Here is a 115,343-nt window from a genome sequence, read left to right on the forward strand (position 1 = left end):
GGGATGGCATGGCATAGTGATGATGAAAAATCGCTGGGCAGGAATACGACTATCGCTTCCTTAAGTTTTGGTGCAGAACGTAAATTCGCCTTCAAGCATAAAGACACGAAACAAGTGGTTTCATTACTGCTGGAAAACGGGAGCTTACTGGTCATGAAAGGAACCACACAAACACATTGGCTGCACCGTTTGCCAAAGACTACTAAAGTTACCCGGCCAAGAATAAACCTAACCTTCAGGACTATCGTGTAACAAATTCTTTTGATCATTGTTATCTTTACTGGATATTCTCAAAACCAGCGAATGATAGATGTTTCCCGGAAAAGTTTTTTAAGCGATGCCAAAGGCAAAATTATAATAGGTTTCACCCTGGCCTTCTTTGCCCTTTTTTTAGCATGGGGAGTTAGTAAGATAGCCTTCGATGAGATGCTGGGTACAGTGGATACCATTTCAACACCAAACGTCAAATTGCGCCTGGTCAACATGGTTTCCCGGAAAATAGCGAGTCTGGATCAGCAGCAAAAAAACCTGGCCTTTAATTCACCGGGAAACTATAGCAATTTCTTTAAACAATCCGGACAGCTCAGGCTCATGCTGGATACTTTAGGGGGCATGTATGCATCCGATTCTGTTCAGCTAAGCAGGATTAAATCTATAGAAAAACTGCTGGTACAAAGGGACAAACAGTTTATCAGCTATCTTAAAGTCAGAGAGGGGCTGGTGAATAATAAGTCATTTACTCAGGAAGTCCAGAAATTGAACGAATTAGTGAATAAAGGGCAGCAGCAAGACAGTACTATTGTGACCACAGAAAAAAAGACTTCGACGGTTACCATATTACCAATTGATGAATCCAAACAGCGTAAAGGCTTTTTCAACAGGCTATTTAATAAGAAAAAGGAAGAAGAAGATAAATCTTATCAGGTTACCAATGAAGAAAAGATAAAAAGAGATACAATTGCCCTGGCAGGGGAGACTGTGATCGCAAAGGGATTGGAAAAATCATTGCGTACCATAGCGAAAGAGCAGCAATTGAAAAGTGCGCGTTTTTTAGACAGAGAGGCTATCCTTGCCAATGCGAATGACGCGCTGATCCGTCAGATGCTCGATATTCTAAGAAAAGTAGAGGCAGAGGTAGTTGCCCAGATAGAACAAAATGGCATAGCAGCAAAAGCTGTGGTGAATACTGGGATTACCAGAATAAGCTTCATTATGATCGGGTTCTTCTTATTAACCGTTGTGTTATTGTACCTGATTTTAACAGATATCACGAAAAGTAATCTTTACCGGAAAGAATTGGAAGCCGCAAGGGATGAAGCAGAGTATCATGGCATGGCAAAACAACGCTTTCTTTCCAATATGAGCCATGAAATCAGAACACCTTTGCAATCTATTATTGGCTATGCTGAAATCATCAGGGAGCAAGAGCATCCTAAAAAGAAAGATATTGATGCGATCTACCATTCTTCTGAACATTTGCTCCAGATTGTGAATGAAATTTTAGATTATAACCGGATCATCTCAGGAAAATTCACCTTTCAGCAAAAAACATTTAATATCAGGGAGCTTTTAGAAGAAGTGATTACGATCATGGAACCGCAAGCAGAACAAAAAAATCTGAAAATGCGGACAGAAATAGAGCTTCATGATACTGATTTCGTTATTGGAGACGCCTTCAGACTGAAACAGATTTTATATAACCTGTTAAGTAATGCTGTTAAATTTACACAAACAGGTGAAGTGCTGCTCAGTGTCTTTTATAAGCGGCAATCGGATAATCTGCATTTTACTTTCATGGTAAAGGATACAGGGATCGGATTAACTGAAGAAGAAAGCAACCGTATTTTTAATGAATTTGAGCAGATTGATTCACCCGATAAAGAAGTGATCAATAAAGCAGGTGCGGGTCTTGGACTGACTATTATTAAGTCACTGGTCGAAAATCAGGATGGACGTATTTATGTCAAAAGTAAACCCGGAGAAGGGAGCATTTTTACCGTATATCTGACTTTCAGAATTGCAGCTATACCAGCTGGAGAAAGCAATATACCGCAGCTTAGCGAAAAGATATATGTGAAGGATAAAGTCTGGGTAGTAGACGATGATCGGCTGATCCTGGACCTTTGTCAGCTCATTTTTACGAAAAAGAACATTGCCCATGTCTGTTTTAATACACCAGCAGCTATGCTGGCCGCAGATTGGGACCCTGAAGTTAAATATATACTGATGGACATGCGCATGCCTGAGATTTCGGGAGCGGAACTTTGCGCCCTGATGAAAGCTAAGATCCCCTCTGATGTTAAGATATATGCAATGACTGCCCAGGTTTTACCAGAGGAACTGGAATCAGTATTACAGCAAGGGTTTGATGGATTGATTATGAAACCATTCCGTGAAAGTGATCTGCTTGATGTTTTCAGTACAACAGCACTGCCAGAAAATGCTGCTCAGCAACAACAAAGGATTAAATCAGTACCTCAAAAACAAGAAACGGACGAATTTGCCGGGATTGCACTGGATACAACAGTCGTAGAAAAAATGACTTTTGGTGATCAGGAATTGTTATTAAGTATTCTGAACAGGTTTAAGGAAGACTGTCTGCACGATATGGTGGAACTTCAGCAAAGTATCCAGAACAATGACCAGCCCCTGGCCAGGTTAATTGTTCACCGTATTGCCGGAAGAACAGCACAAATGGGCTCAGGAAAACTTGCAGCAGAATTCAGGACGATGGAAATTGAACTCTCTGAATTGCAGGACATCAATCCGCAGCTCCAGGATAAGCTGGAGCACCTAATCAAAAGACTGGGTTTATTAATGCAATTGGTAGATCAGAAAATTGGCTGAGCTTATTCAATCTCGTAGCGCTCCATTTTACTGTAAAGTGTCTTTCTGTCTATATTAAGCAGTTTTGCTGCTTTTGATTTATTGTACTTAACTTTAATCAATGTTTCCAGAATCAACGTTTTCTCATTGCTTTCATTGATCGCTTTCAGGTCTGAACCCCCTGGTTTAGGCGTTTGCTTAATGGCCAGTATCATTTCATCGGGGAGCGATTCAATACCAGCAGTATCAGTGGGGGTTAATAAAACCATCCTTTTAATCACGTTTTTCAACTCTCTTAGGTTTCCTGGCCAGTCATATTGCAAAAGCAACTCTTTAACCGGGCCGGAAAGATGTTGTACGTTCCTGTCCAGTTCAGTATTGGAAAGTTTGATAAAATGGTTAATAAACAATTCCAGGTCCTTGCCACGATCACGCAATGCTGGTAAAAGAATTTTAAACTCATTTAAACGATGATACAGATCTTCACGGAATTCTCCGTTTTGTATACTGTTTAGCAGGTCATCATTGGTTGCGGTGATGATACGCACATTAACCGGGATTTTTTTAGTACTCCCCAATGGCTGGATCACTCTTTCCTGTAAAGCCCTTAATAGTTTGACCTGGACTTCATAACTCAGGTTTCCTACTTCATCCAAAAATAAAGTACCACCTTCGGCAGCCTCAAATTGCCCTTTTTTATCATTTACAGCACCTGTGAAAGCGCCTTTAACATGGCCGAACAACTCACTTGCAGCCAGGTCCTTAGAAAGGGCCCCGCAATCAATAGCGACAAAAGGTTTGGTGTTTCTTTTACTTTGTGTATGCAAAGTACGGGCGGCATATTCTTTACCTGTTCCACTTTCTCCCTGGATAATTACAGACATATCTGTTGGCGCAACCAGGTCTATATGTGCATATAGCTTATCTGCTGTGGTACTTTTTCCTTTGATGAAATCTTCATGTTCAACCGAAGCAGGCTGACCTTTTTCTTCTTTTTTCTCCAGAGAACCTCTGATAATCATCAGCAGTTCATCAGGATTCACAGGTTTGGTAATATAATCTATTGCACCAAGCTGGATTGATTTTACTGCGGTTCTTACATCATTAAAACTGGTCATGATCACTACCGGATAATTTAATCCGTTTTCCCGCAAATGTGCGAGTACATCAAGTCCGGTTCCATCAGGAAGGCGGTAGTCTATCAGAAAGAGTTCAAAATTATGTTGCGAAATGATCTTGAAAGTACTTTTGACATCATGAACAACATAAGGTTCATGACCATGCTTTTTAAGAAAACCTTCTAACAACTGTGAGAAAGTCAGATCATCTTCAATAATAAGGATTTTCGCCATAAGTATCCGCTTCGCTTTTTGAATATACGGCAAAAATACAAAAGCCGGAGAACTTCCGGCTTTTATATTATTTATATTTTATTGTGTGTAGCGATTATTGTTGAACTACACCATCAGCACCTACTTTTAAGAAGGCTACTTTATCTTCTTTTTTAACATCTACTTGATAATAAGTTGATTTATCAGCGTTAGTGATTAAAAAAGCTGTAGTTGGTGTCCATTCTTTATAAGCATCAGCTTTTAAAGTCGCTTTTACCGGATCAGGTAATGCTTCAACTTTAACAGGGACTTTAGCTGAACTGTCTTGTTTAATTGTACTATCTAGTTTAGCTGTATAAGCTGCACTATCTGTTTTCATTGTATTTATTGCGCTATCTGCTGCAACTGTATAAGCTGCACTATCTGCTTTGAATGTGTTTGCTGTGCTATCTAATTTAACTGAATAAGCTGCGCTGTCTGCCTGGATTGCAATTGGGTTTTTAATTTCATTTGCTTTAACTGTTGATACTCCTGCGATTGCTAAAACTGCTGCTGATAAAATGAAACTTCTCATATTCTGTTTATTTAAATTTAAAATTCTAATTAACTAATTCTATTTAGCTAGGTATCATAATGATGCCAGCGTGCCAGAAAACAGTTAATGCGCTTTAATTTAGCTGTTTAGGGTTTTTGCTCTAAAAAAACGGTGTAGACATTCTCTACAGTCTGCCCCCATAACACAGCAATTTCATCAGAACAAATCCTTTTGGCAAACGTTATTAAGCCATAGAAACTTTAATTATAACCGTTATGACCTATAAAGAAATGCTGAATTCATTGGCAGAAAAGACTGCTGAAACGTATAATTCTTATTTACAGGCTAAAATTTCAACAGCAATTGAAGGTGATGGACTTTCTGCTGAAAAAGCTGAACAGCACAGAGCAGAATACGAAAGACTGGAAAAGAAACTCGTTGCACTGATAGCCACGATTAAAAACGAGGAGTCTATCAATGAACAGGCTCCTGATAATTTCTACGAAGACTTTATTAAATAAAGACTATAAAATTAGTAGTCTTTATTTATATTAGGTATTTTTGAATTTATAAATCAAGAATGTCCTATGAAGTTACCTTTAAACTACCTTGCTTTCATTATACCTGTATTCTTTATCTTCCTGCTGCTGGAATATAAAATGGCAAAGCGTAAAAAGAAAGAACACTATTTTAAACATGAAAGCTCGGTAGCTAATGTAAGTATCGGGATAGCAGAACGCTTAATCAACTTATTTGTCACTGCTGGCTTTTACCAGGTTTTTGATTGGATCTATACCAATTATGCAATTGTTCATATTCCCGGTAGCTGGTGGGTCTGGATTATATTAATGCTGGCAACCGACTTCCTTTGGTACTGGTACCACCGGCTTGGACATGAAATTAATTTTTTATGGGCAGCGCATATCGTACACCACCAAAGTGAGGAATTTAGTGCAGGGACGTAAGAATAATCACCAGTTCAAAATCAAAAACTATCTCAATGCCCAGGTGATCTTTTCTATTTTGCTGCTTACAGGTTTTACCGCCTGGTTTCCTGTGCTTGGCACAGCCGATAAACTATGTATTGCAACAATCATCGTGCTGACGCTGATCAACTGTGGAGCGCTGATGGAACAACGTAAATATATTTATGAACTGGAATGTGTCCGGATAATTCTGTTGTTAAGCTATCTGTTATGGAAAGCTGGGCTATTGGAATGGGTTGTTCTTCCCGCAATGGCCATGTTGCTGATGGAACAGTATTTCCAGCTCAGTAAGTTATACTATCGCTACGTATTGCGTGATGAAACGTTATATTAAATCCATGACATTTATCAATACCTAAATCTTTTCTTAACTTTGTTTCTAATATGTTGTCTAAGAAAACAAAATATGCCATTAAAGCACTGGTGGCTTTAGGCAAGAACGTTGAGAATCCTCCAATGCAAATCGTAAGATTGGCAGAACAGGAGATGATACCCAGAAAATTCCTGGAACAGATATTACTGGACTTGCGTAATGCAGGTTATTTGTACAGTAAAAAAGGTGCAGGTGGAGGCTACAGTCTGAATAAGAATGCTGCGGATATATACCTGGTGGATATTCTTAGGATAACAGATGGGCCTATTGCTATGGTCCCTTGTGCAAGTTTAAAATTTTATCGTAAATGTGATGAATGCCACGATGAAAAAACATGCGGGATCAGAAAGACATTTATTGATGTCAGAGATGCAACACTTGCAGTGCTTTCAAAAACCTCAGTAGCAGATGTTATTGCGCGTGAAAGCAATGGGGAAATGATGTTTTAAATTTATTAAAAAAAAGACGACTATTTAAATAGACTTTATTATATTTGTTTATCAGCAAGTATATAAACCTTTAAAATAGCCGGTCATGATTTTAAATAAAATAAAAAACAGCATTCAGGAACCCCGTATCACTTTAGTAGGAGCCGGCCCCGGAGATCCTGATTTAATAAGTTTAAAAGGAGTAAAAGCACTCAACACTGCAGCTGTTGTTTTGTATGATGCCTTAGTGAATGGTGCTTTGCTGAACCATGCCCCGGAACATGCTATCAAAATATTTGTAGGAAGTCAATCTGATGGGGAATCCTTCTCACAAGATGCTGTGAATAAATTAATGATTGATTACGCTTTGAATTACGGCCATGTGGTAAGGCTTAAAAGCGGTGATCCCTTTGTATTCGCCAAAGGTTTCGAAGAAATAAATTTTGCAGAATCTTATAGTATTCAAACTGAAATTGTACCGGGTATCTCCAGTGCAATTGGTGTTCCTGGTTTGCATAAAATCCCAATGATTTATGGGAATATGAGTGAAAGCTTCTGGGTATTGTCCGGAGTCAATTCGAAAGGGGAAATTTCTTCAGATCTGAAAGGGGCAGCACAATCCAAAGCAACTGTTGTTGTTTTAATGGGGATTGAAAGAATCAGGGAGATCGCTGCTATTTTTATGGCTGAAGGAAAAGACAGATTACCTGTTGCAGTTATTGAAAACGGGTCTGCACATGACGAGAAAATAGTTGTAGGCGTTGTCGAAACTATTGCAGAACTGGTTGAAGATCATAAAATTTCTTCACCCGCTTTATTGGTTTTTGGTGATGTAGTTTCCCTGCACCCATCCTTTGCCAGGATCAGAGATTTCTACTATACCCTCTACGAAGGATAATGAATTAAATAAAAATCTTATAAGTTTATAATGAAAAGCCAGGAGAAATTCCTGGCTTTTTAATTTATAATCATGCGCAAACCATTACCTTTGAATTCAAGGGTAAAAGCTCCGCAGTTAATCAAATCTGATAGGAGCATAACTAAATAACAATAATAGCGTTAAGAGTATAATTTAATTAACACATATGAACACATTAAAAAATAAAGTTGTATTGCGCGGAATATTCAGTGCCGCACTTATAGCTGGGTTAGGATTCAGCTCTTTTGCTCAGGTTCAAAAAGATAACTGGCATAATCTTGACTTTAAGAAAGATTCTGTATTTGGCGTAAGTACTGAAAAAGCCTACCTGGAATTACTAAAAGGTAAAAAATCAACACCAGTGATTGTAGGCGTACTGGATGGTGGAGTTGACATCAAGCATGAAGATTTACTAAGTGTAATCTGGGTAAATAAAAAAGAAATCGCTGGAAATGGAAAAGACGACGATAAAAACGGATATATAGATGATGTAAATGGCTGGAACTTTATTGGTTCAGCGAAAGGATCTGTAAGCCACGAAGCACTGGAACTTACCCGTGTATTGCGCAGAGATAAAGCTAGATTTGAAGGCGTAACTGCCGAAACAGTTAAACCTGCTGACAAACCAGCATTTGAACAATATCAAAAAGAACAAGCTGATTTTGACAAGCAAACCAATGAAGCTAAAAATGCTGTTGCAAATATTGGCGGTTTAAAAATCGCACTGGATGCAATGGTAAAGAATATGGGTAAAGAAAATCCAACTTTAGCTGATTTCCAAAACTATAAAGCTTCATCTGATATGGAAGGCCGTTTGAAAAATATCATGGTTTCCCAATTGCAGAATTCAACTTTTGAAGAGTTTTACAAAGCACAGATCGTGAAAGGCCTGGACCACTATCAGGATCAACTGGCTTATAATTTAAACCTTGACTTTGATCCCAGAGCTGAGTTTGTAGGGGATAATTATGCAGACAGCAAACAAAGAAATTATGGAAATAATGACGTTACAGGTCCTGATGCAAGTCACGGAACACACGTATCTGGAATTATAGCTGCAAACCGTACCAATACTATAGGTATTAAAGGGGTAGCAGATAATGTTCAGATTATGGGTGTCCGTAGTGTACCAGATGGCGATGAACGCGATAAAGATGTTGCCAATGCAATCCGTTACGCAGTTTCTAATGGGGCAAAGGTGCTAAATATGAGTTTTGGTAAAGCTTATTCATGGGATAAGAATGCTGTTGATGAAGCCGTTAAATACGCGATGTCCAAAGATGTATTGATTATTCAGGCAGCAGGTAATGACAATAAAAATCTTGATGTAGAAAAAAGCTTTCCGGACCGCAGATATGAAGGTGGTGGAACAGCAGAAGCTTATATTGTAGTAGGTGCTTCGGGATCTGCAGATGACAAAACTTTAAAAGCAGATTTTTCTAACTATGGAAAAACAACTGTTGATGTATTTGCACCAGGTGTGAAAATCTATTCTACAGTACCAGGATCGAAATATGAAGCCTATAATGGTACAAGTATGGCTGCTCCTGTAGTTGCAGGCGTTGCTGCATTAATCAGAGAATATTATCCTAAACTTACCGCTGTACAGGTTAAGGATATCCTAATGAAGTCCGTGGTGAAAGTTGACCACAATGTGGATATTGAAGGTGCTGAAGGAGAAACACCGAAATCGGTTCCTTTTGCAGATATATGTATCTCAGGTGGAATTATCAATGCTTATAATGCCTTGAAATTAGCTGCTGATTACAAATAGAAATTAGCTTTTTTTTGCATAAAAACGGGTCTGTCTTTATAGAGGCAGACCCGTTTTTTATTTGTGGCTAAAACAATTGTCTTGAAACCTGATATTCATCAAGCAGACAAAGCTTCTCGTATTTGTATTCATTGACCAGGTCGTACTCTTTCAGATCAGTATAGATATTAATCAGGAGATTGAACATGAACATGGCGTTCAACAGCACGTTATTTCTTCTGAAAAGTAACAAGCATTCCTTGGTATGGTGAATCGCAATTTCATATTCTTTTCTATTGTAATATTGCTGAGCCTGGAACATCATTAAAATCACTTCCTGATACTTGGCAAAATTAGTACAGTTCCTGTTTGATAAATAAACTATGATATTCTCAATCTGATCTGTTTTTTTTCCTGGTGCACTTCTGGAACTATACATTCCATAAACAGCGAGTATATAAATAGTGAAAGTAGTTCTTTTTGCAAATTCTCTTGGATGAAGTTTAACAATGTTAGAGATTATTTCGTGGCCTGAAGTGGCGTCGCCAGTAAACAAGTTTACGTATAGGATCAGGAGGTATGAAATACCTTGCCTGGGATCAATATGATTGTCAGGCCTGACGCCAAAAGGGTTATCCCCATTCCTTAAACGCTCAATATTACCAAGCAAATTCCTTTGAGCAGGTTGTTCCGCATTAATCTTTGCATAAATAATTTGAAGTGTTTCGACCGGGCTGACCATCCAGTCTGTGGCATTTAAGGTACTGATGTTTTTTATCCTGGCCTTGATGGCTTCTTTATCAAGTTTAATAACCTCAAGTACCCCTAATATCGAATTATAGACCAGTAAATGATCATCATTACTCGCGATGTCAATTAAGGCTGTAACAGCCTCCTTATAGCAGGAATCAATAAAATCAAAATTAATGAGTTTCGAGATGATAATCTCATGGAACTGATTTTCGTCCAGTACTCTGATAAGGTCAGGATTAAACTTCGATCTGTATTTTATCTCTTCTGCCATAAACAGGATCAGATAATTAGTCTCGAAGCTGTTCAGGTTCAGTTTGAAAACTGATTTCAACTCATGGAAATTGCCTGTTTTGATCAGGAAGCGGGTAGTCCACTGTAAAAGCTGGAAGCGGACCTGGTTAGCCTCATATTCCGTATTGATATAAGTGAAGAATTCCATGTTCACTTGCAAATGGAATTTTTCCAGAATCTCAACAAAAAGGAAATATTCGAACATATGCGGGTGCAGAAAGCGTACATACTCTTTTGGATGTGCATTTTCTGTCCGCTTCTCCTCCATCAGGATACCATCGGCAAGCAATTCCATATAAGCGTTCCTGAAAGCAGACAGCTCAGAGAGCAAACTGTCTTTTTCTACCGAATTGGTTTGTCTTCCATATTCAGTAAGCTGAATTATTTTTTTCAGGAAGAGTATCTTTTCTGTATAATAATTTGAACGGTAAATCTTTTCCTGAATAAAACGGGAAACCAGCTCATAAAAAGTAATGTTCGTATAATAGTTAAAATCAGGATCTTCTTCTTTTAGCTGATAATAGAGCTGGATATGCAATGGGAATTTCAGCTGAGCTTTAAGCCTCGGATTGATTTCTTTATTGTCCAGGTAGTTGATTTTAGAAATGATAACATCTACTTCCTTTTCCGTAAGCGGGGGTACATTGGACAGCTCATGAAGATTGAAGTAATTACCCGGGAACCATTTGGATTTAAGAAAAGAAGAATGGCGGATGCGTTCATAAAATCTCATCCAGGTGGTAGAGCGCAGGCTCATCATTAATTTGATGTTCTTGAAGTCTTCCAGTGAACAGATCAGGTTAATAATATTATCGAATAAACGGTTCTTATCTTCTTTCTTTAAAATCAGCTCTGCAAACCCATCTACCATGATGATAAACTTACCACCATGCGCAGCTTGAATGTTATTGATATATTCCAATGTGTTTTCAGCGGGATCTATCTGCAATTGTGCCTTAAGCTGATCCTCCATATTAAGATCTGCCTGCTCCTTACTAAAGAAGTTATAGGCCTGAACAAGTAATATCGTGGAATCTTTATAAGCAGCATCCTGTTTATAAAATAGATCTTCTGCCAAATGGCTAAGTAAAATGGTCTTTCCATAACCAGGTTGTGAAGTTACACTGGTGAAAATATAGTCACCAGCATAAAACTCATCAAAATCATACTCGGCAAATTTTCGGCTGATCGTAATGTCATAAGGAATGCCAGATCTGTTCCTGATTGTTTTTAAGGTGAACTGGGTAATCTTGTCAGCTTTACCTTTAAGATTTTTCCATTCATCTGTAGGATGCACGGGGGGTTGAGAAATATCGATTAAATCGTCTGATGCAATGTCAACGTATTCAGCGAGTGTGGTCAGGGTGAACGTAGAAAACTTATGTTTAACAACAGCGAAACCAAATAGCCTTTTAATGGTCGTTTCACTTACGTTCTTGTTAAGGTGCTTACTAATCTCAATAGAGATTCTCTTACAATCAGCAGGTGTAATAAATCGGATACCACATTTTAAGAGAATCAAGCGTTTAAGTTCGTTCAGCCGGTGACTGTATTCCATAGATCCGTTTTTTTCTATTATTCGAGTTTAGTTAAAAAGCCAGTTATACACCAGTAGTAACCGAATATACACATATACGTGATAAATGAACAGAAAGGATTTAAATAAAAAAAAGAAACAAATTATCCTTTAAACAGATAAATGCTTTTAGAGTGCGTTTAAAAGCATATGATCAAAATTTTCTAAATGAGAAATTAGAAATTGAACAAAATGAATAGAATGAGCCGTTCATTTTGCTCATTTCAAATGAATGATTTGAACACTCAATTAGAAGCGGCCTTTACTTAAAATTGTCGGAAAGTATTAAAGTTAACCTCTAAAACTGCCGGTATGAAATATACGTCTACTCCCCGAATCTTAAAAAAATACCTCTGTCTTCTCGTTAGTATACTAGCTATAACGCTATTTGGTACACGATCGTATGCACAAACAAAAAATTACGCGACGGTAACCCCTTCAACAGGAATTGCTAGTTATAACATTGGATCGGATAATCCAAACTCCAATCCAGGTAACGTGGCATCGGTCGATAATCCTGAAAATGCAATCCTGCAGCCGCCGGGTGCACCAGCTACCTTGAATGCCAGATATGTTAGCTTACTCGGATTGGGGTATGAAGGTGAAGCGTATATACAGCTTAAATATGGCAGCCCTCTAATCGCCGGGAAAACCACCTATGTTCGTTTTGACCAGCCTACCAGTAATGGTTTAAACCTCGATTTACTCGGAATTGTAGGAGATCTTACCGGGCTCTTCTCCAAAAGGATTGTACAAATTGATGCTTATAGTGGTGCAACTGCTGGCAGCAGCGGTACAATAATACCAGCTACTAATGTTTCGGCTACAGTGGTGACAGATGTTAACGGGAAAACTTATTTTGCAGTTACCTCCTCAGTTGCTTACAATTCACTTCGTATCCGGTTAAGAGTACGCAGTAATACACTTTCTATCAGTCTTGGAAGTTCAATCAATATGAATGTATATCCTGCATTCAATTATGATCCCGATAATTGCAGCTCTTCTATATTTACGAATGTAGCAGCAACAGGCTTAAATGTTTCTTTAACCAGCCTGGTTTCTAATCCTCAAAATGCTATTGATGGTAACTTGAATACTTTTTCACAACTTCAGGCAGGAGTAGTGACTTTAGGATCATCAGTTTCACAAACTATTTATTTAAACGGACTTTCCTCCGCAACAGATGTTGCTAAAGTTGTATTTTCCCAAGGTGGTTCTGTGCTCAGTGTGAACGTACTGAAAACAATTACCGTGCAGGCCTTTAATGGAAACACTGCTGTCGGCAATGTGAATTCACTTGGTAATTTAATAAATCTCGATCTGCTTGGCTTATTTACAAATAATACGCAGGTCCCGGTTTTCTTTACACCGGGTGCTCCATTTGACAGGATCAAAGTTACCCTGGATAATGGTCTGGCCATAGGAGGTAACTTACTGGCAGGAGGCTTGAATATTCACGAAGCGCAGCGCACAGTACCTAAGCCCTTATTTGACGGGGTAGCTGGTAATGCACAAATACTATGTGGAGGCGGTACTTTAACCTTAACCCCCCAAAGCCCTGATGCTGGATACACTTATAATTTTTACAAAAAAGTTGGCCCTAATGGTCCAAGAACAGTTGCTATAGGCGTAACAGCAAATGTACTGACAGAACCTGGGCTGGCAGCTGGAGTTTATACCTATTATGTAGCTGCGCAGAAAACAGGTTGCGTTGCAGAATCCGATCTGGACAGTGTGGTGGTAACTGTTAAACCAACGCTGTTATTCACTGCAACTCCATTAAGTAATGGAACAGTTGGCAAAGTGTATACGAAACAAATTAACCCTGCAACCAGCGGAACAGGTCCATACACCTATGCAATTGCTCCGGGGAGTGCATTGCCTTTAGGTTTAACCATGACCTCAGCAGGTCTGATCAGTGGAACACCTACTGCAGCAGCGGCAGCAACGACATTTAGTCTGATTGCAACTGATGCAGGGGGATGCAAAGCCACAGCGGTCCATACTTTAACTATCACAGGAACTTTAACTTTACCAACATCAATTTTGCCAAATGGTATAGTCAATAAAGTTTATCCAAATACACAATTGCCAACTCCAACAGGAGGTAGCACACCCTACACTTATACTGCAACAAATCTGCCTCCGGGCGTTACTTTAGATCCCGCTACCGGATTGTTCACAGGAACACCTACAACCGCAGGTACTTATGTTATTCCGGTAACTGTTACCGATGCTGATAATAATAGTGTGACTACGCCTTACACAATCATAGTAAGAAGTCCGCTGGTATTGACAGCCTCAACCTTATCGGATGGTACCAATGGAATGCCTTATACTCCACAAATTATCCCTTCAGCAACAGGTGGAAGTGGCATCCTTACTTATAGTGCGGTGAACTTGCCGGCAGGATTAAGTTTTGATCCGGTAACCAGGGCAATTACAGGAACACCAACTCAATCAGGTACCTTCACTTTCCCAGTCACTGTAACCGATAACGAAAACAATACAACGACCTTAAATTATACCCTTACCGTTAGAGATGCTTTGGCATTAGGTAGCGTTGTATTTCCTGAAGGAGCGGTTAATGTAATTTATCCGACCCAAACGATTCCGGATGCAACTGGTGGAACAGGCCCTTATACTTATGCAGGTTTGAACTTGCCTCCCGGACTGACTTTTGATCCTTTAACTAAAACTGTTTCAGGAACACCTGCGCAATCCGGTACTTTCACCCTTTCAATCAAAGTAACCGACGCAGTAAACAGGACCATCACTGTTCCTTACACTTTAAAAGTTGCCGGTGCACTTATACTGCCAACTGCTACTTTAGCAAATGGTCAAGTAGGTGCAGTATATACCTCTCCAAGTTTACCAGCAGTGGCAGGTGGTACAAGTCCTTATACTTATACTATTGCAGCAAATCAATTACCTGCAGGTTTAAGCTTCGATCCTTCGACCAGGGTGATCTCAGGAACTCCAACCGCGGGTGGTAATTATACCCTTACGATGAAAGTCACTGATAACGCAGGAAATACGACCAGTACAGACTATGCACTGAATATTACTGTTGATGCACCTGTTGTAGCAGGCGTGACAATTTGTAGCGGTAATTCTGCAACTTTAACAATTGATAACCTTACAAATGGTGTAACTTATAATTTCTATTCTTCAACCGGAAATACACCACTGGGTACCGGAACCACATTTACTACACCTGCATTAACAGTAACTACTACGTATTTTACTGAAGCAGTTTCAGGAACAGCAGTAAGCGCGCGTATTCCGGTTACCGTAAACGTGAATCCTGCGCCAGATGCACCAGCTGTATTAATTAATAGTGTAACAATCAGTTCTGGCCAGACAGCAACCCTTCAGGCTACCGCTACCTCTGGCTCAACTATCAAATGGTACGCAGCAGCAACAGGTGGAATTGAACTAGCTTCGGGTGGAACTTTTACTACACCACCGCTTACTGGCAATGCCACTTATTATGCAGGAACATCCAATAGTTTTGGCTGTACCAGCGCAACCAGAGTTCCAGTTGCAGTGAGCGTGATTAACGGAACAGTTAATCCGAACTGTTATGCTGCAACCAAACAAGAAAGTGGAATTACGGGAGGCTTATTATGTATTGCCTGTGCAATCTTGGATCCAGCCAATTCTACCGATGCTGATCTGACGAATTATACCAGAATATCGTTACCAGCAGGTATTGGAACTACCGGATACCAACGTTTGATTTTTCAGAATCCTGGCGCAGCAACAGATAGTATCCGTCTTGACCTGGAAATACCATCAGGCCTGTTAGATTTATCAGTTTTAGGTGGAACTACCATTAACGTGATGAATGGTACTACTGTAGTGAGCAGCTACCCATTAAACTCATCCCTGATCCATTTAAGTTTATTAGGAGGAAACAGATTCAAAGCCAGCGTTGTAGCGGGCGGCGTTTATGACAGAGTAGAAGTCAAAGTCAATGCACTTCTTTCTGCATTGATCAATGTATATATTTATGGTGCTGATGTTGTCGCTCCAAATCCAACTATAGTTACAGGAAATCAAACCATTTGTTCGGGCTCAACTGCCACACTGCAAGTTGCACCAATAGCAGGTACGACCATTGTCTGGTATAGTGCTGCAACCGGGGGTACAATTTTATCGACAGAAAATATCTTTACTACACCACCACTAACTGCAACTACAATCTATTATGTACAAGTAAGTAAAAATGGCTGTGCCAATGAAACGCGTCTTCCTGTAACGGTTACGGTAACCACAGGCCTTACATCTCCGGTGCTGGCCACAGTAGTTCCGGTTTGCACAGGTTTACCAGCAACCTTATCAGTAGACAGTCCGATAGCTGGGATCACTTACAAATGGTACGCAGATGCTACAGGTGGAACGGCTTTATTTACAGGTACTGTTTTCACCACTCCTGCATTGACTATAGCTACTACATATTATGTAGAAGCGACCAATGGAAGTTGTGTTTCAGCAACCCGTACAGCAGCAAACATTACTGTGAATGCCCGCCCGGTTACGCCACAGATTACTACTGCAATGACAACAGTAGCTCAAGGTCAGCGGGTAATCCTGACAGGAACTTCAGCAGAAAACAATGTAACCTTTAACTGGTATACTGATGCTGCTGCAACTACCCCTGTATTTACCGGAGCAACGTATTTAACACCACCGCTTACCGCCACTACAACTTTTTATCTCGATGCGATTTCTACAGTGACTGGTTGTGCTTCTTCGACCAGGGTACAACAGACTATTACTGTCGTGCCAACCGGAACACCTATACCAGTAGGTTGTGAAGGGCCAATCAGTCAGACCAATGGCGTTGGTGGTTTAGCCTCTATATTAGCCAGAGTAGATAACCCTGAATTGTCGATTGACGGAGATCAGCAAACTGGATCGACATTGGCGATACCAATTGGTATAGGTTCGAATGTTTATCAAAAAGCTGTTTTTGCAGGATTATCTAACGTAGGTGATACGGTAAGGGTACTGTTAAATTCACCAGGTCAGTTATTGTCACTTTCACTGGTTCCAAGCGTAACTGTAACTACTTACCAGGGTAACACCAGTAACAATGACGGTGTTGCTATAAACAATCCGATTATTAACCTTCAATTGTTAAGTGGTGGCACTCAGGCCCTGCTTACTTTTGTTCCGGCTGCTCAGTTTGACGGGGTAGAAGTTAAGTTGAACTCAGGTCTTGTGGGTGCTTTAACCGCTATCAACTTTAACTATGCAAAAAGAACAGCGCAAGCACCAGTAGTTGCTTCGGCCGATGTAACTGCTTGTTTAAATGCACCAGCTACTTTGGCTGTGCCTGCTCCGCAGCCAGGTATCATCTATAAATGGTACGATGCCGCCGGTACCTATTTAGGTAATGACGGAGCTACCTTTACTACACCTGCAATTACAGCAACTACTAAATTCTTTGTAGAAGCATCAAGAGGAGGTTGCGGAAGTTCAAGAACTCAGGTGAATGTAACCGTTAGTCCTGCGCCTTTAACTCCATTATTACTTGCACCGTCACAAAGTACTTGTGCAGGATCAAGCATACAAATCAAAGTACAAAGCCCTCAGGCCGGAGTCACCTATAACTGGTATAAAGCTGGGGTATTGGTTCCTGGTCAGACAACCTCCATATTTACAGATGTAGTTACTGCAGATGTAACTTATGAAGTAGAGGCTGTTAATAACTGCGGTACCACTTCTGTAAAAGCAGCTGTAGCAGTTACTGTGGGGATTTTAACGCCACCAGTATTGACTCCTGCAGCAGTAACGATTAATTCAGGAGAAAAAGCAGTGCTGATTGCAAACTCCTCAACCACTGGTTTAACTTATCACTGGTATGGTGCTGATCCGGCTGTTGTGCCAGGCACTCCAGAATTATCAACATTGGCAAATGGTGCAAACGGAATGTTTGCAACTGATCCGCTGACTGCAACCACTACTTTCTATGTAACCGCTGAAGGTACAGCAGGAACTTGTATTTCGGCTGCCGCTTCTGTTGTCGTTACCGTAAACACGATTACACCAAATCCAGGGTCAGTTCCTTGTGAAGGTGCAACTGTTGCACAAGCTACAGAAGTGAATGGCCCTGCTTTATTCGCAGGTGTCGCTAATCCTGCTTTTGCAGCAGACGATGACGCGACTACAAGTTCTTCACTCTTTATTCCGGTTGGATTAGGAAATAGCTATGTAAGTCAGCGGGTAGGTTTTGTGGGACTTTCAACCCCAGGTGATCAGGTTAAACTAAGCCTCACTCAAACAGGTGCACTGCTTACTTTGGGTATTGCCAACAGCATTACCGTAACGACTTATAAAAATGGGATCAGTAATAACGATGAAAAAAACATTACCGATCCACAATTTAACCTGAATATCATTTCTGGTAATAAAGATGCGACTATCATGTTTACTCCCGGCACTACTTTCGATGCTGTAGAGTTGAAACTTAAATCTGGATTAGCAGGTCTGCTTACTTCTGTCAATCTGAACTATGCACAACGGATTATAGCACCTCCAACTGTTGTTGCAACTGCAGTTTCGGCATGCGAAGGCAGCGCAGCAACACTTGCGGTGAGTAATCCTGTTACCGGGGTAACTTATACCTGGTATGATAGTTCAGGCGCAGTAGCAAGTAATGATGCGACTTTCAGTACACCAACTACGCTGACTGCAGGAACTTATATCTATACAGTAAATGCAACTCGCGGTACTTGTGCTGGATTAGTGAGCACTACGGTAACGGTTATAATTACTGGTGCAGCTCCAGCTGCGGTACCAGCAACAGGAAATCCAGCAACAACTTGTCTGAATACACCAGTTACCTTAAGGGTAGATCCGGTTACAGGTGTTACTTACAATTGGTACGATGCATTGACTGCAGGAAACCTGATTGCCTCAAATACAAATAGCTTTATTACCCCAACCAGTCTGCCAGCAGGAACTACAACTTATTATGTAGAAGCTTCAAATGGCAACTCCTGTGGAAATGCATTGGCAAGAACTCCAATAGCCATTACTATTAACCCGGATGCTACAGCTGCTGATATCACTGTTAGTGGTGCAGAAAATTCTGTGTGCGTAGGTACAGGCGCTGTATTAACAGCGACAAGTACATTGACCAATCCAGTATTTACCTGGTATAAAGATGCTGCATTAAGCGATGCAGTATTTACAGGAGCAACCTTTAATGTGCCTTCAGTAACGGCAACTACAAATTACTATGTCACTGTAAAAGCAGATACCAAATGTGCAAACGCAGCTGGCATGGCCAAAGTGGTTACTTTAACTGTAAATCCACCAGCTACTGCTGCTGATATTACTGTAACTGGTATACCAGTAAGTACTTGTGCAGGTGATCAGGTTACTTTAACTGCCAGCTCAGCGACAGTGTCCAATCCATTATTTATCTGGTATAAAGACGCTGCATTAACTATCGTGGCACAAACCGGAGCAACATTTGTTGCTACAGCCTCCGCAACAACTACGTTATATTATGTAACCGTTCAGGGAACTAATAAATGTAAAAATGCTGCAGCTGATGCAAAAGTTGTCACCCTGGTTGTGAATCCACCTGCAACTGCTTCAGATATTAACGTGAATGGTGTTCCGGCAATCCTTTGCTCGGGATCTGGCACAATTTTAACAGCAAGCAGTCTGACTGTGGTTAATCCAGTATTTACCTGGCATACTGATGCTGCTTTAATGAACCCTGTATTTACAGGTGATGTTTTCAATGTCCCTGCACTTACAACAAGCAAAACATATTATGTAACCGTACAAGGACTGAATAAATGTCGGAACCTTGGTGGCCAGGCTTTGGCAATCACTTTAAATGTGAACGCTCCATTGAACTTTGCAGGTAAGGCACTGAATGATGGTTCTACAATCAATCCATACAGTGTACAAATTGATCCTGCTACCGGTGGTACAGCGCCTTATACTTATGCACTGGCATCAAGCAGTACTTTACCAGCAGGATTAACCTTATCATCTGCAGGATTAATCAGCGGAACACCAACTACAGCTGGAAATTATACATTTACAATTAATGCCTCTGACAGTAAGGGCTGTAGTACTGCAGGCGTATTCACGCTGAACATCGGTACTACAGCTGTATTGTCACTACCAGCAGCAATCCTGCCAGACGGACAAGTAGGTACAGCATATCCTGTACAAACCTTACCAGCTGCAATTGGTGGAACAACTCCTTACACTTATGTAGCTACTGGTTTACCAGCAGGATTGTCATTTGATCCTGCAACCAGGAACATTACCGGAACACCAACTATAGGTGGTATGTTCACTGTGACCATGACAGTAACCGATGGCAATAACAGGAACGCCTCGGCAAACTATTCGCTGAATGTGATTGTACCGGCACCAATTGTTGCTGACGGATCGAATTGTGGAGGAAGCCGCGTTACATTGGTAGTTACCAATGCAGTACCTGCAATAACCTATAACTGGTTTGCGGATGCAACTGCAAGAATCCCGATTTTTACAGGAACAAGCTTCCAGACCCCTGCTATAACAGTGAACATGATTTACTATGTAGAAGGTCTGGCTGGAATAACCAGTACGAGAGTTGCTGTAAATGTGAACTTGAAATCTCCGGCCAGTTCAGCAGATATTACAATAACAGGTATTCCATCTGTAGTCTGCGGAGGATCAGGAGCTAGCTTAACTGCAAGCAGTGCAACTGTAAGTAACCCAGTATTTACCTGGTACACAGATGCTGCATTAACTACGGCAGTATTTACAGGTGCAGTATACAATACACCTGTACTGACCACCAATACTACTTACTACGTTACTGTACAGGGACCGAATACTTGTGAAAGCTCATCGGCCACTGCCAAAACAGTAGTTCTAACTGTAAACCCGGCATTGATGTTCAATGGCGCAACACTAGCCGGCGCATCTACCTCAACTACTTATTCAGCACAGATTGGTTCTGCAACAGGAGGTACTCCTGGATATACTTACAGCCTTCAGTCAGGAAGTACGCTTCCAGCAGGTTTATCGCTGTCATCAGCAGGATTACTGACCGGGACACCAACAACAGCAGGGAATTACGCCTTTGCTGTAACTGCAACAGATAGTAAAGGATGTACAGCAGTGGCCGCCTTTGTTCTTGGTGTAGGCAGCAGTACACAAATGACCTTACCACCAGCAACTTTGCCAGATGGACAGGTAGGTAGTTCATATACGCCTCAGACCTTACCGGGAGTAGTTGGCGGCACGGCACCTTATACTTATGTGGCTACAGGATTGCCTCCAGGATTAAACTTTGATCCGGTAACCAGAGTAATCTCAGGAACCCCAACATTAGGAGGAAGCTTCCCGGTAGTGGTAACTGTAACTGACGGAAACGGCCTGACCGCAACCAATACTTATACCATTAATGTTACCGTACCAGCATCAGCAGTAGGAGATGCCATAAGCTGCGGAGGAAGTCCGGTTACTTTAACTGTAACCAATGTACTGACAGGAGTGACTTATAACTGGTATAACACGCCAACAGGTGGAAGCGTGTTGTTCACTGGGCCAGCCTTCCTGACACCTGCAATCACTGCAACGACAATCTTCTATGTGGAAGCGATTTCGGGAACAGCGAGCAGTGGCAGAATTGCAGTCAATGTAACTGTTGCAGCAGCACTTTCATCGCCAGTAGTAACGGTGAAATCAAGTACACTGAGCAGTATCACTTTTGGCTGGAACGACGTTCCTGGAGCAACCAGTTACGAAGTATCAATGGATGGAGGAACAACCTGGACCAGTCCAAGTTCAGGAGCTGCGGGTACTGCACATCTGATCTCAGGACTTCCGGCAAACACTACCATTAAACTGATGGTGAGAGCAAAAGGAAATACAACTTGTCAAACCAGTACCGCGGGCAGTGTAACAGGTACTGTTATAGATAGAATAGTGCCTAATGATATATTCATTCCGAATACATTCACGCCAAATGGAGATGGTAAAAATGATATCTTCTATGTCCATGGAAACGCAATTGCTAAAATGAGAATGTGCGTCTATAATCAGTGGGGACAATTCATCTTTGAATCATTGCAGCAGCAAGTAGGATGGGATGGTTCATACAGAGGACAAATGCAACCGAACGGGGTATATGTGTACTATGTTGAAGTCACCCTCACAGACGGCTCTACAGCTATGAGAAAAGGAACAATAACCATTTTAAGATAACAGACCCATTAACCTGAAATATAAATAACATGAAGAAACTATCAAAAATCATCGTCTTGGGCTTGTTGTGCATTACGGGAGCTTCGAAGGTTAGTGCGCAAATCGATCCTCACTTTTCACAATATTATGCCAATCCATTATGGCTTAACCCGGGTTTAACCGGGGTCATCGATGGAGATTACAGGGTATCAGTAAATGCCAAACAACAATGGGGGTCAGTCTCCAATTCTTACCTCACAGCAGGCGCCTCATTTGATATGGCGCCTACTAAAAACCTTGCTTTTGGAGGGATGATCCTGAATCAGAATGCAGGAGATGTGAGTTATAATTACCTGAACGCTCTGGCTTCAGCTGCTTACAGGATCCGTTTTGGCCGTGCAGGTTTAAGCATGATTAACTTTGGTTTGCAGGCAGGGGTCTTAAACAAGAGCTTTGATCCTTCCAAAGTTACATTGGGAAGTCAGTTTAACTCTGGATCCGGGTACGATCCAGGTTTACCATTCAATGAAAATTTCACAGCCAGTAATACATTGGTGCCAGATGTCAATGTGGGGGCCATGTACTTTGATGGAAGCGGAGACAAGCGTGTCAATGTATTTGCAGGAGTTGCAGCCAATCACCTGACCAGACCGATTGACCGTTTCCTTGGAAATGAGGTCAGAATACCTATTCGCTATACCGCGCATGGTGGTGCCCGTGTTAAAGTAAGTGATGTATTTGATATTACGCCCAATGGACTTTATATGAAACAAGGGAATGCGCATGAAACTTCGGTTGGCGCTTATGGCCAATTCTATGTCAATCCGGAAGCTGACCTGATGTTTGGATCCAATTACCGTTTTGAAGATGCTGCGATAGCTTTCTTTGGGCTGCACCTGAAAAATATGACTTTCGGAGTGAGTTATGACTTTAATACTTCAGGGCTTAACCGTGCATCAGGAAGTAAAGGTGGATTTGAATTGTCAATATCCTTTACCAGCCGCAAGGGAATTGCAGGCCCTAACTTCTTTTGTCCACGCTTATAACCCACAAATATGAAACCTCTCAGACTATTGCTTTTGATCTGTTTACTAAGTACAGGAGCAAAGGCCCAATATGTAGCCAATAATAAAAGAATTGCTGATGTGTATTTCCAGAATAAGGATTATTACGCAGCAGCCGAATATTATAAAAAAGCACTGAATATTTCAACCGATACCACAGGATTCGTTGTGCCTTATGCTTTTGAGGCTAAGGTAAAAAAAGAGAGTCCAAAGCGTCCTGAATATGAATATTGTGTTTTTCAGTTGGCGTCTTCACTCCGCCTTTATAAGGACTTCAGGGGAGCGGAAGCCTGGTACGCCGTTGCCAGAAACTTCAACGACCCTAAGTACGTCTTAAGCATATTCTATTTCGGAGAAAGTCAGCGTTCCAATCAAAAATTCAATGATGCGATCATTTCTTTTAAAGAGTTCTTAACTAAATATAAGCCGAATGATGACTATACGGAGAAAGCGAAGCTTGAAATTGCTTCCTGTAATTTCGCCTTGTATGAAATGCGATATCCGCGCTTATATAAATTCAGTAAACTGCTGAATCAAATTAATGATCAGGGTTCTAATTATACCCCATTGCTGATGAACAATAACTTCTATTTTACTTCGTCCAGACCTGTTGCGGTAGGTAATAAAACGCAGACCGTGAAGGATAGCAAGCTGAAGACTAAAGTTATCAAATCAGAGAACCCTTTTATCAATGCAATTTATTCAGCTTCTGGCGGCCCATTAAGAACATCGACTACAGTGCAAAAAATAGGTGCGCCAGAAAAAGGCAAAGAATTCGCGGCTCCGGCATTCAGTCCTAACGGAAGGGTGATGTATTTGACGAGCTGGAGTGGGGCAGGTAATAGAAAGATATACCAGGTCAATGTTTCCAGAGGTACCGGAGAGGTCTGGGCAGCACCAAAGGTGTTAGGCACTGAGGTAAATGTGGAAGGCTTCAATTCGATGCAGCCTTTTGTAACTAAAGACGGAAAATATCTTATTTTCTCTTCAGACAGACCTGGTGGATTGGGTAAGTATGATCTTTGGTATTGCAAACTTCGTAGTGACGGTACTTTGAGTGAAGCTTCCAATATGGGCAATACAATCAATTCTAAGGAGAATGAAGAAGCGCCTTATTACAATGCCCGGACTAAAAAAATACTGTTCAGCAGTAATGGAAGAGTAGGGATGGGTGGACTGGATTTCTATGAAAGTTCGGGTGATTTCGGTACTTGGTCTGAGCCGAGAAACTTAGGATTCCCATTTAACTCCTCAAAGGATGATGCTTATTTTACCCCTGTTGATAGTGAAGATAGTGAAGGGTATATCAGCTCTGACAGAGAATCGGTATGTTGTCTGGAGATCTTTCATGTTAAAAAAGATTTTCTTACTGTAGAGGGAACAGTCTTAGATTGTAAAACCAATTCACCACTGGATAGTGCGGTGGTTACCTTGAGTGATTCTATACAATTCATAAAAGTGATTACCGGGTCAGATGGTAAATACAGGTTCAAGGTCAATTCTAATCGTCAGTTAACATTAAAGACAGAGAAGAACCTTTATTTCAGAAAAGTGCTGAATTATAGTTATGATGAACTGGCTAAATTAGATACGCTTTTGAATCCGAGGATCTGTCTGGATGGTTTCATCATTAATAAACCGGTTATTCTGGAGAATATCTTATATGACTTCAATAGCACTAAGCTTAATCCTGCATCAGAAACTATACTGGATAAACTCTACCAGAAACTGGTTGACAATGAGACCTTGGAAATTGAATTGAGTGCACATACTGATAATGTAGGTAAGGCTGCTTACAATGTGAAACTTTCAGAAAGAAGAGCGCAGTCCTGTGTAGATTATCTGGTGGGCAAGGGAATTGCTGCCAGCAGAATAACAAGCAAGGGTTATGGTTTTAGTAAACCCATTGCGCCAAATCAGCTGCCAAGTGGAAAGGATAATCCGCAGGGACGTCAGCTGAACAGAAGGACTGAATTTAAGGTTACCAAACAATAAATACTCAAAGCCTGCCTTGAATGATGAATTCAGGCAGGCTCTTTTAATAGCTGCTTTAGCTTATTCAGCAGCACTGCCATCTCAAATGGTTTTTCCAGATAAGCATCTGCCAATAAATTTTCCCGCATGATATAGTCTTCAGAAAAGCCACCTGAGATTAACATAACCGGTAAGTGAGCAGTAGCTGGCCTGATCCGGATTTCTTTGAAAATTGCTCTTCCATCCATTCCGTCGAGTCTGATATCCATCAGGATAATGTCTGGCCTGAACTCTTCAATAATCCTGAAAACCGGCCTTCCGTTCATCAATGGAAAAACCTTATACTTATTCTCTTCGAGAACCATTTGAATGACTTCCAGTAAATCCGGATCGTCTTCTACAACTAGTATTCTATTCATAATTTTAAAAAACATCCTGAACAAACAGAGTGCCATGATTAGCAGAAAGAATTGATACTTTTGTTTTATTATTTATAAAAGACACATGCAGCCCAAAGAACAAATAGAAGCGATTGCTAATACCTTACTCCCTAGTTTCATACCGAAAGATAATCAGGAAACGACGTTATCTTTTCATTTTACTTTACCTCCTGACAATAGCTATAAAGTTTTCTTTGAAAAAGATGCCAAGGCAAAATGGCAGTTTATACGCTATGAAGAAGCGGAGCGTTAAGAGATAAGATTAAAGCGTTTAATTCACAAATTTTAAAACAGTTCAGGCTTATTAACCTTAGAGATATGTTGAATTTCGAATTTAAGAATCCGGTAAAAATAATATTCGGTAAGGGACAGATTGTAAAGATCAGTCAGGAGATCCCGGAAAATGCAAAAATTTTATTGCTTTATGGTGGAGGGAGTATCAAGTCGAATGGTATCTATGATCAGGTGATGTCAGCGCTTAAAGGCTTTGATGTAACTGAGTTCGGTGGTATTCCGGCAAATCCTGAATATGAAGTACTGATACAGGCATTGAAAGTAATCAAAGATAAGCAGATTACTTATTTGCTTGCCGTTGGTGGTGGTTCAGTTATCGATGGTACGAAATTTCTTTCTGCTGCGGCTTTGTATCAGGGAGAGGAGCCTTGGGATATCTTAAAAAATAAGATAAGAACGGATAAAGGGATGCCTTTTGGGACAGTGCTGACTTTACCGGCTACAGGTTCAGAAATGAATTCTGGTGCGGTGATTACAAGAGCAGATACGCAGGAGAAATTCGGAATGGGCGGACCTGGTTTGTTCCCTGAATTCTCTATACTTGATCCTTTGGTTGTAAAATCTGTTCCGCAACGGCAATTGGCTAATGGGATTACAGATGCGTTTACGCACGTACTGGAGCAATATATGACCTATCCTGCACAGGCATTTTTACAGGACAGGTTTGCGGAAGGCATTATGCAGACATTGATAGAAATAGCACCGAGAATACAGCAGGATCCATCAGATTATGAGGTTGCAGCTAACTTTATGTGGTGCTGTACAATGGCTTTAAATGGACTGATTCAGAAGGGGGTACCTACGGATTGGTCTGTACATGCCATTGGCCATGAACTGACGGCATTGTTTGGTATTGATCATGCAAGGACGCTTGCAATTATTGTACCCAGGCATTATAGGTATAATTTTGAGCAGAAGAAGGAAAAACTTGCACAGTATGCAGAGCGGATCTGGGGCATTCAGGAGGGAACGGTTGATGAAAAAGCTGGCTTGGCTATCACCAGAACGGAATCTTTTTTCCATTCCTTAGGTATTGATACCATGCTTTCTCAATATACGGATGATTATGAAGGGACTGCAGAGAAAATTGAAGAGCGGTTTACCGAAAGAGGATGGTTAGGTTTAGGAGAACATAAAAGCATTAAGCCCGGGGATGTCAGACAGATCGTTGCGTTAAGTTATTAGTACTTAAGAGTCTTACACCAAACAGGAATATAATTGTACTCCTGTTTGGTGTAACATTTTTTTGACAAAATATTTTAAAAGGGTATGGTAATTGTATAGGTTCGCAGGTATAAGTTATACAAGTAATAAATAACACATTGGAGAATACATTTGGAAGGAATATAATTCCACAGAATGAAGAGGCGCGTTTAGAGAACTTAAAAAAGTATAAAATTCTGTATACCAAATCAGAGCCGATCTTTGATCAGCTGGCAGCTGTTACAGCAACCATGTTAAAGGTCCCTTTGGCGATGATCAACTTTGTTGATAAGGACCATGTCTGGACAAAGGCTGATCAGCAGGGTGATTCAGGTAGTGAGGTAGAAAGGGGCACAAGTCTTTGTTCACTGGCTATCCTGAGGGATGAGCTGACGGTTTTTGAGGATGCGCTGATAGAACCTTGTCTGATGTCAAATCCTCTGGTAGTAGGTGAATTCGGTCTTAGGTTTTATGCTGCAGTACCGATTACAACTTCAGAAGGTTTTAATATTGGGGCGGTCTGTATTGTAGATAAAAAGGTCAGGAAATTCACTCCTGCAGATAGGAAAAAACTGGAGTGGGTGGCTCAGCTTATCCAGCTTGAAATAGAAAAGAGAGCTTAACCTTTTCACCATTATTTAGTGCAGATGAATTTTTTGGTATAGGAATTCTGTCCTATTTTTACGACCATGAAGTATATACCGCTGGCATAGTGCGTGAGGTCTATCTGACTATAATATACGCCTGAAAAATCATTTTTCTTTTCACTGTAAAGTTTCTGTCCTGCTATATTGAACAGCTCGATGCTTACCTCTTTTTTATCTGCTATATTGAAATTGATATTCACTTCGTTTCTTGCCGGAACAGGATAAACTACCATATTTAATTCACCTTCAGTCACTTTATTTGAACCAAAAGCGGCATCACCATTTATTCCTGTTAAAAGAATGGAATAGGCTTGTGCTCCACGTTTAAGTGTTCCTTTGTGGGATACATTAAATCTGTATGTTTTTCCTGCAACAGGCTCATCAATTCTAACTTGTTCAACATTATCCCTGGTATTATCTCCTTTTGTTGCCGGAGCTACTGGTTTAGCAGGATCAAGTATCCAGGGTGAAAATGTCACAGATTCCTGAACAGCACGCAGGTCAAGGTCATTGGCTAACCGCGGAGCTGGATTGTTAAGTGCATCAAGGGTACTGATTGGAGTTACTTCCGGGTCAGTCCAGCAAATTGTACCAGTAAGGGGAATTCCGCCTTTTGCTACTACATCAATAAACTGTTGTTCTCCTTGGGTGAGCAGGTTTTCAGCGATTTTACTTTTAATGTGATTATCCAGGATTGCTTGTGCAGCGGCTTCCATATTCAATAACCCCCATCCATAACTGTAGTCAGGGCCCGGAGCGCTTCCTGCTTCGGCTGCAGTACCAATGGCAACGGCTTTTAGTGTTGCAGAACGCATATAGGTGGAGTTATTCTGGCGGCTGTAGAGTTCTTGCAAAAGTATCAGTGAGCCACTGACATTTGGTGTAGACATAGAGGTGCCTGAAAGGGTCGTATAGCGGTCATCGCCTGCATTGCTGGTCGAAGTTACTCTAATACCATCTGCTACTAAATCTGGCTTAATCCGGCCGTCATCTGTCGGTCCCCAGCTGCTGAAGGTAGCTAACTGAATGCGATCGGATGTATAGGGGCCATTTCCCAGCGGATTGATAGCACCAATAGTCAGAATGTTTTTTGCAGTTCCGTAAGTGGCTATATTATCATATTTATCGTTACTGCTTAAACCTTCTGGTCTTTTGCCAGCATCGGCCATCACTTTATCGGCGTTGTATCTGTAATAGTTCCCTCCTATTGGTGGCCCATTAGATGACCTGTTATTTCCTACAGATTTGACCGGAAGGTAATAGGGGGCGTTGTAACAGATTTTATCCCAGTCTGAGGATTGAGAGTCGTAGTAGCCAAATTTATAATCCTCTGTAGCACCTGGTGAAGCGTAAAACTCCCAGCGTTCCGGGTTGATATCTGTGTTTAAAGACCAGCCTGCAACAACTCCATAGGAGTGGTTGGAGATGAGTAGTCCGGCAGCATTTTCAGACATTTCAGGCGTGTCATTGTCGAAGTCAAAGGAGTAGAGTTTAGGAAGCCCGAATGCCATTCCTTTGGCAATTGGGTTTACACCAGCTGCGATCATTGTTCCTGCAACGTGCGTGGAGTGTTCGGATGTGGTCTGGGTTTTGTCCCTGATCTCAATTCTTCCTCCAGCAAATTCGATATGTGTGGTTAAGACTCCATCTCCATCCCATATGGCTACTTTTCCTGCTGGAATAGTACTTCCGTTGAGTGCCAGCCCTAAACCACCGCCATCATATAATTTATTGGTACGTGTGGTTGCTGCGGCAATAATATTGCTGGTCGTTGTATAATATACAGGTAAGCCGGCATCATCGAGGCGTTGCAGCCTTGTGATTGATCCATCCCGGTCTCTTCTGGTTACGGCCCATCCTTTACTGGCAGCAATAGCTAATGCACTCGCTCTTTGTTGATTGGCAGCATTTGCAAGGGCGGCACTATTGGCTCTAAGAAATGTGGCATTGGTAACGCCAGGCATAATGACTTGTTGTGCGTGCACGGACGAAAGTGTAAGACTTGCGCAGAATATTATGGATAATAGTCCACACTTTCGTAAATTGAGAGAATTAATCATAGTGCACAGTAAATAGCTTGAATTGCGTTACGGGGGTACTTCAAATTTAACTTTAATACCTATACAGATGAAATTTTATTTAGCTATTTTTTGTTCGGCAGTAATCCTTGCAAATTTTTCTTGTGCTCCGGGAATTTCGGGTCAGCGGGGTGTTCAGCAAGGTGTGAGAGGGACAGTGTCAGTGAAGGAGGGTAATTTTATGCCGGGGCCTGATCGGAAGCCTGGAGGCAATACCGGGAAGGTTATGCAGCGTACGGTTTATATTTATGCGGTAACAACCGGGGCGCAGGCAGAGGGTGAGGGGCCGTTGTATAAGGCGATCCATCAGCCGTTAGTGGCGAAGGTGAAGACGGATGAAAAGGGGTTTTTTGAGTGTAAGCTGGCACCGGGGGTTTATTCTTTGTTTACTGGTGAGGATGGTGGGGTGTTTTTCGCGGGTTTGTCTAATGGGAGGGGGGAGTTGAATCCTGTAGTGGTTTTTGCGAAGAGGGTTACGGTTTGCGATATAGTGGTTAATTATAAGGCGGTTTACTGATAAATTTTCTGGGGTTTGCCAAGCTATAAAATGTTCTCTAGGGTTTTTCCAGCTAAAAAAAATAAACATCCTATGTTCGGACGACATTAGAAATGAATGTCCTCACATTAGGATATTCATTTTTTTTAGACTCTCCAACTGACGTTCACTTGCTGGTTGGCGTGTTATAGCGAAGGAGCTTAAAATGAGAATAATTTGGATAGTTAAATTGATTTTTAGATCTATAATCAGAAGTTAAATTTGAATAAACTGTTTAATGTTTAATAGCTGGTCAAGTTATTATTGGAAAAACTGTTTTTTCTAAGAAAAAAAAGGCTATTTATTAAAAAAAACTGTTTTGATACTCAAGGAAAATTATAAATGGGAGTAATCGTTAAAGAAATAGAGGCAGCTGTTACCTGGGATTTACGGCATAGGGTGATGTGGCCTGAAAAATCTATTGCTTATGTGAAATTAGATGAAGACAAAGACGGGGTTCATTTTGGTCTTTTTAAAGATGAACAGTTAGTCTCAGTGGTTTCACTTTTCATTACTGGGAAAGAAGCTCAGTTCAGGAAATTTGCAACAGATACCAATATTCAGGGAAATGGTTATGGAACAGAATTATTAAAGCATGTGCTGCTGGTTGCTCAGCAAAATAAGGTGGAAACAATCTGGTGTAATGCCCGTGCTGATAAGGCGTCATTTTATAAAAGATTTGGTCTGGTAAAAACTGGTCATAAATTCAATAAGGGCGGGATTGATTATGTGATAATGCAAAAAACTTTAAACCTTTAAACAATATTTTGATTATTAATCTTGAATTTAGTCTATTTGTCCACTGGATTATAACTGCCATATTGATATCCTTTATAAGTACTTTTGATGAGTACATATTAATATTCTTCTGATAAATATTCTTCTGATTATTAATCCTGAATTTAGTCCATTAGTCTACTAGTCATTTGTTCACTGGATTATAACTGCCATATTGGTATCCTTTATAAGTACTTCTGATGAGTACATCCTAAATATTCTTCTGATGACAATTCTTCATGTTGCTACGCAAGATCAGTGTCTCCTGCTAGTCTGCCATCTAACATAATATATTATCCTCCATATTAATACATCTACCAGCAACATGAACGTCAGTTGGAGAGTCTAAAAAAAAATGAATATCCTAATGTGAGGACATTCATTTCTAATGTCGTCCGAACATGGGATGTTTATTTTTTTTAGCTGGAAAAACTCTAGAGAATTCCTTCTTTTTTCAGAATATAATTATAAATCCCCTCAATCGGCTTTTGCATAATCCTTCCTAACTTCAACCCATTCAACTCGCAAACCTGTTTCAGCGTATCCTGATAATAATAAGCAACAGACCCTACGAAATGACAATCCAGCGTCTTATAATCCTTAAAATTCTTAATATTTACATCAATAAACTCCTGGAAACCATCAATCAATAGCTGATTGATAAAAGGATGCTCCCTGTTCGGGTACATAAACTTACTGAAGCCCGCTAAATAAGTATTAGGAAACGGTTTTTGGTAAACATTAGTGATGATAGTTTCCTTATCCGTATTAAACTCTGCAGCAAACAAGCTCCGCAAATCCTCAGGCATCTGCTCATATAGGTAAGATGTTACTATCTTCTTTCCGAAAGTAGTACCAGAGCCTTCATCACCCAGGATATAACCTAAGCCATAATTGCTGTCATAAGTAGAGACTCCATCAAAATAAGACACATTAGAGCCGGTACCCAGGATACAAATCAAACCCTTCTGATCACCGCAAGTTGCATAAGCACAACCAATCAGATCATTCTCCACACTGATAAAAGCCTTAGGGAAATATAACGATAAACCATTGGAAATAACCTCATGTTTGTCAGGAGTAGAACAACCTGAACCGTAAAAATAAATCTCCCGGACATCAGCCGCAAACTCCTCTGTAACTTTCAATTTCGTGAATATCTTGAAGATATCCTGTGCATTTAAAAAATAAGGATTTATGCCCTGTGTGCTAAAACTGATGGTTTTACCATCTTTATACCCCAGCCAGTCTGTCTTTGAAGAACCGCTATCTGCTACTAAAATCATAAACGAAAGTAATCAACTTATTGAATATTTAAAGTACCACTAATCTCTTTTAAATTAATTTCTGTTAGTTTAGCCTGATATTGCGCATCCAGAAAACGGATAATCGCATTTATAGAATTGCGCTGTGCTTCCCGCAATTCCAGTGGACTTATACTACCTAAACGGTACTTTTCAAAAGTAATATCAAGATTCTGTTTAGCCAAATCGACATTTCCGGTTTCCACCTTTAACAAATCAAGATTAGTTATGTAATTCTGGTAGGTGGCATTCAGCAAAGCACTTATATCCTGCTTTGTTTTGTCCAGGCTTAATTCCGTAGAATTCAGCTGTACCTTCGCATTACGCTCATTCTGCCGCTGCAAAAAACCATTGAAAATATTGAGACTTGCTGTTAAACCATAAGTAAGCCCATTGGCCCTGAACTTCTGATTAAATCCTGTTGGGCTCGTACTTCTTGAAAACTCATAACCACTATTGACAGCTACCGTAGGATAGCGCTGTCCCTTAACCTGTTTCAAACTCAATGCAGCAATCTTTTTGTTGATTAAAGCATTCTGCAAAGTTGGATTCAGACGCTCCATTGATAACTCCAGATCGGCCAATTTCAAGTCATTCTCCATATTCAACCGTTCATTTACTGCAAATACAATATTCAGATCTCTGGCCATCAACTGATTCAGTGTAATTCTCGAAGTATTCAGGATGTTTTTCTGCTGCAGATATAACGTCGTATCTGTATTGTAGTCTACCTTTGCACTCAAAACATCCAATCTGGAACCGCGTCCTATCTTTAACTTATTATCCGCTATCGTTACCCTTAACCTGGAGATTTTCAGTGCACTGTCGGTTGCCAATACCAACTGCTGCTGTCTGACCAAAGCATAATAAGCAGCAACTACATCAGAAACAGTATTCAGTATCGTCAACTTACCATTCACTTCACCCTGCTTTTGTAACTCCTTTAACCGGTCATAATTGGCAAACATCTGAAATCCATCAAAAACTGTCCAGTCCAATGCAACACCATAACTTAGGTTTGTACTGCGTACCCCACTGGATTTTCTCTCCGGGCCGGTTGCCGGAGTTTGAACTGTATTTTGTCTGCTGCCCCCATTGCTAAAAGTTCCCGCAAGTCCGGGAAGCATGCCAGCGTTTCCGGCATTCAGGTTGTTTTTGGCGATCTGTATTTCATTGTTGACCAATCTTATGTCATAATTGTTCTTCAATGCCGTACTGATTGCGTTTTCTAAGCTGAGTGTGTCCTGAGCTATTACTGTTGTTGTGCAGCAGAATAGCAGGAAAACTAAACTATATAAGAGATACTTATTCATTTTTCTATACGCTAATTATTTATGCTGAAGGACTATTTTCTTCAGCCAATGCTGCTTTTAAAGACTCTTGTAAATCAGTGTTTGTTTTATGCTCCTTAGACCAGTAATAATAAATCGAAGGAATTACAAATAAAGTAAGAACCAGTGAGAAAGTAGTACCACCTACAATGACAATCCCCATACCCATCCGGCTTTTTGCTGCCGCACCCAATGCCATAGCAATAGGTAAAGCACCAATGGCGATGGCCAGACTGGTCATTAAAATCGGCCTTAAACGGGAAACAGAAGCCTCTCTGATCGCGTCATGTACACTTTTGCCATTCTCTTTCAGCTGATTCGCAAACTCTACGATCAGAATACCATTTTTTGTGACCAGACCAATCAGCATGATCGTACCAATCTGACTGAAGATATTCCAGCTCTGGCCAAATAACCATAAGGAAAGGAATGCCCCTGCTACTGCCATAGGTACTGTCATAATAATGATAATCGGATCTTTGAAACTCTCAAACTGCGCAGATAAAATCAGGTAAACCAATAATAAAGCCAGCCCGAAAGCAAACATGGTGTTCGAAGAACTCTCCTGGAAATCGCGCGATTCACCGCTCAGGTCAGTCGAGAAAGTTTCATCTAAAATTTTATCCCTGATTCTGTCCATTGCCGCAATACCATCCCCGATACTTTTTCCCGGAGCCAGGCCAGCAGAGACTGTTGCTGCCGTAAAGCGGTTATTCCTATAGAGCTGTGGTGGGCTGCTTTCTTCTTTTGCACTCACCAGGTTATCCACCTGTATCAGTTCTCCTTTGTCATTCCGTACATATACAGAACTTAAGTCCAATGGGTCTTTCCGGTTGCCACGGTCAAACTGGCCGATCACCTGGTACTGTTTTCCATTCATAAAGAAATAAGAAAAACGCTGACCACTTAAGCCCAATTGTAGCGTTTGCGCAATCGCAGAAACAGATACGCCAAGGTTTCTTGCCTTATCCCGGTCTATGGTCAGGTTGATTTCCGGCTTATTGAATTTCAGGTTGACATCAGAAACCGTGAAAGTAGGATCTTTACTTACCTCATCCATAAATTGAGGTACCTTTTCGCGCAGCTTATCAAAATTCTGGGCCTGTATAATATAACTGATCGGTAAACCACCACGACGGCCTACTGAGATGGTCGGTTGCTGGGTAACCAATACTTTTCCTTCTGTATATTTCCTGGTGATCCGCGTCAGCTGTGCTGCAATCTCTTCCTGAGAACGACCACGCAATTCAGGATCAACCAGGCCCATTCTGACAAAGCCACTATTTACAGCACCGCTTCCTCCGAAACTCGGAGATGTAATGGTAATATTCACATTCTTTTCCGGAATAGAATCCTCTACCATTTTGGCAATTTTCATGATGAACCGATCCGTATAATCGTAAGATGCACCCTCAGGTGTAGTAATACTCATATTGATTGCACTTCTATCATCATAAGGAGCTGTTTCTTTCGGTAAAATCTTCCAGAATAACACAATCAGACCTACGCAAGCTACAATGATTGGAATGGCCAGCCACCTTTTATCCAGAAATTTATTCAGGTTTTTAGCATAATTTTCATTCAGCATGACAAAGTAAGGCTCCGACCATTCATAAAACCTCGATTTCTTATGCCCTGTTTTTTTCATCAGGTAAGCATTCAGCATCGGGGTTAAAGTCAGGGAGACAAAAGCGGAAATTAATACCGCAGCACCAATCACAATCCCGAATTCCCGGAACAACCGGCCTACAAAACCCTGCAAAAATACAACCGGTAAGAATACTGCTGCAAGCGTGATGGAAATGGAAATAACGGCAAAGAAAATTTCATTAGATCCTTTAATTGCAGCTTCAAATGGCGAATATCCTTCCTCTACCTTCTTGAAAATGTTTTCTGTAACCACAATCCCATCATCCACCACCAATCCGGTAGCCAGGACAATCGCCAGTAAACTCAGTACGTTGATGGAGAAACCAAAAATGTACATGATGAAGAAAGTGAATACCAGTGATACCGGAATGTCAATCAGCGGCCTGATCGCAATTGCCCAATCTCTGAAAAACAAATAGATAATTAATATAACCAGTACCAGTGAAAGGATAATCGTTTCCGCTACCTCAGTCACTGAATTCTTGATGAACCTGGTATTATCCAGAGAAACATTCAGTTTAATATCTTTAGGAATATCATTTTTTAACCTTGCAAAACGCTTCTCGAATTCTTTTGAAATATCGAGATAGTTTGCGCCTGGTTGAGGAATCAAAGCTACAGCAACCATAGGTTTACCAGACTCTCTTAAAAGGGTTTCCTCATTTTCAGGGCCCATTTCGGCAAAACCAACATCCTTCAATTGAATCACATTATTGCCGTCATTCTTAATGATCAGGTCATTGAACTCCTTCTCATTCGTTAATTTACCCAATGTTTTTACTGTTAACTCCGTATTCGCACCAGTAATTTTACCAGACGGAAGCTCCACATTTTCATTGTCAAGTGCAGTAACGATATCCTGAGAAGTTAAACCATAAGCAGCCAGTTTATTCGGGTCAATACGAATTCTCATCGCATATTTTTTCTGTCCCTGTATCTGCACACTACTTACACCCGGAATAGTCTGTATCCGCTCAGCGATTACATTCTCTGCATAATCACTCAATTCCAGCTGATTTCTTTTATCACTCTGGATGGTCATGGTAATAATGGCGTCCGAATTTGCATCTGCCTTGCTTACTACTGGATTTCCATCAATATCTTTGGGTAGATTCCGGGTAGCCTGTGATACTTTATCACGCACATCATTCGCCGCCTCTTCAATATTTTTACCCAGATTGAACTCTATGGTAATGGTGCTGCTTCCCTGATTACTGGAAGAAGACATGTTTCTGATCCCGTCAATACCATTGATAGATTTCTCCAGTGGCTCAGTAATTTGTGATTCAATAATGTCAGAATTTGCACCTGGATAAGAAGTCCTTACGGAAACTACAGTCGGGTCAATATTCGGGAACTCCCTAACACCCAGAAAATTGTAACCAATAACCCCGAACAGCAGGATCATCAGGTTCATTACAATTGCCAGAACGGGTCTTTTTATACTCGTGGTGGATATACTCATTTCGGTAGGGTTGGTTATTTTACAACTGATACTTTGACAAGGGCACCATCTTTCAATGAAAGAGCACCTGTTGTTAAAACGGTGTCACCGATTTTTAGTCCGGAGTTAATCACTATATTTTCATTGGTACGTGTACCTGATTGTACTTCTATTTGTTTTGCTTTACCATTTTTGCTGATAAATACGGTTTTGCCCCTTAACACAGGAATAATTGCCTGATTAGGAATTAATATCGCATTGTCAACCTTGTCCAGTGTAAGTGACACTTTAGCAAAAGAGCCAGGACGTAGTTCATTATTTGTATTTGCTGCCAGGGCTTTTACTTGTAAAGTCCTGGTTTGTGCATTAATGCCAGGTTCAAGAGCGAATACTTTTCCCTCATAAATTTGTGCCGAACCATCGGTGCGAAAAGTAATCGTTGAGTTTACCTTGATCTGTGCCATGTATTTTTCAGGTACAGAGAAGTTTATTTTTACCGGGTTTGTACTCAGTAAATTGGCAATGATTTTAGTTGGAGTGATGTATTCACCCGTAGAAATAGAACGAAGACCAATTTTTCCACTAAATGGCGCCAATATTGATGTTTTTGCCAGTTGTGCCCGGATCAGCTGCCCTTGAGCTTTTAAAGATTTCAAATCAGCTAATGCAGTGTCATACTCTTCCTGACTGATGGCTCCTTTTTGCAGCAGCTGTTTAGCCCGGTTTTCATTGGCCGATGATAAATTTTGTTTGGTCAGTGCTTCTTGTAATTGAGCCTGAATATCGCGGTCATTAATTTTTACCAGCAGGGTACCTTTAGTTACATTACTTCCTTCTTTAAAAAAGATACCAGTAACTAATCCTGAAACTTCGCTTTGCAGGGCAACCGACTCATTGGCTTCAATAGTGCCGGTGATGTCCAGTTTATTAGCGAAGGAAGTGGCCTGAACCACGATGCCATTAACGGTCATCTGCTGTGGTTTCCCCCCTTTGGAAGAGCCAGCGTTTTTTGCACCTGTACCCATTCCCGAGTTTTCAAGTTTTTTGTTGATAGATATCCTATGATAAATAAGATAAACGATCCCAAGGAAAATAAGGGCGTAAATGACGTATTTCAGTTTCATAATTGGTTCTTGGAGCGACTAATTATACAAAAATATTTAAATATGCGCGCTGACACTACTTGTATTAAGTATGTTACAGCTAATTTCCGATTTAAACTGATAACGAATGCTATATGTTCTAAATTTGCGTCAAAAGAATTATAATATGTTGTTGAAACGAATAGGGATAGGATTATTGATGTTAATTGCACCAGCTCTGGTAGCTAAAGCACAAATTAAAGTTAATTATGAAGTTAGTTTTAAAGAACCGCAAGCACACTATGTGCATGTAAATATGCAGGTAGATGGCTTAACTAAAGAATATATAGATGTTAAAATGCCTGTATGGGCACCAGGCTCTTACCTGATCAGAGAGTTTTCAAGAAATGTAGAAGGCTTTATAGCTACTTCAGGTAAAACAGTGCTTAAAACTGAAAAATTAAAGAAAAATACCTGGAGAGTTTATACCGGCAAATCCAGTACAATAGCGATCGATTATAATGTTTACGCTTTTGAAGTATCTGTGCGTACGCCATTTATTGATGCGACACATGCATTTATATCGCCAACAGCAATTTTTATGTATCCGGATAACCATCTAGCTTTATCCAGCACGGTTAAAGTTATTCCTTTTGAAGGATGGGGTAAGGTGTCTACAGGTTTAGAGCCGGTAAAAGGACAGAAATTCACTTATATCGCTAAGAACTATGATATCTTATTTGACAGTCCTATAGAAGTTGGGAACCAGGAAGTTTTTGAATTTACGGCTGCAGGTGTGAAACATGAAGTGGCGATGTACGGCGGTGGAAATTACAATGCGGAGCGTTTAAAAGTTGATATGGCTAAGGTTGTAGAACAAGCAACTGCGATTTACGGAGAAAATCCAAATAAGCACTATACGTTTATTGTGCATAATTTTCAAAGAGGCGGGGGTGGCTTAGAGCACCTAAATTCTACGGTATTAGGTGCTTCGAGAAATGGTTATGGTACTGAAAACGGCTATAAAGGCTTTTTAAGTCTGGTTGCCCATGAATATCATCACCTGTGGAATGTGAAAAGATTGCGTCCGGTTGCTTTAGGGCCATTTGACTATGAAAACGAAAACTATACTACGGATTTATGGATTGCTGAAGGGTTTACAGCATATTATGAAAATAAATTGATGTTGCGCGCTGGCTTGACTACGCCCGAAGAATTTGTTGCCACACTGACCAGTTCCATGTCTGATGTGATCAATACGCCGGGTGGTTATGAGCAGTCAGCTGCGATGTCAAGTTTTGATGCCTGGATAAAATATTACCGTCCAAATGAGAATTCAAATAACAGTAGTATTTCTTATTACAGTAAAGGGGAGATTGTAGGCATGCTGATGGATCTTGAAATTGCACATGCGACTCAGGGAAAATCAAGCCTGGATGACGTGATGAAAGCCATGTATGAGCAGTGCAAAACTAAAGGCAGGGGATATACTGATGCTGAATTCAAAGCTAAGGCTGAGCAAATCAGCGGAATCAGTTTGACAGACTTTTGGGCTAAGTATGTAAACGGTACAGATACAGTAGACTATAAAAAGTATTTAGGTTTTGCAGGGATCAGTGTGAAAGATGCTGGTAAAAAAGCTGCGTATCTGGGTGTTGCATCAAGACCAGCAGAAGGTCATGTACTCATTACCGCAATATCACGTAACTCTGCTGCATGGGTTGATGGCTTAAATGTTGGCGATGAAGTGATCAGTATTGATGACGTTACTGCTGCACCATCAATTTCCAGTATGGCAGTAGTGCGTACTAAAAAGGTTGGTGAGGTCATCCGTGTCAGAATCATCAGAGATGGGATTGATCAGGAAATTAAAGTCACTTTAAAAGCAAGCCCGAATGTGGACTTGGTTTCTTCAATGGATCCGGCAAGTACAGCCTCAGAGAAAGCAGTTTTTAAAAGGTGGACCGGGGTTTAATCTAAAATCCGCTGTTACATTAAACAAAGAAGGCGTATGGATAAATTCCATACGCCTTCTTTGTTTAATGCTTTTAGTTGTTTCCTTAGAAAGTGAAACGCAATGACAGTCCAACACCTGATGCATCGAAATCAGTATCAGGGGCTAATTGAATAGCTGGTTTCCAGTCTAATGAAAGGTTGATAGGGGCATCAGCAAATTTATAATCCAAACCTAAAACACCGTCAACAGAAAGGTATAAATCGCTTGAATTGTATGGCTTGTATTTTACAGAACCCAAACTAGCACCACCACCATAGTACCAGTTAAGACCACGCGCACCGCTGATTGGCTGGTAAACTTCATATAAGGCAGTTACACGGAAATAGTTGTAGTTATTGTTAGATCTGAAATTGGCAATGATATCTAACATTTTGTTCTCTCCAAGAGAAGTTTTAAATGTTACCCCATTTGCGGCTCCAAAACGACCACCAATAGCATTTTTATAGCTCTGGGCTTTAGAAGATGATTGAATCGCAAAAGTAGCGATTACAGTAAGGCAAAGTATAGTAAATACTTTTTTCATATGATTACTTTAAGTTTAAATGTAAGAATGAGCTGAGCAATTATTATGCCGGGTATGTCATCGGATTGAAATTTAAATGTGAAAACAGGGTGTAAATAGTTTGGAAAACGAGTAGAACTGGCCGGGTTAACCAGGAGTTGAGTTTACTATGAGTCTACCTTTTTCCGGAAATACGTGGATTCATTGTAGAGAGAAGCTGTAGTCGATGTAGTGTCCTACAGAACCACACTATAACAGTCTATAAAAAGTAGCTTATTCAGGACAAATGTAAAAGCAGATGAATGGCGCCAAAAGGAACAAGGGGAGATAATTTCTAGTCTTGATTTTTCAGATTTAAGCACTTAAATGCCTATTAAATATGACGATTATCTGCGTTTGAGAAGATTACAGCAGTAAAACATACCAAAATTAAAATTGGTTTTATTACAATAATTAATTTGTTAGATTTGGGAATAACAAAGTAATCCGGAACTAATTTCGTTCTTGAACCTTACCGGGTTCATCTATATAAAATATTTAAACTGATAAAATCAATATTATGCCTGTAACTGTAACAAGAGTATTTGATTTACTTAAATACAACTTAGAGAAATTCCCAAAAGACGAGTTTATTAGTGGAAAGAGTAATGGGGTATGGAAAAAATATAGCACTCAGCAATTTTCAACTACTGCAGATAACCTGAGTAAAGGCTTACTGCAGCTGGGGATGGGTAAAGGTGATAGGATAGCTGTAATGTCCCACAACAGACCAGAATGGAATATTGCAGATTTTGCTGTAAACCAGTTTGGCGGATACCATGTGCCTTTGTATCCTACACTGGCTGAGCATGATATTAAGTTTATTCTGGAAAATGCAGGTGTAAGTGTATTGTTTGTTGAAGATGAAACATTATTCAAAAAGGTAAAGCCTATTGGTGAAGCTGTTAATCCAGACCTTAAGATTTATACTTTTAACGAAGTCCCAGGTGCAAATCACTGGAGTTTACTGATAGATGCAGGTGCAAAGAGTGAAGGAATTGAGCTGGAAACTTACCGTGCAGCTGTCACCCCTGATGATGTGCTGACTTTGATCTATACTTCTGGTACAACCGGAACGCCAAAAGGTGTTATGCTGACGCACAATAACCTGGTTCAGAATTTTATAAATTCTGCTGTTGTTGTTCCGCAGGGTTTGGAAAATGCACTCAGCTTTTTGCCGTTATCCCATATTTTTGAGCGGATGATTGTCTACCTCTATCTCTATATGGGGGTCGCTGTCTATTATGCGGAGAGTATGGATACTATTGTCGCGGATATCCAGTCCGTTAAACCAAATGCTTTTTCTACCGTTCCACGATTACTGGAAAAGGTTTATGATAAAATCATGGAAAAGGGGAAAGCGCTTACAGGGATTAAAAAAGGTATTTTCTTTTGGTCAGTTGCGCTTGCTGAACAATATGATATGAAAAGTGGCTGGTTTTACAACTTTAAACTGGGGATTGCCAGAAAACTGGTCTTTAAGAAATGGCAGGAAGCTTTGGGTGGAAATATCGTAGTGATTGTTTCTGGTGGTGCTGCATTAAACCCACGCCTGGCACGTATTTTCTGGGCAGCAGGAATGCCCGTTTTTGAAGGTTATGGCTTAACAGAAACTTCACCGGTGATTACAGTTAACCATTTCGACAATGCCATGTTTGGTACTGTCGGGCCTGTGATCGATGGGGTCGAAGTTAAGATTGCCGCTGATGGAGAAGTGCTGACCAGAGGTCATAACGTTATGAAAGGCTATTACAAACGGGAAGATCTGACTGCTGAAGCTATTGATAAAGACGGTTGGTTTCATACTGAAGATATTGGGGAACTGGTCAATGGAAAGTTTTTGAAAATTACTGACCGTAAAAAAGAAATTTTTAAAACTGCTGGTGGTAAATATGTTGCACCACAAATGTTGGAGAATAAATATAAAGAATCGGTATTGATTGACCATATTATGGTACTGGGTGAAAACCGTAAGTTTCCGTCTGCGTTAATTGTACCAAACTTTGAAGCCTTAAAATCATGGTGTACTAAAAAAGGGATTACCTATACTACTGATCATGAAATGGTTCAGAATACCCAGGTCCTTGAAAAATACAACCAGGAAATTGTTAACGGATCTAAAGATTTTGGTAAATGGGAGCAGGTAAAGCGCTTTGTACTACTTACTAAAGCATGGAGCATTGAAGGGGGTGAGTTTACGCCTAAGTTAAGTTTGAAGAGGAAAATTATCCTAGAGAAGAATAAAGAGTTAATTGAGAAAATGTATAAGGACGCAGCGGACTATAAATCTGAAAAACATGAATAGAATGTGTTTTAATAGTAATAAATAATCTTCTTGACTGAAAATTATTTGTCAGATTTCTTTATATTCCATACCTTGGCGGCGTTATATAAGTTTCTGTTCATTTAAAATGGCAGATTTTGCTTCATTAAACATACAGTTTATGAAGAAAAACCTGCCCCTAGACTGCCCGGGGACCTATAAACGAATTTGGTATAGATATTGCTTAAGTATCAAAAAAATACCAGAACTATTTTTTAATAAACTCATATTATGAAACAAAAATTATTCAAAAGTTTGCCGGTAGCTTTAGCTGCCCTTTTAATTGGAGGTGCTGCACAAGCTCAGGAAGCTCCGGTTACTAATGCTGCTCAACAGTTCAGTACCTGGTCTATCGGTGTTAACGCTGGTGTTTTAACGCCAACTTCTCCACTTGGTGGCCACAATGATTTCTCTAAGAACACTTCTAGTTTTGGATATGGTCTTTACGTTAAAAAACAATTCACTCCATATTTCTCTTTGAAATTAGACGGAATCAGAGGTAAATTGAAAGGTGATAACTCTAAATCATTTAATGATGGAAAAGGTGTTGCTATTGTTGGTGGTAACTCTAAATTCGAAACTGAATTAAACTATGCGGCTAGTTTAAGCGCAGAAGTTAACATGTTTAACATTGACTTATTCAGAAAACAAGATGCATTACAATTATATGTAACAGGTGGTGCTGGTTTAGCTGGTTACAAACCAAAAGTTACTGCTGGTAATGTAACTACTGAATATCCAAAAGATGTTAAAGAATTAATCATCCCTGTAGGATTAGGTGCTAGATTTAAAGTTTCTGATAAAGTTAACTTTAACTTAGGATGGTCTGTTTACTTTGTTGATGGTGATAACTTAGACGGAACTCAACGTGGTGGCCGTCACAGTGATAAATTCAACTATGCTCACGCTGGTTTAGAGTTTGCATTGGGTAAAGGAAAGCAATTAGCTTTCAGCAATCCAGTTGCTGCTTCTTATGATGAAGCTATTCAAGCTAAAAACATTGCAAATTCTTTAAAAAGCGATTTAGATGCTCAAAAATCTGAAAATGCTAAATTAAGAACTGAAATGAGCGATTTATTAAAAGATACTGACGGTGACGGTGTTGCTGACAAATTGGATAAATGTCCTAACACTCCATCAGGAACTGTTGTTGATGGTGCTGGATGTCCATTAGTTGCGCCTGCTCCAGTTGTTACTGAAAAAGTAATCATCACTGAAGCTGATCGTAAAGTTGTTAAACAAGCAATTAAAGACTTAGAATTTGATTTGTCTAAAGCGACTATCAGATCTAAATCATATGCTTCTTTAAACCGTGTTGCTAACCTTTTAGTAACTAAAAACTTTAGCTTGAAATTAGCTGGTCATACTGATAACACAGGTTCAGCTGATTTGAACATGAGATTATCTAAAGACAGAGCTGAGTCAGTTAAAGCTTACTTAGTTTCTCAAGGTGCTAATGCATCTAGAATCGAAGCTACTGGTTACGGTAAAAACCAACCAATTGCAACGAACAAAACTGCAGCTGGTCGTCAGAAAAACAGAAGAGTAGAATTTACTTTATACTAGTCTGAAACCAATATTTTAGAAGCCGCCAGGGTCAAACCTGGCGGCTTTTTTTGTGCTCTTTTTTTTATTAGTATGTAATTGTTTTTCAGCGGTTATGAAGCTATCATGATTTTGATATTCATTTCGTTATGGAGTCTGAAAAATCATGATGGTTTCTTGCATCCTAGTTTTATATTCTTTAGCTTTGTTATGCAAGCATAGCAATTAATGAAACAACAGGAAACAATAGATTATTTATTGAAAGTGGTTTGGCAGAACATGTCAAATACTTATAACCAGATCGCATCTGAATTTGGAATCACGCAAGCTATTGGTTATGTGTTGATTAATATCGATAAAGATGGAACGGCAGTCTCACAGCTTGCAGGACTGCTTGGAGTGAAGGCGACCAGCTTGTCCAGAATGCTAAACAATATGGAGGAATCCGGGTTGATATACAGGGAGGCCTCTTCTGGAGATAAAAGATCCGTAAAAGTCTTTCTGACAGACTTCGGCCGGGAAAAGCGGCAAGTGGCAAAAAGCGTTGTCCGCTCTTTCAATGAATACCTGAATGATCATTTGACTGTACCAGAAAAGAACGGCCTGGTACAAAGCTTACAGAAATTAAATAAACTCACTTTAGGATATACAGTAACTACAGGAAATGATGAACAAAAAGATAAATAAAGTAGCGGTATTAGGCTCCGGTATCATGGGCTCACGCATTGCTTGTCACTTTGCGAATATAGGTGTAGAAGTATTGTTGTTAGATATTGCACCGAAAGAACTCAGCCCTGAGGAAACAGCCAAAGGCTTGACGCTGGAAAATCCGGCAGTTCAGAACCGTATTGTCAATGCAGCTTTGCAAAATGCCATTAAAACTAATCCTTCCCCGGTTTATACCAAAAAGGTAGTCAACAAGATTACCACTGGTAACTTCGAGGCCGATATGTCTAAAATTGCCGGCGTAGACTGGATTATTGAAGTCGTAGTTGAAAATCTTGATATTAAGAAAAAAGTATTTGAACAGGTTGAGCAGTTCCGTAAAGCCGGAACGTTAATTACCTCCAATACTTCTGGTATCCCTATACATTTAATGACCGAAGGAAGAAGCGATGATTTTAAAGCTAATTTCTGTGGTACACACTTTTTTAATCCACCACGTTATCTGCGTTTACTGGAAATCATTCCTACTCCGGACACCAGGCCTGAGCTGGTAGATTTCTTAATGCACTATGGAGATAAATTTTTAGGTAAAACCACGGTTTTATGTAAAGATACGCCTGCATTCATCGCCAACAGAGTAGGCGTATATTCTATGATGGCTCTGCTGCACCTGGTAGAGAAACTGGACTTGACAGTAGAAGAAGTTGATAAATTTACGGGACCTGCTTTAGGCAGACCAAAATCAGCTACTTTCCGTACTTCTGATGTGGTAGGTTTAGATACGATGATTAAAGTATCCAAAGGACTTTATGATAACTGTCCTGATGATAAAGCTCATGATTTATTTAAGCTTCCTGACTACGTTGTTAAAATGGAAGCCAATAAATGGTTAGGGGATAAAACCAAACAAGGTTTCTATAAAAAAACAAAAACTGCTGACGGTAAAACAGAGATTTTAGCGCTTGATTTAAAAACACTGGAATACCGTGTTCAGCAGAAAGTGAAATCTGCTACGCTTGAACTGACTAAACCAATCGAAAACGTCAGAGACAGAATGAAAGTTTTTGCCGCTGGTAAGGATAAAGCAGCAGAAGTGTTCAGACATTCTTTCTTTGGCTTGTTTGAATATGTATCTGACAGGATCCCTGAAATTTCAGATGAACTTTACAGGATTGATGATGCCCTGCGTGCGGGATTCGGATGGGATTTAGGCCCGTTTGAAGTTTGGGACGCTGTAGGTATTAAAGAGTCATTGGAAGACATGAAAAAATATGGACATGAGGCTGCTGCCTGGGTTCATGAAATGCTTGCCGCTGGCCATACTACTTTTTACAAGGTAGAAGATGGCGTTAAAAAATATTACGATATTCCTTCTAAGAGCTATAAAGCATTACCAGGTGCTGATTCATTTATTATCCTGGATAATATCCGTACGACTAAAACAATCTGGAAAAACTCAGGTGCTTCTATTCTTGATTTAGGTGATGGAATATTGAATGTGGAATTTCATTCCAAAATGAATACCATCGGGGGCGATACCCTTCAGGCTATCAACAAAGCAATAGACTTGGCAGAAAAGGATTACAGAGGAGTAGTTATTGGTAATGATGGTGCCAACTTCTCGGCGGGTGCAAATGTTGGAATGATCTTCATGATGGCTGTAGAGCAGGATTGGGATGAGCTGAACATGGCAATCAGAGCATTCCAGAATACTTCGATGCGAATCAGATATTCTTCAATTCCGGTTGTGGTAGCTCCACATAACCTCACGCTGGGTGGTGGATGTGAATTCAGTTTACATGCGGACCATGTACAGCTGAATGCAGAAACTTATATGGGGCTGGTTGAATTTGGTGTAGGGGTGATCCCTGGCGGTGGAGGCACAAAAGAATTTGCCCTGCGTGCTTCTGATGAGTACAAAGATGACCAGATTGTTCAGAATATACTGAAAGATCGTTTCCTGACTATCGGAATGGCTAAGGTTTCTACCTCTGCGCTGGAAGCTTATGAATTAGGTTACCTGCAAAAAGATAAATTCTCTGTTTCTATGAACCGGAGCAGATTGATTGCGGATGCTAAAGCAAAAGCTATTGAACTGGCAGATGCTGGTTATACACAACCTGTGAGAAGAAAAGATATCAGAGTGCTGGGTAAACAAGGCTTAGGAATTGTTTATGCAGGTGCAAATACGATGTATTCGGGCCATTACATTTCTGAACATGATAAAAAGATATCAGAAAAACTGGGTTATGTAATGTGTGGCGGTGATTTGTCATCTCCTACAGAAGTAACCGAGCAGTATTTACTGGATCTGGAAAGAGAAGCTTTCTTATCACTTTGTGGTGAGCGGAAAACTTTAGAAAGGATTCAGAGTATTGTGACCAAGGGTAAACCACTTCGTAATTAACCAGAGGATTTAAAGATAATATAATGTTTAACAGCAAAGGCTTAGCAGGATTTATTCCGCTGAGACTTTTCTTAACTACATCAAAAAATGCAAGAAGCATATATCATAGCAGGTTTACGTACAGCAGTGGGCAAAGCACCACGTGGCGTATTTCGTTTTACCAGGGCCGATGATCTGGCTGCTGAAGTCATCAAACAATTGGTAGCCTCAGTGCCTAATCTGGATAAAGATCAAATAGATGATGTCATTGTTGGTAATGCAACTCCGGAAGCAGAACAAGGATTAAATATAGGCCGTATGATTTCCCTGATGGGACTGGACACGGTTAAAGTTCCGGGTGTAACCTTAAACAGGTACTGCGCATCAGGATTGGATACCATAGCGACTGCGGTTGCTAAAATTAAAAGTGGAATGGCAGACTGCATTATCGCCGGTGGTGTTGAGGTCATGTCTGGTATGCCTTTCGGTGGATGGAAAGTAGTTCCTAATTACGAGGTCGCTAAAAAGAACCCGGACTGGTACTGGGGCATGGGGCTTACTGCCGAAGCTGTAGCCAATGAATATAAGGTGAGCAGAGAGGATCAGGATGAGTTTGCTTTCAGGTCAAATATGAAAGCAGTTGAGGCGATAAAAAATGGACATTTAAAAGCTGGAGTCGCACCAATCACAGTGACTGAAAACTATCTGGATGGTCAGCAAAAAAAGAAGACCAGAAGTTATGTTGTAGATACCGATGAGGGGCCGCGTGCGGATACTTCTCTGGATAAGTTAGCTAAGCTTAAACCTGTTTTTGCAGCTGATGGAAGTGTAACAGCTGGTAATTCTTCTCAGACTTCGGATGGTGCGGCTTTTGTGATCGTCGTTTCTGAAAGTAAGTTGAAAGAACTTGGGGTTGACCCTATTGCCCGCCTGGTGAGTTATGGTGTGGTAGGTGTTCCGCCAAGAATTATGGGTATTGGCCCGATTGAGGCTATTCCTCTGGCTTTAAAGAAAGCTGGTCTGACCTTAGAACAAATGGACTTAATTGAACTGAATGAAGCTTTTGCTTCTCAGTCACTGGCAGTGGTCAGAACTTTAGGCATCAATCAGGATATTGTAAACGTGAATGGCGGTGCGATTGCTTTAGGTCACCCGCTAGGCTGTACAGGTGCAAAACTTTCTGTGCAATTGTTCCATGAGCTGAAACGCAGGAATGGTAAATACGGAATGGTGACAATGTGTGTGGGTAGCGGACAAGGTGCTGCTGGTATTTTTGAACTTCTTTAGCGGTTATTAAAAGCGCTTCATTATAAAATATAAACAGGAAATCTCCGGGAAAACCCCCGGTAGATTTCAATCACAAAGAATATGGAAACTACAGACAAAACAAAAGTAAAAGGTGGCGAGTTCCTGATTAAGGAAACCACATACCAGGATGTATTTATTCCTGAAGAATTTGATGAAGAACAGCAAATGATTGCACAGACGTGCAGGGATTTTCTGACAACGGAAGTATACCCTAACCTGGACCGCATTGATAAAATGGAAGAAGGGCTGATGGCTTCACTGGTAACTAAAGCAGGTGAATTAGGCTTGTTGGGTGTTTCTATTCCTGAAGAGTACGGTGGTTTCGGTAAAAACTTTAATACTTCTATGCTGGTTGCTGATGTAATTGGTGCTGGTCATTCGTTTGCAGTTGCAATTTCTGCACATACAGGTATTGGTACTTTACCTATTCTTTATTATGGAAATGAAGAGCAGAAAGCGAAATATATTCCAAAATTGGGTTCGGGTGAGTGGAAAGCAGCTTACTGTTTAACAGAGCCAAATTCAGGATCCGATGCAAACTCTGGTAAAACTAAAGCAAAGTTATCAGCAGATGGTAAACATTATGTAATTAATGGTCAGAAAATGTGGATCACCAATGGTGGTTTTGCTGACATCTTTATTGTATTCGCGAAAATCGATGGTGATAAAAATCTAACTGCATTTATTGTGGAGCGTGAGTTTGGTGGGGTAACGATGAACCCTGAAGAGCATAAAATGGGGATCAAAGGATCGTCAACACGTCAGGTATTTTTCAACGATTGTGCAGTACCTGTAGAAAATATGCTTTCAGAGCGTGAAAACGGATTTAAGATTGCTGTTAATATTTTAAATATTGGCCGTATTAAATTGGCTGCTGCTGCTGTCGGAGCTTCGAAAGCGGTGATCAGTACTGCAATCAATTATTCAAATGAGCGTATCCAGTTTGAGCGCCCGATTTCAAAGTATGGTGCTATTCGTTATAAGATTGCCGAAATGGCAACCAAAGTTTATGCGGTAGAGTCTGCTAATTATCGTGCAGGTCAGAATATTGACGATGCCTATGAGGCATTGGTTGCTGGCGGTATGGATAAGAGTAAGGCAAAATTAAAGTCTACAGAGCAATTTGCTGTAGAATGTGCGATCCTTAAAGTCTGGGGTTCTGAAGCGTTGGATTATGTAGTGGATGAAGGTGTTCAGATTTATGGTGGAATGGGCTTCTCTGCCGATGCCCCAATGGACAGAGCATACCGTGATGCAAGGATCAACAGGATTTTTGAAGGAACAAACGAAATCAACAGGTTATTAACTGTTGATATGATGTTGAAAAGAGCAATGAAAGGTGAATTAGACTTAATGACCCCGGCAACTGCTGTAGCTGCCGAATTAATGTCTATTCCTGATTTCGGTGAAGAGGATGATACGCTTTTCGCAGCGGAGAAAAAAATCATTCAGAACCTGAAAAAAGCAACCTTAATGGTTGCCGGAGCTGCAGTTCAGAAGCTAATGATGAGCCTTTCTAAAGAACAGGAAATCCTGATGAACATTGCAGATATGGCAAGTTATGTTTACGTAGCGGAGTCAGTGATGTTGAGAACAGAGAAGCTGGTTAGTTTAAGAGGGGCTGAAGCTTGTGAAGGACAACTGAATATGATGCGTATCTATTTTGTTGAAGCGGTTGATGCTTTACAAAAAGCTGGAAAAGAAGCTTTGTGGGCTTTTGCTGAAGGCGACGAACAACGCATGATGTTGGTAGGACTAAAAAGATTTACTAAAGTAGAGCCATTTAATGTGAAAGATGCACGTCAGAAAGTTGCACAACAACTGATTGCTGAGAATAAATATTGTTTTTAACAGTTTAATTTTAAGCTGGTAGCGGCCGGATCATATCCAATGATGCGGCCGCTTTTTTTTTTGGTAATTGTTAAAATTGGTTAAATATTGTACCATCCCTAATAAAAGACTATTTTTGTGCAATATGTTTAAAATCAAAACTCTGTTATTGTTGATAGCCGCCGCTTGTGCTTTTGCAGCCTGTAAAACAGCTCCTGCTTATGATAAAGCTGCGCAATTAGCAATTGACGATGATTTGATTAAAATATATATAGATTCTGTTAACAAGGTGGCTGTAGGAGCTGCAAAAATAACAGCACTAAAGACTCCTGAAGGTTTATATTACCAGATTTATGACGGAGGTAAAGGTAGCGCAACTTATGAACCGACAGATACAATAAGAATGCGTTATACCGGAAGTACCATCAAGCAGTTGTTATATGATATGACTCCGGTAGTCACTGACGATCTGGTTCCGAAATTTGTTTTTGGCTCCGCTATAGAAGGCTTGCAAAAAGGACTCCGCATGATCCAGCCGGGTGGGCATATCAGATTAATTATACCTTCAACGATGGCTTATCAAAACAGGGTAGTTCCTGCAATACAACAAAGCAACAGATTACCTTCATTTTTGCCTGCAAATTCAATATTGGATTTTGACATTCAATTAATCGAAGTAAAAAAATACGTACCAATAGTCCAACCAAAATAAAAATAATGCTTAAAAAGTTATCACAATTTACTCTTGCCTTGATTGGCTTAACTGTTCTTTTTAGTTCTTGTAAAAAGACTTATGATTCTATTCAGGTTGTAGACGGAAAGAAAATACAAGATTATATTACAGCCAATAAACTGACTGTTATTGAAGATTCACTGAAAACGGGTTATTACTATCAGATTCTGAACCCTGGAACTGGTACTGCTGTTTATTCGACCAGCGACTCTGTGTTATATAATGTTTCAGTAAAAGGACTGGAAAATGGTACAGTGTACTGGGCTTCTTCTTTCAATGGGAATTTCGGTACACTTGGAGGGTATACGAATGTATTGGCCCCTGTTGATAATACTATTTTTACAACTATAGGAATAAATGCATTGCGTGATGTAATTTTGAAACTTAAACCAGGTGGTTCTGCAAGGATCCTGCTTCCATCTTACCTGGCTTATGGAAAAAATGGTATTGCAACTATTCCTTCAAATGAAAATATTGATCTGACAGTGACTACGGTACCTGAGAAATCACAGACTGCTTTAGATGATCGCATTATCAATGATATTATTAAAAAGAATAGCTTAACGATGATTAAAGACCCTTCAAGGGTTTATTATAGTATTTCAACGCCGGGTACTGGTACTGATAAAATCTCGCTGACCTCAACAATAGTTGCAAATTACACACTAAGATTTGCTGATGGTACTGTATCTCAAACTAATGTTGATGGGTCTTTCAGTGCAGTTCTTGCAAGCTTAGGCGTTAAGGGGTGGGGTGATGTAATTCCTGGAAAATTAACTAAAGGTGGTAAAATACGCCTTCTGATCCCTTCTGATCGTGGTTATGGCACGGTAGGTATTCCGCCGAATCTCCCTAGAAATGCAGTGTTGGATTTTGATATTGAGATCGTTAGTGTAACGAATTAAGAGAAATAAATTATAAAGATAAAATCCCCGCTAAAATTTAAATTTTAGCGGGGATTTTATCTTTATAAGACCTGTGGTTTATTTATGAATAGCTATTTAAGCTAATGATTGTATTGTTATCATAATTATTATTTTTATCTCAAAATTTTGATATTTATATCATAATATTGTTTATTAGTTAATAAATTAGCTTTTTTATTAGTTTTTATGTTTATTTTATATATTTTTAAAGAAATATATAAACGTATGAAAGTAAATTACAGATTTTTAGCAGTAGCAGCTATTTCATTAGGACTAATTTGGTCTTGCAAAAAGACTGATGAGGGTAATATTTCAAAAGATAGTCTTGTTTCTTCGGAGAAAAGGGTGACTTTAGAAAATGGATATTTGAAGTTCAGTGATCAAAAATCATTTGATTCAATTTCAACAGTACTGATTAGCAAACAAGGGGTAGACCTTGAGGCTTGGGAAGCAAGATTTCCGGGGTTCAAATCTTATCGAACTATTTTTAAAAATATTCAGGATGAATATGAAAAGGTAAATAGCAGCGAATCATTCCAGGCTTTTAAAAACAAGTATAATGATCTTGTGACTATAAAATCCGATAGTTCATTGACTTATAAGTTTGGTACTCCGCTTTCATCTTTATTTACCAATGCTAAAGGAGAAGTGAAAATTGGTGAAGACTTGAAAGTTTATAAGAAGGATGAAAGAATAACTTCTGCTGCCAATAATTCAAAGAAAACTCAAAGTATACAACCACCGATATTTATAGGACGTCTTTTTTTAAACACATACTATAATAGCGACTCCAAAAGAAGGTTGCATGTAGAGTTATGGTACGATGAAATTACTGGGGCAGATCCGAAACAACAGCAAGGTAGATTTTATTTTGCTGTTACTCAAGAAGGAAAGAAAACTTTCGGAGGGTGGGGTGCTAACGAAACTGATTTGAGTTTTAGAGATATTGATGTCACAATGATGCATCAGTCATATTATGCGCCGTCTTTACCTGTTAGATATAACTATAGGTTAGCATCTTATGATGCAAAAGATTTTAAAGGAACTTTTATTGTAGATATGGGTAGAATGGCTGGATATGGAACGAATATTTTTGGAAGAGGATTATTTACTTCAAGAGGCGTTCCAACAGTTCCTCAGGTTGAGTTTGCTTTTGGAAACGGGGGTTAGGAATGGGTAAACCCGAATTAATCAATCACAAACTAATTATTTAGCGCCTCTTTAAATACTTTGAGAATTCGTTCTCTGGCAAAAGCATGGTCAACTATAGGTTGGCTATGCTTTTCTTGTTTATATTCTGGTGCCCATCTGTAGATATACTTATTGTCGGGATCAAATTTCTTCGCTTGTAATTCAGGGTTGAATACCCTGAAATAAGGAGCTGCATCGTTGCCGCAACCGCAAGCCCATTGCCATCCACCAACATTACTAGCCAGTTCATAATCCAGTAACTTTTCTGCAAAATAAGCTTCTCCCCAACGCCAGTCAATTAACAGATGCTTAGTCAAAAAGCTTCCTACAATCATTCTGACCCGGTTATGCATATAGCCCGTTTGATTCAGCTGGTTCATTCCTGCATCTACTATTGGGTATCCGGTTTTGCCATTTTTCCAGGCTTCAAAATCCTTTTCCTTATTCAGCCATTTAATCTGATCATAGGCCGGTTTAAAGGACTGTGTGGTGATATGAGGGAACTGAGATAAAATCATCATATAAAAATCTCTCCAGGCCAGTTCAGATAGCCATTTCTCAGCACCGGCATTTAATGCTTTCGCTGCAGCCTCTCTGATACTGACTGTTCCAAATCTTAAATGGATACCCAGATGAGTCGTGGCATCGTCTGCGGGGAAATCTCTCCGCTGTTCATAAGCAGCTAATTTATGCTCAAAACTTGCAGAGGGAAATTGTAAATCTGATTCCTGAAAGCCTAATGTACCTAATTCAGGAAAAGCAAATGGTTGAATTTGAAGCAGATTTTCCAGGTATTTTTTTACCGGATAAGCTTTAAGATAAAAATCGTTCAACTTTAATTTCCATTGACGAAAGTAAGGGGTGAAAACAGTATAAGGCTTTCCGTCAGCTTTTACGATTTCCTTTTTTTCAAAAATAACCTGGTCTTTGAAGGATTGAAAAGGTATAGATTCTGAACGCAGGTATTCTGCTAAAGCATCATCACGTTCCATCGCATAAGGTTCGTAATCATGATTTGTATAGACTGATTTTACGGTGTAGGTTTTTAATAGTTCTGACCATATTTGCTCAGGTGTACCATACTTGATAAGTATGGAAGAGCCAGCTTGCTGCAATTCAGTTTCAAGTTCTTTTAATTTGCGGTAGATAAAGGTAACTCTGGCATCCTTCGGGTCATTTAAATCATCGAGTATATGGCGGTCAAATATAAAAAGCAATAAAACCGGGGTGCTTCCTTTTAATGCGTGGTAGAGTGCCGCATTGTCTTTTAACCTCAAATCTCTTCTTAACCAGCAAATGTTTACCTCTGTTTTCATGCGCTGTAAATATCAGATAAAGCTTGTTCCAGTTGGGGATATTTGAAAATAAATCCACTGGATTCTATTTTTTGTGCCGTTGTATGGGTACTGTTGATAACCATTGAACTCATCTCACCTAAAATAAATTGTAATATTTTCTCAGGAACGCTAAATGGCCATACAGGGCGATGTAATTGCTTGGCAATAGCTTTAGTCAGTTGTTTATTGGTAACAGGATAGGGGGCTGTTGCATTGTAAGCACCTGTTAACGATTCATTGTCAAGTGCATGGAGATAGATCCGGGTCATATCCTGGTAATGAATCCAGGGTACCCACTGTTTTCCACTTCCAAGAGGGGCGCCCGCAAACAGGCTGATTGGGGTGGCCATGGATTTTAGTGCACCATCATTTTTTGCCAGCACTACACCAGTCCTGATTTTTACAATACGTAGCTTCAGTTGCTGTACCTGGTCTATCGCTTTTTCCCATTCAATACAGCATTCTGCAAGGAAATTATGACCAGGAGTACTTTCTTCTGTCAGTATTTCATCTCCGCGGTTGCCATAATAACCAATAGCAGCTGCAGAAATAAAGTTTTTTACCTGATTTGGGTTTGTTGCTATGGTTTTAAATAGAAGTTGTGTAGAAAGAACCCGGCTGTCAATGATTTCTTTTTTACGCTGGCCGGTCCATTTTCCTTTAGCTATATTTTCACCGGCAAGATGGATAATACTATCTACACCATCCAGGCATGCTGTATCAATTTTCTGCTGTTCTACATCCCATAGAAAGACCTTGACCTGGTCAATTTGATGCGGCTTCCGGGAAAGGATAGAAACCTTATTTCCCCGTTTTAAAAGCGTTTGAATTAAATCTTTGCCGAGCATGCCGGTTGCACCTGTGAGTAAAATATGCTGGTTCATTTAGGATTAACTTTAATAGTCGTGTTTTTGTTTCCGGGAAAGCTGTTTAAACGTGATTTTAAGCTAAACTTTTGTTGCGCTTATGTAAATATTACTTTGTGTATTAGATCTTAGGATAAAAATGGTATATTTTTGGAGATTACAACAAACTTTAGGCTAAATAAATGGAATCTCGGAAAATACTCGTCTGGTTTAGAAATGATTTGCGGTTACATGACAACGAAATGTTAGTAGAAGCGATCAGTAAGTCCGATAGTATCCTGCCTGTTTATTTTTTTGATCCGCGCCACTTTGAATGTACTGCTGAAACTGAAGAAGAAAATATAGCTGTACACAATAGATTTCAATTTTTAGCAGAAAGCGTCTCTGCTTTACGCGAATCATTGAAAAAACTGGGCGGTAATCTTTTGGTCATCTCTGGTACTCCGGAAGATCATATTTCAGCACTTGCTGAACACTATGAAATTGCAGAGGTTTATCACCACAGAGAGGTTGCAACTGAAGAAACTACGGTTTCTTCGAATGTAGAAGACCTGCTGTGGAAATTGAGAATAAACCTGAAGCATTTTATTGGCCACACGCTTTACAATAAAGAAGATCTGCCATTTCCTATTAAAGATATTCCTGATGTTTTTCCTCAGTTTAAGAAAAAAACAGAAAGAGATGCAATCGTAAAAGATTGTTTCCCTGCACCTGAGCAAATTAATTTTGTACCAGTTGAGGAATGGGGGGAATTACCTGAATGTGGAGGGCCTTTTTTAACTAACCTTTCTGGTGGTGAAGAAGAAGGGATAAAACATTTACAGGAATTATTTGCCCCTGGTTCCGAAATTTATATCCGTAGTAGTAAAGCACATGCTGCCCAGCATAGTTTTGCGTCTAAATTATCTCCCTGGCTGGCTGTCGGTGCCTTATCTCCAAGAAAGGTTTATTGGGCAGTGAAAGAGGCTGAACAGCAATTTGGTGCGAACACGCATTTCACCCAATTAATATTAGGCCTGTTGTGGAGGGATTTCTTCAGGTTTATGTTTAAAAAACATAGCGTTGATTATTTCAAGGACATTGTAGAAATAAAAGAATTTCCGCAGACTGGAGAATATCTTCAAAGTTTACAGCAATGGAAAGATGGAAATACGGGTAATCCCGTTGTTGATCAATATATGACAGAGCTGAATCAATCTGGTTTTATTTCTCATACTGGGCGCTTATTGGTCGCTACTTACTTGATTTATATCTTAAAGTTGAATTGGATAGATGGGGCTGGTTATTTTGAACAAAAACTAATTGATTATTCACCAGCCAGCAATTGGGGCAACTGGGCTTATGTTGCCGGAGGTGGAAAAGATACACGTTCTAAAAATGCTTTTGATTTAGACAAACAAATCAAATTGCTGGATATAGAGGTGCAGGATATTTGATAAAAAAAACGGATAAAGGTTAAACAAAAAAAATATTTAAAACATTTTTTGTTTAAGAGCGTTATCACATGAAGTGAAAAGATTCTCAATCAGTGATATAGAAAGCTTAATAGGCATAAAAGCACATACGATCAGGGCATGGGAGGCCAGATATAACCTGGTGCCTCCAAAAAGAACTCCTACGAATATCAGATATTACGAGGAAGAAGACCTGAAGCATCTGCTTAATATTGTGACTTTGAATGAAAAAGGTTACAAAATAAGCCGGATTGCAAAAATGGACAAGGTACAGATCAATGACCTTGTACTCCAGTTACAAGCTGATTATAACAATGATACTGTACAGGTGCTTCGTCTTTCTGATGCTGCCTTAAAATATGACGAAATTGCATTTGCTGAAATCCTTTCTGGTTGTATTCAGGAATTAGGTTTAGTCGATACGATGGATCTTGTACTTTTTCCATTTATGAAAAAGGTAGGAATGTTATGGCAGACTGGTGCAATAGATCCCTCGCATGAACATTTTGCCTCCAATTTAATCAGAGACAGGATGATTGTGGAGATTGATAAGCTAACTAAGCCAGATAGAAAAGATCCTAAAAGGTTCTTATTATTCCTGCCGGAGGCCGAAATGCATGAAACAGGTTTACTATTTGCCCGCTATTTGCTAAAACGATGTGGAATGGATACGCTGTACCTTGGACAGGAAATCCCATATAATGACCTTAAAAAGGTAATTGCACATTATAAACCTGATTACGCTTTTATTGTGCTTACTTCTCTGAATCTTGGAAAAGATATCAATAAAATATTGACTAAGGTGTTGGACTATATGGATGTGCCTCTGCTGGTAGCGGGCAGTTTAATCTCCGAATTTGACATACTTCTTGACGATCGGCTGACACCACTTAAAAAGGTTTGTGAAATCGTAGAATTTCTTGATGATTTATAGCTGTTTTTAAAGGTAAAATCCTAATTTTGCCATACTTATACCAATTCTTAAACAATGGATAATTTATCTTATCTCAACGGCGCAAATGCCGAATACATCGATTCTATTTATCAAGCTTATAAAGAAGATCCTAATGCGGTTGAATTCGGCTGGCAGAAGTTTTTTGAAGGGTTTGATTTTGGAAGAGGAGCGGATGCTGGCGTAGCCAGTGAAGCAACTCCCGAACATTTTTTAAAAGAAGTGAGTGTCTTAAATCTGATCAATGGTTATCGCCAGCGCGGTCATTTGTTTACCCAAACAAATCCGGTAAGAGAAAGACGTCATCATTTACCAACTCTTGATATCGAAAACTTTGGTTTGAGTCAGGCTGACCTGGACACCGTTTTTAATTCGAGCGTAGAACTTGGTATTGGTGCTGCCAAACTAAGCGATATCGTAACCTTTCTGAAGAGAACTTACTGCAGGTCTATTGGTGCGGAATATAAATTTGTCCGTACACCTGAAGTATTAAGCTGGATTGAAAATAAAATGGAAAGTGTGCAGAACACGCCAAATTTTTCAATTGAAGAGAAAAGAAGGATCCTTAAAAAGTTAAATGAAGCGGTAAGCTTTGAGAACTTCTTAGGAACTAAGTTTCTTGGTCAGAAGAGATTTTCTTTAGAAGGGGCTGAGGCTTTAATTCCTGCACTGGATTCAGTAATTGAAAAAGGTTCTGCAATGGGAATTGAAGAATTTGTAATTGGTATGGCACACAGAGGGCGTTTAAATGTGCTGGCCAATATCATGCAAAAAACTTACAAAGATATCTTTGCTGAATTTGAAGGTAAGGGCTACAGTGCGGAATCTCCTTTTGGAGGTGATGTGAAGTACCACCTTGGTTATTCTACGGATGTAACTACGAATGACGGAAAAAGCGTCCATTTGAGTTTATGTCCTAACCCATCTCACCTGGAAACAGTAAATGGTGTGGTTGAAGGAATGACACGTTCTAAAATCGATTTCAAATATGGTGGGGATGATTCACGTATTGCGCCTATCCTGATTCATGGTGACGCTTCGGTTGCCGGACAGGGGATCGTTTACGAAGTTATTCAAATGGCAGGTCTGGATGGTTATAAAACCGGTGGTACGATCCACCTGGTGATTAACAACCAGATTGGTTTTACTACAAATTATAAAGACGGCCGTACCAGTACCTATTGTACAGATATTGCTAAGGTGACGCTTTCTCCTGTTTTCCATGTGAATGGAGATGATGTAGAAGCTTTGGTTTATGCGATCAACCTGGCTATGGAATACCGTCAGAAATATAAAAATGATGTTTTCATAGATATTCTGTGTTACCGCAGATTCGGGCATAATGAAGCAGATGAGCCTAAATTCACTCAGCCTTTATTGTACAAAAGCATCGAGCAGCATGCTAATCCAAGAGATATCTATATCAAACAACTGATTGGTGAAGGTAAAATGGAAGCAAGCCTGGCAAAAGAAATGGAAGTTGAATTCCGTGGTATTTTACAGGAGCGGTTAAATGAAGCGAAAGAAGTTACTTCTACTTATAAGGGAGTGAAATTTGCTGGTGCATGGTCAGACATGAGAATTGCCAGTGCAGAAGATTTTGTTACTTCTCCTGATACGTCTGTTAAAAAGACTACTTTATTAGAGATTGCAAAAAGGATTAGTACTTTGCCTGCAGATAAAAAGTTCTTCAAGAAAATTGAGAAACTATTTGCTGAGCGTAATAAAATGGCTACTTCAAGTCATGTTTTTGACTGGGCAATGGGTGAGCAGCTGGCTTATGCAACTTTACTTACTGAAGGTAAGAGAGTTCGTTTAAGCGGACAGGATGTAGAGCGTGGTACATTCTCACATCGTCATGCTGTTTTAACTTTAGAAGATTCTGAAGAGGAATATATCCCTTTAAGTAACCTTTCTGATCAGCAGGCCCCATTTGATATCTATAATTCACATTTATCTGAATATGGCGTTTTAGGGTTTGAGTATGGTTATGCAATGGCAAACCCTAATGCTTTAACTATTTGGGAAGCGCAGTTTGGTGATTTCTTTAATGGTGCACAAATTGTTGTGGATCAATATATTGCAAGTGCAGAAACAAAATGGCAGCGTGAAAACGGGTTAGTTATGTTATTGCCTCATGGTTATGAAGGACAAGGGCCTGAACACTCTTCTGCAAGGATTGAGCGTTTTATGGAACTTTGTGCGGATTACAATATGCAGGTAACTAACTGTACTACTCCTGCTAACTTTTTCCATGCAATCCGTCGTCAGTTTAAACGTGATTTCAGAAAACCATTAATTGTTTTTACCCCTAAAAGCTTATTGCGTCATCCTTTATGTGTTTCTAAGCTGGAAGAATTTACTAATGGAAAATTCCAGGAGGTAATCAATGATGCAAATGTTAAAGCGAATGAGGTAGACAGAGTATTGTTCTGCAGTGGTAAAATTTACTACGAATTGTTAGAGAAACAACAGAAAGAGGAGATCAAAAATGTTGCGATCGTTCGTGTTGAGCAGTTATATCCTACGCCATTTAAACAAATGGAAGAAGTTTATAAAGGTTATAAAAATGCGAAAGAAGCTGTTTGGGTTCAGGAAGAACCTGAAAACATGGGTGCATGGCCTTATTTGTTGCGTAAAACAAGAAAGACAGTATTTAGTGATATTGAAGTGATTTCAAGAAAAGAAAGCAGCAGTACTGCAACTGGATTTGCGAAACAGCATGCGGATGAGCAAGCTTATATTCTGGCAAAATCTTTTGCAGCACCTGTAACTGAGGTGGATCAGAAAATTGCTAAGAAATCAGTGAGTAAAGCATATAACGTAGATTAGGAAAATATAATACATCAATTATGAGTCTAGAAATAAAAGTTCCGCCAGTAGGCGAATCAATTACCGAAGTTGTTTTATCCCGTTGGGTGAAGAATGATGGTGATGCCGTAGAAATGGATGAAGTAATCGCCGAGTTAGAATCTGATAAAGCAACTTTTGAATTAACTGCTGAGCAAGCCGGAACTTTGAAAATAGTGGCGGCCGAAGGCGATACGCTGGTTATAGGTGCTGTAGTTTGTTCTATCGAAACTAGTGGGGCTGCTCCGGCAAAAGCGGCAGCGCCAGCTGCTGAAGAAAAAGCGGTTGTTAATGATGCTCAGCCTGCTGCTCCGGTAGCGGAAAGAAATGGCGAGAGTTATGCAACTGGTACTCCTTCACCGGCAGCAGGTAAAATTCTTGCAGAAAAAGGTGTTGACGCGGCGGCTGTTAAAGGCTCTGGTGTTGATGGCAGGATTACTAAAGATGATGCGCTTAAGGCGGAGAAAGCGGCTGCACCAGCAGCTAAGGCTCCTGAAAAAGCTGCACCAACTGTAGCTGCACCGGTTGCAGGTTCAAGAAATGAACGCAAAGAAAAAATGTCTCCATTGCGCAAAACTGTTGCGAAACGTTTAGTTGCAGTGAAGAATGAAACGGCCATGTTAACTACTTTTAATGAAGTAAACATGAAACCGATCATGGATCTTCGTGGAAAATATAAAGATCAGTTCAAAGAAAAATATGGTGTTGGTTTAGGTTTCATGAGTTTCTTCACGAAAGCTGTTTGTGAGGCAATGAAAGATTTCCCTGCTGTGAATGCACGTATTGATGGTGAATCTGTTGTTTACAATGACTTCGTAGATATTTCTATCGCTGTTTCTGCACCAAAGGGATTGGTTGTTCCAATTATCAGAAATGCAGAGAGTATGACACTTGCCCAGATTGAAAAGTCTGTGATTGAGTTGGCTACTAAAGCACGTGATAGCAAGTTGACTTTGGAAGAAATGACTGGTGGAACATTTACAATTACTAATGGTGGTGTATTTGGTTCAATGATGTCTACGCCAATTATCAATGCGCCTCAGTCTGCGATTTTAGGAATGCACAATATTATTGAGCGCCCTATTGCAGAAAAAGGTGAAGTTGTGGTCCGCCCGATGATGTATCTTGCTTTATCTTATGATCACAGAATCATTGATGGCAGAGAGTCTGTTGGATTCCTGGTAAGAGTAAAACAGTTGTTAGAAGATCCTGCACGTTTGTTGTTAGGGATTTAATTACTGATTCATATATTTTTAGAAAAACCTGCTGTTTAGTTACAGCAGGTTTTTTGCTTTTTATTGCGTCTTGTTCATGTCATATGTTTTGCGAAAATTCGTTTTCGGCAGGATTTGAGTACTTTTACGCTGTGAAAAAAAGCTACTTATTATTGTTGTTCCTTGTTTTTGGTAAAAGAACAAAGGCACAGGAAACTACAAATACAACTGATAATCCGGTAAAGATTGGAAAGAGTATATTTTCTAATGAAATCAAGAGGAATTTCTCGAGAAAAGGCGATTTCTTTGTGCACTGGGGATATAATCATTCGTGGTATGGAAAGAGTGATATTAACTTTACGGGGCCTAATTATGATTTTACATTGAAGGATGTAGTTGCACATGACAGGCAATCACCGTTAAAGTGGAACTATTTAAATCCATCAAAGGTTTCTGAGCCACAGTATAATCTTCGTGTAGGCTATTTTATTTCAGATAATTATAGTATTTCCATTGGTTGGGACCACATGAAATATGTAATGGATATCCCGCAGCAGGTGGCGATTACTGGTTATATCGGAGATCAAATTTCAGAGCCTGGTGTGCCTACAGGTGCGCTTGCAGGAACGTACAATGGACAAATGATTAATGTAACGGACAAAATGCTTACTTACGAGCATACGGATGGGTTCAACTATGCGAATATTGAGATCGAGCGTTATGATGATATCTGGGTTGCGCCTTCTAGACAGACCTCTTTAACTTTGGAAACAGGTCTTGGTGGTGGTATGATGGTACCAAGGTCTGACGTGCGTTTATTTGAGCAGGGAAGAAATAACCACTGGAATGTTGCTGGTTATGGTTTTTCTGCAAAGATTGGTTTGAAATTTTATGTGACCAGAGGGCTGTATATTCAGAATACAACTAAGGTTGGGGCAACTAATTTGAAGACTGTCCATACTACAGGCAGAGATGATTTAGATAAAGCAAGTCAGAAGATTAATTATGTACAGAATTTCTGGGCTTTAGGTTACCAGTTTTAAAGTTTAGCCCTTGTTTAGGGGGGATTTCCGTCTTCGCTTAAAAAAAACAGGCACTAATGTTCGGCCGGCATTAAAAATGAATGGCCTCACATTAGTGCCTGTTTTTTTTAAGCGTCCAAAGGAATTTCCTGTTGCAGGGTGGCTGGTATGATCGGAGAAGCGTTTGAGGGTATGTTTTGTTTTTTAACGAAAAAATAACAGAAACAGGATAGTGTATTGATAGTTATAGTGGATATTACAGGCAAACCCTATACCTATGAAAACATTTTAATAATAGAAAAGCCTGTATCATAAATCAGAGGGCACTGAAAAAGTCCCTTAGAAAAAAATGGATAAAAGGAGTAGAAAGCATAGTTTTTCTGCTCCTTTTTTGTATTTTAAAGGTGTATTAGAACTGCCTTTAAGATGCTTCTTCAACAACAAAAAATCCAATTTAGTGAGTTTTCCAGGCTCTACGATCTGATTGTTCCCAAAGACAACCTTCTTCGCAAGATCAATGAGTTAATAGATTTCAGCTTTATCTATAATGAGCTTTTAGAAAAGTATTGCCGGGATAATGGACGTCTTGCAGAGAGCCCTGTGCGCATGTTCAAATACCTGCTTTTGAAAACTATATTCACTATTTCTGATGTGGATGTTGTAGAGCGTTCCCGTTATGATATGTCCTTTAAATATTTCTTAGAGATGTCCCCTGAACAGGACGTGATAAATCCAAGCTCTCTGACCAAGTTCCGAAAGCTTCGTCTTAAGGACATGGATCTTTTAAACCTGCTGATTGGAAAAACCGTCTCTTTAGCTCTGGAAAAAGGTATTATTAAATCCAGGTCCATTATTGTCGATGCTACACATTCACTTTCAAGATCTAACCCATACTCACCTGTTGAGGTACTCAGGCAACGTTCAAAGTTGCTGCGAAGAGCAGTTTATTCAATGGATGATGATTTCAAAACCCGGATGCCCGAGAAGAATGAATCAAATGATATCCTAAAGGAAATAGAATACTGCAGTAAACTACAAAAACTTATCGAGTCTGATGAAGCGTTAAGTGAAATTCCTGCAGTAAAGGAGAAACTAAACCTATTGAGGGAAACAGTTGAAGATACCCGGGAGAATTATGCAATATCTAAAGATATGGATGCCAGGGTTGGCCACAAGACAGCCGACAGCAGTTTTTTTGGTTACAAAACTCATTTGGCCATGACAGAGGAGCGCATTATAACGGCTGCTGTTGTTACCTCAGCAGAAAAGGGAGATGGTCCTGAACTACCAAAACTTTTGAGCCTAAGATCGTTCCTAAACGGCAATTAATCATTACCGAAGAACTGGAAGATAACGTGATCGCTATGTATGCCCGTGGCATGAGTACCCGCAATATTTCTGATTATGTGAAAGAAATGTATGCAATGGATATCTCTGCAACCGAGATATCCAACATTACGGACAAGATCATTCCCGCAATGAATGAGTGGAGAAATCGACCATTGGAGGCTGTCTATCCTTTTGTATTTCTGGACTGTATGCATTATAAGGTGCGTGGTAGTGGTGGTGTCGAATCCCGGGCAGTTTACAATATCCTAGGTGTCAACCGCGATGGCAAAAAGGATCTGATCGGTATTTATCTCTCAGAAAATGAGGGTGCTAAATTCTGGCTCTCTGTACTCACCGATCTGAAACAACGCGGTGTGGAAGATATTCTAGTCGCCTGTATTGACGGTCTAAAAGGCTTCCCCGAGGCTATAGAAGCCGTCTTCCCTAAAACCCAGATTCAGTTATGCATTGTGCACCAAATCCGCACTAGTTTACGCTATGTGCCAGAAAAAGACAAAAAGGCGGTAGTAGCTGATCTAAAACCGATCTACAAAGCCAACAACCAAGAACAGGGGTATGAAAAACTACTGGAGTTTGAAGATAAATGGGGTAAAAAATATCCGCTATCGGTAAAAGGATGGATGGAAAATTGGACTAATTTATCCACTTATTTCGAGTATTCGGCGGATATCAGAAAAGTGATCTACACTACCAATGCAATCGAAGGAATGCATCGCCAGATCCGCAAAGTCACCAAAACAAAGGGCGCATTTACATCTGACCAGGCGCTACTAAAACTCGTGTATCTGGCCTTTAAAGACCTGTCCAAAAAATGGACAATGCCGATGCATAACTGGGGATTGACAATGTCACAATTGTATATTAAATTTGGGGATCGATTGAAAGCCTTCGGCGACTTCTTCTTAGGTGGGGGCTGAAGAAGCCCCCACCTAAGAAGAAGTGATGTTGACACAGTTCGCTTTACACTCCCCTATCCATCCGCTTTTCTGTTTGAAGACCTTTTTATGTCTACTTTTTCAGTGCCCTCATAAATCATGAACAGGCTCTTTCTTTTTATAGGGAGTTAATAATTGTTATTCTTTTCTTACACTTCCAGATCCAATGACAGTTTTTCTGACTACTGCATTTCCCGAATAGCGGATACTGCCTGAACCACTGATTACTGCTTCAATGCTTTTATTGGCTGTGATGTAAACATTTGCTGAACCACTAATTTGAGCAGATAAGTCATTTACTGAGAAATCTCTGCCTTTAAAACCTCCAGAACCACTTAAGGTAAGATTTGAAGCGTCTGCTTTACCACTTAGTTTTATGGCACCTGAACCACTGATTATGCCTGTAAATGATTTTACATTTGCACTCGCAGTAATACCTCCTGAGCCACTGAGCGTTGCTACCAGCTCGGGTGAGTTGATGCTGTTTTCAACTTCTATATTTCCTGATCCGCTCATGGTTAAGGAACTGATCTTTTTTGCCGTTATATATACGACTACATGGGCACTGCTGAATTTTCTTGACCAGTCATTCCATTTCGTCTTTGGTTTGATCGTCAAAACGCCAGAGATTACTTCGGTAGTCAAATTCGAAATGGCTTCCTGATCGCCTTCCAGACGCAGGGATTCTTTATTGCCCATGGTGATCTTTACAGTCAGAGGGCCCCCTGTAGCAACGCCTTTGAAACTTCCAACAGGCCTTTCTTCTTCAGTAAAGGATTTATTAATCCGGATGGCAGACTTCGCATTAACGTAATAACCTAGTGTGACCAGGGCCAGTAAAAGTAGTGTATTTAATTTCTTCATTTCTTTAGGTTTTTTTATAAGACGTTAAAGAGTTTGATTAGTTGCATAAACTTCTGCATTTTATTTATCCTTTTTCATTAGTAAAATATAAAAATTAGGATCTGCTTTAAAACTGGATTCGTCAATACCTTTAATAGCGGTTGTCTTGAAGGTTGTAGTCGGATAAATAAAACTAAAGGTACCAGGTGTCAAAGATACTTTAACTGGCATATCGAATCCTTCGACAACATTTGTCCAGCGGTAGGTTAATTTTCCGTCTTTGATGTGGTAATTGAGTGTCGGTACCTGGATAGTTCTCAAATACTGGTCAAATATTTTAGATAGTTTTAAGCCGCTTTCTTTGCTGATATAGTTTTCGATTTGTGCTGTAGTGACGGTTTGGTGGTAGAAAGTTTTATTCAGTCCACGTAAAATCTGACGGAACTTCTCATCATTCTGGATAAGCTGACGGATAGTGTGCACCATATTCGCCCCTTTATAATACATATCGCCCGAGCCTTCGTGGTTTACATGGTAAGCACCGATGATTGGGATATCATTTTGGATTTTATGCCTTATGCCTTCTACATAAGCAGTGGATGCCTTTTTTCCGTAGATAGATTCAACCATTAGTGCTTCTGAGTAGTTGGTGAAACTTTCATGGATCCACATATCAGCAATATCTTTGGAGGTGATGTTATTACCGAACCATTCGTGACCGCTTTCATGTACAGTAATGAAATCAAACTTTAATCCCCAGCCGGAACCGGATAAGTCATTGCCTAGATAACCCATTTTAAATTGGTTACCGTAGGCAACAGCACTCTGATGCTCCATGCCAAGATGGGGAGCCTGAACAAGTTTATAACCATCTTTATAGAAAGGATAGGGTCCAAACCAGTGTTCGAATGCTTTGAGCATTGGTTTTACATCTGCATCCCAGTGAGGTCTTGCTTTTGCACTATCAGCTTTCAGCGACCAGAAGTCTAAGGTAAGATCTCCATCTTCTCCTTTGTAAAGGTCTTTCCAGTGTGCATATTTTCCGATGTAAAATGTAATGTTATAGTTGTTGATCGGGTTGGCCACAAACCAGTTGTATTGTTTATAGCCATCAGGTTTGTCTGCAATACTGCGCAAGCGGCCATTGGATACTTCCTGTAAATCTTTAGGAACGCTGATACTGATTAACACACTGTCAACTTCATCGCTTTGATGTTCTTTGGTTGGCCACCATGAGCTTGCACCGAAGCCCTGACAGGCAACAGATACCCAGGGAGCTCCGGCTTCATCTTTACTGAAAATAAAACCTCCATCCCATGGTGGTTTTCTGGCAATGACCGGATTGCCTGCGTAAAAGACTTCAAACTTGTCTTTCGCTCCCTTTTTAATCGTAGCAGGAAAAGTTACAAATACAGCATTAAATTCCCTTTTAAAAGGGAGTTCCTGATTTTTATAAACTACTTTTTCAATGGTAAGATTACTGAACAAGTCAAACTGAAGTTGTTTGAAATCTGTTGTTGCAGTAAAATTGAATTCATTGCTTCCACTAACTGACTTGCTATCGATATCAACTTTCACGTCAAGGTGATAGTAGTTAATGTCATAACAGGTACGCAGCGGGGTCAGCATACCTCTTAATGTATCTGCGCGCGAAAAGGTATGCTTTCCTTGTAAAAGTTGCGCATTGGCCTGAAGAAGAGCTGTGAATACGATGAGGGTACTGATAAATAATCTTCTCATAATGGATTAAGGTTTTAATACGGTCACCGTTAGTGCAGAAGCGTGTGCTTTGTCATGATAAATACGGTGGGTTGCTTTTTGGAAGTCTTTATCATCTGCATGATAAATATCAAGGAACTGCTGCGGGTTTCTGTCTACTAGAGGAAACCAGGAATTTTGTACCTGGATCATGATTCTATGACCTTTTTTAAAGGTGTGGCCTACATCCGGAAGCGCATAGTTTACTTTGGTGATCTGACCTGGAACGAAAGCTTCAGGCTGCTCAAAGCTATTGCGGAATTTGCCACGCATTACTTCGCCGCGAACCAGCATTTCATAACCACCCATGATGATCCCTTTTGGATTAATTGCCGGATCTGCTTCATCTTCTGGATAAGCATCGATTAGTTTAACAATGTAATCTGCATCAGTACCTGTAGTAGATACCGAAAGTTTAGCCATTAATGGGCCTGTCAAGGTAATGTCTTCTGTCAGGACGTCTGTCTGGTAAACTTTTACGTCAGGTCTGCGGGCGGCAAAACGCTGATCGTCGATCATATATTCTCTTGTTCTTTTTTCCTGTATGCCTTGTTGATAAGGGATAGGATTGTTTGGATCACTTTCATATTCATCAAAACTGGTTCCTGTTTCTGGCGCAGTAAAGCTTAGTTTTCCATTGGCCTGGAAGTAGAGTGTTTTTTCTTCTGTATCCTGAGGTGGCCAGCTGCTGAATTTCTTCCACTGGTTACTGCCGGTCAGGAAAATAGTTGCTTCAGCTATGTTTGCATCTTTTTTATCTTTCAGGTATTGCATAAAGAAAGGGAATTCCAGATTTTGCTGATACCATATACTGGTTTGCTGACCAAATTGTATATCACCAAAGCTAGCTCCTGTTCCTCTTGACCAACCGCCGTGAAACCATGGGCCCATAACCAGGCTATTCCTGGCTTTAGGGTTTTGTTTCTCAATAGCTTGATAGGTATGTAAAGCTCCATAGGCATCTTCAGCATCGAAGAAACCACCAACTACCAATACGGCTGGTTTTACATCAGTCAAATGCTGACGGATGTCCATTGCTTTCCAAAAGGAATCATAAGTGCCATGAGCCATCAGGTCATTCCAGAATTTAATAGTGTCACCAAAGTATTTTAGTTTCACGTTTTTCAATGCACCAACACTTAAGAAAAAGCGGTAATTGTCTTTAATAGGGAACTTAAAGCTTTTAGGCCCTTTGTCCGGAGTAATTGGTTTTGGTCTTGGAACACCAAATACAGAATAAAAATTAAAGGCGTCTGACAGCATAAATGCGCCATTATGGTGAAAATCATCTCCATGGAACCAGTCCGTTACCGGTGCCTGAGGAGAAACTGCTTTCAGGCCTGGGTGGGCACCTGGTAAAGAAGCTGTGGAGTAAAATCCTGGGTAAGAAATTCCATAAATACCAGCTTTTCCATTGTTATTCGGTACGTTTTTAATCAGCCAGTCTATAGTGTCGTAAGTATCAGTGCTTTCGTCAATGTCTTTTTTACTTTTCTTATGGACAATCTGAGGTCGCACATCTACAAATTCACCCTCGCTCATCCATCTGCCGCGTACATCCTGGTAAACAAAGATGAATCCTTCCTTCAGGAATAATGGATCTGGACCCAAAGTGGTTTTGTATTGGTTTTCGCCATAAGGACTGCTGGTATATGGAGTGCGGTTTAACATAAAAGGATACTTTTGATTTTTATCCTTTGGTATATAAATCGCAGTAAATAGTTTAACGCCATCCCGCATAGGTATTTGTCTTTCGATTTTAGTATAATTGTCGCGGACATAAGCGGAATCTGTCACCTGAGCAAAGGAAGAATAACTTGTTACCAGAAAGCATAGAGCTATCCAGAACATTTTAAAAGAAGGGTTCATATGAAAAGTTTAGATGGCCTAAATATAAGGTATATGGTGTCTTTTTTATAAAATAGCAGGCTATGTAATCTAAAATGTTACTCATTTTGACCCTCAATTCTAAAATGATTGTACCTTTGGCCCATCTAATGATTAGTCATGCCGCAAAATAAATTCAGTAGCTCCTATTTTTCATCTTTTTTAACGCCAAAAATCCTGGCCTTCCTAAAGTTTGGAATTACAGGTGTATCAGGACTGATCATAGATTTTGCACTCACCTGGTTTTTTAAGGATGAGCTGGGTTTTAATAAATTCATCGCAAATGGGATAGGCTTTACGGCAGCTGTCATCAGCAATTATATAATCCACCGCAACTGGACATTTAAAGCCAATAAATCGAAGCCAGGATTACAGTTTACGGCTTTTTTTATCGTTTCATTAATTGGTCTGCTCTTAAATTCGGCTATTATCTTTTTATTGGATAACCAGCTTTCGGTTAACTTTTATATCAGTAAGGCGATAGCTATTTTTATCGTTTTCTTCTGGAATTTCAGTGCAAACTATTTCTTTGTTTTCAAATCTTCTGACCAAGGAAAATCAATCTAATCGACACCTATGCAGAAAGTATTGGCAGATCAAACTACAAAATGGCTTTACCTTTTTATCGGGTTTGCTGTTCTGTTAAATTTTACCGGATTATTTGTCACAGTGATCGGGCCTGATGGTGCTTTATACGCTTCCATCGCCAAAAATATAGCGCAGCATAATAACTTCATTGATTTAATGGTAGAAGGGAAGGATTGGCTGGATAAACCTCATTTTCCTTTTTGGATAACGGCTGTTTTCTTCAAAGTGTTTGGGATTAATACCTGGGCTTATAAGTTGCCTGGAATACTCTTTATCCTGCTGGCGGCTGTTTATACTTATAGATTTGCTAAAGAGCTCTATTCGAAGCAAGTTGGTTTATGGGCTGTTTTGTTGTTATTAACTGCTCAGCACATCCTGATTTGTACGATGGATGTTCGTGCAGAGCCTTTTCTGACTGGGCTGATTATCGCAAGTGTTTATCATTTTTATAAATCTTTGGGCAAAAAATGGTTCTGGCATTTAGTGATTGCGTCTGTATTTGCTGCCTGTGCGGTAATGACAAAAGGTATTTTTGCGTTGATCCCCATAGCAGGGGCTATAGCCGGAGAGTTACTGATTAAAAAGAACTGGACTATGGTTTTTAATTTCAGGTGGGTACTGGCAGCAGTACTGATCCTTGTTTTTATGCTTCCGGAACTTTACACTTTGTACCACCAGTTTGATGTTCATCCTGAGAAGGTTGTTTTTGGGCGTCAGGGGGTATCAGGAATCAAGTTCTTCTTTTGGGACAGTCAATTTGGCCGCTTTTTTAACAGTGGGCCGATCAAGAAATCAAATGGTGATCCGACCTTCTTTTTACATACCATCTTATGGGCCTTTTTACCCTGGAGTTTGTTGCTTTACACGGCTATATTTCAATTTTTCAGCCGGAATTTCAAGAAACCCTTACTGACTGAGTGGTTCTGTATCTCGGGTTCATTCCTGACTTTACTAGTCTTCTCTTTATCAAAATTTCAACTCCCTTTTTATATTACTATCGTATTTCCTTTTTTCACGATTATTTGTGCGCAATATCTCTGTAAGGTTAAATTAGAACGTTCTATAAAGGCAATCCGGATCATGCAGCTGGTTGTGGGCGGAATTATGACATTCCTGATTGTGGTACTGCATTATTTTTTCCAGCCTGATAATATCACGGTATTTTCTGCAGCATTGCTTGCAGGGGCTGTCGCTTTGTTTATTATAGTATCCCTGCAGCCAATTGATAACCGGTACAAAGTGTTCTTCCAGGTTTGCGCGGTTGCTTTTTTTGTCAATCTGTATTTTAACCTGGCTTATTATCCAAGGTTAGTGAAATATCAGGGAGATAGTGAAGCTGCATTCTGGATCAATGCGCACAATACAAAAGACCTGCCTGTGGTGCAGAGCAACCTTGGCTTTGCTTATTCGCTGGATTTTTATGTCCATGCACCGCTCTATTTCTTAAGGCCAGGTGAGGAATCTTTATTGCCTCCAAAGCCTTATCTGTTGTATGCAGATAAAGCGTTAGTGGATCAATATATCCAGCAGGGCGTAAAGCTAAAACGCCTTCAAACTTTCGGTAATTACCGGATTACCATGGTCAAAGGAAAGTTTTTAAATCATACGACACGTGAGCAGACATTGTCTGTGACCGAAGTAGTGTTGATTAATTGAAAGATTAACAAGAAACCCCCTTGCTGATGCCTTATTTCCATTGGGGATTATTAACTTTGTACCACAAAATTTTATCATTATGCAATACGACGTCGTTATTATTGGTTCTGGTCCTGGTGGTTATGTTAGCGCAATCAGATGTGCACAGTTAGGGTTAAAAACAGCAGTTATAGAAAAATATAAAACTTTTGGTGGAACTTGCTTAAATGTAGGTTGTATTCCATCTAAAGCATTGTTAGACTCTTCGGAGCATTATCATAATGCTGCACATACTTTCACTACCCACGGGATTGACCTGAAGGATCTGACTGTGAATATGCCACAAATGATTGCACGTAAAGATGATGTGGTTGCGCAAAATACAGCAGGTATTACTTACTTGTTCAAAAAGAATAAAATTGACAGTTTTGAAGGTTTAGGTTCTTTTGTAGATAAAAATACAATCAAGATTACCAAAGCTGACGGAACATCTGAAACCATCACCGCTAAAAATGTAGTGATTGCATCGGGTTCTAAGCCTACTGCATTACCATTTTTACCAATAGATAAAAAAAGGATCATTACTTCGACAGAAGCATTAAATATTAAAGAAGTTCCAAAAACGATGATCGTTATTGGTGGTGGGGTAATCGGACTGGAATTAGGTTCTGTTTACGCACGTTTGGGAACTAAGGTATCTGTAGTTGAATATTTGCCTGCTATCATCGCGACAATGGACGCTGGTTTAGGTAAAGAATTACAGCGCGTGTTGAAAAAATCACTGGGTATGGAGTTCTTTATGGGCCATAAAGTAACTGGTGCAACTGCAAAAGGCGAAAAAGTAACTGTTTCTGCGCTGAACGCTAAAGGCGAAGAGGTGAATTTAGAAGCTGATTACTGTATTGTAGCTGTTGGCCGTACCGCTTATACGGAAGGTTTAGGTTTAGAAAATATCGGGATCAAAACTGAAGAACGTGGTCATAAAATCCCTGTAAATGCACATTTAGAAACTGCTGTACAAGGTGTATATGCAATCGGTGATGTGGTTACTGGTGCAATGCTTGCGCATAAGGCGGAAGATGAGGGTATTTTTGTAGCGGAGACTATTGCTGGTCAAAAACCACACATCAACTATAACCTGATCCCGGGAGTTGTTTACACTTGGCCAGAGGTTGCATCGGTAGGTTATACTGAAGAGCAATTAAAAGAAAAAGGTGTAAAGTATAAAGCAGGATCTTTCCCATTCAAAGCCAGTGGACGTGCTAAAGCAAGTATGGATACAGATGGTTTTGTAAAAGTATTAGCGGATGAAGCTACTGATGAAATATTAGGTGTTCATATGATCGGCCCGCGTGCTGCTGATATGATTGCTGAAGCTGTTGTTGCGATGGAATTCCGTGCTTCTGCAGAAGACATCGCAAGAATTTGTCATGCACACCCTACCTATACTGAAGCTATGAAAGAAGCGGCTATGGCTGCGACTGCAAACAGAGCGATTCATATCTAGGATTGGCTATATAATTTATTAAAAACCTGCAGTTTCGACTGCGGGTTTTTTTATGCCCAGTTTTGGATAGGCTTCAGCTAAAGCAGTTACGCCAAGTTGTATGAGTCTGAGGTTTTCTTCCTGATGGCCATGTTGTACTTCTACATTGATATAGGGGATTTTATTTTGCATGGCATAGATAGATAATGAGCCATCATCTACTGCTTCTTCTGATTGCAGGACTACATTAACATCTGCTTTTTTTAAGAGGTTGAATAGCTTTAATTCAGTAACCAGGATCATATCATCTTCATCCATTTCATAGTTGACATGAACAGAGTCTGCTGTACTTCCCAATTCGTTTTCGGGCAGGTAACTCTGAATGCCAAATCCACCGTCTGCATTATTGTGCAGGGTGAATATATAGGTTGATTTTTTTGGGTTGTAAGTCTTGAGAATAGTTTTACCGGTGTTTTTCAGTTCGGCAACTACGGCTTCACTTGATACCCCATATTTCTCCAGGCCGATTGGAATACCTTCATCTGTATAAATACTGTTTGGATCTGTCTGATAAGTGACCTCATCCTGGATGAACTTGAAGTTTCTTGCCCCACCATATTGACAGTCCAGGATGCTGCCGCCATTCATAGCGATGTAATCAAAAGCAGCTTTCACACCGGTATCTTCATTGTCATGGATAGCAAGAAAATTGATACTGGGTGTATTGTAACTGTATTTAATAAGATTCAGTTCCATGTCTCCTAAAAGGAGTTTGGTACTGTCTGTAACCATGCCTTCAAATACTGGAGGATGCTGTGCTTTAACCACAAATGAACAGGTTAAAAGAAAAATAAATACAAGTGTATATTTCATAATTACGTGTTGTGAATTTCTCTAATGCAAAAAAGGAACCACAATGGGTTCCTTTTTGAAATTTATAATGAATGCGCTTAATGCTGTTGATCTAAATCATATTCATGAACTTCTTTATGGTCATAAGGTTCTACCATTAATTCATCAATAGTGACCCCTTTTTTATTGAATCCAAGACGTTCAAGGATACCATCAAAGATCTGGTACATTACCGGTACCACAATCAATGTCAGGAATAATGAACTTAATAATCCTCCAATAATTACCCAGGCCAAACCATTTTTCCATTCTGCACCGGCACCACCTGCAAGTGCAATTGGCAACATACCGATTACCATCGCAATGGTTGTCATCAAAATTGGGCGTAAACGTGCATGATTGGCTAAAACAAGAGCTTCATGTGTAGTTTTACCTTCAGCTTTCATCTGATTGGTAAAATCGACCAGGATAATCGCATTCTTGGCTACCAGTCCGATCAGCATGATCAGACCTAAAATTGTAAATATGTTTAAGGCATTATTTGTTAATGCCAGTGCAAGCAGGGCTCCGATAACCGATAAAGGTATCGAGAACATGACTACAAAAGGATAAACAAAACTGTCATAAAGGGCTACCATAATCAGATAAACGAGAATGATTGAGGCTAACAGCGCTATTCCTAAAGTTCCGAAACCGTCTCCCTGGTTTTCTGCATCACCTGCCCAAACGTAACTTACACCTACAGGTTTTTTAAGTTTACCTGATTTTTCAAGGTCTAATAATTGTTGCTGGAACTCGGCTACAATCGTACCAGTTGGACGACCGATTGACTGTGCTCTTACCGAAACAGAGGTACTCTTGTCTCTTCTTTCCAGCTGACTTGGACCTGAACCATTGGTAATTGCTGCAAACTGAGATAACTTAATTTGTTTGCCAGCTGTATTCACAAAGATCAGATTTCTTACATCATCAATATTTTTACGGTTAAATGTCTGGTAACGGATATTAATGTCATACTCGTATTCTCCTCTACGGAATTTACCGTCTGTATTTCCGCTAAATGCAGTCTGCATGGTTGCACCTACAGTTTGCAGGGTAAGACCAAGAGCTGCCATCTTATCACGGTCTACCTGAACGTTAATTTCGGGGCTACCATTTTCAACAGATAACTTCAGCTCTGCCGAACCTTTGATCTTAGCAAGAATTGCTTTAGCACCTTCTGCATATTTCATTGCACTGTCCAGATCTGAACCCATTACTACCAGTTCAATAGGTGCATTTTCTGCAATACCCAAAATACTGATCGGAACAGTTTTTACTTTAGCACCAACGAGTACTTTGGCCAGTTCACGACTTACTTTTGTTGCATAAATACTCGAGACGTCTTCACGTTTATTGCGTTCAACCAATTTTACATTGATCTCTGATTTATAGGCTGTAGCTTGTGTTCCTCCAAAGTCACCACTTGATTGTCCTACAGTGGTAATCAATTGCAGGATTTCTGGTTTTTTAACCAAGAAGGCTTCTGCTTTTTGCGTCATCAAATTCGTTTGTTCAATAGAAGCATCTTTAGGAAGCTCTATTTGTACAAGGAACTCTCCTTTATCACTTTTAGGGAAAAACTCTGTTCCGATATAACCTGCCGGAATTAGTCCGCATGAGCTAACAAACATCACCAATACGATCGCGATTGTTTTTCCTTTATTGGCTAATGACCAGGTTAAAATACTTGTAATCCAGATTGTGAACTTGCGTAATTGAGCTTCGAACCATAAAATGAAACGGCCGAAGATGTTTTTACCTTCTATCTTCTCTAATTTACCAAAACGGGATGATAAAAGAGGAACGATAGAGAATGAGGTCAGTAAGGAGAGTAACGTCGCAATAATTACCACGACACAAAACTGACGCAGGATGTTGGAAACCAGTCCTGTACTTACAGCAATCGGGAAGAACACTACAACAATAACCAGTGTAATGGATACTACGGTAAAACCAATTTCGCTGGTTGCATCATAGGCTGCACGTACTTTATTCTTACCCATTTCCATGTGGCGGTAAATATTCTCCAATACCACAATCGCATCATCCACTAAAATACCAACGACCAGGGATAAGCCCAGCAGTGACATCAGGTTTAAGGTATAACCTAATACACTGATCCCGATAAAGGTTGCAATCAGGGAGGCTGGAATAGAAACCATAACAATCAATGCATTTCTGATACTATGCAGGAAAAAGAGCATTACAAAAGCTACCAGAACAATTGCAAGCAATAAATCATGGATTACCGCATCAGCAGATTCTAAAGTGAAAATAGAACTATCATTTGCAATGATTATTTTCAAATCGTTTTTAGCATAATCTTTCTGCAAAGTTTCAATCACCTTATGTACGCTTTTACTTACCTCTACGGCATTTGCGTCCGATTGTTTGATGATTTGTATTGCGATAGCTCCTTTGCGGTCTATACGTGCTAATTTCTCTACTTCTTTCTGTGCGTCCCTTACGTCTGCGATATCCTGCAAACGGATCTGTGCGCCGTCTTTTCCTGTACCTACAACTAACTTACGCAGTTCATCTACGTTTTTGTATTTACCAGATAAACGGATTAAGATATCCTGGTCATGTGTTTTTACACTACCAGTAGGGAAGTCGAGGTTGGAGGTTAAAATTGACTGCTGAACTTGTAAAACTGATAAACCATATCCCTGAATCTTGTCTGCATCCAGGCCCACTTCAATTTCACGTTCTTGCCCACCTACCAGATTCACCTGTGCAACACCGTTTACCCTTGAAATAATCGGAGCAATACGTTTGTCGATCAGATCATAGAAGGATGCATCATCCATTTTCGCAGATGCTGACATTGTGATTACTGGTAAGTCATCTAAGGAGAACTTATTTAATGAAGGTGGTTTTACATCGGTTGGTAAATCCTTCAGAATGGAGTTTACTTTACGCTGTGCTTCGTTTAATGATAAATCCACATTGGCTTTATCATTCAGGGTGATCGTCACAACGGATAAACTTTCGTAAGAGACCGCATTCAGTTTCTTGATATTCTCCATGGAGGATACCGCATCTTCAATTTTCTTGGTTACGGTATTTTCTACCTCACTTGGTGAGGCGCCCGGATATACCGTGGAAATAGACACTACATTCTGAGAGAATTTGGGCAGCAACTCATAACTTAAAGAGAAGTAGCTCAATAAACCCAGCAATGTCAGTACGCTGAAGACAACGATGACAAGTGAAGGTCTTTTTATTGATATTTCTGTTAATTTCATCTATATATAGATTTATATGCTGATCTGATATTATTTTATAATTGCAACAGGGCTGCCATCAACTAAATTGATCTGTCCGCTGATGATTACTGTTTCACCTTCTTTCAGGCCATCAAGAATTTCTACCTGATCACCAATAATTCTGCCTGCAACTACTTTACGTTGTTTTGCTGTATTTCCTTCCCCAAGAACGAAAACTTCGTTACTGCTTACACTACCCACAAATGAACCGCGGGGAATAGTAATGGTTGCCACCTGAGCCGGGAACTTGAAAATGGCAGTTCCGTACATCCCTGCTTTGATAGTGTTTTTGTGGTTATTGTCCACTTCAATTTCAATAGGGAAATTTAACGTTTCATCTGCTTTAGCAGCGATGAAAGTAATTTTACCTGAGAAGTTATCAGAAGGGAATACATTTGATTTAATTTGTACGGTTTCACCTACTTTAAGGTTAGCAACCTGTCCTTCGTTTACATTCACTTTCAATTTTAACTTTGAAACGTCAACCAGTTCAAACAACTGCGTACCCTGTGCTGTAACGAAAGCACCGGTCTCAATGTATTTCTTATTCACTATACCATCAATCGGAGATTTGATATTCGCATCACTTACTCTTCTTGCAGAACCTTGTAGTCTTAGTTTTGCATTTCTTGTAGCCAGTTTTGCCTGGTCGAGTTGCTGTTGTGTAACACCACCAGTTTTGAAAGAGCTTACATATCTGGCTTCATCTCTGATCGCATTGTCTAATGCAGCTTGTGCAGTTTCTTTATCTGTATTGATAATCTCAGCATCAATATGTGCCAAAATCTGTCCTTTATGTACGCGGTCGCCTTCTTCTACATATATTTTTGTGATACGGCCTGCATTTTCTGACAAAAAGTTCAATTCTTTTTTTGGTATAAAATTACCATTTGCACTAAAATCCAAATCAACGGCTACTTTTTTCACTGGAGCCACGCGTACACTGATAGCACCACTTCCCTGAGCTACCAAAGCCGTTTGCGCGTCATTTTTCTTCTTATTGTTTTTAAGTACCAAAGCAATAGCTCCGATAACAACTATAATTAGAATGACTGTTATAATTCCTCTTTTCATTTTAATAGTGATTTTATATTTCCGTTTGATTTGATTAGTTGGATTTCGGCAATTTTATAGTTCAGTAATGCCTGAGTATAGCTGTTTTGTGCAGACGTTAAGGCATTTTCGGTATCCAGAAGATCAGTTAATGCAGCAAGTCCGTTATTGTAATTGTTTTGCGTGCTGTTATAAATTTCCTGTGCCAGCAGTACATTCTGGCGTTGTGCTTTAATCGTATTAATATTGTTTTTCAATTGAATCTTTGCATTTTCATACGCAAGGTTCAACGTGTTTTTAGTGTCTCTGATATCCTCGTCGTTTTTCCTGAGATTTACATCGGCCTGACGGATTTTTGAGCGTGTAGCAAAACCACTGAATATTGGTATTTTTAAAGCTAATCCTATAGCAGAAGCATCATAGTAAAAAGCACTTCCATGCCTGTTGAATAAGTCGAATTTATCACTTTGACCGGTTTTTGATAAGTTAGCTGTCAAAGAAAGTTGCGGATAATACTCAGCAACATAAGCTTTACGCTGCAGGCCTAATAGATCTTTCTGAACATTCAATAATCTGATTTCTGTTCTGTTTTCAAGGTCAACACTGTCTGCCATTACTGGTAGCGTTTCTACTTTACTAAATTCATCAGGTGGCAAATTGATTGCAGCCGAAACAGGCATACCCATGGAGTATTTCAATTGGTTTTCTAATTGTACTACTGCATTAATGGTTTGCTCACGTTGTGTCTCCAGATTAGTTAAATTAACTTTGATCCGGTCCACATCGATTTTCTTAGCTAAGCCGTTCTGATATTGATTCGCAATAATTTTCTCTACAACTTTAACATTTTTGATGTTAGTGTCTATCACATTTAACTGTTGTCTGCTCACTAAAACCTGGTAATAGTTATTGGCTACCAGTTCAATAATTTGTTCTTCAGTTAGATTTGCATTCAGATTGTAGTACTTTTCACTGGTCTTTGAAGCTTGCAGGCCAGTGAAAACCTGTTGATTGAATAATTGCTGACTTAGCTGTATGCCTGCATTGGAATTCCACTTTCTTCCTAAAGTAAACGCCTGATCACCAAAAACAAGCTGTCCGATTATCGGGTTATAGGTTAATCCGGCATTTGCAGAAATTTGTGGCAGTGCTTGTGCTCTTACTTCCTGTGTTTTGTATCTGCCACCATCGATATCCAGTTTTGCTTTACGCACATTTGTATTGTTTTCGATGGCAAAATTAAGCGCATCTCTCAGCGTAAGCCGTTCCTGCGCATTCACCAGGTTGGCAAACAGCAGACAGAGCATTAAGATGGGAATTGATTTTACTCTTTTAGTCATGATCGTGGTTTTCGTGTAATGGGGCTGATTTTAGTTTTTTAATCCTTTGATGAATATTTTAGAGAGACTTATTTGTTTTTCCTTCATAATTTTTAATTCCTTTTTTCCCGGGAAAAGTTCTTTATTTCCATGCATGACACATAAAGAAGTCAAACCAGATTGGCATGATAAGTATAATTCGGCTAGTTTAGAGATATCTTCTTGCGGAGCGATTTCTTTATTTTCTACAGCCATTTCAAATATTTTTTTGTGAAACTCAACATTTTTCTCTAACATTTTTTCTAAATATGATTTTAATTCAACTGAGTTCAGTGAAGAATCTGGATTTCCATTAGATAAATGCAGCATATAATAGCGCAGGAAAAAGCGGTGTTTGATTTCTACAATGTTCAACAATGTAGTTTCAATGTTGGATGATTGTTTTAAATCGGCATATAAAACATCGAAATAATCTTTGAAAATCCGTTCAACTACACCGAGAATCAAACTGGTTTTATCTGGAAAATAATAATACAATGAAGGCTTAGAGACAGATAGATCTTCTGCTATTTCATTCATTGTCGTTTTGTTGATGCCAAAATGTATAAAACGCTTTATTGCACCCTCTATAATTAGCTCCCTTTTTTTATCCGTTTCTGCCATTTTACTTTTTTACCTTCTGACTTTATTATATGTAAAGTCAAAAGTATGGCAAGCTTTTCTAATAAAGAAACTTTAGGACAAAAACAAGTATTATTTAGGGAGAAATGACAATAATATGACTTTAATAAAGCGTATTAAACCGTTTTTGTTGACTTTCAGTCCATTATAAGCTTGTTGTAACGGATGAATGGTAGTTTTGTGACTTAAATATGTTCTTAGGCCGCAGGCTTTAGACCCGCCAGAAATATTTCAGCGAATCTTTTTTCTTTCAAAAAGATAAGTTTAAATTGTTCTTTTCCAGGAAAAATGTTCCGTGCACGGTTAAGTATATTGAAGTGGATGCCAGACACGGCTTCCACAAAAATTTCAGTGGTGAAAGGAATATCCTTGATGGAGAATTCTCCGGATGTATCACCTTTAGTTAATAATCCAGTAATGATTTTAAGTTCGAATGCCCTGGCGCGCTGAAATTTTTCATAAAGTGCTTCCGGAAGTTCCGGACCAATCATTTGTGTGTATTCAAGCAGGTTATAGTATTTTTGTGTAAATGCCTGTCTTTTCTGTAACAGCATCAGGATACCTTCTGTAGCGGTAGAGGTCTTCTCTACGGACTTAATGAGGTCTCTGCTGATGGTATGCATCATATGTTCAATTACACTGACATACAAGCTCAATTTGTCGGGGAAATAATAATAGAGTAACGCTTTTGAAAAAGCAATATCTTTTGCGATTTCAGTCATCGTAGTTTTTGCGAGTCCGTAGTGTGCAAATCTCTTTAGTGCAGCGTCTATAATTAAAAGTCTTTTTCTATCTTGATTTTCCATTGTGAATGAGCGATGCTTTTTTCTAGGAGCGTGCTGGCTTGAATTAGGGTTAGAATCGGATGTAAATTATGCAAATTTATTAAATATTATATTTAACATATTTATTACACAGCCTAACAATTACATTTGCGGTAAATAATTCTAATAATTCTTATGCTTGTATTACAAGAAAATATATCCCTTAAACCTTACAATACTTTTGGTATTGATGTCAAAGCGCGCTTCTTTGTTGAAATCTTTACTGAAAACGACCTGGTAGAACTAAGGAATCATCCGGTATTCAAAGCCAATAAATTGCTGGTACTTGGAGGGGGGAGTAATGTGCTTTTTACTGAAGACTATGCTGGTCTGGTGTTGAAGGTCAGTATTCCTGATATTATTGCCGAAGTTACAGATAGTCAGGTTTTTGTTACTGCTGGAGCAGGTGTAATATGGAATGATCTGGTGAACTATTGCGTAGAGAATGGTTTTGCAGGAATGGAAAATTTAAGTCTTATTCCAGGGACTGTAGGTGCGTCTCCGGTCCAGAATATAGGTGCCTATGGAGTAGAACTTAAAGATGTATTTGAATCTTGTGAGGCATTTGAACTGTCTACAGGTGAGCTTAAGAATTTTGAGTATGATGATTGCCATTTCGCTTACAGAGACAGTGTTTTTAAAAATGAATTAAAAGGTCAATATATTATTACGCGTGTCAATTTCAGACTATTTACCCGTATCAGAATCAATTCTCAGTATGGTGCTATACAATCGCTGCTTGCTGAAAGAAGAATTACACATCCTACAATCACAGATATTTCAAAGATTGTTGCAGAGATCAGAGTAAGTAAATTGCCAGATCCGTCAACCATCGGTAATGCGGGAAGTTTCTTTAAGAACCCTATAATTGAACGTTCGAAATTTGAAGGGTTAAAACATGATTTTCCTGCAATGATCAGTTACCCGGTTGGCCAGGATAAAGTTAAACTTGCAGCAGGCTGGCTTATCGAGCAGTGTGGTTTTAAAGGAATTACTGAAGGCCATACTGGAACCTGGAAAAATCAGGCATTAGTGCTGGTTAACCATGGTGGTGCAACTGGTAAGGAAGTGTATAGTTTTTCAGAAAAAATTATAGACACTGTATGTTCTAAATTTGATGTAAAACTGGAACGGGAAGTGAATATCCTGTAACAATTGTGTGATTTTCACAACTATAAGAGTTTTTTTCATGGTTAAACAATTAAATCTATGTGTTTAACCATGAATCATTTTTTTGGTACATATGTTGTATAAGTGTTAATATACAAGATTAAACAAACTCGATAACGCCACTTTTTAAAAAGTCTTGTTTGCTTGCTTTTTTAACCTTAAAACTTAAACACTATGACAAAAAATGAATTCAACCTTCAGCTTCACAACCACTCGGTTTCCTTGCAGTCATTCGCTTTAAATTTTACTAAAGATATTGAAGATGCAAACGACTTAGTTCAGGATACTATGCTGAAAGCGGTTACCTATTACAGTAAGTTTAAAGAAGGAACAAATTTGAAAGGGTGGTTATTCACCATCATGAAAAATACCTTTATTAACAATTACAGACGTTTGGTTAAAACAAATGCATTAATTACTAAATCTGAGGATATTTCATCTGCAAATTTGCATTATAGTGCCACTAAAAATACAATAGATAGTAAGTTTATTATTGGTGATATTAATAAGGCTTTAGCTACTTTACAGCCTGAATACTATGTGCCTTTCATTAAATATTTTGAAGGCTATAAATATCATGAGATTGCAGATATGCTTGAAATTCCAATCGGTACAGTAAAAACAAGAATCCACGTAGCCCGTCAGATCTTGAAAAAGTACCTTAAAACATATTCAAAAGAGATTTTGGGAACAGAAATCGTTTAGATACTCTTTTTCTTTTAATGAAAAGCAGCTATATGAAAAATAGCTGCTTTTTTTTTGGGATATTGGCAGAGGAAAAAGAAAGTGGTTTAGTCGGATCAAAAGTATATTTTTGGTCTTCAGACTTATCCTGTTAAATGAACTATACTTATTTATTGATTAACCTGGCACTTTTGTTATTGCCGGTTTTACTATTTTCTATCCGGCAACTGAACTTTACTGACAATAGTAAATTCATAATTCTTGCTGTTTTAATCAGCGTTTTTGCTTTCTCTATTCCTACGGAATTTATGACGCAATTAAAAGTGATTGTATTTAATCCGCCTTACCTGAGTGGAATGACTTTATGGCAATTACCAGTGGAAGAGTTGCTGTTGTTGTTTCTTTTACCTTTAAGCGGGATAGCGGTTTACCTGTTCCTTAATCATCGTTTTCCAGACAATGGTCCTGAAAAATATAGCCTGGCTTTTAGCAACATTATGTTGGGTGTATGTATTGCTATGCTCTATTTTGGCCATCAAAAGTTATATACACTTTTTACATTTTCGATTCTGTTTGTATTTATCCTTTATATCGAATATGTGAATAGCATCAGATTTATGTACCGTTTTTACCGCGCATTCCTGGTGACCTTAATCCCATTTTATATCGTATATGGTGTGCTGGCTAATTTGCCTGTTTTACAATATAACAGCGCTGAAACATTGAACTTTAATCAGTTTAATATTCCTTTTGAAACTCCTTTTTATTTTATGGGGATGTTATTGCTGAGTATTTATCTTTTTGAGTTTTTTAAATTAAGATCACGTCGTTAATGGAGCTGCCAGAATTCACTAAACAACAATTGGCGTTGAGAAATGGACAGGACAAGCCGCAAATATGGGTGGCTTACCTTGGGTTGATCTATGACGTTGGGGAAAGCCGGCTGTGGAAAAATGGAAAGCATTATGAGCATTGGGCCGGACAGGATCTAACTGATGAATTAGCAGATGCACCACATTCAGAAACTGTATTTGAAAAGTTTACCGCAATTGGTAAACTGAAAAGTTACTAAAAAAGCATCAGTCAGTTAAGCTGATGCTTTTTGATTCAGAATCATTTTCTGCCATTTAACGGCGTATGGGTAATTAAGCTTCAGTCAGTGTGAAAGCGCTCAGGTTTACAAATTCTTGTATACGGCCGGCAACTTCTGCTTCTGTAAGGTTGACGATTTTTTCTGTACCGAATTTCTCTACACAGAAAGATGCTAAGGCAGAACCATAAATGATTGCATTTTTCATTGTATCGAAGTTGATTGTTCCAACTTTCGCTAAATAACCAATAAAGCCACCAGCAAAAGTATCACCTGCACCAGTTGGATCGAAAACTTCTGCAAGAGGAAGGGCAGGAGTAGAGAATACTTTATCTTCGTGGAAAAGTAATGCACCATGTTCACCTTTTTTAATGATCAGGTATTTTGGGCCCATCTCCAGAATTTTCTTCGCTGCTTTAACTAATGAATATTCGCCTGAAAGCTGACGTGCTTCTTCATCATTGATCGTTAATACATCAATCATTTTAAGCGTATCCAGCAAATCATTCAATGCAATGTCCATCCAGAAGTTCATCGTATCTAAAACGATTAGTTTAGGCCTGTTTTTAAGACGTTTGATGACTGTTTGCTGTACTTGTGGGGTAAGATTACCTAACATCAGGTATTCGCAGTCCTGGTAGCTCTCAGGGATAATCGGGTCAAAATCCGCCAAAACATTCAGTTCAGTAATTAAAGTATCTCTGCTGTTCATGTCATTGTGGTACTTTCCTGACCAGAAAAATGATTTTTCACCTTCTTTTATTTGCAGTCCTTCAGTATCAATACCATGTTTTGTGAAGGTACTAATGTCTTCCTGGTGGAAGTCATCACCTACAACTCCGACGATTTTCACCTTATTGTAGAAGTAAGAAGCAGCCAAACTTGCGTAAGTTGCAGCTCCTCCTACTATTTTATCGGTCTTTCCGAAGGGAGTTTCAATTGCATCGAATGCTACAGTCCCTATGATTATCAGGCTCATATGTTTTATTTTAATTTTTTTTGAAAAATATTGTCTACAAATATTGCATAAATAATTTAAAAGCCCTAATATTGCATTCCCAAAACGAACGAAGCTTTATGTTGTTTATTAAAGCAGAGAAAAACGTTTTCGGATAACCAGAGTACTCCTTCTTAGCTCAGCTGGTTAGAGCATCTGACTGTTAATCAGAGGGTCGCTGGTTCGAGCCCAGCAGAGGGAGCAGATTAAAAACCTTTCAGCATCATGTTGAAAGGTTTTTTCTGTTAAAGTAGAGGGCATTGCCTTTTATATTACGCTTTACCTTTTTAAAAAAGGCGTTATTTTTTTAAAAAACCAGCACTCCTTCTTAGCTCAGCTGGTTAGAGCATCTGACTGTTAATCAGAGGGTCGCTGGTTCGAGCCCAGCAGAGGGAGCAAAGATTTTCAGGAATGAAAATCACTTAAAAACCCCATTCTAACTATTAGGATGGGGTTTTTTAAAAAGGTGACTTTGATAATTTTTGTTTATCTCTTTCCTAGGTTTGTCATCTTAACAGTTTATACATCAGTAGCGTCCGCCTTAATCAACATTGTTGTTAAAATAACATAAGATAAACGAATTTAAACCGCTTATCTTGTTAAAATTTTACAACCAAGGCCTACAAGCACTCTATAAAGAATTCAATATCATATATTTGGCATATACATACATTAATAGCTCGCCAAAAGTCATAATTTTTACATAGATTTGGCGAGCTATCGATTTTAATATCTCGCCAAATCTATGTATATTTACTGAGGGATGTTAATTTTAATCTTGTATGGAAAAGCTTATTGGCAGGAAAGCGGAAATAAATATCTTAAAAGAAGCACTAACCTCTAACGAAGCCGAACTCGTTGCGGTTTATGGACGAAGAAGAGTAGGCAAGACATTTCTAATCGGCCAGGTTTATAGCCGGAATTTAATTTGTGAGTTTTCAGGTGTACATAATGCCCCTGTGCACGAGCAATTGGATAATTTTAGAAATGTTATCGCACAGGCATTGAATTCACCAATTCCTCCGGCAATTCCTAAAAACTGGACTGAGGCATTCAGGTTGTTAATCAATTTCTCCGGGCCTTTGCTAAAAAAACAAAAAGCGGTTATTTTCTTTGATGAATTTCCATGGCTGAGTTCACCCAAATCTGGATTTCTATCAGCCTTTGAGTATTTTTGGAATTCATGGGGTTCAAAACAAGAAAATCTAATTGTTGCGATATGCGGTTCTGCAGCCTCATGGATGATCAAAAATATTGTAAATAATAAAGGTGGATTACATAATAGGATCACTCGAAGAATGCGCCTGCTTCCTTTCACGCTCTATGAAACTTCCGCTTATCTCAAAACCAAGTCGGTAAACCTGGATCAATATCAAATATTACAAGTTTATATGGCATTGGGAGGAATACCACATTATCTAAAAGAGATAAAAAAGGGGGAAAGTGCCACTCAAATTATTGATAAGTTGTGCTTCACTAAGGATGGGTTATTGGTTAATGAATTTAAAAATCTTTATAGCTCTTTGTTCGAAATGGCTGATAGACATATTGGAGTAGTCAAAGCACTTGCTGCAAAGTCTTCTGGATTAACTCGAAATGAAATCATCTCGGAATGCGGGTTAGTTAGTGGTGGCGGGACGACCAAATTATTGGACGAGTTGATGGAATCCGGCTTTGTAAGCATTTATCTTCCATTTCAAAGAAACGTTAAGAAATCAATATATAAACTCGCTGATGAATATAGTTTGTTTTACCTAAAATTTATTGAGCATTCCAGGACAACAGGTCAGGGAACATGGATGAAGAAGGCGAGCTCACAATCATGGAAAAGTTGGAGCGGAATAGCTTTTGAAAGTATTTGCCTAAAGCATACTGTCCAGATCAAGCAAGCCATCGGAATCTCGGGCATCTATACAGAAGAATCAGCCTGGAGGTTTGCGCCAGGTAAATTAGGTCAGGGAGCCCAGGTTGATCTGCTTTTAGATAGGCAAGATGTATGTATAAGCATTTGCGAAATTAAATTTTCCAACGAAGAATATGCAATTAGCAAGTCCTATGCCGCCGAACTCCAGGACAAATTGAATATTTTTAAAGCGGAAACAAAAACAAAGAAGACCTTATTCCTGACAATGGTCACGACCTATGGTACGAAGGATAACATATATAAAACTGGGTTAGTCCAAAACGAGGTGACTATGGACGATTTGTTCAAAGCATAGAGATATAAAAATTTAAAGGATCAAGTCATAAACTTGTGGATTAGGGATTAAATTTCAAGTTTTGTGTTTGAGATTTTTTGAGTTCAAAGCAGATGGTTACGAGAGTTCAAAACAGCTGGTTAAGATTCTTTAATAAGCTAATTACTTCCTGATTTTATAGTTCAATTTATCAGTATTAAACGCCCTGATTACTTTGATAAGAGATCGGTCCACGCTTCAGCGGAATTCTTAGGGAGAGGAAAGATCCTGATTTTTCCAGGCTTGCTACTTTTACGAAAGTTCTCTGATGTCTTTTTGGTTTCCATTGCTTGTTTCATTGTACCCAGTACAGAACTTTTGAAACAACCAGTACGCCAAACTGCTGCTTTAAAAATGAAATCGCCCAGGATTCCCTTTGAAAATTTACCCATTAAACTTCCCATAATAAATAATTGCTTTTCCACCAATGTAAGCTATTCGCGTTGAAGATTATCCTGATGCGTAAAAAATGTCCGTAATTGTCCGCAGCTGTCTGCAATTGTCCACAGTTGTCCGTGGGTTAGTCAAAGGGGGAATTATAATTTCATTAATCTTCAACTAGTTATGGTTTGGTTGTGCCTGAGTGGTGGTCGGGATGACACCAGGCTGTAAACGGGCTGTAAGCATGGCAGGTCTAAGTCATTTCAACTAGTTGTTTGGACTTGGACTTGCCATGCTCTCGCGTTACTTTAGCACTGCTCTTACCCTAACGAGTACCCGACCAGTACCCGACCAGTACTCGGACAGTACCCGGCCGATATAGATTTATTATTTAGCTATTTTGAATTTATTTACGAACAGCCCGGCCTTGTTTCGGCTGAGTCATTCCCATGCAAATGGAAAGCTGTCAGCGCAACTTCCAGAGGCATAAGAGCATCCGCGACAGCAAAGACTTTCTGCTGAGCGTGTCAAAATTTATGCTTAAAAAAGAGCCTGCTCCAAAAGTTAATGACTTGATCCGTTTTAAATAGTACCACAAGTTGTACAAAATTATTAAGATTTACCCTTGATATACAATTCATTAACTATATTTGCAATCAATGGAAATTAAATCCTATATCGATAAGGGTAACCTGGAACAATACTGTTTTGAGTTAAACAATGCGGAACTTGGAAACGAGATTGCTGCGTTGCGTCCGGCTCATTCCGAAATCGGACAGGAACTCAACCAGATTGAGCTGACCATTGAAAAACTGGCGCAAAGCCACGCTATTATACCAAGTCCACAACTTAAAAACAGGATCATGGCCGCCCTTGGCATTGCCGAAGATAAAATTGACTTGGATAATCTGCCACCGACCAGTAAATATTCAAATTATGAAAGTTGGTTGAAAGCGGTGGAACACTTGATTCCCGCTGAGCCTTTTGATGATTTTTTCGCCCACCCGTTACAGCAAAATGAACAGATTGCACAAACACTGGTTATCACCAAATTGAACGTACCGGAAGAAGTTCACGAAGTCGTAGCTGAAAGTTTCTTTATTCTGAAAGGCACATGTACCTGTACCGTAGGTAAAGAGGTTTTTACGCTGAATGCCGGAGATTATTTAGCTATTCCATTGCACACCAACCATGATATCAGGATCGATTCCCCTTATGTGATCGCTATATTGCAACACCAATTCTCGTGATCATCAAAAACTGAATGGAATACGAATAGCTGAAGCTCCCATTTCCACAGGTAAGGAAGTTCATTGTTAAGGATAAAGTTTTGATGTCTCTGTGAGGAGTGCCTGCATTAAATCAGACGCCTTCGTATGTTTTAAAGTCACTGTATTCTGGCCTGACCAAAAGTTAACCAGCTCAGTTTTTCCCTGGGCAAGTGCAGCTATTTTTAATTGACCGATCAGGCGGCTTTGCAATGGAAATGGAAGAACCTCAGTTTCCTGTTTAATTTCATCCGAAATGCGGTTCCGGATCAATCTGCCCATTCTGCCGGTTAATGATTTGGAAAGTACAGTATAGTTGGATTCCTCAGAAAATAACTTCGCTTTGTGAACAGGTGTCGCATTTGATTCGTCTGTAGCCAAAAATACTGTACCTAACTGAACCGCGTCAGCACCTAATGTCAACGCAGCAGCGATCCCTTTAGCATCAGCAATACCGCCTGCTGCAATAACCGGTGTCTTTACACTGGCTTTCAACTGTTGAATAAGGGTAAAGGTTCCTGTTAATGAATCCTGTGCCGGGCAGAGGAAAGAAGGGCGGTGTCCTCCGGCTTCAAATCCGGCGGCGACTATAGCGTCAACTTTTGCTGCTTCAAGGACTAAGGCTTCGTCTATTGTTGTCGCTGCACCTACGGTTTTAATGCCCATTCTCCGACATTCGTCAAGTATCTCTTTTGGTGGAATACCAAATATAAAACTAAATACTGCTGGTTTGATCTCGAAGATTGCTTCAATCTGATGGAGAAACCTGGAAGGGATATTTACATCCAGATCAGGAAGCGGGATGCTGAGCTCATCGAAATAAGGTTTAAATAATTGCTTTACTTCTTCAATCTGTGTTGCAGAATAATCAATCAAGGAAGCGTCAACATCCGATACCCACAGGTTAATATTATAAGGTTTATCTGTTTTAGTTTTGATAAGCTGAGCTGCTGCAAGTATTTGATCGGGATCAAGCGTATAGGCACCAAAGCTTCCCAGTCCACCTGCATTGGATACGGCGGCCAAAAGTTCCGGAGTAGAGAATCCACCGCCCATTGGACCTGAAAGTATGGGATATTTAATGCCAAATAATTCGCTGATTTTAGTTTTATGCCACATCATTTAAAGCGTTATATAGGTTAGTAATTTATTCCTTGTTAAGTTAATGAAAAAGGCTTTCAGGCAGCTGGAAATAATAAAATACTCCTGTTCTGCTTTTTTACCAGCATCGATTATTACCTGACCTTTTTTGTAAGGCTGTGGTTTGAAAATTTCTTTCGCTTCCATGAAAACTATATTCCTATCTTAGGATCTCCTTAATAATTTTTGTAAAAATCAATGTTTAATATGAAAAGATACATTTTATTGCTCCTTTTATTTATTTCCTATTCGGGGTATGCCCAGAATACGATTAATAATTATAAATATGTGCTGGTACCAGAGAAATTCAGTTTTCTTAAGGAACAGGATCAGTACAGGCTCAATACACTGGCTAAATTCCTTTTGGCCGAAAAAGGGTTTGATGCCTATTTTGATAATTTTGAATTACCAACAGAAATTGCCAATAATAAATGTGATGCACTGCATGTTGAAGTTCTGGAGAAAAATGGAATGTTTACAACCAATCTTACACTATTATTAAAAGATTGTAAGGGTAATATTATTTTTAAAAGCAAGCAAGGAAAAAGCAGAGAGAAAGAATATAAAACTTCTTATAACCTTGCTTTAAGAGATGCTTTTACGTCACTGGATGAGGTTAAATATGCTTATAACGGAACTGTGAACTCACAGGATCAGCAGGTAGCAACAACTACCACAGCAGTTACGGCTCCTGTAGTTACAGCAACTGCTCCTGTTAGTGCTGCGGTGGCCACTGCAGCTAAGCCTGTACAGGTAGAAACAAATCAGGCAGCAGGAACATTATATGCGCAACCAACAGCTAGTGGCTATCAACTGATAGATACTACACCAAAGAAAGTATTAACCTTACTAAGGACATCTGTTCAGGATTATTTTATTGCCGACAATGGAACTGCCAATGGAATCGTACTGAAAAAGAGCGGAGAATGGTTTTTTGAATACTATAAAGACAGTAAGCTGATGGCTGAAAAATTGCTGATCAAGTTTTAACTGAACAATACTGCCTCCTATCAAAAGCCTTTCATTAATCGTGAAAGGCTTTTTGCTTTTTACATCCCGTGTTTCATCATTGTTGATGTCCCTGCATAGGGGTCTTGGGGAATTTTGCGTTTACGAATCAAATAATCACAAATGATTCACATTAAAAGAACCTGGTTATTACTGAGACGAGCTTTATACAGCTTTAAGCGGTTAGCTTAAATGAGTTGAAGAGGGGGGCTGAGGAAATGGAAATTCTGTTGGACAGATTGAAATGTCGTTTCAGTAAGTGTAATTTCCGTCTCAGTTACTTTATCCTGCCGATAAATTCGAGGTCAGCTTAGATTTGGAGAATAAAGAAAGTAAAATTAATTATTGGAGTATGAAAAAATTAGTGTTAGCAGCAGGGCTATTAGTCTCTGTGCAATTAGTAAAGGCTCAGGATATTCAGTTAATTCCGAAAGCTGGTTTAAGTTTCTCTAGACAATCGATTAGTAATATGGACGGAGAAAAATCAAAGGCTGGCTTTACAGCAGGATTAGGAGTTAATGTAGGGCTTAAAAATTCAGCATTTTCAATTCAACCTGAATTAAACTATGTCAGTGCAGGTACTAAGATCAAAAATGATAACAACAAGTATAACCTGAATTACCTGGAGCTTCCGATTTTGGTGAAGTATTCTTTTGGCCCTGTTTACATTAACGCAGGTCCTTCAATTGGACTGGCTGTTGGCGGAATGAATAAAATGGAAACTTTCTATCAGGCTAAAGTTCAGAAATTAAACTTTGGTGTTCAAATGGGTGGTGGTTTAGCTATTCCTGTTGGTAACGGTACTGTTCTGGTTGATGCCAGATATGCGCTAGGTTTAACTGATGTTAGCAAAGGCCCGGCAACAGTCAAAAACCGGGGTTTCATTGCAACAGTAGGTTACGCAATACCATTGAAATAGTTTTGCCAGTCCTGCAAACTGCCTGTGATTTGGGTAATGGGCAGTTTGTAATTTGAATTATTGTATTATCCCAGTCAATTATAGCCTATAGGCTTTATGAAGTTTCTTATTTCAATATTCTTTCTTTTCTCTTTCTTTGAGGCGGAGGCCCAGACGGTACAAGTGAAAGGTCTGATCACAGACAAATCAACAGGACAGCCATTGTCCGGAGTAACTATAAGTTTCGAAAATTCTAAGCTTAAAACCTCAAGTGACGCCAAAGGATTTTATACCATCATTTCGAAGGAAAAAATTAAAGCGATTCATTTTTATGGGATAGGTTACCGAAGAGTGAAACTGGAAATGCCTGCAGGACATAGCCATTCTATGAATATTGAATTAGAACCGCAGTCTGAGGACTTGTCTGAGGTAAGCATCTCTGTCGCTCATCAACCGAGATATAAGAATAAAGGGAATCCTGCAGTTGAATTGATTAGAAAAGTGATCGAACATAAGAACTCCAATGCAGCAAACCTTCAAAATTACCTTTCCTACCAGGAATATGAAAAAATGAATATTTCATTAAGTATGACTACTGAAAAAGCAAAGACTTCAAAATTGCTTAAGCGGTTATCATTTTTAAAGAATAATTCAGACTCGCTGACCCGTCCGGGAAAATTGCTTACCCCTATTTTTATGAAGGAAAAAATGAGCCATAACCTGGTTTATCAGAACCCTTTTAAACAGGAAACTGCGGTTATTGCAGAGAATCAATCCCGTATAGATCAATTTATTGACGAAGATGGTATCAATGAATATCTTGATAAGATTTATCAGCGGGTGGATATCTATCAAAATGATATTGGCATAGGAAATCAGAGTTTTATGAGTCCGATTGCTGATCTTGCCCCTCAGTTTTATAAGTACTTTATTATAGATACTTTAAAAGATGTATCTCCAATGCAGCTTAAAGTGATGATCGCACCACGTAATAAGGAAGACGTGCTTTTTCTGGGTTATCTGTATATAGCACTTGATGGTAAATATGCAGTACAAAAGGCTACGCTTTCTGTCAACTCCAAAATAAACATTAACTGGGTAAAGGAGATGAATATATCTCTTCAATACCACCAGGATAAAACTGGGCATTACTACCTGGGTAAAAGTATAATGGCAATGGATCTTGGGCTTTTTAAAGAAGGCGCCAGTATTTTCGGGGAAAGGACTTTATTTATCAATGATTTTGTAAGTAGTCCAACGGCATTAAATCTTCCCTTAAAATCTAAAATTCTGGAAGGTCAGCCAGTGCAAATGGCAGAATTGAGGCCAGAAAAGCTCACTCAAATTGAGGAAATGGCCTATAAGAATATTGATAGCCTGAAAAACTCAAAACCATTTAAGCGGGCTATGGGACTAGCTTCCTTCTTACTTTCCGGTTATGTTGGTCAGGGTAAAGTAGAAGTAGGCCCTTTCAACTCTTTTTATAGTTTTAATCCTGTAGAAGGCCTGAGGCTTAAAGTTGGCGGACGGACGACAGATTTATTCAGCAAAAGAATTTTCTTTGACGGACACATCGCTTATGGTAGCCGTGACCAGAAATGGAAATATTCATTAGGGACAATACTCTCACTTTCTCCAGGTTCAATTTATGAATTCCCTGTAAAATCATTGACCTTAAGACACAGTTATGAAACTCAGATACCAGGGCAGGATCTCAACTTCCTTGAAGATGATAACTTCCTGTTATCATTTAAAAGAGGGGTAAATGATAAATGGTTATACAATAGAAAATGGCTGTTGGAATATTTGCATGAAACTGAAAATCATTTTTCATTTAAAGTAGCTTACAAAAACCAGGTCTTAGATCCCACAGGTGGGCTTCGATTTATTGCATTGACTAATTCCGGCCATCTGGAGGTCCCGGATATTACGACCTCTGAGATTACGGCCGAAGTCAGATGGGCACCTCATGAGCAGTTTTATCAGGGGAAACGCTTCAGAAGACCAATCCGGAATGCATATCCTATTTTTACTTTACGTGGTTCTGTTGGTATGAAGGGATTCCTGAATGGAGACTATAATTATCAGAACCTAACCTTTAACGTATTTAAAAGGGCTTATTTTTCTCAGTTCGGCTATTCAGATATTATCCTGGAAGCAGGAAAAGTATTTGGAAAGGTTCCATTTCCATTATTAACTATACATCGTGCAAATCAAAGTTATGCCTACGAACTACCATCTTATAACCTGATGAATTTTATGGAATTTATGAGTGACAGATATGCGAGTATTAATCTGGAACATAATTTCAACGGATTTATCCTGAATAAAATACCATTAGTGAAGCGACTTCAATTAAGAGAGATTCTGACTTTAAAAGTATTAAGTGGTTCTCTGTCCAGTAAAAATGATCCGCGCGAAGGTTCTGGATTATATCAGTTTCCAAGAGACAGACATGGCAACGAAGTATCTCCGGCATTAGGTTCTACACCTTATGTGGAGGGAAGTGTGGGGCTATCTAATATTTTCAAAATACTGAGAATTGATCTGGTCAGAAGGTTTACTTATCTCGATCATCCAAGAATATCCAAATGGGGGATAAGGGCTAAGATTAAAGTCGATTTTTAGCACAAAACTTTACTAACAAAAAAGCCGGTATGTTTACATACCGGCTTTTTTGTTAGTAAATGAGCATAAATTTGTCTTCGTTAAGCGAAGTTAAACCAGGAACTTTCTGACTTATAATCCTCTATTACCTGTGAACTGTTATCAAAATTAAAAGAACAGATTAAAGTGCGTACTTCCTGTTTCACGTTCATAATACAATTATCAATCAAATCTTTTCTGAACCCTTTAAGTTCCAGATCCAGTACGTAACCTAAAGAAACAATCCTTCCAATCACTTTTCCCAAATCAAATAATTTCCGTTGTGAAAGTGTACTATTCAAGGTGAAACTTAGTTCCTGTTTGAAGTAATGACAAGCTTCAGCAGTCTGTTTCAGCGTAGCCAGGAAATCAAATAAATTTGATTCTTTCTGCTTCTTCATCTGACGTACAATGATTTCGGAAATTTGAGCATAAAGCATTTCATTGGAACCCTCGAAAATCTGAAAAGGCCTGCTATCCATAATTCCACGGCCACCAACATGTGAGGTCTGATACCCTTTGGCACCTGAAACCTGTGTTAAGATCTGGGCAGATTCCTGCATCAAATCAGTAACTACAGCTTTCATACTATTTGCTTCCAGCCCTTCTGAAGCCAGGTTATGTTCGATACCACTAATCTTGCTACTTCTTACACACATAGCTGAACAGATGGTATAAGCAGATTGTATTTTTGAAAGCTGGAACTGGATCTGATCCATAGCTAACAAGTTTGTTGCCCCAACCATCCTGTTTTTACATTGCAGAAGTGCTTCATCCATCATCCGCTTGATAAAGCCCATTCCCATCCCTGGGAATTGCATTCTGCTGCGGTGAAGAATATCCAGCATCATTTTAATGCCAGTAGATTCCGGGTTTAATTTAAACGTTTTAGGTACTTCGATGTTTAAAATATTGCGTCCATAAGGGATCATATGAAGTCCCATAGTATCGAAATATTCTTCTACGACTATGTGTTGTTTTTCTTTTGTATTATCGCATAGAAAGAAATCTATATCACGGCTAAGTCCTCCATCAGCAAGTTCTGCTCTGGAAGCAATCAGCCAATAGTCGGCCAGTCCGGTAAGGCCCTGCCAGTGTTTAGTCCCTTTAATGCTATACCCATTTGTCAATTCGCTATTCCGCGTTTTCATGTTGAGTGCATCACTTCCGTAATCAGGCTCCGTGATCATCAGCCCACCCATATTCTGCTCGTAAAGAAAACGATCAAAAACCTCTTTCTTTACAGACTCATCTGCATATTTTGCAAGGGGTTCAAGAAAAAGGGCAATGTTAATTCCAAAAGTAAGCGAAAGCGGTAAAGATTCATAAGAAGCTGCTGCCAGCACACTCAGACATTCTTTTACTTCGGCTCCCCGGCCTCCATACTCTTCCGGAATAGCCGTAGCCAAAGGTTGCTCAGCAAGAATTTCCTTCATGACTAAAGGAGGAAGTTTCGCTGCTAAATTAAATTGATTAATATTTTCTTTCCCCCTGAATAAGAGCTTTAATTTCTCTTCGAAATCCTTAATATATTCTGAAAACTCTGTTTTTAATTCTATCATCATTAGGGTCGTAAATTACTGTAATATTTTAATATAATATCTCATTGCAAGATACATCACAAATATACCAAAGTAATTTAGAATAGTTCCAGATAATCTGTTATTACCTGAATATCCTTCAATTTATAGATAAATATGTAGCTAGTACTCCAATACATCATCAATAAGGAATGATTTTGCAGCATTAACAACCTTAATATCTCTGTTATATTTTGTGTGATTACTTGTATCTTCAATCAATACATTAAAAACAAAGCCATCAGGAGTTTTGTTTTTCAGCTCACAATGTGTCACTTTAATCAGGCCATAATCTTGTTCAGGAACTAAAAACCCATATCCAACTCCTGCTAATTTTGGGTTATATTTCCCTTTCCACTTCTCTACAAATTCATCTTCAGTCATCCCATCATCTAAATCTACATTGATTGCATCAATTTTATAAGCATTGTACTGAGTTGTATAAATAGTTTTTACATCTTCTTCAGCGTCTTCATTGGGATTTTCCAGATTACCGTGCGCTTTATTTAAAGAGTTTTCTATGCCCATAATCAGCCATTCCCTCGCTTTATCAGCTTCAGAAGAAGCTTTCTGAATGGCTTTTCCTGCAACAGGAGTATTTTGATGGATAGCATCCTTTACATTGCTATCTATTGAGCCTGTAAGCTTTTTACCTTCATTGTGTTTACCATTACAGGAAACCAGCAATATTGCGGATGATAAAATGATGATCAATTGCTTCATATGTTCAATGTCTTTTAATCAGCTCAGACATCGGCCTGATGCCCAATGTTAATCAGGCTATCAAGAATCAGGCCTTTAGTTATTATTAGCCGGCGGCTCAGGGCTACGGGAATGTATCTTATATGAAATCAAATTAATTGTGCCTTAATATTTAGACATTTGTAGTAGTTTACCATTCAGTTATGGAATTTAGGCAAAAAAGCCATCCTCCTTTAAAATTACTACCTATGAAAATTGCTTTACGTCTTACATTTTACTTTACCGTTCTATTATTGATCCCGGTAAAAAGCTTTGCTCAGCAGCAGCAGCTGAAGATAAGTAATAAAGATTTTGCGAAAGTTGACTCCCTGGTTAATCAGCAAAAGCCTAAAGAAGCGCTGGTAATTATTAACAATCTAAATAAACAAGCCAGGGCACAGCGTAATGCTGCTTTGTTAATTAAATCTGTGATGTACCGGATCATGTTTCAGGGCTATCTGGAAGAAGATGCTTTTACGAAGGTGCTGAATGATTTAAGGGAAGATGTCAGTGAAGCAAAACAGCCTGAAAAAAGTGTGCTGCAATCTTTGCTTGCAGAAACCTACTGGAATTTTTATCAGCAAAACAGGTATAAGATTTTCAGGCGTACAACTGTACAGCAAGACAGCAGTAAAAATATCAATACCTGGTCTATTCAGAAGATCACAGCTGAAACTGTAAAAAATCTTGTGGCCTCAGTAGCTGAGCAAGAGTTGCTCCAAAAAACTAAGATTGGTCTTTTAAATAATTTATTACTTGGCGATACTTCCACGAGATATCTGCGGCCAACTTTATACGATTTGCTGGCGCACCGGGCATTGAGTATCCTGATGAATTCAGAGACAGAGCTTACAAAAACGGACGATGATGGGGTAGATTTTAATGATCCGAGATTATTGGGAGATTATAAAGCATTTGTATCCTTGAAAATGAAGACAAATGATAGTACGTCATTTGCAATGATTAAGATAAATATCCTTCAAAATCTGCTTCAATTTCACGCTTTGAATCTTAATGAAGCAGCATTGGCTGACGCGGATCTGCAAAGATTGAAATTTATCTATGAGAAAAGCACTGCGGTAAATAAAGAAGAAACTTATCTTAAAGCAATAACTTTATTGGCTGCACAATCTGCCGGTAATGAAATCTATGCTGATATAGTATATGAACAAGCATTATTTTATAAAAAAGGACAATCCAATGAAAATAAACCAGATTTAATAAAGGCAATAGAACTGGCTAAAAAAGCGATCAAAGCATTTCCAAAAAGTAATGGTGCCAGGAATGCGGAGAACCTGATTAAAGAGATCAGTAGTAAAATATTAACTCTTCAAATAAAGGGATTCAGTAAGCCTGGTCAGCCATCGCAGCTTTTCTTTACCTATAAAAATATAGATACGCTACAATTACAAGTTTATAAAGTACCAGCAGCCTATAATGACTATTATTCAGCCTTCGGTGAAAAAGAAAAATATAATAAGTTCATTAAAACACATCGGCCGGTAAAAGTATGGACTGAGATTTTACCTGTATCAAATGACTACCAGGAGCATACCATCATTGGAAAGATGGATGCGCTCCCGAATGGGAATTATATTATAATCGCCAGGAATACAAATCAAGTTGACAACGTTTCACAATATAGCAATTTCAGAGTCACTGGAATGGCAGTTACCCAAAGGCACATCCATGATAAAAAAGAATACTTTATTGCCAGCAGCCTTACCGGGGAACCTTTAAAAGGAGTGCTTATCCAGGAGGTCTTGTCAGATTTTAAGGAGAATCAAAACATAAATGAAAAAAGTCCGCTGTTTAAAACAAATGATTCAGGTTATGCAGTATTAAACTCTCAGGAGACACTAAACGTAAGACGTGCTATGATTGTTAAAGGTACCGATACTCTTTATATACCTGTAAATAGCTATGGAAATAATATAAAGGAAGACAGGAAACAGGTAATCTTATTTACCGACAGAGGTATTTATCGCCCTGGACAAACAGTGTATTATAAAGGACTACTGCTAGAAGACAAAAACTATAAAAACAGCATTGTTCCTGGTCTGAATTTATTTTTGACTTTTAAAGATGCTAATTACAAAGACATAGAAACAATCACTGTGAAAACCAATGACTACGGAACTTTTCAGGGGTCATTCATTATTCCTGCCGGTAAGTTAAATGGAATGATGCAACTAACAACGATGTATGGGAGTATCGGGATCCAGGTAGAAGAATATAAAAGGCCCACTTTTGAAATCGTTTTTGAGCAGTCAAATCAGAAATACAAATTAAATGATAGTATTAAAATACAAGGAAAGGCATTGTCTTTTTCTGGTTATTCAGTCACAGGTGCTAAGGTGAGTTATAAAGTATCCAGAAGCAAAATTTCAAATTATAGTTATGGTCGTCCTTATCAGCGCGAATCCCTTACACAAATTGCCATCGGAACGACAGAAACTAAAGAAGGAGGCGCTTTTGACATTACATTCCTTGCAGCAGCAAATGTACTTGCAAATGAAAACTATACCTTTCAAATTACTGCTGATATTACAGATTTGAATGGAGAAACCCGGACAGCAACCAAGAGTATTACTGCAGGTCATACAGATCTGTTACTGAATGTAAATATTCCTGACGAATTGTTTTTAAAATCGGCAGCTGATACGCTGTCTGTTGGCATACAAAATCTGAATGGAGAGCCCGTTGCTTCAAAACTAAATGCAGAATGGACTGCATTGCAATATCCAGGGAGATTGGTTAGCAGTAATGAATTTGCTGTTATAGCTGAAAACTATACATTGGGCAAAGAAGAATTCCTGAGGGCATTCCCGGCAGAAGAATACAAAGGAGATGGTAATCCTGCGAACTGGTCACCCCTTAAAAACAGTTTCATCCAGAATATAACAGTGGACAATGGAAAAGGTGAACTGAAAATATCTGAAAAAAGTCTGGTTCCTGGCTATTATAAAGTCAAACTGACGGCCAGAAATAACAGCAATGATACTGTTTCTGTAACTAAAATTGTTCGTGTTTATCACAAAGAGGCTACGGCTATACAAAGTACCAGGGAATGGTTGGTTGCAGAAAAAACTACTATAACACCTTCAGAGAGTGCCGTATTCAGAATTGCGGGAATGTTGCCAGATGCTAAAGCCTATTACGAAGTCTATTACAAAGACAGCATCGCGGAAAAAGTATGGGTTAAGGTCTCTCCAAAACAAAATATCATTAAAATCCCTCCTGGGCGAGGGTTTGAAAATGCCTTTGCAATTCAGTTTACCATGATTCAAAATGGGGTGGTTTACAATTCTTTGAAACAAGTAAATATTATTGATGCAGCCAAAGCGCTTGACATTAACTTCATAACCTTCCGGAATAAATTGCAACCCGGAGAAAAGGAAAACTGGAAGTTGAAAATCAGTAATCAAAAGGGTGAGAAACAAATGGCAGAAATGGTGGCTACTTTATATGATGCTTCATTAGATGAATTGAAAAAGATGGATTGGCAAACTATCAATCCTCCATCTTATTATTATACAGCTTACGAATGGAAATTTGATAACAACAGCATAAATAATGGAGGTCAACTTTGGTTTTTAAGAACTTACCAAAATTATTACCAGGGCAGCCAGCGTGACTACGAGCAGCTGAGCATAACTGGATTTAAGATGGATCTTGGAACTCCATATCCTTATCAGGATTATTTGCAAAGACTGGCCAGTGAAGCCAGAAAAGGAAGTACAGAAATAGGTATTAAAAAACTGGCAGCACTACAAAATGGTAACCTGGTTTACGGAATTATTACCGATAAACAGGGTTATGTAATACCAGGAGCTATCGTGATGTATGGTAAAATCAAAAGTACTGCTGATGCCAATGGTATTTATGCGATTAAAGCAAAGCCAGGTGATCAGTTAAGTATTACTGCGATAGGCTATAAGCTTTCTAAAATCAGGTTAACCCATGCCAGAAGAGCAGACATTACGCTGGAAAATGCTGAAAATAGTTTAAATGAATTTGCGTTGGCAGCTCCAATGGAAAAAAGAGCTAAGATGTCAAATCCGGCAATTATGTTAAGGGGTTCTTCAGGAGCAATTAATGGCCAGGTTGCCGGTATGCAAATCGTAATGGAAGATAGCAAAACTTATGATGCTACTGCTAAATCTGATACAAAAAATGAACTGATAAACGCAGTATCAAAAGTAGTCCCTAGAACTAATTTCAACGAAACAGCCTTCTTTTATCCGCAGTTGAAAACCAACGAAGCTGGTGAAATTAATATTGAATTTACTATTCCTCAATCCTTGACCCGTTATAAAATGATGGGGTTTGCCCATACCAAAGACTTGAAAACCGCTACCATTGTTAAGGAGTTAATTACACAAAAACAATTGGCTATTGCAGTTAATGCACCACGTTTCTTCCGGGAAGGCGATACCATTTTGCTCAGTGCCAAACTGAATAATCTGTCGGGAAAACTTCTTAAAGGAGAAGCTTCCTTAGAATTAAGAGATGCTTTAAGCGGAAAACTAATTCAGCTTCTTTCCTCAGAAGGAAAGCGAATACAGAAATTTGAGGTGGCCAATAAAGGTAATGAGGTCTTAAAATGGCCATTAATCATTCCATCAAGCATCAGTGCCATTACCTATAAAGTTGTTGCGCAATCTGGTAAATATAGTGATGGAGAAGAGATGACTGTTCCGGTTTTACCAAATTCAATGCTGGTTACTGAAACTATGCCACTGAACGTCCGTGGAAATACAACAAAGACATTTACGCTGGATAAGCTCTTGAAATCTGGTACATCCAAAACATTAAAGAACCAGGCATTAACCTTTGAATTTACGGCAAATCCGATTTGGTATGCTATACAATCCCTGCCTTATTTAATGGAATATCCATACGAATGCGCAGAACAAACCTTTAGTCGTTTCTATGCGAATAGTTTTGCAACAGGGATCATCAATAGTTCTCCAAAAATAAAACAAGTATTTATCCAATGGCAGCAAACTGGTAATGGAGAGGCTTTGCTCTCCAACTTAGAGAAAAATCCTGAACTGAAGTCAATTCTGTTAGAAGAAACGCCATGGATAAGAGCTGCCGCTTCAGACGCTGAACAGAAAAAACGCCTGGCTGTTTTATTTGACCTGAACAGGATGAGTTATGAATTAAAGAACAACTTTCAGAAGCTGGAAAAGATGCAAAAGCCAAATGGTTCTTTTGCCTGGTTTACCGGAATGAGCGATGACCGCTATATTACCCAGCATATTGTGTTGGGAATGGGACAACTTAAACATTTGAAACTGATCAATGAAAAAATAGCTCCAGGAGCTGATCAACTCTTAAATAAAGCAATTATCTATCTGGACCATCAGCTGCAGAATGATTTTAAAAGAGAAATTTCCGAAAAAGGTATTGCTTATTTGCCATTACATTATTTATACGGCCGCAGTTATACCACTCAAAAAAATAATGATCCTGGTTTTAAGAAAGCTGTTGCTTACTACCTGAAAAAAGTAGCTGATAACTGGAAAACAATGGAACCTTATCAGCAGGGGCAGGCTGCATTGGTTTTAAATAGAAACGGGAACAAAGCAGAAGCAGTAAAAATCATTAACCTGTTAAAAGAAAGAGCACAGCAAAGTGATGAAATGGGGATGTATTGGGCCAGCAACCGCAATGGATGGTGGTGGTATCAAAATCCAGTAGAAACACAAGCGCTGCTGATTGAAGCCTTTGATGAAGTTGCTGCAGATACAAAATCAGTCGAAGAAATGAAAATCTGGCTTTTAAAGAATAAACAAACCAACGATTGGAAGACAACTAAAGCTACAGCAGCTGCCTGTTATGCATTACTGCTAAAAGGTTACGACCTGCTGGCAGAATCAGCTGAACCAGAAATTTTAATCGGTAATCAAACATTTACTGAGATTGGTATTGCCGGTACTCCTAAAGAAGCAGGAACGGGTTATCAGAAAGTAAGTATAGCTGGTGCACAAGTCAAACCTGAAATGGCAACTGTTAAAATTAAAAACAACAATAAAACAATAGCCTGGGGCGGAGTGTACTGGCAGTACTTTGAGCAGCTGGATAAAATCACTTCATCCGCAACAGGAGTCAAAATCAAGAAGCAATTGTTTATACAAAAACAGACCGCCAAAGGAGATGTACTGACACCAATAACCTCATCCAATACACTGGCAGCGGGAGATTTGTTAAAGGTCAGGATAGAAATTTACACTGACCGTGATATGGAATATGTGCAGCTGAAAGATATGAGAGCTGCAGGTTTTGAGCCTGTCAATGTAATTTCCAATTATAAGTATCAGGATGGATTAGGTTATTATGAAAGTACTAAAGATGCTTCCACAAATTTCTTTATCAGTTATTTACGGAAAGGGGTATACGTATTTGAGTATGCTTTAAGAGTAACCCATGCAGGGAATTTCTCCAATGGAATTACCGCTTTACAATGCATGTATGCGCCAGAATTTACAACCCATTCTGAAGGGATCAGAGTCACCGTAAAACCTTAGGAATTCTGGATTTAAATCGATATTTATAGTTATTTTTAGGAGCCTGTTTGAATTTCAAACAGGCTCTATGATTTTATAAGCTCAATTTATTTGAAGAACAAGAATTACATCGTACTACTGTACGTGATTATAGGCTCTATCTGGGTGTTGTTAAGTGACCAGCTAACTGCTTTTTTAGTGGACGGTATGCCAGTTAAAGATCGGGCGCTGATCAACAGTCTGAAGGGGTTTTTCTTTATCGCATTTAGTGCGGTCTTGCTGCATTACCTTGTCAATCTCTACAATAGAAGTAAAAAGCGCGAATTAGCTTATGTACAGCGTGAACTTGAAAATAGCAGGAAAGAGCAGCAGCAGTGGTATTATGCTCAGAAAATGGCTAAAATTGCCAGTTGGGAGTACTTGCTGCAAACAGATGAAGTGATCTGGTCTGATAATTTATATGCGTTATTTGACTTAGCGCCCGATGCGGCAATCACGACTGTTTCATTTTTTCTGGAACAAATACATCCGGATGATTTAGATGGATTCCTGGCAGCACATGAAAAAACAAAACTTACAGGGGAGATGGATTATGTGCACCGTTTAAAAATTGACGGCGAATGGCGTTATGTACGTGAAGCAGGAAAAGTGATTTACCAGGACGGAAAGCCTTATAAAATCAGTGGGGTACTTAAAGATATTACAGAAACGTTTAACCGGGAATTGTTATTAAATAACGCGCTGGAAAGACACGAATTAGTTAACAAAGCTACACATGATGCGATCTGGGACTGGGATTTGGCCACCAGTCAGGTAACCTGGAATTCAGGCTTAAAACAGCTATTTGGTTATGACCATAAACAAGGTTTTTTCAAACCGGATTGGTGGATAGGTAAAATGCATCCATCAGATAGTAAAAGAGTTCTGGACAGTTTAAATGTCTTTGTTAAACAGGCTAAAAAACGCTGGGAAGCTTCTTATCGGCTACGCTGTGCTGATGGAAGTTATAAATATGTTTTTGACCAGGCTTATTTGGTGACAGATGACAATGGTGCCCCCCGGCGGATAATCGGAGCTGTAAAAGACGTCGATGAATTAAGGCGTAAAGACGAAGAGAACAAGCAGCTGGCAGACGTAGTTAGTAAAGTTAAAAGTGGGGTAGTCATTAAAGATATCGGAGGAAAGATAAGTTGGGTTAATCCTTCATTTGAACAGCTTACTGGCTATTCTTTGAATGAGCTGAAAGGGAAGACACCAGGGGAGATATTGTATGGCCCTGAAACGAGTAGGGTAACAAGCGATGCTATTGTAGCTTCACTCAAAGCGCATGACTTTTTTAATATTGAAATTGTAAACTATTCAAAAAGCGGGGAGCCTTATTGGGTAGAAGTGAATAGTACTTCCATAGTTGATTCAGATGGACAGCCCTCAGGATATATCGATATTGTCACCGAAATTACTGAGCGGAAAAAGCGTGAAGTAGAAATTAGTGAACAGAACCATACATTGAAAGAGATTGCATGGATCAATTCTCATGAGATCAGAAAACCTGTGGCCTCTATATTAGGCTTGTCAGCACTTGCTAATGTTGCAACCAGCCCGGAAGAGAAGGAAGAATACTATAAAAGGATCAATAACTGTGTCACGGAAATGGACGAAATTATTCATCAAACCTCAGCAAAAGTAAATGAGCTGATGGGGAAAGATCACGGATTTTAATTGATCAGGGCTCCAGATCAGAAAAATCACTAATTTAACATGAGGTCATGATTGTGTGGTATACCCTATTGCCAAAGGGACCCTATCAATTAATTTAATAGTATGAAATTAATGTTAATCTTTATTTTTTATATATTATAAATTGATAATAAAACGTTATGCTGCTATAATTTCACCAAAATGGAAAACCAAATTTTAACTGAATTAGCTGAAAAAACGCAGGGTCTGTTTTATTTTAGTGAATCTGAAGCCCCGCTGACTATTGAAAACTTTGGACAGGTTCCGAAGGATCAGTTAAATGAAAAGCTTGTTCAGCTTAACAGCGAAAACCCTGGCACCCTGACAAGAATCGATCCGGAAGCTTTCTTTGAAAAAATAGTAAATACTGCTGATCCTGGTGATCAGGTAATGGTGGGGAATGCGCAGAAATTTACTGAACTTCATACTTACCTGAAAGATAATTTCTCGGATATACTGATTACACGCATAGAAGGAGGAGTAAATGTACCTATCATCATTACAGCTTATCTTTCGGATGGTACCTGTATTACAATAGCCACTTATGCGATTGAAACTTAGAAAAATCTCTTATAAATAAAAAATGCGTGCAGAATATTCTGCACGCATTTTTTATTTACGCTCCATCTTAGATATTTGGAAACATTGATTGTGCTCTTTGACCAAGCAGAGGGATTTCTCTTTTGGTTCCCTGAATAGCACCAATCAGGCCAATAATCCATAAAATAAATAAGACGATAGACAAAATAGTGAATATGGTAACTATAAATCCTGAAGGAGCTATACTAAGAATGATACGCTGTAAAACTTGTAGTATAATACCTACAATATAAAGTAATAGCGTTTGTCTTAAATGAAAGCTACCCAGTTCTGTTCTTTTGTCTTTGTGCATGCCGAAATAAGCGATAAGCCAGCCAATAAGTGTGATGTAACTTACAATAGCTACCGTTTTTCCATCTTCTGTTTTTGTTACGTTGAAGTTATTTTCCATATGTTGTTTTTGTTAATTTAGCTTGTTTACAATGATTTACACCTGCAATTCTATTTGTGCAAGAGACTTTAGCAGTCTGATGAAAATCTTTCAATTTCGTTTTTGCAATTAAAACTGGGAAAGAAAAAAATGTTGTTAAAAACAGAAATTCTTTCTTAATAAAATGCCATTCTTTAATACATTTTCGATAATTCTTAAATTATATAAACACAGCAAACAAAAATTAAGCCATCTGCTGACATAGGGTTGTCACGAGCACTTCTATTTTTGCTGCTTAACAAAATAAAAAGATGAATATTATAAAAATCGACTCTTTCCAGGTAATTGGTATTTCAGTCCGTACGACTAATGAAAATGGACAAGCAGCTAAAGACATTCCTGCCCTTTGGGAGAAGTTTATGTCAGCAGGTATTCTTGAACGGATCCCAAATAAAACTGACAATTCACTTTACTGTATTTATACAGATTATGAAAAAGATCATACTAAACCTTATACCACTATTTTAGGATGCAAAGTTGAAAACACGGCTGAGATACCTGATCAGCTGGTGAGTAAAACAATTGAAGGGGCTTCTTATCAAAAAATTACAGCCAAAGGAAATTTGATGCAGGGCGCAGTTTATAACGAATGGATTAAGATTTGGAATTCAGATTTAGCAAGAACTTTTACCGCCGACTTTGAATTATACGATGAACGGTCTTTAAATCCTGAAAATGCAGCGGTAGATATATTTGTGGCGGTTAAATAAAGAATTTCCTTCTTAAATAAGATACATTTGTTTTTGTCCTGAAAACAATATTGATGAAACTCGAAACCATAGTAACTACAGTGAGTATGATTGCGGCTGTTAGCGTATTTCTCTATTTAAAGAAAAAGTATAATCAGCGTTTATGGAATGAAGCTATGACGAGTCCCGATCATCAATTACAAACAGGAAGTTTTATTTTTTCAAAACGGACTGAGATTCAATCCAAACAAATATATTACTCCATCTTTAGGGTGATCAGAATAGATGGTGAGTATGTGAAGCTTGCAAGTGTCAGACAATTAGCCGTTCCTAACAATTCCAATAGTCTTGTAATGACTGCTGAACAATATGAAAATATAAAAAATAACATACAGCAAGTAGTTATTACCGGAATACTGACAATGGATTTTCCTCAAAAAGCAAATATATCCTTAACAGAAGAGTTATTGGTCAGGTACCCTGATCTGAATAAATCAGGATACTATTTTGAAGATCTTTCTCCGGATGAAAAGACTAAACCTTTACCTGATAACATTGCAGGATGCCAGGATTATATGAAACTCGTATATTCTGCTGAGCACATCATTAAAAATAGACGGCTGCGTCTCTATTCACTAACAGATCTTCCGTCTCTGATGCCTTCTTTAGATCCTGGCCAGGGTGAAGTTATCGAGCAGATTCTTAATCGGAGAAAATCATAAATTCACCCTTTTAATTTGAAATCTATTTAAGGAATTTCATTCAGGTAATCAACTTTAGTAGTTTTAGAAACAGAATCGGCTCCTGTTTTTTTTATTTCCTGAGAAGCAATATGCTCTTTTTTAGCGCTGCTTGTTTGCTGTTTTTCCTGACGCTGACAACTATAAATGAACAGACTAAGAAACAGCAAACTTAATAATGATACTTTCATATCCAAATGTCAGTAATATCTTTCAATCGTTATAATTGATTGTTTTAATGCTATTGATTGTTGAAACCGATTGTAAGAATGAATAGATTACAGCCGAATTGAAAGTAACTTAAATTTTTTACTTAAAGATAGGATAGAATAATTTTGGCATCCTAAAGAAAATCAATACATTTGAATCATCAGATGATATGATGAATACAACCACACTGATTTCCCGTAAATCCCTTGCTGACGAAGTAGCTGAGAAGATACAACAGCAAATCGCCTTTGGTACTTATAAAGTAAACCAAAAACTACCTATAGAACCGGAACTGATGTCGTCCTTTGGGGTTGGCCGTTCTACGATCAGAGAGGCGATTAAAATTCTGTCCAACAGTGGACTATTGAGAGTACAACAAGGGGTAGGCACTTTCGTAGAAAACTCTACAGCGATTAAAGAACCCCTGTCTCAGCGTTTAAAACGTGCTGATTTCGAAGACTTGAATGAAGTAAGGCATTTGCTGGAAATGAAAGTTGCTGAAAAAGCAGCATTAAACAGAACAAAAGCTGACCTGGTAAAAATATACGAATGGTTAAAAAAGCGTGATAAGGCAGCGAAGAACGATTTGCTGGAAGAATGTATCGATGCTGATATTCAGTTTCACATTTCCATTGCAGAAGCTTCTGGAAATGAAATCCTGATTGACCTTTACAAATCTGTGGCTATCCATATGAGAAACTGGTTTCTGGAAGTTTACAAGGACACCAGGCCATTTAAAGAAACCAGTCAGCAGCATAAACAGCTCGTTAAAAGTATTGAAGCCGGCGATGCAAAAAAAGCATGGAATAATTCAGCAAAAATCATAGGACATATTTCTCAATAATAATTTCATCACAGATGAAACGGTATAATTTATGGAAACCACTACAGCAACACTAGATCCCACTACAAAAAAAGACATTATTCAAAAAACGATTTATCCAATTCTCTTTACGATAAGCTTTACCCACTTCTTAAATGATATGCTGCAGGCAGTTATTCCGTCTGTTTATCCGCTTTTCAAAACTGAGTTTAACTTATCATTTTCTCAGATTGGCTTAATCACACTAACTTATCAGCTCACAGCCTCACTCTTACAACCCTTTGTAGGTCATTATTCTGATAAAAAACCAAAGCCTTATTCTTTAGCAATAGGTATGGGATTCACGCTGATCGGTTTGATCTTTGTAGCCATAGCAGCGAGTTTTGCAGCGATCCTGATATCCGTAGGTTTTATCGGTATAGGCTCTTCAATTTTTCACCCTGAAGCCTCAAGAGTTGCCCATTTGGCCTCTGGCGGCAAAAAAGGATTGGCACAGTCCATCTTTCAGCTGGGAGGGAATGCAGGAAGTGCGATTGGCCCCTTGCTGGCTGCACTGATTGTTATTCCTTACGGACAATTTTATCTGATCTGGTTTGGAATTGCTGCGGTTTTAGGCATTCTCATTCTATTTCAGATCGGTAAATGGTATAAAGGGCATCTTGATCTTAAAGTTCAGGGAAAGGTTCAGGCTTCAGATGAACCTAAACATACTTTATCAAAAGGAAGAGTGATTGGATCTATTGTTATCCTATTGGTACTGATCTTTTCCAAGTACTTCTACATGGCTAGTATGACCAGTTATTTTACATTTTATCTGATAGACAAGTTTCATGTTTCGGTTCAGGAATCACAACTTTACTTATTCGCTTTCTTAGCGGCTGTTGCTGCAGGAACGATGATTGGAGGACCATTGGGTGATCGCTTTGGCAGGAAATACATTATCTGGATTTCTATTTTAGGAGTTGCACCATTTACACTATTACTTCCTTATACCGGATTGTTTTTAACAGGAGTACTGGCAGTAATAATCGGTGTAATTATCTCTTCGGCATTCTCCGCAATCCTGGTTTACGCAACAGAACTGATTCCAGGAAAAGTAGGGATGATTGCAGGCTTGTTCTTCGGTTTCGCTTTTGGTATGGGCGGGGTAGGTTCAGCTGTATTAGGCAAACTGGCCGATCAGACCAGTATTGAATATGTGTTTAAGGTCTGTGCTTTCTTACCGCTGATTGGTATAATTACCGGCTTTTTGCCTGATATTGAGCAAAAGAAAAAGGCAGTTAGCTAAACAAAATATGTAATACCAGAACAGCTCGGAAAAGGCGTAAATAAAGCAATTTTAAAAGAATTGACCGCCTGGTCTAAAGCACAAGGCATCACAGAATTGAGGCTGGAAGTCTATTCAGATAATACGATTGCAATTCAAGCTTAGGAGAAAGCAGGGTTTACAAAACTCTTTATTCACATGCGGAATGAGATTTAAATTATTATTTATAAACGATTTAGCTCATATTTGCCAAAAAAAAGATTTTTCCTGACCTTAAATTATTATGAAATTATCTCTAGTTGCCATTGCTTTAATAATTCTTTCTGCCGGATGTACCCAGCAGGATCAAAAAGTAAAGAATTATACACCAAGAACCTTAACTAACAATGAGGTCTTTAATGATTTTCCAACGAATGCCTCAGATTCCATTTCTGTTTTAAGCAACAATGAAGAAAAAGGAGAGACCTTTGGAGCGAAATTCAGAGACAGTACAGTTCATATTCAAGCTGACGCGGCCGATCAAAGTAAAGGCCCAACTAAATTTGCTTCTGCACAATTCATCAATAAACAGAAAACAGCACTGCTTGTTCAAATCGCAGATAGCTCAGGACTTGTTCCGCGCCCATTTCTGATTGCAGTGAAAAATGGAGCATTAGAAGTAATCAGTTTATACCGCCCGTCTAAAGGGAAAGAGGATTTGAAGTTCAGCGAAGGCGTGAAGAAAATCGGTGCAACCGGATACCTGGTTAACAACGATTTTTTCATTACTAACGTAACTGCTAAAGTTTACCTGGTTAAAAGACAAAATCCTGAAGAAAGAATTCAAGGAAAGGTGCTGTTAATGTCACCAGACAAGCAGACGATTATTTTTGCTGTTAAAGACTTCCTGTACCAGGTTAATTACCGGACTGATGAAGTGGTGAGTGAGCCTATTGTAGCTGGCAGCCCTAAAGGAGATGAAGCCGCTTTTAACAAGTGGATCACAACCAACTATGCTTTTACGAAAAATAAAAGTGGAAATACTTTCCTGAAATATCATGACGACAACAGGATCGTAGATATGAAAGAATTCAAATAACAATAAAAAAGGATAGCTATTATGCAGTGCCCAAAAAGTTAGGCACATTGCAAAATAGCTGTCCTTTTTTCATTTAAAATATATCCTGGTTAACTTCTGGATGCAATATACTGCTCACACAATCCAAAAGATAAAGTCATTCCATTACCACCTAAACCATTGATCACAGTAACTCCAGGCGCTGCTTCTGTAATTAATTCAGTAGCCCCATTCGTCATTTTAGGATAGATACCATGCCACGACTGCAGCATTTTCCAATCTTTGAAATCGGCAAAAGTATGGAGATAATCAAGGATCATGGTATTGATAAATTCCTTGTCAAAAGGATCGTGGACCAAACCATATTCATGTGAATCCCCGATAGTCAGCTCACCGCTTCCATTTTGTGAAACCATTACATGGATACCCCAGTTTAAGTGGGTTGCGTACTGCTCTTCATATCTTTTTCTTAAAGCCGGTAAAGAAGCTGCAGCCTGAAAACCCGGATAATGAATCATAGACAAACCGCCACAAAGAGAAGGGCCAATACGCCACTCATCCGGCTGCGTTACCAAACGCATCATCTGTAACTTACATTTAGTAATTTCCGTAGCTGCAAATAATTCAGGATAAAGTGTCTCAAAATCTGCCCCGCTGCAAACAAAGATTTCATCTGCTTCCCAACTCTGATTTCCTGAACTCACTTTAGGATGTTCAATCCGGCTGATCGCTGTATTCCAATGAAAAATTACCCCATACTTTTCAGCAAGGTAGGCCGCGACCTGTCCAACCGCCACTCTGGATTCGATAATCATTTCTTCTGCGCTCCACAAAGCACCCTTTAACCCATTCACGTTGATTGCAGGTGATTTCGCCAAAGCCTGTTCCGGAGTTAATAAACTACAATCCCGATGCTGACGGTTAATCTCCGCATACTCCTGCATCACCTGTAGCTCATCTTCATGATAAGCAATATGCAAAGAGCCCACTTCATTATGCCATATTTTGGCTTCTGTACAGACCTCTTTCCAGATACTGCGCGATAACATTGCTCTTTCAAACATTGAGCCTGTAGCCTGCCCAATAGGCCATACCATACCGAAATTGCGGATGGATGCACCGACAGCACGTTCATTCCGCTCAATAACTGTGACTTGATAGCCTCTGATGGCTAGCGCACGGGCCGTAGCTAAACCTACAATACCCGCACCGATTACTATTGCTTTATTCATAATGATACGCTATTAAGAGCTGTTCGCTTCTTTTCTGTTCCTCAGCTTTTTTTTCTTTATTTCTATTCTTCTGTGCGGTCTGTAAAAAGTAAACAAGAGACAGTACTCCACTAATTCCCCCCACAATAGCTACAAGCATTACACCTTCTTTAAAAAAGTTACCCCAGCTAATGTTTGGTTTGCCAAGTTCTTTGACTAATAAAATACTCACGCTCGCTAAATAACCAGCAGCATCAGCTACATACATAATAAAGCCAGCATTACTACGGTAATTGAAAGAAGCAATCATCCTTTCAAAAAATATGGCATTGTAAGGAACATACGCAAGGTAAAGACCCAGACCCGCAATGGTCATCCAGGCAATCGGACTGATCATCCGATGGTCAAAAAGATAAGTAGACATTCCGACCAGCAAACATCCTGCGATAATAAATAAATGGATAATACTGAAAGCCTTGATGTTTTTCTTAACCAGGATCAGCAAGCTCATCGCGATTAAAACAACAACAGAAATGAACAAATCTATATGCGTATAAATATTATTACTCTTTACCCCCAGATCTGCCCAGATCTCTACTTCAAAATTGTCCCTGACATCCCGCATAATTGTTAACAATACATAAATAATCAGCGTCAAAACGATTCCGGGTAAAAAGCGGATCAGGAAAGCCTTTCGCTCTTTAGCATTCATCGGTGTACGCTCTACCCTTAACTTTTTATCTTCTGCAGTAGGAGGAGGCATCAGTTCCAGAAAAAATACAAAGAGTAAAAGTGGGATCACAAATATTGCACCTGTAAGGAAAGGCATATTGTATTCATTGATATGGAAATCTGTCAATAACGTACGGCCGATAGTTTTTACAAAACCTGAAGCAAAGATTAAACTGATAGACATCACCGCGGCCATGAATTCGGTAGATTTTCTACCCTCCAGATAGCCAAATACCAAGCCCCAGATCATCCCTAATGGAAAACCATTAATAAATAAGAAGGCAATATTCCAGGGTGCAGGTACGAGTGCGAACGCTAACAAAGCAAGCCATGAAATTCCAATCAGAATCAGGATACTTTTACCCCGGTTATTTCCTTTGATTTCTGAGATAAAGCGGATACCATAAAACTTACTTAACATATAGCCCATAACCTGTGCAATTACAAGCCATACCTTATAATCAAGATGCAGATACTGATGATCTGTAAAAGTACCTGCTGCAAATGCCTTACGAAAGGAATACATGGCCGTATAAGTCCCAAATGCAGCTAAAGCAGCCATTATCGAGATTACAGCATAAGGTAATGTGGCGACTTTAGCCCGCAGGCGATCGATTAATTTCATACTATCCGTTGATAATGGTGAGCACTTCTGCAATATCATCGATCAGGTGAGTAGGATGATAAGACGCTAACTCTTCGCGGGTGAAAATTCCCGTAGTAATACCAACTACATATCTGCAACCTGCATTTTGCCCTTCATGAATATCCACTTCGGTATCTCCTGCTTTAAGCACTTGCAACGGATCTGTAATTCCTGCCTGCTGCATTAATTGTTGAATCATGAATGGATGCGGTCTGCCCAATTCAACCTCGTCAGATCCGATCAGGTAATCAATAATCCCTTTTTCTCTCCACTTTAACCGGTTAATAATCGCGTCGGCAATATCTTTTGAAAAGCCAGTATTGATTCCAACTTTGACTCCTTGCTCCCTCAAAGCTTTAAGGGTTTCCTCTACCTGGGGAAGAGGCTCAATTACTGGACCTGAAGTATAAAAATTTAGCATTTGCTGAACAAAATCAGCATGGATAGCATTGATTAACTGTGTACTGATCGTTTCAGCTGCTAAGCCCTGCATTTGCAGAAGCTGCCCGATGGGCAGATTTTTTTCATAACCCATCAAAGGATTAATCTGTGCTAAATCAACAGCATATCCATGTTTTACTAAAGCCACCTGAAGGGCCTTGCTCACTTCATGATTATCCTTAATTGTAGTACCGGCTATATCAAATATTGCTAGTTTAATGAGGCTCATAGCTGCTATCTTTTGTTTAGCAATACTAAACTTTGTTTATTAATAGCAAATAACCTCAATGTTAAGCTTTGGTAAACAATTGATTCATAAATTTAGTTAAATTTAGACCATGCATATCGTAACAGTTTTATGGCTTAAGTCACTCGATTTTTTTAGTAATGTTCCTGATGATCAGTTACAATGGTTTATAGCTAACAGTGAGAATCAATTGCTCAGCGATGGCGATTATCTGACCCAGCCTGGTGATCCGATTCAAGGTCCCCATGTGTTAGTTGCAGGTAAATTGAGCCTCCATATGTTCCAGAATGGCTCCAAACGTGAATTTGTAATGTTCACTAAAGGAGATATTTCAGGTTATCTGCCTTATTCCAGAGGAAAGATTTCAGGAGGATATGCACAGGCAATTGGTGAGGTGCAACTCTTAAGTTTCCGGACAGACAGCATTCAGGAAATGATTAAGGATCACTTTGAGCTCACACAAGCACTTGTTCATGTGATGAGCAACCGGGTAAGAGAATTTACGGCGATGCAGCAGCAAAATGAAAAGATGATGGCACTCGGCAAATTGAGTGCAGGTCTTGCACATGAGCTGAACAACCCTGCTTCAGCGATTGTACGTGACTCTATTTCACTGAAGGAACACTTAAGAATGGGCCCGGAAGTTTTTAAGAAAGTGGCGGC

General features: G+C 39.2%; 84 protein-coding genes, 2 tRNA genes and 2 pseudogenes (2 of these 88 only partly in view). 57 read left to right on the top strand and 31 right to left on the bottom strand.

Features of this window, described 5'->3' with window-relative positions:
* Positions 1 to 252: the 3' portion of an alpha-ketoglutarate-dependent dioxygenase AlkB family protein gene (locus tag AY601_RS23040; RefSeq protein WP_068405714.1), read on the top strand. 348 nt of this gene lie to the left of the window's left edge; 252 of the gene's 600 nt are visible here — the last part of the coding sequence; its start codon lies off the left edge, out of view; the stop codon is at positions 250 to 252.
* Between the two features lie 51 nt (positions 253 to 303).
* Positions 304 to 2,847, top strand: a complete 2,544-nt coding sequence (locus AY601_RS23045) for a hybrid sensor histidine kinase/response regulator (protein ID WP_068405717.1) — start codon at positions 304 to 306, stop codon at positions 2,845 to 2,847.
* A gap of 2 nt (positions 2,848 to 2,849) precedes the next feature.
* Here AY601_RS23045 and AY601_RS23050 read toward each other — a convergent pair whose 3' ends face one another.
* Positions 2,850 to 4,178 (bottom strand): sigma-54-dependent transcriptional regulator, encoded by a 1,329-nt coding sequence (locus tag AY601_RS23050; RefSeq protein WP_068405720.1) that lies wholly within the window; start codon positions 4,176 to 4,178, stop codon positions 2,850 to 2,852.
* Between the two features lie 94 nt (positions 4,179 to 4,272).
* Positions 4,273 to 4,731: a hypothetical protein gene (locus tag AY601_RS23055; protein ID WP_068405723.1), complete on the bottom strand. Its 459-nt coding sequence runs from the start codon at positions 4,729 to 4,731 to the stop codon at positions 4,273 to 4,275.
* Between the two features lie 236 nt (positions 4,732 to 4,967).
* Here AY601_RS23055 and AY601_RS23060 point away from each other — a divergent pair, with 236 nt between their 5' ends.
* From AY601_RS23060 to AY601_RS23085, 6 genes are all read left to right on the top strand, one after another.
* Positions 4,968 to 5,213: a hypothetical protein gene (locus tag AY601_RS23060; protein ID WP_068405726.1), complete on the top strand. Its 246-nt coding sequence runs from the start codon at positions 4,968 to 4,970 to the stop codon at positions 5,211 to 5,213.
* Between the two features lie 66 nt (positions 5,214 to 5,279).
* On the top strand, positions 5,280 to 5,657 hold the full coding sequence (locus tag AY601_RS26125; protein WP_068405729.1) for a sterol desaturase family protein: 378 nt from the start codon (positions 5,280 to 5,282) through the stop codon (positions 5,655 to 5,657).
* Positions 5,632 to 6,012: a hypothetical protein gene (locus tag AY601_RS26130; RefSeq protein WP_068405732.1), complete on the top strand. Its 381-nt coding sequence runs from the start codon at positions 5,632 to 5,634 to the stop codon at positions 6,010 to 6,012. The genes AY601_RS26125 and AY601_RS26130 overlap by 26 nt, the downstream gene beginning before the upstream one ends.
* A 50-nt stretch (positions 6,013 to 6,062) precedes the next feature.
* Positions 6,063 to 6,500: an RrF2 family transcriptional regulator gene (locus AY601_RS23075; protein WP_068405736.1), complete on the top strand. Its 438-nt coding sequence runs from the start codon at positions 6,063 to 6,065 to the stop codon at positions 6,498 to 6,500.
* An 85-nt stretch (positions 6,501 to 6,585) separates the two neighbouring features.
* On the top strand, positions 6,586 to 7,377 hold the full coding sequence (gene cobA, locus AY601_RS23080) for a uroporphyrinogen-III C-methyltransferase (RefSeq protein ID WP_068405738.1): 792 nt from the start codon (positions 6,586 to 6,588) through the stop codon (positions 7,375 to 7,377).
* A 187-nt stretch (positions 7,378 to 7,564) separates the two neighbouring features.
* Positions 7,565 to 9,172: a S8 family peptidase gene (locus tag AY601_RS23085; RefSeq protein WP_068405741.1), complete on the top strand. Its 1,608-nt coding sequence runs from the start codon at positions 7,565 to 7,567 to the stop codon at positions 9,170 to 9,172.
* A 67-nt stretch (positions 9,173 to 9,239) separates the two neighbouring features.
* Here the strand turns inward: AY601_RS23085 and AY601_RS23090 are convergent, their stop codons facing one another.
* Positions 9,240 to 11,753, bottom strand: coding sequence for a hypothetical protein (locus AY601_RS23090; RefSeq protein WP_068405744.1), 2,514 nt, complete (start codon positions 11,751 to 11,753; stop codon positions 9,240 to 9,242).
* Positions 11,754 to 12,083: 330 nt separating this feature from the next.
* On the opposite strand from AY601_RS23090, the gene AY601_RS23095 reads away from it, so the two are divergent.
* The 3 genes from AY601_RS23095 to AY601_RS23105 are packed head-to-tail and all read left to right on the top strand — an operon-like array spanning position 12,084 to position 25,048.
* Entirely contained in the window at positions 12,084 to 22,010 is a 9,927-nt protein-coding gene (locus AY601_RS23095; protein WP_084359416.1) for a putative Ig domain-containing protein, read from the top strand.
* 29 nt (positions 22,011 to 22,039) lie between these two features.
* Positions 22,040 to 23,035, top strand: coding sequence for a PorP/SprF family type IX secretion system membrane protein (locus tag AY601_RS23100; RefSeq protein ID WP_068405751.1), 996 nt, complete (start codon positions 22,040 to 22,042; stop codon positions 23,033 to 23,035).
* A gap of 9 nt (positions 23,036 to 23,044) precedes the next feature.
* Positions 23,045 to 25,048 carry an OmpA family protein gene (locus tag AY601_RS23105; protein WP_068405754.1) on the top strand — a complete coding sequence of 668 codons (2,004 nt, stop codon included), beginning with the start codon at positions 23,045 to 23,047 and terminating at the stop codon, positions 25,046 to 25,048.
* Positions 25,049 to 25,077: 29 nt separating this feature from the next.
* Here the strand turns inward: AY601_RS23105 and AY601_RS23110 are convergent, their stop codons facing one another.
* Positions 25,078 to 25,446: a response regulator gene (locus tag AY601_RS23110; protein ID WP_198163569.1), complete on the bottom strand. Its 369-nt coding sequence runs from the start codon at positions 25,444 to 25,446 to the stop codon at positions 25,078 to 25,080.
* An 85-nt stretch (positions 25,447 to 25,531) separates the two neighbouring features.
* Between AY601_RS23110 and AY601_RS23115 the strand changes: the two genes are divergently transcribed.
* From AY601_RS23115 to AY601_RS23125, 3 genes are all read left to right on the top strand, one after another.
* Entirely contained in the window at positions 25,532 to 25,720 is a 189-nt protein-coding gene (locus AY601_RS23115) for a hypothetical protein (RefSeq protein WP_068405760.1), read from the top strand.
* A gap of 65 nt (positions 25,721 to 25,785) precedes the next feature.
* On the top strand, positions 25,786 to 26,946 hold the full coding sequence (locus AY601_RS23120; RefSeq protein ID WP_068405763.1) for an iron-containing alcohol dehydrogenase: 1,161 nt from the start codon (positions 25,786 to 25,788) through the stop codon (positions 26,944 to 26,946).
* A gap of 137 nt (positions 26,947 to 27,083) precedes the next feature.
* Positions 27,084 to 27,587 (top strand): GAF domain-containing protein, encoded by a 504-nt coding sequence (locus tag AY601_RS23125; protein WP_068405766.1) that lies wholly within the window; start codon positions 27,084 to 27,086, stop codon positions 27,585 to 27,587.
* An 11-nt stretch (positions 27,588 to 27,598) separates the two neighbouring features.
* Here the strand turns inward: AY601_RS23125 and AY601_RS23130 are convergent, their stop codons facing one another.
* Positions 27,599 to 29,596 (bottom strand): S8 family serine peptidase, encoded by a 1,998-nt coding sequence (locus AY601_RS23130; protein ID WP_198163570.1) that lies wholly within the window; start codon positions 29,594 to 29,596, stop codon positions 27,599 to 27,601.
* Between the two features lie 142 nt (positions 29,597 to 29,738).
* Here AY601_RS23130 and AY601_RS23135 point away from each other — a divergent pair, with 142 nt between their 5' ends.
* Both AY601_RS23135 and AY601_RS23140 read left to right on the top strand, forming a co-directional pair.
* Positions 29,739 to 30,206, top strand: coding sequence for a hypothetical protein (locus AY601_RS23135; protein ID WP_068405772.1), 468 nt, complete (start codon positions 29,739 to 29,741; stop codon positions 30,204 to 30,206).
* Between the two features lie 360 nt (positions 30,207 to 30,566).
* A complete protein-coding gene (locus AY601_RS23140) occupies positions 30,567 to 30,983 on the top strand; it encodes a GNAT family N-acetyltransferase (RefSeq protein ID WP_068405775.1) in 417 nt (138 codons plus the stop codon).
* A 452-nt stretch (positions 30,984 to 31,435) separates the two neighbouring features.
* On the opposite strand, the gene AY601_RS23145 is transcribed toward AY601_RS23140, so the two are convergent.
* The 4 genes from AY601_RS23145 to AY601_RS23160 are packed head-to-tail and all read right to left on the bottom strand — an operon-like array spanning position 31,436 to position 37,854.
* Positions 31,436 to 32,287, bottom strand: coding sequence for an N-acetylglucosamine kinase (locus tag AY601_RS23145; protein WP_084359422.1), 852 nt, complete (start codon positions 32,285 to 32,287; stop codon positions 31,436 to 31,438).
* Between the two features lie 17 nt (positions 32,288 to 32,304).
* Positions 32,305 to 33,618, bottom strand: a complete 1,314-nt coding sequence (locus AY601_RS23150; RefSeq protein ID WP_068405780.1) for a TolC family protein — start codon at positions 33,616 to 33,618, stop codon at positions 32,305 to 32,307.
* Positions 33,619 to 33,637: 19 nt separating this feature from the next.
* Positions 33,638 to 36,751, bottom strand: coding sequence for an efflux RND transporter permease subunit (locus AY601_RS23155; RefSeq protein WP_068405783.1), 3,114 nt, complete (start codon positions 36,749 to 36,751; stop codon positions 33,638 to 33,640).
* Positions 36,752 to 36,765: 14 nt separating this feature from the next.
* Positions 36,766 to 37,854 (bottom strand): efflux RND transporter periplasmic adaptor subunit, encoded by a 1,089-nt coding sequence (locus AY601_RS23160; protein ID WP_068405785.1) that lies wholly within the window; start codon positions 37,852 to 37,854, stop codon positions 36,766 to 36,768.
* Between the two features lie 106 nt (positions 37,855 to 37,960).
* Between AY601_RS23160 and AY601_RS23165 the strand changes: the two genes are divergently transcribed.
* On the top strand, positions 37,961 to 39,787 hold the full coding sequence (locus AY601_RS23165) for a M61 family metallopeptidase (protein ID WP_232324655.1): 1,827 nt from the start codon (positions 37,961 to 37,963) through the stop codon (positions 39,785 to 39,787).
* Positions 39,788 to 39,872: 85 nt separating this feature from the next.
* On the opposite strand, the gene AY601_RS23170 is transcribed toward AY601_RS23165, so the two are convergent.
* Complete coding sequence (locus AY601_RS23170; protein WP_068405791.1) at positions 39,873 to 40,352, bottom strand: hypothetical protein; 480 nt, start codon at positions 40,350 to 40,352, stop codon at positions 39,873 to 39,875.
* A 538-nt stretch (positions 40,353 to 40,890) separates the two neighbouring features.
* On the opposite strand from AY601_RS23170, the gene AY601_RS23175 reads away from it, so the two are divergent.
* The 9 genes from AY601_RS23175 (at position 40,891) to AY601_RS23215 (ending at position 53,257) form a co-directional block, all read left to right on the top strand.
* Complete coding sequence (locus AY601_RS23175) at positions 40,891 to 42,675, top strand: AMP-dependent synthetase/ligase (protein ID WP_068405794.1); 1,785 nt, start codon at positions 40,891 to 40,893, stop codon at positions 42,673 to 42,675.
* A gap of 249 nt (positions 42,676 to 42,924) precedes the next feature.
* The gene (locus AY601_RS23180) at positions 42,925 to 44,259 is read left to right on the top strand and encodes an OmpA family protein (protein WP_068405797.1); all 1,335 of its coding nucleotides are present in this window, start codon (positions 42,925 to 42,927) and stop codon (positions 44,257 to 44,259) included.
* A gap of 207 nt (positions 44,260 to 44,466) precedes the next feature.
* Positions 44,467 to 44,925, top strand: coding sequence for a MarR family winged helix-turn-helix transcriptional regulator (locus tag AY601_RS23185; protein ID WP_068405800.1), 459 nt, complete (start codon positions 44,467 to 44,469; stop codon positions 44,923 to 44,925).
* Complete coding sequence (locus AY601_RS23190) at positions 44,906 to 47,311, top strand: 3-hydroxyacyl-CoA dehydrogenase/enoyl-CoA hydratase family protein (protein ID WP_198163716.1); 2,406 nt, start codon at positions 44,906 to 44,908, stop codon at positions 47,309 to 47,311. Before AY601_RS23185 ends, AY601_RS23190 begins: the two co-directional genes overlap by 20 nt.
* An 87-nt stretch (positions 47,312 to 47,398) precedes the next feature.
* Positions 47,399 to 48,577 carry an acetyl-CoA C-acyltransferase gene (locus AY601_RS23195; RefSeq protein WP_068405806.1) on the top strand — a complete coding sequence of 393 codons (1,179 nt, stop codon included), beginning with the start codon at positions 47,399 to 47,401 and terminating at the stop codon, positions 48,575 to 48,577.
* An 81-nt stretch (positions 48,578 to 48,658) separates the two neighbouring features.
* The gene (locus tag AY601_RS23200) at positions 48,659 to 50,449 is read left to right on the top strand and encodes an acyl-CoA dehydrogenase family protein (RefSeq protein ID WP_068405809.1); all 1,791 of its coding nucleotides are present in this window, start codon (positions 48,659 to 48,661) and stop codon (positions 50,447 to 50,449) included.
* Positions 50,450 to 50,573: 124 nt separating this feature from the next.
* On the top strand, positions 50,574 to 51,140 hold the full coding sequence (locus AY601_RS23205; protein WP_068405812.1) for an FKBP-type peptidyl-prolyl cis-trans isomerase: 567 nt from the start codon (positions 50,574 to 50,576) through the stop codon (positions 51,138 to 51,140).
* A gap of 5 nt (positions 51,141 to 51,145) precedes the next feature.
* The gene (locus AY601_RS23210) at positions 51,146 to 52,066 is read left to right on the top strand and encodes an FKBP-type peptidyl-prolyl cis-trans isomerase (RefSeq protein WP_068405815.1); all 921 of its coding nucleotides are present in this window, start codon (positions 51,146 to 51,148) and stop codon (positions 52,064 to 52,066) included.
* A gap of 207 nt (positions 52,067 to 52,273) precedes the next feature.
* Positions 52,274 to 53,257, top strand: a complete 984-nt coding sequence (locus tag AY601_RS23215) for a hypothetical protein (protein WP_068405818.1) — start codon at positions 52,274 to 52,276, stop codon at positions 53,255 to 53,257.
* Positions 53,258 to 53,289: 32 nt separating this feature from the next.
* On the opposite strand, the gene AY601_RS23220 is transcribed toward AY601_RS23215, so the two are convergent.
* Positions 53,290 to 54,594, bottom strand: coding sequence for a cryptochrome/photolyase family protein (locus tag AY601_RS23220; protein WP_068405822.1), 1,305 nt, complete (start codon positions 54,592 to 54,594; stop codon positions 53,290 to 53,292).
* Complete coding sequence (locus tag AY601_RS23225; protein ID WP_068405827.1) at positions 54,591 to 55,499, bottom strand: TIGR01777 family oxidoreductase; 909 nt, start codon at positions 55,497 to 55,499, stop codon at positions 54,591 to 54,593. The genes AY601_RS23220 and AY601_RS23225 overlap by 4 nt, the downstream gene beginning before the upstream one ends.
* A 164-nt stretch (positions 55,500 to 55,663) precedes the next feature.
* Between AY601_RS23225 and AY601_RS23230 the strand changes: the two genes are divergently transcribed.
* The 7 genes and pseudogenes from AY601_RS23230 to AY601_RS23260 form a co-directional block, all read left to right on the top strand.
* The gene (locus AY601_RS23230; protein ID WP_068405830.1) at positions 55,664 to 56,917 is read left to right on the top strand and encodes a DASH family cryptochrome; all 1,254 of its coding nucleotides are present in this window, start codon (positions 55,664 to 55,666) and stop codon (positions 56,915 to 56,917) included.
* Positions 56,918 to 56,990: 73 nt separating this feature from the next.
* Positions 56,991 to 57,869, top strand: coding sequence for a MerR family transcriptional regulator (locus AY601_RS23235; RefSeq protein ID WP_232324656.1), 879 nt, complete (start codon positions 56,991 to 56,993; stop codon positions 57,867 to 57,869).
* Positions 57,870 to 57,923: 54 nt separating this feature from the next.
* Positions 57,924 to 60,719, top strand: a complete 2,796-nt coding sequence (locus tag AY601_RS23240) for a 2-oxoglutarate dehydrogenase E1 component (RefSeq protein ID WP_068405833.1) — start codon at positions 57,924 to 57,926, stop codon at positions 60,717 to 60,719.
* Between the two features lie 20 nt (positions 60,720 to 60,739).
* Positions 60,740 to 61,972, top strand: a complete 1,233-nt coding sequence (gene odhB, locus AY601_RS23245) for a 2-oxoglutarate dehydrogenase complex dihydrolipoyllysine-residue succinyltransferase (protein ID WP_068405836.1) — start codon at positions 60,740 to 60,742, stop codon at positions 61,970 to 61,972.
* Between the two features lie 131 nt (positions 61,973 to 62,103).
* Complete coding sequence (locus AY601_RS23250; RefSeq protein ID WP_068407865.1) at positions 62,104 to 62,994, top strand: hypothetical protein; 891 nt, start codon at positions 62,104 to 62,106, stop codon at positions 62,992 to 62,994.
* 405 nt (positions 62,995 to 63,399) lie between these two features.
* Positions 63,400 to 64,272, top strand: a pseudogene (locus AY601_RS23255) (transposase); the annotation flags it as partial.
* A pseudogene (locus AY601_RS23260) lies at positions 64,266 to 65,240 on the top strand (IS256 family transposase); the annotation flags it as partial. The pseudogenes AY601_RS23255 and AY601_RS23260, both read left to right, overlap by 7 nt.
* A gap of 156 nt (positions 65,241 to 65,396) precedes the next feature.
* On the opposite strand, the gene AY601_RS23265 reads toward AY601_RS23260, so the two are convergent.
* The 3 genes from AY601_RS23265 to AY601_RS23275 are packed head-to-tail and all read right to left on the bottom strand — an operon-like array spanning position 65,397 to position 69,728.
* The gene (locus AY601_RS23265) at positions 65,397 to 66,122 is read right to left on the bottom strand and encodes a head GIN domain-containing protein (RefSeq protein WP_068405839.1); all 726 of its coding nucleotides are present in this window, start codon (positions 66,120 to 66,122) and stop codon (positions 65,397 to 65,399) included.
* A gap of 60 nt (positions 66,123 to 66,182) precedes the next feature.
* On the bottom strand, positions 66,183 to 67,841 hold the full coding sequence (locus tag AY601_RS23270) for a M1 family metallopeptidase (protein WP_068405842.1): 1,659 nt from the start codon (positions 67,839 to 67,841) through the stop codon (positions 66,183 to 66,185).
* 6 nt (positions 67,842 to 67,847) lie between these two features.
* A complete protein-coding gene (locus tag AY601_RS23275; protein WP_084359424.1) occupies positions 67,848 to 69,728 on the bottom strand; it encodes a CocE/NonD family hydrolase in 1,881 nt (626 codons plus the stop codon).
* 138 nt (positions 69,729 to 69,866) lie between these two features.
* Between AY601_RS23275 and AY601_RS23280 the strand changes: the two genes are divergently transcribed.
* The 3 genes from AY601_RS23280 to lpdA all read left to right on the top strand — a co-directional run bounded on the left by AY601_RS23280 (position 69,867) and on the right by lpdA (position 73,476).
* Complete coding sequence (locus AY601_RS23280) at positions 69,867 to 70,313, top strand: GtrA family protein (protein ID WP_084359426.1); 447 nt, start codon at positions 69,867 to 69,869, stop codon at positions 70,311 to 70,313.
* Between the two features lie 9 nt (positions 70,314 to 70,322).
* Positions 70,323 to 71,990 (top strand): ArnT family glycosyltransferase, encoded by a 1,668-nt coding sequence (locus AY601_RS23285; protein WP_068405849.1) that lies wholly within the window; start codon positions 70,323 to 70,325, stop codon positions 71,988 to 71,990.
* A 79-nt stretch (positions 71,991 to 72,069) separates the two neighbouring features.
* Positions 72,070 to 73,476, top strand: coding sequence for a dihydrolipoyl dehydrogenase (gene lpdA / locus AY601_RS23290; protein ID WP_068405851.1), 1,407 nt, complete (start codon positions 72,070 to 72,072; stop codon positions 73,474 to 73,476).
* Between the two features lie 18 nt (positions 73,477 to 73,494).
* Here the strand turns inward: lpdA and AY601_RS23295 are convergent, their stop codons facing one another.
* The 6 genes from AY601_RS23295 to AY601_RS23320 all read right to left on the bottom strand — a co-directional run bounded on the left by AY601_RS23295 (position 73,495) and on the right by AY601_RS23320 (position 81,477).
* Positions 73,495 to 74,328, bottom strand: a complete 834-nt coding sequence (locus tag AY601_RS23295) for a hypothetical protein (protein WP_157288073.1) — start codon at positions 74,326 to 74,328, stop codon at positions 73,495 to 73,497.
* A 77-nt stretch (positions 74,329 to 74,405) separates the two neighbouring features.
* On the bottom strand, positions 74,406 to 77,597 hold the full coding sequence (locus tag AY601_RS23300) for an efflux RND transporter permease subunit (RefSeq protein WP_068405856.1): 3,192 nt from the start codon (positions 77,595 to 77,597) through the stop codon (positions 74,406 to 74,408).
* A 30-nt stretch (positions 77,598 to 77,627) separates the two neighbouring features.
* Positions 77,628 to 78,692 carry an efflux RND transporter periplasmic adaptor subunit gene (locus AY601_RS23305; protein WP_068405860.1) on the bottom strand — a complete coding sequence of 355 codons (1,065 nt, stop codon included), beginning with the start codon at positions 78,690 to 78,692 and terminating at the stop codon, positions 77,628 to 77,630.
* A complete protein-coding gene (locus tag AY601_RS23310) occupies positions 78,689 to 80,011 on the bottom strand; it encodes a TolC family protein (RefSeq protein WP_068405863.1) in 1,323 nt (440 codons plus the stop codon). Before AY601_RS23310 ends, AY601_RS23305 begins: the two co-directional genes overlap by 4 nt.
* Positions 80,012 to 80,041: 30 nt before the next feature.
* Positions 80,042 to 80,653 (bottom strand): TetR/AcrR family transcriptional regulator, encoded by a 612-nt coding sequence (locus AY601_RS23315; protein ID WP_068405866.1) that lies wholly within the window; start codon positions 80,651 to 80,653, stop codon positions 80,042 to 80,044.
* A gap of 215 nt (positions 80,654 to 80,868) precedes the next feature.
* The gene (locus AY601_RS23320; protein ID WP_068405870.1) at positions 80,869 to 81,477 is read right to left on the bottom strand and encodes a TetR/AcrR family transcriptional regulator; all 609 of its coding nucleotides are present in this window, start codon (positions 81,475 to 81,477) and stop codon (positions 80,869 to 80,871) included.
* A 153-nt stretch (positions 81,478 to 81,630) separates the two neighbouring features.
* Here AY601_RS23320 and murB point away from each other — a divergent pair, with 153 nt between their 5' ends.
* The 4 genes from murB to AY601_RS23340 all read left to right on the top strand — a co-directional run bounded on the left by murB (position 81,631) and on the right by AY601_RS23340 (position 84,421).
* Positions 81,631 to 82,647: a UDP-N-acetylmuramate dehydrogenase gene (murB, locus tag AY601_RS23325; RefSeq protein ID WP_068405873.1), complete on the top strand. Its 1,017-nt coding sequence runs from the start codon at positions 81,631 to 81,633 to the stop codon at positions 82,645 to 82,647.
* A gap of 192 nt (positions 82,648 to 82,839) precedes the next feature.
* On the top strand, positions 82,840 to 83,370 hold the full coding sequence (locus AY601_RS23330) for an RNA polymerase sigma factor (RefSeq protein ID WP_068405876.1): 531 nt from the start codon (positions 82,840 to 82,842) through the stop codon (positions 83,368 to 83,370).
* A gap of 134 nt (positions 83,371 to 83,504) precedes the next feature.
* Positions 83,505 to 84,182: a lycopene cyclase domain-containing protein gene (locus tag AY601_RS23335; protein WP_068405879.1), complete on the top strand. Its 678-nt coding sequence runs from the start codon at positions 83,505 to 83,507 to the stop codon at positions 84,180 to 84,182.
* A complete protein-coding gene (locus tag AY601_RS23340) occupies positions 84,182 to 84,421 on the top strand; it encodes a cytochrome b5 domain-containing protein (RefSeq protein WP_068405882.1) in 240 nt (79 codons plus the stop codon). Before AY601_RS23335 ends, AY601_RS23340 begins: the two co-directional genes overlap by 1 nt.
* Before the next feature lie 73 nt (positions 84,422 to 84,494).
* On the opposite strand, the gene AY601_RS23345 is transcribed toward AY601_RS23340, so the two are convergent.
* A complete protein-coding gene (locus AY601_RS23345; RefSeq protein ID WP_068405885.1) occupies positions 84,495 to 85,418 on the bottom strand; it encodes a PfkB family carbohydrate kinase in 924 nt (307 codons plus the stop codon).
* Positions 85,419 to 85,564: 146 nt separating this feature from the next.
* On the opposite strand from AY601_RS23345, the gene AY601_RS23350 reads away from it, so the two are divergent.
* The 3 genes from AY601_RS23350 (at position 85,565) to AY601_RS23360 (ending at position 87,655) form a co-directional block, all read left to right on the top strand.
* Positions 85,565 to 85,638 (top strand) — tRNA-Asn (locus tag AY601_RS23350).
* A 120-nt stretch (positions 85,639 to 85,758) separates the two neighbouring features.
* Positions 85,759 to 85,832: transfer RNA gene (locus tag AY601_RS23355), tRNA-Asn, on the top strand.
* A 386-nt stretch (positions 85,833 to 86,218) separates the two neighbouring features.
* Positions 86,219 to 87,655, top strand: a complete 1,437-nt coding sequence (locus AY601_RS23360) for an AAA family ATPase (protein ID WP_068405889.1) — start codon at positions 86,219 to 86,221, stop codon at positions 87,653 to 87,655.
* Positions 87,656 to 87,843: 188 nt separating this feature from the next.
* Here the strand turns inward: AY601_RS23360 and AY601_RS23365 are convergent, their stop codons facing one another.
* Positions 87,844 to 88,098: a hypothetical protein gene (locus AY601_RS23365; RefSeq protein ID WP_157288075.1), complete on the bottom strand. Its 255-nt coding sequence runs from the start codon at positions 88,096 to 88,098 to the stop codon at positions 87,844 to 87,846.
* 615 nt (positions 88,099 to 88,713) lie between these two features.
* Here AY601_RS23365 and AY601_RS23370 point away from each other — a divergent pair.
* On the top strand, positions 88,714 to 89,304 hold the full coding sequence (locus AY601_RS23370) for a cupin domain-containing protein (RefSeq protein WP_068405894.1): 591 nt from the start codon (positions 88,714 to 88,716) through the stop codon (positions 89,302 to 89,304).
* 66 nt (positions 89,305 to 89,370) lie between these two features.
* Here the strand turns inward: AY601_RS23370 and AY601_RS23375 are convergent, their stop codons facing one another.
* On the bottom strand, positions 89,371 to 90,444 hold the full coding sequence (locus tag AY601_RS23375) for an NAD(P)H-dependent flavin oxidoreductase (protein ID WP_232324657.1): 1,074 nt from the start codon (positions 90,442 to 90,444) through the stop codon (positions 89,371 to 89,373).
* Between the two features lie 225 nt (positions 90,445 to 90,669).
* Here AY601_RS23375 and AY601_RS23380 point away from each other — a divergent pair, with 225 nt between their 5' ends.
* The 3 genes from AY601_RS23380 (at position 90,670) to AY601_RS23390 (ending at position 94,996) form a co-directional block, all read left to right on the top strand.
* A complete protein-coding gene (locus tag AY601_RS23380; protein WP_068407887.1) occupies positions 90,670 to 91,452 on the top strand; it encodes a hypothetical protein in 783 nt (260 codons plus the stop codon).
* A 370-nt stretch (positions 91,453 to 91,822) separates the two neighbouring features.
* Entirely contained in the window at positions 91,823 to 92,389 is a 567-nt protein-coding gene (locus tag AY601_RS23385; protein ID WP_068405897.1) for a porin family protein, read from the top strand.
* A gap of 96 nt (positions 92,390 to 92,485) precedes the next feature.
* A complete protein-coding gene (locus AY601_RS23390; protein ID WP_068405900.1) occupies positions 92,486 to 94,996 on the top strand; it encodes a DUF5686 family protein in 2,511 nt (836 codons plus the stop codon).
* An 80-nt stretch (positions 94,997 to 95,076) separates the two neighbouring features.
* Here the strand turns inward: AY601_RS23390 and AY601_RS23395 are convergent, their stop codons facing one another.
* Both AY601_RS23395 and AY601_RS23400 read right to left on the bottom strand, forming a co-directional pair.
* The gene (locus AY601_RS23395; protein WP_335340584.1) at positions 95,077 to 96,579 is read right to left on the bottom strand and encodes an acyl-CoA dehydrogenase; all 1,503 of its coding nucleotides are present in this window, start codon (positions 96,577 to 96,579) and stop codon (positions 95,077 to 95,079) included.
* Positions 96,580 to 96,717: 138 nt separating this feature from the next.
* Complete coding sequence (locus AY601_RS23400; RefSeq protein ID WP_068405903.1) at positions 96,718 to 97,317, bottom strand: hypothetical protein; 600 nt, start codon at positions 97,315 to 97,317, stop codon at positions 96,718 to 96,720.
* A 227-nt stretch (positions 97,318 to 97,544) separates the two neighbouring features.
* On the opposite strand from AY601_RS23400, the gene AY601_RS23405 reads away from it, so the two are divergent.
* The 3 genes from AY601_RS23405 to AY601_RS23415 all read left to right on the top strand — a co-directional run bounded on the left by AY601_RS23405 (position 97,545) and on the right by AY601_RS23415 (position 106,148).
* Positions 97,545 to 103,871: an MG2 domain-containing protein gene (locus AY601_RS23405; RefSeq protein ID WP_198163571.1), complete on the top strand. Its 6,327-nt coding sequence runs from the start codon at positions 97,545 to 97,547 to the stop codon at positions 103,869 to 103,871.
* A 90-nt stretch (positions 103,872 to 103,961) separates the two neighbouring features.
* Positions 103,962 to 105,569: a PAS domain-containing protein gene (locus AY601_RS23410; protein ID WP_157288077.1), complete on the top strand. Its 1,608-nt coding sequence runs from the start codon at positions 103,962 to 103,964 to the stop codon at positions 105,567 to 105,569.
* A 180-nt stretch (positions 105,570 to 105,749) separates the two neighbouring features.
* Positions 105,750 to 106,148, top strand: coding sequence for a nuclease A inhibitor family protein (locus AY601_RS23415; RefSeq protein WP_068405911.1), 399 nt, complete (start codon positions 105,750 to 105,752; stop codon positions 106,146 to 106,148).
* Between the two features lie 67 nt (positions 106,149 to 106,215).
* Here AY601_RS23415 and AY601_RS23420 read toward each other — a convergent pair whose 3' ends face one another.
* Positions 106,216 to 106,578, bottom strand: coding sequence for a hypothetical protein (locus tag AY601_RS23420; protein WP_068405913.1), 363 nt, complete (start codon positions 106,576 to 106,578; stop codon positions 106,216 to 106,218).
* Positions 106,579 to 106,868: 290 nt separating this feature from the next.
* Between AY601_RS23420 and AY601_RS23425 the strand changes: the two genes are divergently transcribed.
* Complete coding sequence (locus tag AY601_RS23425; RefSeq protein ID WP_068405917.1) at positions 106,869 to 107,327, top strand: GyrI-like domain-containing protein; 459 nt, start codon at positions 106,869 to 106,871, stop codon at positions 107,325 to 107,327.
* A 53-nt stretch (positions 107,328 to 107,380) separates the two neighbouring features.
* Positions 107,381 to 108,028: a hypothetical protein gene (locus AY601_RS23430; protein ID WP_068405920.1), complete on the top strand. Its 648-nt coding sequence runs from the start codon at positions 107,381 to 107,383 to the stop codon at positions 108,026 to 108,028.
* 26 nt (positions 108,029 to 108,054) lie between these two features.
* Here AY601_RS23430 and AY601_RS23435 read toward each other — a convergent pair whose 3' ends face one another.
* Positions 108,055 to 108,237, bottom strand: a complete 183-nt coding sequence (locus AY601_RS23435; RefSeq protein ID WP_068405923.1) for a hypothetical protein — start codon at positions 108,235 to 108,237, stop codon at positions 108,055 to 108,057.
* Between the two features lie 188 nt (positions 108,238 to 108,425).
* Between AY601_RS23435 and AY601_RS23440 the strand changes: the two genes are divergently transcribed.
* The 4 genes from AY601_RS23440 to AY601_RS23450 all read left to right on the top strand — a co-directional run bounded on the left by AY601_RS23440 (position 108,426) and on the right by AY601_RS23450 (position 111,424).
* Positions 108,426 to 109,100, top strand: a complete 675-nt coding sequence (locus tag AY601_RS23440) for a FadR/GntR family transcriptional regulator (protein WP_232324658.1) — start codon at positions 108,426 to 108,428, stop codon at positions 109,098 to 109,100.
* A 31-nt stretch (positions 109,101 to 109,131) separates the two neighbouring features.
* Positions 109,132 to 110,367 carry an MFS transporter gene (locus AY601_RS23445; RefSeq protein WP_068405929.1) on the top strand — a complete coding sequence of 412 codons (1,236 nt, stop codon included), beginning with the start codon at positions 109,132 to 109,134 and terminating at the stop codon, positions 110,365 to 110,367.
* Between the two features lie 12 nt (positions 110,368 to 110,379).
* Entirely contained in the window at positions 110,380 to 110,511 is a 132-nt protein-coding gene (locus AY601_RS26400) for a GNAT family N-acetyltransferase (RefSeq protein WP_084359428.1), read from the top strand.
* Positions 110,512 to 110,629: 118 nt separating this feature from the next.
* Positions 110,630 to 111,424 (top strand): hypothetical protein, encoded by a 795-nt coding sequence (locus AY601_RS23450; RefSeq protein WP_068405932.1) that lies wholly within the window; start codon positions 110,630 to 110,632, stop codon positions 111,422 to 111,424.
* Between the two features lie 89 nt (positions 111,425 to 111,513).
* Here the strand turns inward: AY601_RS23450 and AY601_RS23455 are convergent, their stop codons facing one another.
* From AY601_RS23455 to AY601_RS23465, 3 genes are read right to left on the bottom strand one after another with little or no spacing between them, the layout of a single operon-like run.
* Entirely contained in the window at positions 111,514 to 112,635 is a 1,122-nt protein-coding gene (locus AY601_RS23455) for a TIGR03364 family FAD-dependent oxidoreductase (RefSeq protein WP_068405936.1), read from the bottom strand.
* The gene (locus tag AY601_RS23460) at positions 112,628 to 113,971 is read right to left on the bottom strand and encodes a DUF5690 family protein (protein ID WP_068405939.1); all 1,344 of its coding nucleotides are present in this window, start codon (positions 113,969 to 113,971) and stop codon (positions 112,628 to 112,630) included. Before AY601_RS23460 ends, AY601_RS23455 begins: the two co-directional genes overlap by 8 nt.
* A 1-nt stretch (position 113,972) precedes the next feature.
* On the bottom strand, positions 113,973 to 114,662 hold the full coding sequence (locus tag AY601_RS23465; RefSeq protein ID WP_068405942.1) for an HAD-IA family hydrolase: 690 nt from the start codon (positions 114,660 to 114,662) through the stop codon (positions 113,973 to 113,975).
* A 109-nt stretch (positions 114,663 to 114,771) separates the two neighbouring features.
* Here AY601_RS23465 and AY601_RS23470 point away from each other — a divergent pair, with 109 nt between their 5' ends.
* Positions 114,772 to 115,343 carry the 5' portion of a sensor histidine kinase gene (locus tag AY601_RS23470; protein WP_068405944.1) on the top strand. The gene runs 826 nt beyond the window's last position, so only the first 572 of its 1,398 coding nucleotides appear in the window; its start codon is at positions 114,772 to 114,774; its stop codon lies off the right edge, out of view.

Source organism: Pedobacter cryoconitis, assembly GCF_001590605.1.
Classification (GTDB): Bacteria; Bacteroidota; Bacteroidia; order Sphingobacteriales; family Sphingobacteriaceae; genus Pedobacter; species Pedobacter cryoconitis_A.

Bases quoted from the DNA above. Each gene is read 5' to 3' on its own strand.
- AY601_RS23220 (WP_068405822.1), bottom strand. From the start codon at position 54,594: ATGAAAACAGAGGTAAACATTTGCTGGTTAAGAAGAGATTTGAGGTTA.
- AY601_RS23415 (WP_068405911.1), top strand. From the start codon at position 105,750: ATGGAAAACCAAATTTTAACTGAATTAGCTGAAAAAACGCAGGGTCTG.
- AY601_RS23185 (WP_068405800.1), top strand. From the start codon at position 44,467: ATGAAACAACAGGAAACAATAGATTATTTATTGAAAGTGGTTTGGCAG.
- AY601_RS23335 (WP_068405879.1), top strand. From the start codon at position 83,505: ATGAACTATACTTATTTATTGATTAACCTGGCACTTTTGTTATTGCCG.
- AY601_RS23160 (WP_068405785.1), bottom strand. From the start codon at position 37,854: ATGAAACTGAAATACGTCATTTACGCCCTTATTTTCCTTGGGATCGTT.
- AY601_RS23340 (WP_068405882.1), top strand. From the start codon at position 84,182: ATGGAGCTGCCAGAATTCACTAAACAACAATTGGCGTTGAGAAATGGA.
- AY601_RS23090 (WP_068405744.1), bottom strand. From the start codon at position 11,753: ATGGAATACAGTCACCGGCTGAACGAACTTAAACGCTTGATTCTCTTA.
- AY601_RS23200 (WP_068405809.1), top strand. From the start codon at position 48,659: ATGGAAACTACAGACAAAACAAAAGTAAAAGGTGGCGAGTTCCTGATT.
- AY601_RS23110 (WP_198163569.1), bottom strand. From the start codon at position 25,446: ATGAATAGAATACTAGTTGTAGAAGACGATCCGGATTTACTGGAAGTC.
- AY601_RS23210 (WP_068405815.1), top strand. From the start codon at position 51,146: ATGCTTAAAAAGTTATCACAATTTACTCTTGCCTTGATTGGCTTAACT.
- AY601_RS23405 (WP_198163571.1), top strand. From the start codon at position 97,545: ATGAAAATTGCTTTACGTCTTACATTTTACTTTACCGTTCTATTATTG.
- AY601_RS26125 (WP_068405729.1), top strand. From the start codon at position 5,280: ATGAAGTTACCTTTAAACTACCTTGCTTTCATTATACCTGTATTCTTT.
- AY601_RS23075 (WP_068405736.1), top strand. From the start codon at position 6,063: ATGTTGTCTAAGAAAACAAAATATGCCATTAAAGCACTGGTGGCTTTA.
- AY601_RS23180 (WP_068405797.1), top strand. From the start codon at position 42,925: ATGAAACAAAAATTATTCAAAAGTTTGCCGGTAGCTTTAGCTGCCCTT.
- AY601_RS23395 (WP_335340584.1), bottom strand. From the start codon at position 96,579: ATGATGATAGAATTAAAAACAGAGTTTTCAGAATATATTAAGGATTTC.
- AY601_RS23375 (WP_232324657.1), bottom strand. From the start codon at position 90,444: ATGATGTGGCATAAAACTAAAATCAGCGAATTATTTGGCATTAAATAT.
- AY601_RS23445 (WP_068405929.1), top strand. From the start codon at position 109,132: ATGGAAACCACTACAGCAACACTAGATCCCACTACAAAAAAAGACATT.
- AY601_RS23175 (WP_068405794.1), top strand. From the start codon at position 40,891: ATGCCTGTAACTGTAACAAGAGTATTTGATTTACTTAAATACAACTTA.
- AY601_RS23400 (WP_068405903.1), bottom strand. From the start codon at position 97,317: ATGAAGCAATTGATCATCATTTTATCATCCGCAATATTGCTGGTTTCC.
- AY601_RS23190 (WP_198163716.1), top strand. From the start codon at position 44,906: ATGAACAAAAAGATAAATAAAGTAGCGGTATTAGGCTCCGGTATCATG.
- AY601_RS23455 (WP_068405936.1), bottom strand. From the start codon at position 112,635: ATGAATAAAGCAATAGTAATCGGTGCGGGTATTGTAGGTTTAGCTACG.
- AY601_RS23280 (WP_084359426.1), top strand. From the start codon at position 69,867: ATGCCGCAAAATAAATTCAGTAGCTCCTATTTTTCATCTTTTTTAACG.
- AY601_RS23060 (WP_068405726.1), top strand. From the start codon at position 4,968: ATGACCTATAAAGAAATGCTGAATTCATTGGCAGAAAAGACTGCTGAA.
- AY601_RS23300 (WP_068405856.1), bottom strand. From the start codon at position 77,597: ATGAAATTAACAGAAATATCAATAAAAAGACCTTCACTTGTCATCGTT.
- AY601_RS23295 (WP_157288073.1), bottom strand. From the start codon at position 74,328: ATGAAATATACACTTGTATTTATTTTTCTTTTAACCTGTTCATTTGTG.
- AY601_RS23100 (WP_068405751.1), top strand. From the start codon at position 22,040: ATGAAGAAACTATCAAAAATCATCGTCTTGGGCTTGTTGTGCATTACG.
- AY601_RS23370 (WP_068405894.1), top strand. From the start codon at position 88,714: ATGGAAATTAAATCCTATATCGATAAGGGTAACCTGGAACAATACTGT.
- AY601_RS23430 (WP_068405920.1), top strand. From the start codon at position 107,381: ATGAAACTCGAAACCATAGTAACTACAGTGAGTATGATTGCGGCTGTT.
- AY601_RS23275 (WP_084359424.1), bottom strand. From the start codon at position 69,728: ATGAACCCTTCTTTTAAAATGTTCTGGATAGCTCTATGCTTTCTGGTA.
- AY601_RS23425 (WP_068405917.1), top strand. From the start codon at position 106,869: ATGAATATTATAAAAATCGACTCTTTCCAGGTAATTGGTATTTCAGTC.
- AY601_RS23150 (WP_068405780.1), bottom strand. From the start codon at position 33,618: ATGAATAAGTATCTCTTATATAGTTTAGTTTTCCTGCTATTCTGCTGC.
- AY601_RS23225 (WP_068405827.1), bottom strand. From the start codon at position 55,499: ATGAACCAGCATATTTTACTCACAGGTGCAACCGGCATGCTCGGCAAA.
- AY601_RS23420 (WP_068405913.1), bottom strand. From the start codon at position 106,578: ATGGAAAATAACTTCAACGTAACAAAAACAGAAGATGGAAAAACGGTA.
- AY601_RS23195 (WP_068405806.1), top strand. From the start codon at position 47,399: ATGCAAGAAGCATATATCATAGCAGGTTTACGTACAGCAGTGGGCAAA.
- AY601_RS23380 (WP_068407887.1), top strand. From the start codon at position 90,670: ATGAAAAGATACATTTTATTGCTCCTTTTATTTATTTCCTATTCGGGG.
- AY601_RS23360 (WP_068405889.1), top strand. From the start codon at position 86,219: ATGGAAAAGCTTATTGGCAGGAAAGCGGAAATAAATATCTTAAAAGAA.
- AY601_RS23390 (WP_068405900.1), top strand. From the start codon at position 92,486: ATGAAGTTTCTTATTTCAATATTCTTTCTTTTCTCTTTCTTTGAGGCG.
- AY601_RS23140 (WP_068405775.1), top strand. From the start codon at position 30,567: ATGGGAGTAATCGTTAAAGAAATAGAGGCAGCTGTTACCTGGGATTTA.
- AY601_RS23145 (WP_084359422.1), bottom strand. From the start codon at position 32,287: ATGATTTTAGTAGCAGATAGCGGTTCTTCAAAGACAGACTGGCTGGGG.
- murB (WP_068405873.1), top strand. From the start codon at position 81,631: ATGCTTGTATTACAAGAAAATATATCCCTTAAACCTTACAATACTTTT.
- AY601_RS23240 (WP_068405833.1), top strand. From the start codon at position 57,924: ATGGATAATTTATCTTATCTCAACGGCGCAAATGCCGAATACATCGAT.
- AY601_RS23440 (WP_232324658.1), top strand. From the start codon at position 108,426: ATGATGAATACAACCACACTGATTTCCCGTAAATCCCTTGCTGACGAA.
- AY601_RS23270 (WP_068405842.1), bottom strand. From the start codon at position 67,841: ATGAGAAGATTATTTATCAGTACCCTCATCGTATTCACAGCTCTTCTT.
- AY601_RS23265 (WP_068405839.1), bottom strand. From the start codon at position 66,122: ATGAAGAAATTAAATACACTACTTTTACTGGCCCTGGTCACACTAGGT.
- AY601_RS23450 (WP_068405932.1), top strand. From the start codon at position 110,630: ATGAAATTATCTCTAGTTGCCATTGCTTTAATAATTCTTTCTGCCGGA.
- AY601_RS23205 (WP_068405812.1), top strand. From the start codon at position 50,574: ATGTTTAAAATCAAAACTCTGTTATTGTTGATAGCCGCCGCTTGTGCT.
- AY601_RS23305 (WP_068405860.1), bottom strand. From the start codon at position 78,692: ATGAAAAGAGGAATTATAACAGTCATTCTAATTATAGTTGTTATCGGA.
- AY601_RS23045 (WP_068405717.1), top strand. From the start codon at position 304: ATGATAGATGTTTCCCGGAAAAGTTTTTTAAGCGATGCCAAAGGCAAA.
- AY601_RS23165 (WP_232324655.1), top strand. From the start codon at position 37,961: ATGCTATATGTTCTAAATTTGCGTCAAAAGAATTATAATATGTTGTTG.
- AY601_RS23215 (WP_068405818.1), top strand. From the start codon at position 52,274: ATGTTTATTTTATATATTTTTAAAGAAATATATAAACGTATGAAAGTA.
- cobA (WP_068405738.1), top strand. From the start codon at position 6,586: ATGATTTTAAATAAAATAAAAAACAGCATTCAGGAACCCCGTATCACT.
- AY601_RS23055 (WP_068405723.1), bottom strand. From the start codon at position 4,731: ATGAGAAGTTTCATTTTATCAGCAGCAGTTTTAGCAATCGCAGGAGTA.
- AY601_RS23085 (WP_068405741.1), top strand. From the start codon at position 7,565: ATGAACACATTAAAAAATAAAGTTGTATTGCGCGGAATATTCAGTGCC.
- AY601_RS23230 (WP_068405830.1), top strand. From the start codon at position 55,664: ATGGAATCTCGGAAAATACTCGTCTGGTTTAGAAATGATTTGCGGTTA.
- AY601_RS23465 (WP_068405942.1), bottom strand. From the start codon at position 114,662: ATGAGCCTCATTAAACTAGCAATATTTGATATAGCCGGTACTACAATT.
- odhB (WP_068405836.1), top strand. From the start codon at position 60,740: ATGAGTCTAGAAATAAAAGTTCCGCCAGTAGGCGAATCAATTACCGAA.
- AY601_RS23135 (WP_068405772.1), top strand. From the start codon at position 29,739: ATGAAATTTTATTTAGCTATTTTTTGTTCGGCAGTAATCCTTGCAAAT.
- AY601_RS23285 (WP_068405849.1), top strand. From the start codon at position 70,323: ATGCAGAAAGTATTGGCAGATCAAACTACAAAATGGCTTTACCTTTTT.
- AY601_RS23095 (WP_084359416.1), top strand. From the start codon at position 12,084: ATGAAATATACGTCTACTCCCCGAATCTTAAAAAAATACCTCTGTCTT.
- AY601_RS23310 (WP_068405863.1), bottom strand. From the start codon at position 80,011: ATGACTAAAAGAGTAAAATCAATTCCCATCTTAATGCTCTGTCTGCTG.
- AY601_RS23320 (WP_068405870.1), bottom strand. From the start codon at position 81,477: ATGGAAAATCAAGATAGAAAAAGACTTTTAATTATAGACGCTGCACTA.
- AY601_RS23105 (WP_068405754.1), top strand. From the start codon at position 23,045: ATGAAACCTCTCAGACTATTGCTTTTGATCTGTTTACTAAGTACAGGA.
- AY601_RS23115 (WP_068405760.1), top strand. From the start codon at position 25,532: ATGCAGCCCAAAGAACAAATAGAAGCGATTGCTAATACCTTACTCCCT.
- AY601_RS23330 (WP_068405876.1), top strand. From the start codon at position 82,840: ATGACAAAAAATGAATTCAACCTTCAGCTTCACAACCACTCGGTTTCC.
- AY601_RS23460 (WP_068405939.1), bottom strand. From the start codon at position 113,971: ATGAAATTAATCGATCGCCTGCGGGCTAAAGTCGCCACATTACCTTAT.
- AY601_RS23170 (WP_068405791.1), bottom strand. From the start codon at position 40,352: ATGAAAAAAGTATTTACTATACTTTGCCTTACTGTAATCGCTACTTTT.
- AY601_RS23120 (WP_068405763.1), top strand. From the start codon at position 25,786: ATGTTGAATTTCGAATTTAAGAATCCGGTAAAAATAATATTCGGTAAG.
- lpdA (WP_068405851.1), top strand. From the start codon at position 72,070: ATGCAATACGACGTCGTTATTATTGGTTCTGGTCCTGGTGGTTATGTT.
- AY601_RS23155 (WP_068405783.1), bottom strand. From the start codon at position 36,751: ATGAGTATATCCACCACGAGTATAAAAAGACCCGTTCTGGCAATTGTA.
- AY601_RS23345 (WP_068405885.1), bottom strand. From the start codon at position 85,418: ATGAGCCTGATAATCATAGGGACTGTAGCATTCGATGCAATTGAAACT.
- AY601_RS23315 (WP_068405866.1), bottom strand. From the start codon at position 80,653: ATGGCAGAAACGGATAAAAAAAGGGAGCTAATTATAGAGGGTGCAATA.
- AY601_RS23385 (WP_068405897.1), top strand. From the start codon at position 91,823: ATGAAAAAATTAGTGTTAGCAGCAGGGCTATTAGTCTCTGTGCAATTA.
- AY601_RS23050 (WP_068405720.1), bottom strand. From the start codon at position 4,178: ATGGCGAAAATCCTTATTATTGAAGATGATCTGACTTTCTCACAGTTG.
- AY601_RS23435 (WP_068405923.1), bottom strand. From the start codon at position 108,237: ATGAAAGTATCATTATTAAGTTTGCTGTTTCTTAGTCTGTTCATTTAT.